This is a genomic window from Nostoc sp. 'Peltigera membranacea cyanobiont' 232, assembly GCF_002245985.1.
Lineage (GTDB): Bacteria > Cyanobacteriota > Cyanobacteriia > Cyanobacteriales > Nostocaceae > Nostoc.
The window spans coordinates 1-95,783 of the sequence record NZ_NOLK01000013.1 but is presented as its reverse complement, the minus strand read 5'-3'; the positions used below and the strand labels follow the sequence as shown (position 1 = coordinate 95,783).

Below are 95,783 nucleotides of genomic sequence, written 5' to 3'. Positions count from 1 at the left end.
GATAAGGGACTTCCAAAAAATAAAATATACAGTAGGGTGTGTTAGGCGAAAGCCGTAACGCACCGAGATATCTGGCGGTGCGTTACGCTGTCGCTAACGCACCCTACAAAATTGGATATTTTTTTAATTGGAAGTCCCTAAACGCTAGACAAATCCAGCCAAATCGGTAGCCCCAGTTTTTCTAAATAACTTAGGCTAGAGTAAAGTTGCTTGGTTCTCCCCCACAAATCTAAGTCAAACCAGCCGTCATCTTCCGTATCAGGTTGAAGTGTAGCACTGGTAATATTTACTGTGAGTCCATAATGAGAAACTAACTCAGAAATCACCGGCTCTTTGTAATAAGATTTTAAGACGCACAGTTGCAAGCGCAATCGATTGGTTTGACCCAGAGAAATCCATTGCTGGAATTGTTCTTGCCATTGATTTGTCAGCCATGCAGAGTCTTTAGGACTCAGTTTGCTAGCTGGATTTGGGAAAGGTAAAGGGTGCTGGTTTGGTTGAATGTGGTTAGCGATCGCTAATTCCAGTAAATTCACTCCCAATCCCTGCAAGTAAGATAGGCTATTTGTCAGTTTTTGGGGATTTCCTGAAAGTTCCAAATCAAACCAGCCATCGCTGTCACTATCGGATGTCAGGGATGCAGCTTTGATATTGACGGTTAAACCATAACGAGACACCAGTCGGGAAATTACAGGTTGCCTGTGATATTTCTGAGGCACGAGAATCCGACTGTGGACTGAAGCGGGTTCTACAGATTTACTCTGAGACATCAGATTAATTCCCCATAGCGATGCCTACGGTATGCTGCGCCTACGCAATTTTTGGGTTCGGCAGAAAATCTTGCTGATGCCATACCCTTACAATTCAATTGTGCTTGCTTGCATGTCAGCCTTATAGAGATTTTCATCTTTTTAGATATTGTTAAAATACGGTAACTCTATCGATTTAATGAGCCTATTGTTATGTAAAGGAGATTCTCACAAAGACTACAAAAAAGCAATAAGTAAATTTACGCAAAAAATGTTTAATTTATGTTATATGCGTTGTCTGGCGATCGCATACGCCCGAATCTTGAATTGCTCTAAAATGTCGATGTGACAGCGTGAGTGACCGACTTGATAAATGTCGTTGACAGTCAAACTTTCATTATTACGTTAGCGCCCGCCTTTGATTGCAGGTGGGTATCTTCCCAAACTAGATTTTTGCCAAATGGGTGGATTCTATCCCACTGAGCCTTTACCGTACCGAATTGGCTGACAAATTCGCCACTCCAATCTTAATTAAAGTGATAAACCTCTGCCTTCTCTAACTTCAGAAGTTTGCAAAGTTCTTGATAGGCAGTATCGAGAATAATTTCAGTGTTCACAGAAGAGCGAATATTTCCTACCACTTACGTCAAGGCACGTTGTAGCAAAATTGCATATTGCAATTCTGCTGTGCGTTGTTTGCTTTGTTCTAAAATTTCTACCTCTTAACTTTGCAAACATCCTCTTACTCTTCATATTATTTTTAGTAAAATTTTATTTACTTTTGCCCAAGCTTCATATTAGCAACATCCATTTAGCAAGGTAAAGCGGTTATCACTGAAGGATGCAGAATTCTGATGTATTAGATACGCGCTTAAATATAGATTCCCTAAACAGATTATTCTTAAATTTATAAGGATTGTCGTGTCAAGTAGAAGAAAAGTCTTGGAACATTATTCTGCCTACGTTTCCGTTAAATCTATTTGTATAGAAGACGGAAAAACTTTCATAACCTACCGTAGCTAGAATATGCATCTACCAGAAAATTCAAATTTAGATATAGCCAACTGTCAAAACTGGCTTTGCCCAAATCTTAAAATTCACTGGCAAATACTTTCTGTATCTGACTCCGAACAAGTGCTTTTACAAGCAATTAAAACAGAGCAAAATTTTCTATTTTCAGGAACTGAAGGCTATGCCCTAAAGCATTTTGATGGAACTTTGACAGTCAAACAGGTTCAGGAAAAGTGTCAACAGGAGTTTGGGGAGGAAATTGAACCTACTTTCATCATGCAGCTATTGGACAAATTATCTAACTTGAGAGTGTTATCTATCCCCAAAAAGAATGAAATACAAAAACTAAGTGCTGAACAAACCACTAAAAATATAAAATTGTATCGACTAAAATCTACTGTGCAGTGGATATGGCACACAGATGGATATTGGTTATTGCGGCTGCAAAATACAGAGAATATTGCTTATGTACAAGTCAGTAATTATGATAAAAGCCTGATTTTGCAATTAGGTAAACTGCCAGTAGAAAATATTGTAGATAAATATAAAATTAATCCTCAGTATCTGCAAGAACTATTACAAAATCTAGCAGTAAAAGGAATGCTAGAGGGAATTGAACCACCAAAATTTCCGAAAAAGTTTAGTATATTTAAAATACTGTTTTTTAAGTTTCGCCTATTTAATCCCGATAATTGGCTAAACCAGAATATTAATAATTTTAGGTTTATTTTCACAACAGAGTTTTGTTTATTACTCTGCATATTTTTAGGCTTTACTACTGTTATTGCTTTTTCAAAACAAGAGAGAATTTATAACCTGGGGCAGGAGTTATGGAGTAGTCAAGGTTATAGTTTAATAATTCCTTTCGCCCTGCTGATGATGTTAGTGGTATCTATTCACGAACTAGGTCATGCTTTCACATTGAAACATTACAAAGGTGTTGTTTTAGACATAGGACTAATGTTTATCTGCCTGTTCCCAGGAGCATATACCAATACGACTGATGCTTATGGCTTAGTTAAACGCAGACAACGCACTTTAGTCATGGCAGCAGGGGTAATTTGTCAAGTAGTTATTTGGGGAATTGCATTGTGTTTATGGAGTATGTCAACGCCAGGGAATTGGTTTTATACAGATCCTGCAACTAATAGTTTGACAGTTTCTGATACAAAACCCTTAGGTATTGGCACTGACCAGTTTGATGCCCTTAAGAGTAAGGGAGAAATCCAAAAATGGCTCAAGGATAACACTCAGAATGGAATAAAACCTGACTTAGTAGGACATAGTTTGGGCGGTGCTTTAGCTCAAATGACAGCGGCTGAGTTTTCAGATTATGTCAATGAAACGGTAACTTTTAATTCTCCTGGCATTGGTCCTTTATGGCTTCCAAAAGTCATTAATTACAAGGGTAAAGTTACCCACTTTATGACGGATGGCGATCCCGTTTCATCAGGTGGTCTATTTTTCTTGCCCGGCACATTTTACACAATCGACTTTCCAAATCCACTTGATTATCCAAATCCGTTGGACAGACATCTCAAAGCATTTCTTGATGATCCAAAAGCCAAAATTCGACAAGGATCTGATGTAGACGTATATACTAATCCATACCGCATACTTGCAGAACCTCTCAGGACAGAGTTAGGTTTTCTCCGTGACCTGGGTGCTGCTATCGTCGAACCTTCAGGTAACTTCCTTGCCAATCAGATTATGCAAGGGATAGATGCAACTTCCTCCTTTGCCAACAGCGCTATAGAAGCTTTGAAGCAGAAAGCAGCAGGAGCCAAACAAAAAGCCGAGGAATTAGCTAACCAAGCTAAATCTCTATATGAAACCGCAAAAGCTAATGTAGAGCAAGCGAAAGCAGCATACCAAAATTTTCAAGTAGAAGTACAAAAAGCTACTACTCAAATCGTGCAACAATCTCAGCAGAAGATAAAAGAAGTTGCTCAACAAGTAATGAATTCTGTTGCCCAAAACCCCATTGTTAAAGCAGGTTCTAAAGTTGTCAATTACGTTGCTAACTATGCTCAAAAAGCTGTGAAAGTCGTAGGTAATATTATTAACGGAGCAAAACAGTTTGTTAACAACGTCATAGACACTGGTAAACAGATTATTAACAATGTGATTGAGCAAGGTAAACAAGCTTATGAAAATGTGAAAAACTTTGTAACCGAAAAAGTTGAACAAGGTAAGCAATTTGTTACTGAAACATATAATAAGGTTGCCGAATCAGTCAATACGGTTACGAACACTATCTCTAATGGTTTTAATGGAGTGAAATCCCTCTTTGGTTGGTAAATTTCAAATGTAGGGGCTTTCCATGCGTTACGCCCCTACCCAATAGCTGAAAAACTAGATAGTCTACTGTAAGCTGTTCCCCAAATCCTGGAACAAAGCGCCAATGAAATTGCCCCTTATTTGGTTATTCAGCATTTAGAGACTATTAGCGAAATCTGTCATCAATGATTAGATTCTCTCAGCCTAACACCACCAGATTACGCTCTGTTATTAGCTACCAAGCAAACAATTTTTAACCTGCTGGTTAATATTTTGAATGTCACTGCACCAGAACCTAGTAATTGAGGAAGCGATCGCTTGCTTCTCACCTTGTCAACAAAAGAGCGATCGCACTTGCTCTCAACTACTCCTGTTCAAGCAAGTTTGATGACCATCATGCGATCGCATCTTTCTCACCTTGTCAACAAAAGAGCGATCGCACTTGCTCTCAAATACTCCTGTCCAAGCAAGCTTGATTTCCATCATGGGATCGCATCTTTCTCACCTTGTCAACAAAAGAGCGATCGCACTTGCTCCCAACTACTCCTGTCCAAGCAAGTTTGATGACCATCATGGGATCGCATCTTTCTCACCTTGTCAACAAAAGCGCGATCGCACTTGCTCTCAACTACTCCTGTTCAAGCAAGTTTGATGACCATCATGGGATCGCATCTTTCTCACCTTGTCAACAAAAGAGCGATCGCATCCTCACTAAAAACCTAACTTCCCTAACCCATGCCATCAGGTAACATCCTCACTGCCACTGATATCATGAGTCTATTTGCTTCCCTAATATAACCTCAAGCCAAACTATGAACTTTGAAGAAATCTGGCAACAATACGACTTTACCGAAGCAGAATTGCTTTCAATGGGATGGCAATTTCCCTATAATTATATCCTCAATCTCAACTACTACTGGGAACTCAATCCCAATAACACAACTTCTGAAATTTCTACCACCGAACAACCCCTAAAACTTATCCTGAAATCCTGCATTCGGCTCGATATACAACTCAATTCCAACCCTAATGATTTACCGGAAATACCCGCTAATCTTGGTACAATTACTGGCTGGGGTAAAGTCACTCCCTCCCCTTGGATAGAAAACCTCTCCCTTTCCCCTGATGAATGGCTACACCTATTTTTTGATATCGGTGGAAACAACAAAATTGAAGCACTTTGTCAATCGCTTGTCATTGAAAAAATAGCCCAAGAATCCTTAGTATTGACTTCCTAAATTAGTTGAAAAAGCATCAAATATCATCCCCGGTGAAACTGTGAAATTATGACGGCATTATCTCAAGAAAAGTCCAAAATTTGGTTAAGTATAATTGAAAATTCTTTAGCAGATATTCCTTCAAATTATCTTCGTTACTCCTTTGTAACTGCTATTAAAAGTATTTTAGAAAAGTGTAATTATCTTGTTAGTACAGAAAGTCAAAATTGTAAAGATAATCTCCCTAATATTCAAATCTTTTTTCAATCAATTCAAACCAACAACCAAGTTTATCAAGCCTCCATGTCGCGCCAAATCGCCGCCGACTTACCCACCAACATCGAACTCAAAGACGAACCCAAAGACTGGTTTATCAAAACTGCTGACTTTGGCGACGAATACGACAGAGTGCTTCAACACCGCGACGGCGAATTCACCCAACTCCTAGAAGACATTGCCCGCTACCATCAAATATTCCAACAAGGTTATGACAAAATCATCCTCTTGCGTCCTCCCATCTACACAGGCTACGATATCCAACTTACAGCCGCCATGCAATGCTTGGGCTATACGAAAGAGCAATTTCAATTTATCATCGTTGAGCCGATTAAACTTTATGCCTTCCACAAAGCTAACCAAAAAATCCATCCTCTTCCTGATTTAGCCGCAGAAGAATTAATCTCAGCTATTGGTATGGATGCACTGCGCTGGTACAGCCTCCGCGTTCCCCTGACTAGTATCGCCCCTATTAACATCAGCACAGCAGGACAACCAGATGATAGCCTCTATCGAGTTCAATCAGCCCATTTCCGTTGCTGTACCCTGCTGCAAGAAGCCAAGCAAGAAATAGGGGCGGAAGTTTGTCCATTACTACCAATAGCTGAAAAATTAGATAGTCTGCTGCAAGCCGTTCCCCAAATCCTGGAACAAAGCGCTAATGAAATTGCCCCTTATTTAGTTATTCAGTATTTAGAGGCTATTAGCGAAATCTGTCATCAGTGGTTAGATTCTCTCAGCCTAAAACCGCCAGATTACGCTCTGTTATTAGCTACCAAGCAAACGATTTTTGACCTGCTAGTTAATATTTTGAATGTCACTGTACCAGAACCTAGTAATTAAAGTGCGATCGCACTTTTTCAGAGGTGATTTTTTAGAGCGATCGCCTATAGATATTGTCAACTCTAGGTTCTAGGTTGAAAAATTAGGGAATAGCAATCAAACTACTTTACCAATCAGTTGCTTTAGCATCATCCCAGACTTCTAACTCCAATTCGTGGAGATAGGTTAGTGCGCTCTGAATTTGTGCATCTGTTCCTTGTAGTTCAAGGTCAAACCAACCATCACCGACAGCATTGGCTCCCAAAATCGCTGCTGTAATATTCACAGTCAGTCCATAATTAGACACCAGGCGAGAAATTACAGGTTCCTGGTGATAGTCCTTGGGAATTCTTAGTCGAATCCGTTTATTAGTAAGTGTATTGTCACTAGCCATGATTGTCACCATCAAGGGGATTGGACATTGTGGATTGGGTAAGGCAGAGGTATTCTCCCATGCCCAAAACCTAACTATTCAACATCTTTAATGCTGGTTTTGCGTTCTAAAATCTCTTTCAGTACCAAGGTTACTACTGCTAGCAACGCCAACAATACAGCCGCAGAGAAAGCAGTTTCGGTTTCATACTGTTTGTAAGCATCTTCTACAAACAGTGGTAAGCTCTGGGTTAGGTCAGCAATGTTGCCAGATACCACCGAAACCGCCCCGAATTCGCCCATTGCTCTGGCGTTGGTCAAAATTAAACCGTAGAGTAAGCCCCAACGGATACTGGGTAAGGTGACACGCCAAAATATCTGCCAATCTTTTGCACCTAGAGTTCTAGCAGCTTCTTCTTGATCTTTACCAAATTCCTCTAAAACGGGAATCACTTCCCGCGCCACAAAAGGCATACTCACGAAGGCTGTAGCCAGCACCATACCTGGAAAGGCAAAGACAATCTTGATATCATGAGCCTGGAGCCAAGGGCCAAACCAGCCATTGCGTCCGTAAAGTAGCACAATCATCAATCCTGCGACTACCGGCGAGATGGAAAAGGGTAGGTCAATTATGCTTAAAACTATGGCGCGTCCAGGAAATTTATGACGAGCGATCGCCCACGCTGCACATAGCCCAAATACAGTATTCACGGGCAGAGAAATTACAGCCAGCAATAGCGTCAGCCAAGCTGCATGGAGAAAAGCTGGTCGCGTTAGGTTAGATAGAAATGGCCCAGTTCCCTTGCTAAAGGCTTGGACAAAAACGTTGATTGCCGGGATGTATTGAACTAGGGCTAAATAAGCGATCGCTATCCCAATTAAAACTATTGGCACCCAACTCTTCTGCTCTTTCGGCTTGGCTGTATCTGTATCAGATGCAGATGAATGAAAACTTGGCTTATCTAGTGTCATATCGCCTTGCCCATGCTTGTAATAAATTAATTGCCAATAGCAGTACTAACGAAATTGATAGTAAAACTATGCCAATTACTGTTGCACCAGAATAGTCATACTGTTCTAATCGCTGGAAAATCAGCACAGGCGCGATCAAATCTTGATAGGGCGTATTGGAAGAGATAATTACAGTTGACCCATATTCCCCAACCGCACGGGAGAAACCCAAGGCAACACCAGTTAAAATCGTCGGAAATAAAGGTGGCAAAATCACTTTCCAAAATGTCTGCCATTGAGAAGCACCCAGACACCAAGCAGCTTCTTCAATTTCATGTTCCATTTCCTGAAGCACGGGTTGCACAGTTCTCACAATAAAAGGTAGTGAGATAAATATCATTGCTACCGCTACTCCCGTGCGGGTAAAAGCTACTTTAATTCCCAGTGGTGCTAGTAGCGAACCTATCCAGCCATTATCGCTATAAACTGTTGCCAGGGTTAAACCTGCTACCGAAGTTGGCAATGCAAAGGGTAAATCCACGGTGGCATCAATCAAGCGTTTTAAGGGAAAGTCGTAACGAACTAGAACCCAAGCAATTAGAGTTCCAAATACGCCATTGAGTAAGGCAGCAAATATTGCTGTAAAAAAAGTTACGTTGTATGTTGCTAAGGCGATATCACTGGTTGCGATCGCCCAAAATCTCGCTGGAGGTTCCGTACTTGCTTTCAGGAACATGGCAGTTATGGGGATAAACAACATCACCGTCAAGTATGCAATGGTGATTCGCCAAGTCCAAGGAACCCGCCCCAATTTCTTCCAGAATGGCGTTTTGCGTTCAACTTCTAGAGAAGGAGATACACTCATCATAGTTAAACACTTAAAATTGAAATTTCACAAAAAGTTTTGGCATTGCTGATTGCGGTATGAAAAATAATTTTGCGTAATTTAAAAATCCTTGTAGAAACGCAAAATTTTGCGTCTCTATATCTAGATTCATACCTCGATTCAGCAATACCGAAGTTTTTTGTCAGTAGTCGGTCTTTTGTTCGCCGACCATTGACAAATGACAAATGACAAATTACTTTTTCTTGGCTTGAATCTGATCAAAAATAGCTCCGTCTGCGAAGAACTTCTTATTGATTCCATCCCAACCGCCGAAGTCTGCAACTGTACCCAGAGTTTTCACCTTGGGAAATTTGTCTGCAACTTCCTTACTTAGGGTCAAAGTATCATCTACTGGTCGGAATCCCAATTTTGCAAACTCCTGTTGAGCCTCTGGAGTATATAGATATTTGACAAAACCTTCGGCAACTTCACGCGTACCGTGCTTATCTACATTTTTGTCTACCACTGCGATCGGATTATCAATGGAGATATTCACATCAGGGATGATCGCAGTCAACTTTTCACCCTTTTGTTCTGCCAAGATAATCTCATTTTCATAGTTAATCAGGGCATCACCTTGACCCTGCTTGAAAAATGCGTCAGTAGCTTCACGAGCATCTTTAGTTAGCAAGGGCACATTCTTGTACACTTTGGTAACAAACTCAGTCGCTTTAGCATCATCTCCACCAGTTTTAATCACTGAATTCCAAAGAGCTAAGAAATTCCAACGAGCAACTCCTGATGTTTTCGGATCGGCAGTAATTAGTTTTATACCGTCTTTAGATAAATCTTCCCAGGTCTTGATATTTTTAGGATTGCCTGGACGTGTAACTAATGCTGCCACTGATTTTGAAACAATACCATTGTTGGGAACTTCCTTTTCCCATCCTGGCTGAATCAATCCAGCCTTCTCAATCTTTGAGGTGTCTCCAGCTAGCGCCAAGTGGACGACATCTGCTTCCAAACCATCAATAACGGCACGAGTTTGGAAACCAGAGCCACCATAGCTTTGCTTGAAGACGACAGTTTGGTTATGATCTTTTTTCCACTGTTCTACAAATTTAGGAATAATTGCTTCGTGAGCCGCTTTGGTGACAGCAAAGGAAACCAAAGTTAGTTCAACATTATCTTTGCTTGCAGCCACAGGAGTAGCACTAGGGGTTTCGGAGGAAGCATTACTCCCAGTTCCTCCACCAGAGCAGGCGGCAAGCGCCACACTCAATACAGTCCCTACTAAAAAGAGCGATACAAAGCCTTTGAGCGAATTTAGTCTGAACCGATATGTTCCATGTTCAGCGATCGCTTGTAACCTTTTCAGTGGGCGTTGCCACAAACTCATTCTATTTTCTCCGCTAAATCTACAATTAGTCGATGGGAATACAGTTATATCCTGTTTATCATACTGGATGATTACATGTATCTAGTTGCAAACACTAATAAACCTCATATTCTTTATCGAGAACATGGTGATTTTACCAGTTCTATGAAAAATTACAATGCTTTTATTTTCAACTATCAAGTTGTCATCACAATGGGCTACTTAGTATATCAAGCAACTTGCTAGGGAATGAACCGCAATATTTACCTGAAAATAGCTGTAAATTAAATAAGTCGGTGTGAATATTTATCATCAAGATCGGGCAGGAAGCAGGGGGCAGGAGGCATGAGGCAAGAGGACTTTAGTCTACTTTAATTTTATTAACATAGTTTGGTTTTTCCCAGTCGTTCTATTTACTCAATATGAAAAGTAGGAAAAACAAAACCCATTTAGAAAGTATCTAAATGGGAAATTTTATGATAAATTTTTGAATTAGCCCACAGGATCGCATTCTTAAGTAAATGCATATTTCAGGGGCGATCCATCCTGAAAAACTAGTAATTCTCCTGGTTGGATTCGTGTCCAAACTTCGTTGTCAGTGAGAGGTGTGGTAGCAATTACAGCTACACGATCGCGTTCGGTGGTCACTTCCCGAAAATCTACGGTCATATCTTGATCGATTAAATGGGCAGCTGCAAAGGGGGCTTGGCGCACAATGTAGCTGAGGTTGGTTGAACAATGAGCAAAAAAGTGTTCTCCATCAGACAATAAGTAATTGAATATACCTATGTGTGCAATTGCATCACTAATTTGTTTTAGTACAGGGTACAGTTTCTTGATGTCAGGCTTACCATCAGGAAAGCGCGATCGCAATGTTTCTAGCATCATGCAGAATGCTTTTTCGCTATCAGTGTCACCTACGGCTTGATAAAAGCCCAAATTTTCTGGATCAAAATTTGGCAAATTACCGTTATGGGCAAACACCCAATACTGACCCCACAATTCTCTGCGGAAAGGATGGCAGTTATGTAGGGCAACTTCACCCTGAGTAGCTTTGCGGATATGGGCTATGACATGGGTTGAGTGGATGGGATAACTCCGCACTAGCTCCGCGACTGGAGAAGCTACAGAAGGTTGGGCATCTAAAAACATCCGACATCCCCTTCCTTCAAAGAAAGCAATGCCCCAACCATCGCTATGATGATCTGTTCTTCCTCCCCGTGCAGAAAACCCTTCAAAAGAAAAGCAAATATCCGTTGGAACATTGCAATTCATTCCGAGCAATTGGCACATGAATGTTGCACTCTAAATTTTCGACTAAGGTCCCAGGATCAAGATACTTCACAATGCTGCATTGATTCTGGAGCGATCGCTTCAATCTTAAAATTTAATTGGGAATTGGGCGTGGGGGAAAGACTTGCTGCTTCTCTGCTCCACCGTTCTGCTGTTAAGATTTATTAAAACATTTGCTGTAAATATTGCTCATAGCCTAGTTGTTCTAGTTTGGCTTGTTTTGCAATTACTGATTCACATAGGGTTTGGCGATATTGTTGCACTCTTTCTAGCAATTCTGGTTGCTGAGTTGCTAGGATTTGTACTGCTAAAAGTCCAGCATTTTTGGCATTACCGATCGCCACTGTTGCCACAGGAATACCCCCAGGCATTTGTAAAATAGAATACAAAGAATCCACACCTTGTAAGTTTCGGGTGGGTATAGGAACACCGATGACAGGAAGTGGAGTTAAAGACGCTACCATTCCAGGTAGATGAGCAGCACCACCGGCACCGGCAATAATCACCTTAATACCTCGTTGGTGTGCAAGTTGGGCATATTGCACCATCCGTTCTGGGGTACGATGAGCAGAAACGATCGCTACTTCGTTTTCAACGCCAAATTCGTCACAAACTGCGATCGCATCTTTCATGGTGGGCAAATCAGAATCGCTGCCCATGATAATACCAACTAGGGGAGTCATAATAATTCAAAATTTAAAATTCAAAATTATTTGAGCTAGCTTATAGAAGCTAGGTAATGCCGATAATCATCTCATCTATTGGCGTTGTTTGAATTGATTTATTGATATTGGTTGCATCTAAAATCAGATTTAGCTATCTTCTCGTCAGTGTGATGACCCAAGCAACACAAAATCCTGTAGATATTATCAATGCTAGAGTGCCTGGTTACAAAGATTTGCAGATGCTCTTGGTTAACCAAGAGGGCATAATTGAGCAAATCTTGCCGATGGATACAGTAGAAGCACGCAGCCGTGCATCCATAATAAATGTTGCTGGCGACTGGATTTCATTGGGTGGCGTTGATTTGCAAATTAACGGTGCTTTGGGATTGGCATTTCCTGATTTGACGGCTGAAAATGCTCATAAACTCCAGAAAATCTCACAATTTTTATGGAATGTTGGGGTAGATGCATTTTTACCGACACTTGTGACAACTTCAGTAGAAAATATTCAGCGATCGCTTGCAATTATTGCTGAAGTTCTTCCCAATCAACCAGCAGGTGCAAAGATTCTGGGAGTACACCTAGAAGGGCCATTTTTGAATTTCCAAAAGCGCGGCGCACACCCAGCAGAGTATCTCTTACCTCTGACAATGGATCGGGTAAAGCGGGTTTTGGGTGATTATGCCCATGTTGTGAAAGTCATCACCTTAGCACCAGAGTTAGATTTCACTGGCGAAGTAATTCCATATTTGCGTTCTCTGGGGATTATTGTCAGTTTAGGGCATTCTCAGGCAACATCTACCCAAGGGCAACGTGCCTTTGAGGAGGGTGCAACGATGGTAACTCATGCTTTCAACGCTATGCCAGCATTACATCACCGCGAACCAGGATTACTAGGGGCAGCAATTATCCATCCTGATGTAATGTGTGGTTTTATTGCTGATGGCGAACACGTTTCGCCCACGATGCTGCAAATTTTACTTCGCGCTAGCGATCGAGAACAAGGACTGTTCCTCGTTAGCGATGCCCTTTCGCCTCTGGGGCTACCCGATGGCGTGTATCCTTGGGATAGTCGGCAAATTGAAGTTAAAAACGGTACGGCACGACTAGCCGATGGCACTTTGTCGGGGACGACTTTACCCTTGTTGGTGGGAGTGCAAAATTTGGTGAAGTGGGGAATTTGTGACGGAGAAAGTGCGATCGCTTTAGCTACTAATGCACCTAGAAAAGCGATTGGTTTACCAGGAATTATTAAGAGTCAATCCGCTAACTTATTACGCTGGCATTGGGATGAAACTACAAAAGAATTAACTTGGCAACGTGCGATCGCAGCAGTTGCGTTCGTGAAGCCAGAAGCTGAAAATTTATCTGTTACTCTCAACTCCATATAGGATTACTATTTTATTTTTGAACGAAATTAGGTATTGTCGAGTGTGTTAGAACAGAGTTCGTAACGCACTGTTATCAAGGGTTTGATGCCGTACTCTCCGTGCTAACACATCCTACGGATATTTTCAGAAATCAAACCGGATTCCTATATAATTCCAAAGTACGGAAAAAGGAAAGGGTTTTTATTATCCCTTTCCTCTTAACCTGAGTGGAGTCGAAACTAGAATTACAAATTATTGATCTATGCAGGGTTCGGTTGAGTTCGGCTTTGCAGTAGTTGGATAATTGCAGCTTTTTCTAAGATTCCAACTAGAACGCCATTCTTACGAATCACGGGAAGCACAGATAACTTTTGTTGTTCGAGTAATTGCATTACTTCCAGCAGAGGTTGATCGGATTGGACTGTGGTAGATTCGGTAATTGGTCGCATGACTTCTTTGACTTGAGTTTCTGACCACAGTGCTGTTGGAACGCTTCGTAAATTATCAATTGCGATCGCACCTACTAATTGTCCATCATCATCAGTCACTAAGAACCGATGCCAGTTTTGCCCACTTATGACTCGCTCATCGGCAAACTCTCTTAGGGTAAGATTAGCAGATACAATCGGGCTATCAATAGTTACAGCATCTTCAGCAGTCAAACCTGTAAGTTTTTCTTGCACTCTGGCAAATTGAGCCGCATTCCCAGCATTTTGTAATAAAAAGAAGCCAATTAACAAGTTCCAGAAGTTACCGAAGCTGCCAAAGAATAGTAGGGGAACTATACCGGAAAGAATTGCTACCCAACCAAAGATTTGCCCGACTCGACTCGCAAAGGTTACACCTTTATAAGGATTTCCTGTAATTTTCCAAACAATAGCTTTCAGTATATTTCCCCCATCTAAGGGTAAGCCAGGAATCAGGTTAAATAGGGCTAATGCTAAGTTAACAGAAGCGAGAACACCAAGAATTGCTGCTAACGGGCCTGATGCAGTAGTAGTAACGCCAATAGCTGTAACCATACCACATAGTAGTAAGCTAACTATTGGGCCAGCGATCGCTACCCAGAAAGCCTCACCAGGGGTTTTTGACTCTTTTTCTAAGCTAGCCAAACCGCCAAATATAAACAGTGTAATGGATTTGACATCAATACCCTGACGAATCGCAACGAAACTGTGGCCTAATTCATGGGCGACGACAGAGGCAAATAACATCAGCGCTGTCATCAATCCTAGTAGCAAAGCTAACCCCGCAGACAATTGGGGAAATTGCGCCGCCAGCCCACTGCTATAGCTCCAAGTTACTAAACCCAGAACTAAAAACCATGACGGATGGATATAGAAGGGAATTCCGAAGAGATTACCAACGCGAATTGTGCCATTCATGTCGTTTACCTTTGATTTCAGCTTCGAGAGGTTTGTTTTTGTCCTGCTCGATGTTTTTATTGTAACGAAAGGTTAAGAGATTTTCATCTTGATGATGGTAGTAGTGTCCGTCTGTAAAGGTGTGGTTATTAGTAATATTTGCGAATAATACCTTACTACTACTTCTTATTAGTTTTTATTAGTAAACAAAATGCGTTTGTCTTGGTGTGGGAGCTAGCCTGACACCAAACAAAATAGAACTATTTGACCGATTCCTGGCGGCATTACTCCAAAAAAAACTATCACACATCTATGCTTCAAGTTCGTCATCGAGAATGGGAAGGCGATCGCTTCCCTCGCTGTAGGTATCGCAAAAGCACTACAGTCGTAGTTACTCCTGAAGTCTTGTCATGTGCGTAATTTCATCAAGATAAAAAAACTTTTTACTTAAAGTTTTGATAAAGTCAGTGTTTAATTACGTAGTTGAATTGATTTTTTCCAACCAAGTTGGTATGATATTATCAATCGAAAATATAAGTACGTATAAAAAAATATGTCATGAATACTGATGAGTAATTCATAAAGTTTAAACGCTCAGATGGAGGACTGTTTAAGCATTAGTTAAGCTGCTCCACATTAATTGACAAATATATATAGTTCTGTTGGCTGTTGAGTGTTAACACTCAACAAACATTTCTGTCAGAACAGAATTTGCTTCTTCTGGTTCATTGAAAGAGAGGTTGTTGGCAGGGGAAAAAGCAGATGTCTTTGCCAGTATGGATTTAAGTAATGCCCTTGTATTGAATCAAAACAACTTAAGTGGGGAAGTCGAGACGTTTGCCAGTAATCCTATCTATGCGATCGCCAAAAGTTGGCTGCCAAACAGCAAAAAGTTCAAGTGAGCGATGAATACCACAGTTAGAAAATCGAGGAATTTGGTGGATTTTGAAACAAGCTGTTAGTAAATCCAAGGAGAAAACAAACCATGAATAAACAAACTATATTTCCTTTCTTTCCTCAAGTAATGGCCAAGATTGGTACAACCTTGATAGCAGGACTTACATTTAGTTTATTGCTTTCTAACCCTATCTATGCTGCCACCTTTGGTACTAATTTGATAGTAAATGGTGATGCAGAACTTGGGCAAGGAGATCCAATTGGTAACGCTGTTGGGGCTGATATACCTACTATCCCTGGCTGGACTCCGACAGGTAGTTTCAGTGTAAGCTGATGTGCAGCTAAATTGTATAGTACGAAAACGTAAAATTATTGTAGTGCGGGCATCTTGCCCGCATCGCATATACAAATTAAATACGCAACAGCTTATTAAAGTACGGAGCAACAGGTTTTAGTTTTACCAACCCATTAGGTAATGTAGTAAATGTTACCGTTCCTGGTACTGATGTTCCAGGGCCAAGCGATCGCGGTCAAAATCTATTTTTTGGCGGCGCAGATCGAGCCTCTTCCAGTGCTTCGCAATTAATCGATATATCTAATCTGGCTTCAACTATTGATGCAGGTGAAGGTACATTTAACTTAAACGGCTGGTTGGGGGGATATAGCACTGATGAAGATAGTGCAGCACTAAACATCACTTTCCTCGATCGAGCTAACCAGTCTCTAGGCATAGCAAGTATTACTTCACCAACTGCCGCGCAAAGAAACAACATCACAGGCTTATTTTTACAGTCAGCTGATGGCTCTGTACCTGTGGGTACACGTCAAATTAATGTACTGCTGAACGCCAATTATGCAAGAGGACGAGTAAACGACGCTTACGCAGATAATCTTTCGCTGGTAATTACTAAAGTCCCAGAACCATCAATCTCTGGTTTCTTGTTAATTGGCTTATCTTCTCTCACAGCATGGAAATTGCGTAGATATCGTCAAGTATCGCAGTAGATAGCATCAGATTCTGCAACGGTTGAACTTCTCTAATTGTTGCAGTCTGAACCTTAATAAAGAGTTTTCCCACTAAGTATGTCGGTGGAAATAAACCAAACTATCTTACGAAACGTAAATAGGCTTGAAATCCTTACTAATAATAAATGACAAAGGGCAAATGACAGCCCTAGCCAGTTATCTTTAATTACACCGCTCTACTTATACCAATTCATATAGAGGATAAAATTTTTGATGCAGGAATCACGCGACTTTGAGTCGTGTGAGGTTCAAGTTAAAAACAATATTTGTCACAAAGCTTATTGCTCTGGGATTAGGATTGGCTACATTATGTACCGCTACTCCTACTAAAGCTGCTGTCTTGACTTATGAAGGTAATACTACAAATCAGGCGACTTGGCGGCGTACTGCACCAGGCGATCCTCCCGTTCTAGTAAGTGGTGAAAAAGACGGGACAATGGGTATGATTGTACCCTACAGTGTTTTCCAATTTGTGGTTGAAGAATCGGGTTTGTATACATTTAGCAGTACTGTACCCAAAGCTACATCACCTACTGATGGGGTCTGGGATAATTTTTTAGTTTTATATCAGGATAGTTTCAATCCCACTCAGCAATTGACTAATGTCCTCATTGCAAATACTACTCCTAATAATGGTAGCCCTGCCTTCGACCGACAATTAACCGCTCAACAAAATTACTTTTTAGTCACAACTGGTCGTCGAGTAGCTGATTTTGGTGCTTTTACCAACACAATTAGCGGTTCGGGTAAAATCGTAGCAGTGCCCGAATCAGATTCAATGCTTGGCACATTAGCATCTCTGAGTGTTGGTTTACTTCTGTATAAGCGAAAATGGCGTATTATCGCGGTGCGCTAGTGCAAACATTCATTCAATCATGTGTGATTTTTGACTCTAGCATCCCAATATTAGAGAAACTGACTAAATTTTTAGCGTTAAAAAGGGGCAGTTTAATTGCCCCTCCCTTAATAGAATGCCAACAATTACTTTAGTCTGTGGCAATCATTACGTCTGATGATTTAACTATGGCGTAGACTTGTTTACCTTCAGCAAGTTTCAACGTTTCTGCCGATGCTTTGGTAATAATGGCAGTCACCTCTACTCCTGGTGCTACTTCTACCGTGACTTCACTATTTACAGAGCCAACTACGATGCTTTTTACAGTTCCTTTGAGAGCATTCCGAGCGCTAACTTGCATTTTCTTATTCTTACTGATTTTTTTGTTTACATATAAAACATAACAAGTAGTTAAATTAATATGTATAGCTACAGATAGAAAATACATGAATTTTTACTATTCATTAATATAGAAAATATAGGTAAATTATTTACTAAATAACTTGGTAATTACATCTTTTACAACCAACTAATTTGGTAATTAAAATACTACAAAATTAGTTTAACTAACTATCTGTTATCTGACACATGTAAGATAACTTTTCGGTGCTAGTCAAAATTGTAGCAACTGCATCTGAGAAAATCCATTCGGGAGCATCCCACTTTTTTGCATGTCATTGCGAAGCGTTACGAAGCAATCGCAAAATCTCCAACTAAGTGCGAGTCCATGCGATTGCTTGTCTGCGACACGCTCTTGCGAACGTCCTTCCTCCTCTCTACGAGACGCACTTGCGTTCGCAATGACAGTTATTCTTTCATGGGAAAATAAAAACTGGGATGCACCCACCCATTCTCCCATAGTCTATCCGATCGCAGTTCTCAAAAGCAGTAAAAATGTTGATGCTGCTAAGGATTTTGTGCAACTTTTATTGCGAAATCAAGCCAAAACTGTGTTTGAAAAATAAGGATTTACGGTAGCTGGTAGTTAATACAAGAGAATTTTTACAGGGCTATTTTGAGCGTTCAACATACTACTCAAACAGTCCCTAGCAAATAAGTCTAATTTGAGACTCAATATTTTCCGAGTAAGAGTCTTATTTACGTGCTTGACTAACCTGCATCATCTGATGTTTCTTCAATCTCTATTTCCCAAGGTTCTCTTTTATTATCCGGTGGAAAAAGGTGAATTTTGGATTTGTTAGAGAACTGCTTCAACTGTTTGATAAAATTGGGAATAGCATCGACGATATGCAGATAACTTTCTATGTCATAGCAAATAATGATTAACATCAAAGGACTAGTATTTATCTTGAAATACCAGTGACAATTTGATAGTAAAACTCGCATGAGTGGGCCGCAGGATTGATAAAATCGCCTGCAAGTAGCTTCTTCTAACTGCCTATAGAATAACTCGTTAAGTATAGTTGCTCCGGTTGGAGGCAAATCATCTGCGGGGAGGGGGGATTTATTCATAATAAGTAATTAGGAAGGGGGAATTTTTAATTGTGAGTTAGTTTTTCTACTAATCACTGATAACTCAGCATTTACCAACCTTGGCGCGAAGATTTTTTGTGTTGCTTTGTAGTGCAAAAAGGTCGGCGAAGTAATTTTTTACTAATGCTGGTTCCGTTTTTCTCAAACACTATTAAGTGCAATACTTGCTCTAGGAAACGCCGTTTGTCAAAAATTCCTTGAATCAGCACCTCTAGTTCTGTTGCACCCTTGGGAGGAAAATCCTCACCATCGATCGTGTACCAGGGTAAAAACTCCTGCCAGTCCGAGGTTAAGGTACCAACTCGTGCCCGATTTTGGCAAGTAATAACTAGGAGTGTATTGTAAGAAAACAGCTTCGGTATCTGTTCAAAGTAAGACTGCATTTGCCGATAACCTGCTTGGAATGTAGCTCGTTCGTTGCTTGGATGGTTCGAGACAATAATTGCCAAAGGTAAACCGTTGATAAAGACAACTACATCAGGACAGTGAACATGATTCCCCTCAACAACAGTTAAGGGATGAATAGCTAGCCAATCATTATTTAGTAGATTAGACCTATCAATGAGCCATACTTTGTCATAAACTATTTCTTCGTCATCCAGGTATTCAACTTCCACACCATCAGTCAAGAATTTGTGAAAGCGAAGGTTATTTTCCAGTAAGTCGGAACTCTCTATACAAGTAACCTGATGGATAGCTGCGGCGATCGCTTCATCCGGTTTTGTCGGGTTAATTTTCTGCAAAGCTTTATGGAGGCGCTGATACAAAACCACATCACTATAACTACTCCGCCCTATCTGATGCTTACCTAAAGCAATGTCAGATTCTAGCAAAACTGTGTAGCCAATAACCTCGAACCAGGTGAGCAAAGATGGTGTAACGACAGATTGTGTAACGTCAAAACGGCGGCGAAGTTTTCTTGTCACACAACTCGCTTTGGCAGTTGTTTTTTTTAGATGTGCTGGATTCATGGACAGTAAAAGACTTAATTTGAGTCAATGCAGAAGCTAGTACACCACGGCGTAAATAAAGCTACCATTTCAAATCAACGAAAGGCTTACGCTGTATTCATTTTGAATTTTGAATTTTGAATTTTGAATTCCGCCTTGCGGTACTAGTGCCTAGTTACTGGCATTGGTTGGTATACTCTTGATGGAGTACAGGGCTTGATAGTAACTATCAAAGCTAAAGTTAATGGGCAAGATTGTATCTGGCGCTACATATTACCAATATTACTGGTAATGTTGTGATGAACAGTTAGAGTTAGCTCTCTTTAATGTTTAACCTTTGTTTCCTGTTCTAAAAACAGGTTGCCAATATCAAATAAAAGCTGTGTAGTACCTCGGTAGCCAACCTTGGTAAACTGACTTTGATCTAAGCGGTCAAAAATGGGAATCCCTTGACGATAGAGAGGAATTTGTAAGCGTTGAGCGATCGCAACTCCATGAGAGTTGGTAATTAGCAAATCAGATCCAACCGCCAGTTGCTCAAAGTCTTCTAAATCGCCGATAGTGATGCTCTTGATCGGAAGTTTTTCTAGCAGAGGAAAGCGTGTTGTTGTCACTGCTGAGTGAATCTCAACTCCTAGCGATCGCAAAAAAGAAACCGTTGACCAAAGTAAATCTGGTTCCAGCGCCAAAGCAACTCGCTTACAACCAAAGTAAAAGTGATTTTCCAACATCACATGTTGTAACTGACGACGTTGACGGCGGTATTTCTGTGGTACCCTGACACCACTGATATCTGACAAAGCTTGCAGAAATTTATCTACTGCTACTAAGCCTGTCAGTTCACCAAATACCTCATAGGGTATATTGAATCTCTGCCCCAAAATTTGCGCTGCACCCCGCATACTTTCGCCTAATGCCAAAGTGAATACAGAAGTGCCAATTGAGCGTAATTGGGTTGCATTTGTGCCATTAGCTGTAATGGCACTAGAAGAATCTTCTATATGACTATCTAGTACGCCAGAAAGGTCAGGTACAACAATAGGTACAAGTCCAAAAGAGGTAACAATCTCTTTGATTTCCTGTACATCCCCTGGTGTGAAAGCAGAACTCGCCAAAATAGTGATTTGTGTGGGGCAAGCGTCTTGCTTATCACTTTTTTGAGGGATTTCCCTAACCATACTCTCAACTGCACCAGCAAAGCCATCCTGTAATGTACCTTTGAAATCCGGTGTAGAGACAAGCACAATTGGTAAATAATCTAGTTCTGGGTGACGGTGGCGAATTTCCTTGACAAAGCGCCCCATATCATCACCTCTGGTTTCCACAAGTCCAGTGCTACAAAGACCGATAATTTCTGGTTTGGATCTCTGCACCAAAGTCAAGATTGCTTGTTCAACTCTTTCCTCGCCACCCAAAATAGTTGCAACTTCTGTCATCGCTGTACTAGAAAGGGGAATCGCCTGACGAAAATGTTGTACTAATACTGCCTTAGTCAAAGCAGTACAGCCTTGAGAACCGTGTAATAAAGGCATTATTCCCTTCAACCCCAAAAATGCTAAAACTGCACCCACAGTTTGGCTTTGCTTGAGAGGATTAACTGCAACTGATGTACTCGTAATGCTAATAATCGCCATCAAATGTCCTCCTCTAGAGAATTTCCTGCTTCCCCTGCTCCTCCATCCTCTGACCACGGGGCTGGCTGGCATACTTGCTCCCACACAGGGTTGTAAAAAGCGGCATACAGTTCTTGTGCAACCTCTAAAATTCCTATATAGCCTGCATAAGCATGGTTGCGTTCTTGATTAATATCTAGAAATGGAATTCTAGCTATAATAGATGTGTCTTGATGGCGTTTATCAGCAATTAACATATCAGCTTGATTTTCGTTAATTATCTGCAAAATTTCTTCAGGACTATTTTGGTCTATAATTATGCCATCTTGACCAAGCAAACTTTTTACTCTAGTTCTATCCTCTTCAGTATTACTATTAGTCTTAATAGCAATAACTTCCATCCTCAATTTCTTAGCAGCAAATATAATCAGCCAACTCTTGAAACTTCCAATAACAAGGATAACGCGCTTACCTTGCATTTTGGTGATATAAGGAGCAAGCTTTTCATCTATTGCAGCAGTTTCTTCTACAATTAGCTTTTCTGTACGTTCTTGCAAATCAGAATTATCCAACTTTGCGGCAATATTCCTGAGACACTGATTGATTTGCTCTATGCCATAAATAGACTCTTCAATATAAGCAATGCCATATTGTTTCTCCATCCTTTTAGCCATATTAATTAGTGCTTTAGAGGAGAGGAGAATATTAAGCTTGGCACGATGAGCATAGCAAACTTCTTTGTACACAGCATCGCCTGTAATTTTTGCCAAAACTCTGATACCTAATTTCTCCAACAACGGTAGAACATTCCATATTGCACCTGCAATATTGTGTTCACCAATTAGGTTGATGTCATAAGGTGTAATAGTATCTGGTTCAGCAGTTCCAATAACGTGTGAAAGCATTGCTTCACCAGCAACGCGGTTGCCCAAATTTTGGTTCCCAATGAATCCAGGGCAATGTACTGGGATAGTGGGTATTCCTGTTTTCTCGGTAGCATCTTTGCAAACTCCCTCAATGTCATCCCCAATCAAAGCGGTGATGCAAGTGGAGTAAACAAATACCGCCGCAGGTTTGTAGCGTCTTTGTAATTCTAAAATGCCTTTGTACAGCTTTTTGGCTCCACCGAAGATGATATCGTTCTCATCGATATCGCTGCTAAAACGTATTTTATACAGCATCGAACCAGAGGAGAGACTGCTGTAACTTCCCCAAATACTGGCAGCACAGCCACTTGGCCCGTGAACTACATGAGCAGCATCGGTAATTGGTACTAGAGTCATCATTGCACTATCAAAAGCGCAACTTCCTTGAGTGGTTCCAGGTTGGGGTAATTGTGTAGAAGACTTTTTTTTATGCAGTATCTGCTGCTGACGAGCATCTTCAGAATTTGAGTCACTGAGTGAATCGTTGGTTTTTCCTGGGGTGGGATTCATTTGTTTGGTGACAATAGGTAGAACTTGTTAGGTATTTACTGAATTCCCAAAGGCTGAGGAGGATTTTAATTTATTCACCGTGTATCTAAAGATGGAATAAAAGGGAATGAGAAAGAGAATTTCCCATCCCCTATAACATAAACATCATCTAGGTTAGAGAAGGAGAAAACAAAAACATGAACTAGACTATTAAAGTATTAATGTTGCCATGTAGATGTTAGTGGATTAGTGTTAACACGGTGAAGAGAAAACCCACAGAGTTAAGATTAGCTATTCGACTACCTCCATTTTAAATGATTGGTGAGAAGGTGGGCGAAAATAGCCCACCTAATATTTACTCTGTATTTAGCACCGGAGTCTGAACAAAAACCTTACTTGTTCTAGCTACCAGAAACTATTTCTACGTTTCCTTTTTTCAGTGCTTCTAGTGCTTCACCTTGAGTGTCTTCTAGCTTTTTGGCAGCGTCTGCTTGGCTAATCATTTTTGCAGCATTTTCTTCACTTTCAAGGATGCCGAACTCAATCAACAAATCTTCTAGCTCATCCATCTCAATGGGTGTGGGAACTGTAAGATTTGTATTGCCGATAATCTTGTCCGCTAATGTGCGGTATTCATTAGCTTGTTTACTGTCAGGTGCATACTCATTCACCGTCATCCGGCGTAATTCGGCGTGTTGCACGATATTGTCACGGGGGACGAAGTGAATCATGTGGGTATTCAATCTAGCTGCCAGGGTGCTAATCAGTTCATCTTCCCGGTCAGTTTGACGGCTGTTACAAATCAGCCCACCCAAACGCACACCACCAGTGTGAGCATATTTGAGAACGCCACGAGCAATGTTGTTGGCAGCAAACATCGCCATCATTTCACCAGAGGTAACGATGTAGATTTCTTGGGCTTTACCTTCACGAATTGGCATCGCAAAACCACCACACACAACGTCGCCCAATACGTCGTAGGATACGAAATCTACGTCTGAGTAAGCACCGTTTTCTTCGAGGAAGTTAATAGCGGTGATGATACCGCGACCGGCGCAACCTACACCAGGTTCTGGCCCGCCAGATTCTACGCATCTGATATCCCGAAAGCCAGTGATTACGACTTCTTCGAGTTCGATATCTTCCACAGCACCCCGTTCAGCAGCTAAGTGCAACACGGTGGTTTGGGCTTTACAGTGCAGAATCAATCGGGTAGAGTCAGCTTTGGGGTCGCAACCTACAATCAAGATGCGTTGTCCCTTTTCTGCCATAGAGGCGAGGGTATTTTGGGAGGTAGTAGATTTACCGATACCGCCTTTACCGTAGAAAGCAATTTGTCTAATTTTTCCGTCTGACATGATGATTTATCCTGTGATTGTTTGTTTGCTGAGTCTGTCGGTTTGTGAGGCGTTAGCACTTTATGCCTACCGGAGGCGATCGCACTTTGTGCCTACCGGAGGTACTCGCACTGTAAAATTACAGCAGTGACCTGATGTAGAACGTCGTTGGAGGTGCTCGTTCTACAGCAAAAAGAGTCCGAATCCAGAACATATTCAAGTTTTAGTCAGTTTTCATTGGCCATTAGTCATTGTTTCTTCTGACTAATGGCTAGAGTAATAAGAAATCGCTCAAGGAATATTGCAAGTATTACCAGACCCTCACTCAAATGATTTCTCTGACGGGAGTAATACCAACCAATTAGAAAAAAGAAAGCTACAGATTCCAAACTGGGAACCACAATTCAATCCGAATTTCCTAATTACGTTAGCGACGCAGGAGCGTCATTACGAATTACGAATTATCAAAGGTTGCTCATACCTCAAAAGTGGTTGCAGCAGGAATTTTAATTTACGCAGAGTTTTCCTTTAATCACACAACCAACCATTGCAATTCACTCTAAACAGTCGCTACAACTTCCCCGATTTTGCTGATATCGTAACCGCCGAGAATTTCAAATTGTGAGTGAACCATCCGATGTCCCAAAGTACTGAGCAACTGCTGTACAGGTGCTTCTTCTAAATATTCCTTGAGAATCACCAAATCATATCGTGACTGATGTAAAGGGATAAATCCCAGCCCAAAGGCGGTAGCTACAGATGCCGTACTCATGCCAGCATCAGCAATTCCTAATCCTACAGCTTGGGCAACATCTTGGTGACTTTTGAGTATATTGTCAAAGCCCTGAACAGCATCGAATGGTATCTGCTCTTTTTGGAGTGTTTGTTCCAAAAGCATCCGACTACCAGAACCTATTTCGCGGTTGACAATAGTCCCGCCCCCCGCAACTAAGTCAGTAACTGTTTTAATTCCCATCGGGTTGCCAGACTTCAACAAAAGTCCTTCTTCCCAAACACCAAGGGTAATCAGAACTGCTTCCCTCCCAGCCAGAACATCTCGAACAAAGGGAGTATTATACTCACCAGTTTCAGGATCGTACAGATGCATCCCAGCGATGTGCGCCTCACCTCTGCATAGACTGTGCAATGCAGCCATGCTATTGGCGAAGTTATATTGAACTCGCAGTTGGGGATGCCAGCGTTCGGTGGCTCTTGCCCATAGTGAAATCACTGGGGCACAACCAGCAATCACAACTGTGTTGTGAAGTGTGTCGAGATTATCATCTAGTAACCTGACTCGAACTTTATTTGTACCCGTTTGGCTAGTACTTTCACCATCAGCCGGAATCATGTCTTGGCGAAAAGCATCCTTACCAATCAAGGGATAAGCTATCCATTGTCCGCCCACACGAGCCATGCTAACTCGTAATTGCTGACCATTAGGAATAGGTTTGGCAAGAATGGCTTCAATTTCAGGTAAATCCCGCTCTAACCAGAATAGATCCTCAACTTGACAGCCAAGCGCTTTGGCCAAGCGAAGTGTTATGGCAACTGAGGGGGCATATAGTCCCGACTCTACACCACTAATAGTCTGACGAGTCACACTAGCGATGTTAGCCAAATCTTGTTGGCTCATACCTAAACGGGTTCTGATTGACTTCAAGTTATTACGGAGGTCGCTATCCTGCTTCATTGGCTTTGTCTCTTAGTTTCAAAAAGCCGTAGCGGATTTAAACATTGCATCTGCCAAGGCGAAAGTGTGTCTTTGAGTTTATATCATTTCTCTTGACGACATGACTGTGCTTTCGCTGTCTTGATTCCCCATATAAAAAGACTATCACAGAAATTGCCAATTTGCTTGCCAAGTGCAAATTATTTTTGCGGGTGGTTGCTTTTTCGTTGCGATTATCGCTCAAAAGCCCCAATTTCCAATAGACAGAGCATTTGTCTAGCAAAAAGAGGATACCAATTTTATTGGTGAAAAGTAGTATTTAATACAGTTTTAGAAATTAGTTTTAGATTTGATGCTTGATAGAATCCCCAGTAAGAATAAAAGGGCATCTGGGTACGTTAGGCTTGCACCTATTGTTTTCACCAAGATGAAAAAAATATTAAGCCTAGCAATTGCAGGGGTTTTGGCAGCAGGATGTACCCATTTGATGGATTCAAATTCCTCAAGTGGTTCAGACAATTATGAGGTTCAGTGGACTGGAGCTAAGGGAAACAAGCTATTTGGAAGCTATGTTATTGGCTCTAAAACCATCAGTACACCTTCAAGAGCAGAAAAAGTCACAGCGATAATTCCTTATAAAGTTAGGTTTTCTGCTCCAAAAAATAGCCTGATTTCTGCGGCAGGAGCGACAGTTAATCAGGCTACAGTAGAAATTAAAATTTTAAAAAATGGCTTGGAATGTGGAAAAGTCGCTGTTGTTGGAAGTGGAGCTATGGGTAATAAAATTTGCCAATAGTTCAAGAACAATATATTAGTTATATCCCCTATAAACTAAGTTTGTAGGGGATATGTAGTATTTCCGAAAAATCACTCTTGCTTCTTACCTGGAACTACACCATAGCGAATCAGCCAAGATTTTATCTCTGAAATTTCTTTCATAAGCTCATCAAGTATCTGCTCAATTCCATCAAATCCATGAGCGATACCCTCTGATATTTGTTCTTGATTTCTCTTGAGATGGTTAAAGTCACGCTCTTCATTTAAAGCCTTTTCTGCTTGCCTTACCGCTTCTTGTGTAGCTTGTTGTCGTTCAAATTTTAGCTTACTAGACCACCATGCAATCCATCCAGATAAAGCGCCAATAAAAGCTAGAAGAAAACTTGCTACACTAGTATCAACTTTCATTGTTCCAAATATCTACCTCAACAATCCATACCAAATTGTTTATTTCTCTTGACTGGCGTTTTTTAACTCCTATCCGACGTTCAGAAAAACACGCAGGGGAAATAAATTCTAGAATTACTAACTCATTTCTAGGGTATATTTTTTGAGGTTGGTAAATTTCCACTTGCTCATTAATAAAAGTTGCTTGGCATACCCAACCAGACAGAAAGCCGTGTGCAGTACCAAGCAAGCTATGTTTAAGTCGAAAAAGATTGCCCTCAATTGGTGCAGTGAACTGCCAAGTATTAGTTACTTGAATAGCGCTAATTGTCTGCCATGCCATTATGCAAAAACCAAATCAGCTTCCCCTATTTGCTCTAGCCTCTGGTCATACTCTCCCCCATAAAGATATTCTTCTAATTCTTCATCTGTCATAGGTTCAAGTAAGCCAGAGCCAGCACGAGCGCAAAACGCAAAACCATCATTAATTTGAAAGCCATACTTCAAGCCCATCTTAAAAACAACATAAACTCGAACTTTATTGCCTCGTCTACGTACCATTTTTTCTCCCTAATTATTTTTTCAAATCAACTAAACGTCAGAAGTCCTAAACGTCTAAACGTTAGGAGAAAGTATCAAATTTTCATTCAGTGGAATCAAGAAGGTTGAGACGTGGGTAACAGAAACTTGCCCGTTAATGGGAGGGCCATAACTGAAAGGAGGGTAAGAAGCTAATTGTTCACCAGTCGCAAGAGGTGTATTAACCGTTGTCTGAGCCTTACCCGCAGCTATGCGAAGTTTATACAAAAGCTCTGCTACTCCTTCAACAGTTAAATCTGCCACGGTAACGCCGTTAACTACGCTGATGTCAACGTATAATTTGCCAGAAATTACAGTCAGAGCATTTGTTAATCCATTAGCAGCAAGGGCAGTCTCAAGCTCTTGAAAAGTTAGATCGGTTCTAGCTGTCATATCAGTAAGTAATTTGTATTTCTTTTTACAAGCTATGACATATAGAAACAGAATGACAAGAGTAAATATCCAGGTATGTAAACTAGTTGCTGCACAAGGATTATAGGCTACTGGGGATATAATGACCCTCTGGGTCGAAAATCTAACTACCTCATTAAAAGGTTTGATTAAAAATGGTATGTAAAGATTTGTTATGTCTAACCCAACGGTGATAAATCAGTTGGTTGTCGGTAAAGGTCAAGCCTGCGTCGTCTTCGTTTATAAGCTTGTTTTCCCCCAACAGGTACACCTAAAATATCCGTGGGTTCAGTTACCAAGGTTGCGTAGCATGGGTAGACACGAGTTGCAACTTTTAATAAGTTGGCATTAACTTTTAATTCTTCAGTTACACTCATCCTAATGATTTGAGCTGTTGAGAGTGTAATAAGTAACCCCATTACTTCTTCAGATTCCTCTTTGGATGCAGCATATATTGCCATTTGGCGGCCATTATCTAAGAAGGCTGTGCAACGAAATTTACCCCACGTAAAAGGCCGACATACTTCTTTTATTTGTTCATAAGCTGTTGCGTATTTAATTTGTATATGCGATGCGCTCATGTTGCCCGCACTACAATAATTTTACGTTTTCGTACTATACAATTTAGATGCACATCAGCTTAAGTTAGCCCCTGTTTACAATCAGGGATACTGTAACCTATGCTTTTAGGATTAATGCCATTAATTCGCCAAGGTGGTTTTTCTACAGATTTAAAAAGTACCACAAGCTTTCTATCCATGTGTCGAGCGCGTGGCATATCTTCTGTAGGCATCCCTACAATTTGCCCTACATCTTTATTCCAAACTTGGCGTTGAGTAGCAATAGCTTGAAGGATAGCCAGCTTTATATCTCGCTGCCTACCAAAAATTACAATATCACCTTGAGATTTTACTAATCCTGTCATGTTATGGGTCTGGGTTAATGCGTACAGCTTTCTGGTCGCCGTCGTTTACTTCATGCCTTAAATCGTCCATTGCCCAAATATCATCTAATCCCATAGATAAGATGTATCCCAATACTGCTCGGTTAAGCATTTTTAACTCGGAATCGGGTTTGGGGAAAAGGGTAAAGCGTAAGGGTTAAAGGTTTTTTCTTTCCCTTTTCCCTTTCCCCTTTTCCCCAAAACCCGAGAAGTATTGAGATGTATCCCTGATCCCAAAATGCATTTTCTAATCCTCCAAGATATCCACGTGCAAACTCTTGAAGAATTTTTGGTTGGATACTTTGAATTTTTTTATCTACTTGTGTTGCAAATGACCAACGCTCACCAGATTTTTCTACTGGCTCTAAACCGAATGCTTTCAAGCTCCGAAGCGATAGGATTGACTGATAAAAAAGGTTTTGTGCCCCTAACTGACCGATTAATTGAATGCCAAATTTAAATTGATTTTCAATATTTTTACCTGCTGTATGCTTAATATCTCCTTTAATAACATCAATTTTCTCTCTAGCAATTTCTACGGCTAGCCTTGCCGGAATAATTGGGTAACGAATTGGAACTCCATCTATAACTGCAACTGTTACAACTCGAATAGATACATCCCCTAAAATGTATCCTGCAAGGTTGGCTATCATGCCATTAATAGCTTCAATCTGACTTTTTAATTGTTCGTCTGATTGATTCCAGTCAAAGTTATAAATTGTGTAAGATGTCATTTGGCAGAATTGCCATAAAGAAGTCCAACTAATTTGGATTCCTAGAGCATTAGCAATTGAAAGAGCAAAGCCACCTAATCTTTTAAGTCCACCTAGTAATTTACCTAGTAAGCTTTTCCCATCACTTCCAGAAGATTCAGCATACTGGCTAGAAAATGTACGCTTTTTGTACCAACGATTAGCACCATAATATTGAGTAGTTTGACCCACTTGTACATAATCCTTCCCAGGTTCTAAATCAATGCTTCCATCTGGATTAATTTTCATGTTAGTTTACTCAAGTATTCTTGAACTCTAGCGGTAATATCCTCAATAACAAGCTGAGGAATACCATCAATTTTCATGTCACCAGGCGGTGAATTAAGTAGTTCTAAAAACTTTCTCCAGTCGTCAGCATTTTCTGTAAATTGCCCTAATGCAGATTTTGCAATCACGCTTCCCATAACGTCGTCGCCGGGAGCCGAAAAACCAGTTAGTGCAGCTTTAGTAATCCCAGCACTAATTAGCAAGGTATTGAGTTTATGCTCTAGATGTCCGTTACGGTGTGTATAAGTAATTATTTGCTGATCTGATTCTTTGAGAAAGGCTTTGATATCTTGTTCACCTGGGGTAAACAGAGTTTTGACTGATTTAGGAACTTTGTTAAGTTGATACCCTAAATATTTAGCATTAGCAAGCGCTACATCCTGGGTTATGAGTGATGCATTTTTTGTTGCTCCTACTTCAATTAAAGCTTTTACTCCTAGTTGAGTATTAATTTCTAAATCATTATGTGTTAAGAGACTGATACCTGCCAATTCTGCTAGTGCATCACTCACATTGTCCATGTAAATTTGCTTTTCTCCTTCCTCAGTATTGATAGTAATAGTGAGTGGAAACTCGCCCATGAAAGCTTTCATCTGGGCTAGTTGATAAGCGCTAAAGCTGACATTATCAGATATCTTTTGATATTCTTGCGGTTGCCAATCTCTAATAGCTGCTATGTCTCCTGTTGCCGGGTTGCGAGTAATACTAGGCATCAGACTAGGCGCAGCGTTGATTGGTAGTTTGTGTAATCCTTGTCGCCTCCAGCAGTTCCAGCAAGAGCTAGAGCAGAGCCAGCAGTTGCACCTACTCCCACTATTTCGGCTTCCATCACAACAATTTCGGCTTGAAGTCCGGCAGCAGCAGCAACAGCCGCCGCTACTTCTGCTCCTAATGCCGCGATCGCTGCAAACACACCCTCAAGAGCAGCAGCAATCAATGGAGCTGCTACTACTGCTACTAAGTAGAACGAGGTGAAAAAACCAAACTATGTAAAGATAAGTAAATACGTAAAATTTTTCTATGAAGGTAACAGAGAGATGGGCAACCGTTTAAGGGTATTTCTGACTAGAGAGCAAGATAAAACTCTTTTTAACCTGAGAACAGCAGATGTACCCCAGAAGGTAAAAGACAGAGCAGAGGTAATTAGACTGAGCGCACATGGTTGGTATGTAGAGAAAATAGCAGTTCACTTTAATTGGACTGCACAGACCGTGCGAGAAGTTTTGCATAAATGGCAGGCGTAAGGGCCATAAAATCTTTCTGAAAATTGAAACTGAGTTTTAGCCGTACCGTTGCGAGTTACAGGTGAAGAAATTGTTAGATCCGATGTTGCTAATACAGAGGCATCTGTATTGGCAGCGAACCAAGCGTGAGCATTAGAAATTATCGCGGCATAAATTTCTAATGGTGTAGGATTTGCACTAGTCAAAGCCGGTAATGATGTCAAAGGAATTTCTAATATTTTGGGAGTCCCAGAAAAAGTAGCGGTCGCACCAAACAAATCAGTGATCCAGGTTGCATACAACAAATTTTTGCGAAGTGAATAAATCCGTTGTACGCGCTAGCAAAATTTGTGTAAATGTTCCAGTTTTATGTAAAACCGGAAGTTTCACGGACGACGCTAAACCATTGCTGTGATTACGATTGATGCGTATTTAGGTAATACCTGAAAAATAAAAGCTTCCGGTTTAACACTTCAGGAAGGTTAAACCGGAAGTCATTAACATCAAAATAATTCTATGAAAAACAACCGCAATGGACAAGCGGCTGTTTTTACGGCTAAGGAATATTCTCGAATCCGTAATAACATCCACAGCCAAAAATACAAATTGCTTTTAGACTTGGCATGGTTCACCGGGGAAAGGTGGGGGGCACTGGTGCAAATGAAAGTTGCGGATCTTTACGATGCTGAGGGCAATCCACTCAAGTTGATTACTTTTCGGGCCTGCACTCGCAAGGCTGTAGGTGGTAAAAAGAAAGTTCAGAAAACTAGACAAGTGCCAGTACACCCAACTCTTCTTGAAGCATTGAAAGCATACACACCAGTTGATCCAGATTCGGAGTGGCTATTTCCTTCCAAAAGGAGCTACACCGAAGGGGAAATCAGTAAGCACATCAGTCTGAGATATGCGGATATGGTGTTTCGGGAAGCAGTACAAAAAGCTGGTTTGGAGAGCCGAGGACTAAGTACTCATTCCAGCCGCCGCAGCTTTGTAACCCATCTAGCTCGTAACGGTGTGTCGCTAAGAATTATTCAAAAGCTATTGGGATATGCGGATTTGAAGATGTTGGCGGTTTACATCGATGTGAATGATGCCGATCTTGAGGGCGCTATAGCAACTCTATGAACCCCAGACTCCTATTCCTGCAAGTTGAGATATTCTGCGAGTGCTTTCAAGAGGGGAAGTACGATCGCCCACTCAAGAAGCTATGGCGCTCGAATGCAAGGCATTTCAGGCATGGGATGAGGTGGATCGATTGTACCCGAATTTGTGACAAAGCAAAATGCATAGTTAGTCTTATTAGCTCATCCATGATTTTTCTGCTTGGTAATCACGCTTAGAAAAAATAATTTATCCGCTACTGGACAAAAGGTAGATAAATCAATCGTTTGAGCTTTTTGACGATCGCAGCTTCTCCCCGGCGCGATCGCCACGAGGAGTGGCCCACCAAGGCAGTTATCTTATTGAGAATACCTGACACGCTTATAGTCATTGGGCATTGGGGAATGGTAATATTGCCGTGTTACACGGCACTTTATAAATGCATGGGACGGACTCGCACAACTTGGGAATCACGCAGCACTTGGAACGGTGGCGAGACAACTACAATTCGCATACCCATTGTGCTGAAAAGTGACATTTTGGCTTACGCTAGAGCAGTAGATTTCAAGCTGATAAGCGATAAATCTCGACAAATCCCCATGCTGAAAGGGGATTTTTTATCATGTTTTCACCTTTGGACTGATTGACCGCTATATCGAATTTAAACGGCTCAATTACCACCCTAACCAGAATTCAAGAGTTCTGGACATTAGCACCCGCGCATGGGATGAACTTCGGAAGTTTCAGAGATTGATTCAGGAGTCTCCTGAACTGTTGCGGGACTAAAACCTTTGCGGCATTTTTGACAAAACCACCTTTGAACCAGGGTATTGTCAGACAATTTATAACTACCGTTTTTAAAAATTAGTGTTGTTTGGTGGCATTTTGGGCATGGTGGACGGTTCATGTTTCCAGCCTTTGATTAATTTCTCGATCTCAATTGGTAATTTACCATTTGCGATCGCAGTTTCGACAACTTCCCGGCGCTGGATAGCCAGAGGTGATGCAGTGCTGCCACCTGAAATATGACAATGGTGAATTTTCCGTCCTGACATCCAGCAGTAACGGTAATAGTTATGTTTGCTGTTGCCACGCCTGACCCAGTACTTCTCGATCCAATGAGTGTGTTCGGGAGCAGGTTCAAGCTGTTCCAGCAGTGTACTGTGTTCGGGAGCAGATATGTGTGTATCATGGCTCCCGAACAAAAGTTTGGCGTAGGCAAAGCCCGTCGGAGACATCGCCAGCGATTTTTTCCGAATCTTCACTTACTAATACAGAAACCTGTGTATCTTGCTCCCGAACAAGTGACTCCCAATCGCGCCAAGCAAGCGAATAATCCTCAAGATTTTCATAATCATCTGGGTTAATGGTGCGGACATAGCTGATAAATTGCTCTAGCTCGTAGATAGCAAGGCTTCTGGCTCGAACTACTTTTGATGAGATTCTTTGTTTAGCCATTGGTTATTGGTCATTAGTCATTGGTCAACTGCGATGCCTACGGCGGCAAGCTACGCAATTCACATCTTGTTGCTGCACCCCGATGGACTACCCGCTCTTTCGGTGGCGATCGCAATTAATCCCAACACTGTTCTCGGCTTGTTTGCTCACGGATAAGCCCGAAGATCCACGACAATTTTATTATGAATGTCCCTTCTTTTGCTTAAGCGCCAATGCAAAGGGTATTCAATATTTACTCGCGCTCAAGCCGGACATTGCATTGCTCGAACCAACTGGTAATAACTACAGCAAACTGTGGGGCACTCATTTGGCACGAAGCGGGGTAGAAGTTCGGTTAGTTGGTCATAAAGAATTGAGAAATTATCGAGCCAACCACCTGGCACTTCCTGATAAAGATGATGATGCTGATGCCTTGGCACTGGCTTGCTACTATTTTGACTATCAACAAGACCCACGTCGATTTGTTCAAATTCGCGATCGCGAAATAGTCAGAATTCGAGAACTAGTTTTGCGGCTGGCACATCTCAACCGCGTTCAATCCCCGATCGTGAACCGAGCGCGGCAGGATTTAGCTTGGCAGTTTCCAGAGGTCGCACTAGTAAAGTCCCGGCGGGGTGAATTGGGTGAAGCGCCTTTACTGTAGGGCTGGCTTGCTGGAATTCGTAAAAGTACGCGCTATGACCGCCTCTACGAGCAATCTGTCGGACTTGGCATTACCGACACTGTTCGAGAACACGCAAAACGCATCTGTGACCTCCAGCCTGAGGAACACGTCATTGAGGGAGAATTGCGAGAACTACTTGCCGACTCTCGATTTGACCATTACCGCACAGTTTTCAAAATGTTTGGATTTGGCGATCGCCTCTCGTCGGCGATCATCTCTCAGATTTACCCTATCGAGGGATTCCTGGATGCAGACGGAAAGCCAGAAGTCAGAATACGCCAGGGGCGGAATTCTAAGAAGCCTACCAACCGTCACCTTTCACTGAGAAGATTTCAGAAAGCTTTGGGCGCTGCTCCTAGTCTGGAAGCTTCCGGCGATAGTCGTAAAGCCAAAGTAGTAGGTGGTTCAGATTTATGTCGTAAGTCCTTATGGCAGTGGGTATTTACGAGAATTGAACCGAAGCGATCGCGCCTCAAAAATGATATTGGTAAAGCTTTGGGCGAACAGTTAGACACTGAAAAAGCAGCCGGTCGTCCTGTGAAGCTTGTCAGAAATCGCGTTGCAGCCAAAGGAGCTAGGCTGCTGTTTAGAGAATTAGTTAAAAACTTGAAGTGACAAAAATGGAGATTATGCCTAATGGCTGAAGATGACAGTGTAGTGGATGCTAGCGGATTATTTGAGGAAGCAGAGAAAAACTTAGCCCCTCCACCGTGGATCGATTTCAATCATCCTGATTTCCCTGAATACTTTCAGATACTGGCACTGGATGACGAAGGTAAGGTCAAAGCATGGTGGCAACGAGTCCCAGAGCATCTTCGAGATAACAGCAAGTTTCCTTAAATTGTTAGAGTGAATTTGAAGTTGTAAAAAATTTAGAAATGCGGAGTTAAGAGTTTTTGACTCCTAACTCCATTTATTGGAGTCTTAATTCTCTCCTTCCAAAGTAGGGAAAGGAACATTCAAGTATAAAAAGTAATCAATATTCATCGCTCCTCCCTCTCAGGCGTACCAACAAATTATGCAAAGCCACATTCGCTGAAGGTACTTCAGGTAATTGGCTAGATTCATACGCCTCTTGCAACTTATTACGCAGACGTTCATATTCTCTTCTATGAAAATCTACATTAACATCTGATAAAATAGAGTTTTCTTTACCCACTAGTTTCTGGGCAATTAAATCATGAATGTATGGTAAATTAAAAACCTCATTCAGCTTAATTAAATTAGCTTCAACTACCCCTGTTTGCATCAGATAAATCCCAGTCAATAGAACTTGATAAACATAAAGTAATGGCTTTATTTGATGCGTCTGTTCTTTATCAAAAAGTTTCCATTGGGTTGCGGAAAAACCAATATAGTGGTGACTATGGTGACGGGTAATGCAATTATTAGCAAGAGATTTTAATTCTTGATGTTCTGGTGAAGTTGTTAATATTAAAGGTGAATATAATTGTTCTAATACGTAACCATTCTTTTTAAGTAGCATCAAAAAGATTTTTTTGACATCATGAGTTACTAAATCAATTTCCAAAGATTCACGAAATTCTGAAACTTCAATAGTTTCATTGCCAGTTTCTAATCCCACCACTTCTTGAACTGGTAAAATATGCACACCACCTAAGTCATAATCAGAATCAGGCGACGGAAAACCATACAAGTGGGAACCACTGATGATGGTAAATAAAAGCGGGTAAGGCTGTTGCCCAATAATTGTGTTAAGTGAAGGTGGAATATTCATCATCTGCCGTTTACTCCCTTACCTCAGTTCGGCTGAATCATTACGAGCATCTTCTGTCTTAATGTTTGAGCTATATAGCTCAAGCATGATTTTATTAGCTATGACGATGTGTTTCACTATTGGAGTAAAGGTTTGCCATCAAAGGTAACTTATTACGCCAAGCATACGGAGGTTTAATGTCGATATCTAAAGCTGTTAACAGTAATGTTACTTCTCAAAACAACGTTGAAAAACGCTTGCAGATACAGCGTTTGCTAGGAGCAACTCAAATAGTTGCACCTAGTAGTGGGAGTAATGTTGTGAAGGGATTAACTCAAACACCTAAATCTCTACCCCCTTCTTACTTTTATGATGACCGTGGTTCTGAGCTATTTGAGCAAATCTGTGATTTACCAGAATATTATCTCACACGCACAGAAACAACGATTTTACAGCAGTATGCTGGCGAAATTGCTAAGATTACTGGCCCTTGTGAATTGGTAGAACTTGGCAGTGGCAGTTCTACCAAAACCCGGATTTTGCTAGATGCCTACCAGAATCTAGGCTATTCTCTGCATTACCTACCAATTGATGTGAGTGCAGGTATGTTGGAGACTAGCGCCAAGCAGTTATTGGGAGATTATCCTTTACTGCAAGTTTATGCACTAGCGGGAACTTATGAATTAGCGCTTGCACAACTTCTACCAACGCAATTACCTAGCAGGATGATTTGTTTTATTGGTAGCAGTTTAGGTAATCTTACACCTGGTGAGTGTGATGTCTTCTTTTCGGAAATTACAGAAGCTTTGCAAGTAGGTGAGTATTTCTTGTTGGGGATAGATTTACAAAAGCCGAAACATATTTTGGAACCAGCTTATAACGATCGCCACGGAGTGACGGCAGCATTTAACCTCAATATGCTAGAGCATTTAAATCAACGCTTTGACGGCAATTTCGACACCACGCAGTTTGAACACTGGGCGTTTTACAATGAAAGTGAGCAGCAAATAGAAATGCATTTACGCAGCCTGCGATCGCAAATTGTAGAATTACACGCTCTTAATCTCAAGGTTAATTTTGCACTAGGTGAGACTATCCTCACCGAAATTTCCCGCAAATTTGACCTCGATACCATCAAGCAGCAACTCACTGCACAGGGTTTATCACCTCTTGAAGTGTGGACAGATCCAAATCAATGGTTTGGTTTATTGCTCTGTCAAATGCAAGCATAAAGCAAATTAAGCTATGCCTCACATAGTATAGCGGTTCTCAGTTAAGTCCAATATAGACTCTCTAACAAAAACAGCCCCAACCCTTGTTGCGTTGAGGAGTAACACTTCCATTCTTCTCTTCTTAAAGGAGAGAGGAATGGAAGTGAGGTTAGGGTATATTGCATACAAACGAGAACCGCTATGGATGATATTCATCTCACCCTAGCAAAAGAGAATAATTAAAATTTCTTTTGCTGGAGTGATATTTTTACTAGCAAAGTCGCACACATGTAAATATTAGCCACTGATTATTGCTGCATCGAAGCTGTGGGAAAAATTCTGCTGGATATAGGAATCCGTAGCTTTGGCTTAGTTGTAGTTATATTGGCATTAGCAGTAGAAGAGTTATTGATTGCCTCAGAGATGATAGCTGGTTTGTTATTAGTAGAATTGGCAGAATCACTCAATGGGATAGCCGGAGATGAATTTGAAGATATGGAGCTAATATTTTCAGTATTTTGACTGTTGGGCTTTACCGGAGTTTGACCTTGACATGGAGTAATGATGAAAGTCGAAGTTGTTCCTAATGCTAGTATGAGCAAACGATAAAAATATTGTTGCATAGAGAGAGATTGGCAAAATGGTTGGTAAATATTCAAAGTTTCAAGAAGTTGTGCTTGTTCTTAGTTATCAATAAAACCGTAGCTTCACCATATAAATCATGGTATTTCTATCTAATCAAACCTAAAAGTCAGGTTTGATTGGATAATTACTAGCACTTGTTAGGACATTAATTAGCTAAAAAGACTGGAGCGTACCCAATCAAATCCCTTATAAATTAAGGGTAATGGAAATGTAATTTTCTCTTTAATCAAAAGAGAGCAGTCATTTTTAAACTGCTGAATCAGTCTGATAGAGAGTTAGCAAGTAGATACATCTGGAATAGCTGACGTTTTTGTTCATCAACTAAGCCAGCACAACCATTAATACTTTAGTTATATTTAGCTTGTTAATAAAAGAGAAAAAATACTGATTTTTTTAAAAAGCTAGTTTATAGGAAATCAACTTTTAAATCACATATTTAAGTAACTAAAGTAGGAAATAAGTAGGCAGGCACAAATAAATATAACTATGTAACAAAAAGTAAAAGCGGTGAAAACCTTGTGATTGCTTCACTCCACTTCGTTGCGTTCGCAATGACATAGTTATAAATTTTCTCACCCACCTACTTATATAAACTTTTAATAAAACCTGAGCTTTATGAAGTAGCTTCTGTAATAAATACGTGTATACGTTCAGTAATAGATACTAATCGTTTATCTCTAGAACTCCTAAAGCAGCATCCCGTTCGGATCGGACGAATCAGCCAGCAATAAAGTGATAATTTTTTGATCTATCTTATGTCGATATTTTAAGGTTTACTATCCCACCTGAAACTTTCAGAGCATCTGGAGATTCTTACAAGTTAGACTAGATTTCTCTAGTTAGTAATGGCGACACCCACGCCCTATTTGTCTGAAAATATATGAAATTTAGAACCTTCAAATATCCTTTCGCACTCATGCTAATCGGCTTCAGTTTTTTGCAGACAGCTGATGCTCAAACTCCTGTAGCTGAAATTTCCAAGCTATCTCAAGAAGTTTCTGTACTTCGGAAACAAGGCCCAAGCGGGTTACAAGTATTTCTCAAATCACATGCTAATACGTTAAGTATCAATTCTTCAGATGCAGCCGTACCTTCCCCTGCACTGCGGGTAGCTTTAGATGAACTCTGCCAACAACGAGACTGTTACGCCTCTCGTTTGTACTGGTACACTGATATAGAGCAAGCCAAGGCGGCTGCTAGAACCAGTGGTAAACCTATTTTATCTCTGCGGTTGCTAGGTAGGCTGGATCAGGATTTGAGTTGTGCTAATAGTAGGTTCTTCAGGGTAGCGCTGTATCCAAATAGTGAAATTTCTAAACTGCTTCAAGACCGCTTCATTTTACACTGGCAATCAGTGCGCCCTGTACCCAAAGTAACTATTGATTTTGGCGACGGACGCAAGTTGGAGCGGACGATTACAGGCAATAGCATTCACTATATATTGGATGCATCGGGTCGTCCAATTGATGCAATTCCAGGGTTATATAGTCCGAAAGCATTTTTGCGTCAGTTACAGCAGGCTGAAGTAGCGGTAAAAAATTATAGTAAACTGACACCAAGCGATCGCGAGGCTTATTTAAGAAAATACCACAGCGATCGCCTGAATTCTATCCAAGCCCAATGGGTTGCAGATTTATCCCGCCTGGGTATCCAGTCTCCCCCTCAGTTGGTAAAAATTCCTAGCAATCCCAGTCAGCCACCGACAGCAGAAATAGCAAGTTCTCTAGCAGTTTCTAAGATGAGAGTTGAAACGCCAATGCTGAGTGCTTTCCAGTCTGATGCTGAACGGAATCAGAACGCCTTAGCTAAAATTACCGACCAGGAAGCTTGGAACAAAATCGCTCAACTCTATGCCGTTGATGTCAAGCTAGACCAAAACAGCATCTCTTTAATCAGAGCTAAAAGGTCTCACTCTGTCAACACTCAAGAAGATAATTTGCCGATAATAGTGAAAAAATTTGAAACCACAATGGCTTTAGATACAGTTAGAAATGAATATATGCTACACAACCAAATTCATCAATGGTTTATCCAAGGTAAGCAAACAAGGAGTGTGGAAGCCCTAAATGAGCAAGTATACGCCCAACTATTTTTAACTCCTAGTTCTGACCCTTGGTTGGGGCTTTTCCCCAGCGACAGTTACAGCGCCATTGATAATGATGGCATCCGTTAAGCTAATACCGGATATTTCAGGTATTTAGAGGTTGTTTGAAAAGTGTTTGGCTGTTAGATTTAAGCACTTCTAGATCCCCTAACCCCCTTAAAAAGGGAGAACCGGAATCAAAGTCACCCAATTTACCGAGGGATTTCGAGGGATCTAGGACATTTTGATACCGATAAAGAGACTTTTAAAACATCCATTTAGACCACAACTCAGACAGTGCAGTTAAATTACTTGAAAAGCGCTGCAAATTGAAGTAGATAAAAAGGAGTGACGAGATTTTATCGTATTGACACCTCACCCATCACTCCTTAGGGATTTCCAAGTAAAAAAATATTCCGTCGCAGAGGGACAAGGGGGACAAGGAAGACAAGGGAGACAAGGAAGAAAGAAGTCTAGTTGAGTAGACAAATTGAATAATTTCTTTTTTGGAGTTCCCTTATGACTTATATCAAGTCCGCTTAATCACTTACGATATGTCATTGCGAGTGAAACGGAGTGGAACGAAGCAATCGCTGCGGACTCTGCGATTACTTCACTTCGCTATCGCTGCGTTCGTAATGACAAGTATTTATCCAAACATGATATAACCCCCTTTTTAAGAGGTCGCCATAGGCGGGGGATTTTATCCAAACCGGATTGATTGTTTTCTGACTATTGAAGGTTGAGCATTATCTCATTCAGATAAACTTTATAAAAATTGCATTTTAAAGATTACCTAAATACCTTAAGAAAACTTGCCTTTTGAGGAGCTATTTATAAAGTACAAATAAAAATTATTATCGGGTGTGTTAAGTGCATATTTTTATATGAGCGCCTAACGCACCATGTTATATAGCAATGCTTAGGCTAAAGCCGTAATCCACTCTAACTTAAGATTTACTTTATAAATGGTATCTGAGGAGCGATCGCATCTTTTTTATTAGTGCTTCTAACTCTGCCAGTATTTGAGCTTCCTTCACTTGCTGCAAATCTCAACCTCCTGGCTGTAAGGTTATTAAAATACAGAGGTAAAATTAAAATGGTCTAGATGGCGTTCCCTGATTCTTGCCTCTACCCTTATAGCAAGATTTATTTTCTCCAAACTCTTGCTGTCTTGGTGGGTAAGGATTAACATAATCTGTGGAAACAAGCGATATATCCTCAACCCAACTGTGACTCAAGACAATTACCTGCTAGGGTCAGAAATCAGCACAGACTATACTATAGACAATTTACCCAAGACTCTTTCTCACTTATAAAATCAGAGGTATCAATGATTATAACTAATTTTAGCAAACAAAGAAATGAATTTAAAGAACCGAAAGTACTCAAAACTAAACCACATTGGCAAGGGCAAAATTTGACTGATACTACAGTCAAAAGTAAAGATCCCAAAATCCAAGATCCTTCACCTGATAGTTCTATTGTCAATAGCTTGAATCGTGGTCGAATTGCAATTTTTATTGATGGTTTAAACCTATTTCATACAGCTTTGCAACTCGGTATAGAAATTGACTACGTTAAATTGCTATGTCATTTAACCAATGGTTCAAGACTTTTGCGTGCTTTTTTCTATACTGGGGTTGATATCAGCAATGAAAAGCAACAGGGTTTTTTATTGTGGATGCGTCGTAATGGCTATCGTGTAGTCGCTAAAGATATCATGCAACCAGCAGAGAATTTCAAAAAATCAAATCTGAACGTAGAAATTGCTGTAGATATGATCACTTTAGCTCCCTATTATGATACTGCGGTTTTAGTCAGTGGGGATGGAGATTTAGCTTATGCTGTGAATGCTGTTAGCAGAATGGGGGTGCGGGTGGAAGTGGTCAGTCTCCAAACTACTACTAGTGAAAGCTTGATTGATGTTGCTGACTGCTTCATTGACCTCGATAGTATTAAAACATACATTCAAAAAGATTCTCATCTTGGCTATAGTTATCGCACGCCGTCAAATTCAAACCTTTAATCCACTCTGGCGGAAGTTTGCTTACTTTTAACAAGGGGATTTTGCCCCTTGTTTGCCCTTTATTTGCCCCAAGTCTGATTATTAATTGAAATGGATATTTTAATAGTTGAAGATGAACCAGAAATTGCTCATTTAATTGAACTATCTTTAGAAAAAGAAGGTTTTTTTTGTCGCACTAGCCGCGATGGGATCAATGCTTTGCGGATGTTTCAGGAGCAACCACCCGATCTAATCATTCTAGATTTAATGATTCCTGGTTTGGATGGATTGGAAGTTTGTGCCCGAATTCGCCAGAAACCAGGTGCAAAAGATCCTTATATTTTAATGCTTACGGCTAAAGGTGAGGAAATCGATCGCGTGATTGGTCTATCTACTGGTGCTGATGATTACATGGTAAAACCCTTTAGCCCTAGAGAATTGGTAGCTAGAGTCCGGGCACTATTGCGGCGTAGTCTCCGCCAAGGGGGACAACATCAAGTCAATCGTACCCAACACTTTATCGTCGATGTAGATCAGCGCACTGCTAGCCGTCAGATGAATTCTCAGCAACCAGAAATTTTGGACTTAACTACCTTAGAATTTAACTTGCTAACCACCTTTGTCAGCAATCCCGGTCGAGTTTGGAACCGCACTCAACTAATTGATAAACTTTGGGGAGATAACTTTTTTGGCGATGAACGAGTGGTTGATACTCATGTAGCTCGGTTGCGAAAAAAGATTGAGCCTGATTCGGCAAATCCTACTTTTATTAAAACTGTTGTTGGTGTGGGCTATAAATTTGAAGATCCTCCGGTAGCGTAAATATTATGAAAATGGGGCTGAGAACGCGCCTATTTTTCTCGCACTTAGTAGTAATGATTGTGGGGGTAGCTAGTCTGGTGAGCATCAGCAAAATCTCTTCCCCCCGCTTGTTTGTACTGCATTTGGAACGATTAGAAAATCAGGGGTTTGACTTAATTGATGTTCGGACTGAATTGGTTACAGGATTTGAACTTGCTTGGCAGCGAAGCACTATTTGGTCAGTCTTAGTCGGCACTACCGCCGCCGGAGGATTGAGTTATTGGGTGTCCAGACGGATTATGCAGCGCTTGACAGAAATGGAACAAATCACCCAAAAATTTGCTGCTGGTCAGATGGATGCACGATTACCTATGTCTGATATTCCAGAACTGAATGGACTGGGTGCTAGTTTCAACCGGATGGCAGCCAGTTTAGAAGGGGTGGAAGCGCGGCGGCGAGAGGTGATTGGAGATATGACCCATGAATTACGGACACCGTTAACAGTGGTGCGCGGTTACTTGGAAGAACTGGCTGATGGAGAAATTGAAGCATCTCCTGAAATTTATCGACGTTTAGCTAAAGAAACTAGGCGCTTAGAGCGGTTGGTGAACGATTTACAAGAACTGTCTAAGGCAGAAGCTGGTTATCTACCAATTAATATCCAACGGGTAAATCTGCGTCCGTTGTTAGAGTCATTAGTGGAAAAATTCACCGATCAACTGTTAGAAGATGGGCCAGTTTTGCTCTTACAATGTCCATCAGTGCTACCTCCTGTATTGGCGGATATTGACCGCACAGAACAAGTGCTGGTTAATCTGCTGGGTAATGCAGTGCGTTACACTAACGAAGGTTCAATTACGATTCGTGTTGGAACTGAAGCTTCTCTTCTCTGGATTGCGGTTATAGATACAGGCATTGGTATCGCTCCAGAAAATTTGCCTCATGTGTTTGAGCGTTTTTGGCGAGCCGACCAATCGCGCGATCGCCATTCGGGAGGGACAGGGATTGGCTTAACTATTTCCCATCGTTTGATTGAACTACAAGGCGGTCAAACTCAGGTAGAAAGCGAGTTAGGAGTTGGCAGTACATTTCGATTTTTTCTGCCTTTGGCTTAAATTTGAGTCAAAACCCTTGAGATACAAGGCATTGACACAAGGTAGTCACGGTTGTGTCATACCCAATTGTTAACTTAAAAATATACAAAATTTAATCCGCTTGGCGTTAGTAATCTTTTGCGCCGCTTGCTCCCCCCAAACCCCCCTTTTCTAGGGGGGCTTTATTCCCTCCTTAAAAAGGGTGGTAGAGAGGATGAAGCCTTAACTAAAGCGGATTAATCCAAAATCTGGTTTTTTTAATGGGTGTCGAGATTTTGGAATTGTATGGAATATAAAGTTTATTTGGCATTTGGGTAGAATTGTGTATGTCTACTTTTGTTCTGGCTGCTTTTTTGGTTAGTTTACTCAGCGTTTCGGGTTACGCTGCGATCGCCTACTTGTTCCCTCAAAATCGCTCCCAAGACTGACCAAATAACGATATCTTGCTATTTTCAGTTTACGATTGCGATCGCAAAGCCGTCGTATCCTTTAGTGCCCACAGTCTGGATTGCTGTAGCGCTGACGCGTGGTTCAGAGGCAAGCAGTTCGTTGAAGCGACGCACCCCTTGAACGCTAGGATCGCTGCTGCTTTGATCGACCACCGCTCCGTTACGCACGACATTATCGGCGACGATCAGGCTGCCGGCACGAGAAAGCTTGAGCGCCCATCTTAAGTAATCTGGATTGTTTGGCTTGTCGGCATCAATGAAGATTAGGTCAAATGGACTGTTACCCTCGGCGGCAATCTGTGGCAGTGTAGAGAGTGCCTGTCCAAGGCGGAGGTCAACGATATGGGATAAACCAGCGTGGGCGATGTTAGTGCGGGCGATTTCGGCGTGCTTTGGGTCAGCCTCCAGCGTAATCAGACGGCCATCGCTAGGTAGCGCCCGCGCCAGCCAGATGGTACTGTAGCCACCCAACGTGCCAATCTCCAGGATGGTTCGCGCCCTTTGGATTTGCGCTAACAGCAGCAGCAGTTTGCCCTGGTTTGGCGAAACGTTGTGCGGTGGCAGTCCGGCGGCGGCACTGGTCTGGAGAGCCGCATCCAGCGCGGGATCGGGTGGTACAAGCAGGTCGGTGAAGTAACTATCAACCGCAGTCCATTGCTCTTGAGTCATAGATTGTCACTTTTTACATTAGGTGTCGGAAATTGCTTCATTGGAGAGGATTGTAATGATTTCATCCAAGGGGCGATCGCTATTTGATTCTTCTAGTGTTTCCTTACCCAAAGAGGTTTCTTTCACCAAGCGGTAAACGTCGGCTGCTCCGTGAAAAATGCGCTCAGTCAGACCTAAATCTTTAAAGGTTTCTGCAATCTCTTCCATTTCTCCTACCCAACGATGCGCTTTTGGTGTCATCGCTGGAATGGAGCGGGTTAATATGCTAGCAAGTTCCTTTTGGCTATTAGATATTTCATCCCATAGTTCCTTATCCAAGCCTAAACGATGGGCTGCAATCAGCAATTCTGTGCTAATTGCTGTAAGTCCTTTTGTCAGGGCTGCGTATGACATTTTTAACCCCGAAGCCTGACCAATTTCATCGCCAATTATCCGCACATCTAAGCCACAATCTCCCAGTTGTTGGAGTTGATGTGCTTGTTTTCCTGAAGTGTATATGCGGGTACGATTGGGAATTCGTGGTGGCGGGCCAATGATTGATGCATCTACGAATGTTCCGCCAACTGATTCGATGAGTTGGGCGATATTTATGACTTTTTGGGGTGCGATCGCATTACAGTCAACATAGAGGATCTGTTTACCAACATTGCCGATCGCCTCAGCTACAAGATTCGCTGCTTCGGTGGCGGCTGCGGGGACTAGAACTGATAAAATTACATCAGATTCAATTACTAGTTGTGTAAGGGAACCTACATCTTGAATATTGGCTGCGGCTGCTAATTGCCGAGTTCGTTCGCTGCGATTGTCTAGAGCAGCAATAGTTTTCAATCCATTTTGATTGAGAACAGCTGCGATCGCCTGCCCCATATCACCTGGGCTTAAAATACCAATAGTTTGGATAGGCATAGAAAGTTTTATATTTTTTTGTGGCTGATATCAAGTCCGCTTAATCACTTACGATATGTCATTGCGAGTGAAACGGAGTGGAACGAAGCAATCGCTGCGGACTCTGCGATTACTTCACTTCGCTATCGCTGCGTTCGTAATGACAAGTATTTATNATACCAAGTCCGCTTAATCACTTACGATATGTCATTGCGAGTGAAACGGAGTGGAACGAAGCAATCGCTGCGGACTCTGCGATTACTTCACTTCGCTATCGCTGCGTTCGTAATGACAAGTATTTATCCAGACATGATATGATATCAAGTCCGCTTAATCACTTACGATATGTCATTGCGAGTGAAACGGAGTGAAACGAAGCAATCGCTGCGGACTCTGCGATTACTTCACTTCGCTATCGCTGCGTTCGTAATGACAAGTATTTATCCAGACATGATATGACAAGTTGATTCAGGTAGTTGAGTTTTCAATAAAATACGATATATTTATGTAGATGTCGTATTTAAATCAAACCACGGATAAGCTTAACAAGCAAGCTATTTACTGAGAAGCAGTAAGAGGTTGAATGAACAAGTATTTCACTGTGATTTTAGGACTTTTAGATCCCCCCTAACCCCCGTTAAAAGGGAGGAACCCGGAGTCAAAGTCTCCCAATTTATCGGGGGATTTAGGGGAATCTAAAACTTTTGATACCGACAAGAGGACTTTTCAAACATCCTCTAAGACTTAGTTTCAATCCCTCATAGGATTTTGATGAATTGCAATAAACGACTTCAAACTCTTGTGCAGATACTCAAAGAAGTTTCAATCCCTAATAGGGATTTTGGTGAATTGTAATAAAGAGTTTATTTCCCGACATCTCCCCCAACTGGGGAACATCCCCTTCACCTCTTCATAGCCCACCCAAAATCCCTCTCTACTCACCACTAGAGAGGGATTCGCCGTTTCTAGGTGATTAGCGACAATCAGAGAGGATATTACTGAATTAGAGGGAGATTTTGGAAGTATCGCGTTTGAGACGCTATCACTATATACACTGGGTAGCGTTAAATTTGCTACATTTGTACACTTGACTGTCTTCACTATCCTTGCATCTTTGTCAAGATTTTGAGATATTAAATTTAAATTGAAAAAGTAATTCAGATAGAAACTTATGACAACCGAGCAAGAGCTTCAATCTCTTTTTAATATCTTAGATAGCGATCGAGATGGCAAAGTCTCCATTAACGATCTTTTTTTAAGTCCTGGCTTAAGTGCAATCATCTCATCAGAAACAAATACGACTAGTCCCCAGGAATTACTAGTAAATTATGATTCAGACAAAGACGGTAGTATTACTTTTGAAGAGTTAAAGGAAGCAGTTGATAAAGCAAATAATTTAAACTAGGAGTCAAAAGAAAGGGTATTAATACCCCATAAATCCCTTTCTACACTCCAGTAGAGAGGGATTCGCCTTTTATAGGTCACAATAGGGATTTTGATGAATTGCAATTCTAATGTTGTATCTGCGGCTAATACATTATAAGAAGGGTTTCAATCCCTAATTAGGGATTTTGATGAATTGCAATTCCATGTGCATTAATGTCCCAAGTCTTGAGATACTGTTTCAATCCCTAATAGGGATTTTGATGAATTGCAATTTTACGAGTATGGAATAGGCTTCGTAGCTGGGAAGTTTCAATCCCTAATAGGGATTTTGATGAATTGCAATTCGCCATTTTTCCACACCTTAAACTCAAATATTCGTTTCAATCCCTAATAGGGATTTTGATGAATTGCAATCTCTAGTTAAATCAGCATAATTAATGGCTACTTGTTTCAATCCCTAATAGGGATTTTGATGAATTGCAATCTGTATTTAGTGGCAGCAAACAACAACAGAAAATTGTTTCAATCCCTAATAGGGATTTTGATGAATTGCAATTTGATTTTGCATTCTCATTTTGTTGCCACTCAAAAGCAAGCTGGTTTCAATCCCTAATAGGGATTTTGATGAATTGCAATTGGTCAGTTCTTCAGGAGTGAGAATTTTTTTGTTTCAATCCCTAATAGGGATTTTGATGAATTGCAATGATGAAGAATTTGTGCAAGTTGGGGTTGACAAGAACGTTTCAATCCCTAATAGGGATTTTGATGAATTGCAATGGCGGAAGCCGCAAAGCTAGGCTGTATTTAGTTTTCAAGGTGCAGTTGCGCGGTTCTTGAGCAATCATAGCATTAGAGAATTCGTTTGGAAAGAGTGCCAGGAAAATTTAAAGGCTGAAACCCACTTTTTGTAAGCATTTCAGAGATTGCGCGGATGATAATTGGGCGATGATTGGGTGAAATGTTTGCTGGTGTTGAGATCGAAGCACTTTTTTGGGCTTGTGAAATTTGTACACCTACCCTTCCGCGCATTTGAAATACAGAAACCTAACCAAAAGGGGACTCAGCAAAAAAAATGCCTTCAAACCCTATAATACTGTTCGCCGCAATTCTGGAAAAACCTTAGACACCTTATTCAACACATAATCGCCGTAAGTTCCGCGAAAATCATGAATGTTAGCTTTATCCCAGCGATCGCCTATATTATCATTCGCCACTATATTATCTAATTGAATCGGCTTCACTTCTACATCGAAATTGGGATCGAAAAAGAAGGGGAATGAAAGGCGATGATTTTGGGACTGGTTTTGCACCCGGTGAGGTGTAGAACAATACAAACCACCCGTCATTCAGAAGCAATTAATCTAAATTGAGAACCCACAGATTAATTAACTCAGGCTTTAAAAGTGGTTGATTTCAGCACAGCAACACGAATAAGATCGAGTTTGCATAATTAGTTATGCAAACTCGATCTTAGTCTTAGGTAAGTAGGTTGGCTCAAATAAACCTAACTATGTAACGAAATATAAAATTGCCTAAACTCTTGCGATTGCTTCACTTCGCTTCGCTCCGTTCGCAATGACATAGTTATAAATTTTCACACCCACTTACTTAGTAGGCAAAACCACGCTTTGACGCACAGTACGCTTGCGATCGCTTTTACGAATTCCTCCAGCCATCTGATATTCGTGGCTATTACTACCATATTTATAAGCAATTCCACGCAATATTTTTTCAGAATAGTCTGCCAAATCTTCTTCATTTTCTACGATTTGGGTCAGTAAGATATCGATAGTAGAAAGGGTGGTATTGTATTCTTCAAGAGATTTTCGGAGGCTTTCAATTTTGTCAGTATAATCTTTAACTGTCAAACCCTCGCCTACATCTAGAGTTGGATTGATAGACTTAATGCTTGCTAGACGTATCCCAGCTTTGCTGAGAACACGTGAACTGCGTTTTGGTCTTGCCATAATTAATACTCACTTTTTACATTTCTCATAACTCCATACTGAACAATTGTTTAAAAGGTTGTCATACGTAAAATTGTTGATTTTTAAAAAAACTAAAATTTAATTAATTTACAGCAGTTTCTACGTATTTAAACTACATCTCTTGTTGGATAGGCATTTCCAGCCATAGGTGTCAACTTAAGCCCAAGCAAATGGAATTCCTTATGGCACACTGCATGTAGCTTGCTTTGACCTAGTAGTACGCGGCTACACAAGTCTAGTCCGCTTCCTCGGACTAAGTAAAGAAAAATTAAGAGGATGTTTGAAAAGTCCTCTTGTGGGTATGAAAAGTTTTAGATCCCCCTAAGTCCCCCTTAAAAAGGGGGACTTTGATTCCGGTTCCTCCCTTTTTAAGGGGGGTTAGGGGGGATCTAAAAGTGCCGAAAATCACAGTGAAATACTTGTTCGTTCAACCTCTAAGGGACTTCAAAAAAATAAAATATACAGTAGGGTGTGTTAGGTGAAAGCCGTAACGCACCGAGATATCTGGCGGTGCGTTACGCTGTCGCTAACGCACCCTACAAAATTGGATATTTTTTTAATTGGAAGTCCCTAAGGGTTTGAAACCCACAGAGGTGGGTAAAGTTTAGTGTAGACACGGTTTCTAACCGCCCTTTTAAGTAGGCAGGCATAAATAAATATAACTATGTAACGAAAAGTCAAAGCGGTGAAAACCTTGTGATTGCTTCACTCCACTTCGTTGCGTTTCTTTGATCGTCAAGCCAGTATCAATGAATGGAAGTGAAAACCTTGTGATTGCTTCACTCCACTTCGTTGCGTTCGCAATGATATAGTTCTAAATTTTCTCACCCACCTACTTAGTATTAAGTTTACACAAATAGAAATTCTTTATAACGTCAAGGCAAAAGCTGCTACAGACTGCGCGAAACACGGAAATGTGAAGGCGGAAGCTGCTACAGGGAAGGCGGAAGCTGCTACAGGGAAGGCGGAAGCTGCTACAGGGAAGGCCGAAGCTGCTACAGGGAAGGCGGAAGTTGCTACAGGGAAGGCGGAAGCTGCTACAGGGAAGGCGGAAGTTGCTACAGGGAAGACAAAACAAAAAAACGTCAACCCTGAAGGCGTAGTTTTGCATAAGTCCTATTTATTTATCGCTAAAATCAAAACAAACTGGAAAACTGGCGGCTACTTGTCAAAATGGCTGATAGCGGACTGAAAAACTAAAGCCATTATCTTGTAGCGAAGTACCGCGATCGCTTGTTCCCATAAATGGTATACCATAATCTGCACGCAATACTAAACCATTTAAAGGTTGCCAGTTTAAACCTAAACCCAGACTAGCAATGGTTTGTGAGTCTGCATTAATACCGCGATTGTTCCAAGCTGTGCCGATGTCAACGAATGGTATTAGCTGTAAAGTTTGCACATTTGATGTCAGGGGAATACGAACTTCCACACCTCCAACTACCCCATTGTCAGCAACAATTTGGTTTTGACGATAACCGCGCACTGTATCCACTCCGCCAATGCTAATTTTTTCTAGCGACAGTAAGGAATCAGGAGTGAGTTGAGTGTTAACTTTAGCCAACATCAAGATGCGGGGAGATAGCCGTTGCACCCATTGAAATTGTCCCACCCAGGAAAAAAAACGCCCATCAGTACCACTATCATTAACGGTTGCATCAAAACCACCAATCCCAAAACTAAATTGCGATCGCGCCGCTAAAACACTGTTAGCATTACGTTGTAACCAATCTTGGGAAAAGCGAATTACCGTAGCTTTTGATTTTCCATTTTCCGGCCCTTCAGTAAAAGAAAAGGGGATATCATTAAGAATGAAGGTTTGGCTACGTCGTAAATCAAATGCTAAACCGAGAGCAAATTCGTTGTTTGGGGTGTGAGTTAGCGGTTGACGCACGTTAAAAGAAAGGGTTTCGGCTTCGCTGCGGATATCTAAATCGCTAAATTTGCTTTCAATAATCCGGCTACCACTGTTACTGTAGCGAACACCAATGGTTCCATCTAGGGCGTTAAAGGGAATAGAATAATTAATATTGTAAATGTCTAAACCTTCACTAGCAGCATATTCAGCATTAAATTTATCCCCAAACCCTAACAAATTATCGTGAGCAATAAAAACAGTCCCTTGTTCTGAACCAACGCTAGGCGATTGGTCATTTGCAAATATTACCCCAGCGTGAAATGCTGGCGATTCGGTAATTGTCACCTGTAAAATATTGTTACCTGGGGTGCTACCTGCGGTTAACTCAGCATTGACTCGTTTAATAGCAGGGTCAAGTTGTAATAATTGCAATGCTTCTTCAAGGCGTTTTTGATTTAAAGGCTTACCCGCCAATCGCGCAATCCGGGAACGCACGTATGCAGTTTGCAATCTTTTTAACCCTAAAATAGAAATTCCTTCAAGTTCGCCTTCCACAACTTGAATTTGCACAACACCGCTAGCAATATCTTGATTGTTGGGAATAAATGCACCACTGCTAATATAGCCATTATCAACATAGAGTTTGGTGATTTGCGATCGCAGTTGCAATAACTGCTCAAATGTGATGTCTTTATTTTCTAAGGGCTGTTTTAACTTGATGATTTCATCTTTTAATACAGAATAGCCTGTGACTTGGATTTCTTTGACATGAAAACTTTCGCCACTAGGAAAAGTAGTATCGGGTAAATTTTCTGGTTGGGGTGATGGGAGTATGGGGATATTTTGTGCAGGTGGCGTGGGAGGAATACTTGGTGATGGTAATGGTTGAGGAATAGTTTCTTCTACTTTCCCTGGAATATTAGGGGGAATTATTACTCCAGATGGGGGCGTAGATTGGGCAAATACTGCAAGTGGAGTGATGCTGATACAAGAAAATGAAATGAAAAAAAGCTGTTTAAAGCGGAGGGAGAAACCCATTGTTTATCTATTATTTATAAAGTTCATCATTTATCATTGGTAAGGATTTTAGATGTATTTACGCTTCGTAACATACCTCTATTTATTCCCACCAACTGACTTAGCAGCCGCATTAATAATTAGATATTTAACAATTATTATTACTTAATTAAAATACCATAATAGTTTGCTTGATGATTGCACTTTTCTGCAACCATTAAGAGCAGATTTGGTCATTCTAGTATTTATGACTTACGCATTAATAAGTAAAATAATGAGTAAAGCAAAAAAAATTATGCGGGAGCGTAAACGCTGACTTATCAGTTCGCTAAGGGACTTCCAAAAAATAAAATATACAGTAGGGTGTGTTAGGCGAAAGCCGTAACGCACCGAGATATCTGGCGGTGCGTTACGCTGTCGCTAACGCACCCTACAAAATTGGATATTTTTTTAATTGGAAGTCCCTAATTGCCAGGAGACTTGAAAGACAGATAATTTACGCTATCTTTATTTAGGATTGGGACACTATACTTTCCACATCTACAGCCGAACATTGTCGGAGATCGTCGCAAGTATACGCTATTACTGAGCCATCAGGCTCAACAGAAAACAAAAAATTATCAGCAGCATAAGTAGGGTGTCTTCTGGAAGTTCCTGGATAAACAGGGTTATATCCCAATAAAACTAAACCTTGAGGAGAAGACTTGAGGCTAATTTCCTGGTCTACAACCTGCCTTTGATTTATTGTAGAGTCAAAATATCTAGTTCTCATCATTCCAGAATATCCCTTCATCACCAAGACACTTTGATAGACAACTCCATCAACGCTATATCTAAAACTCCAACTTCCGTAAAGCGGAGAATTTGCATCTACGAGTTGCGCGATCGCATAAGATGAAGATTGAGAAGTATTGGGTGTTTGTGCTAAAATATCTCTGCCATTTGCTGACTTGATACCAAATAATCCAATTCCAGCTACTAAAATTGCAATGGAAGCAGTTTGTTTGAAAGTTGGTAATGTCAGAGATTTTGCTAAAAGTGTGTTAGAAACTAGTTTAGAAAACATAATCAACCTCTCAATCTGAGTTAAAAAAATAACGATACATTCATCAGCAACGGTTGATAAATGGATGATTTTGTTGTTTTTCGATTCATGAACCGTTTCTTTAATACTCAGATTATGGCAAAGCACTAGGTAATGCATTCACCTTTCACGCACATATAAGTGCAGAATTTATCTTGTGCGATCGCATGATAGTGCATACTATTTTGCAGAAAACTGCACACTTTTAAAAACTTCAGTTTTTGATGCTGATTTCTGGTAATTTAAACAATAAAAGCTAAATACCTATTTTCTATATATGAACCCGGTTTGATTGCTGAAAATATACGTAGGATGTGTTAGCGACAGCGTAACGCATCAAACCCGTGATAATAGTGCGTTACGAACTCCGTTCTAACACACTCTACAATACCTAATTTCGTTCAAAAATCAAATAGTAATCCTATATACGTATACACATGAATACCAAAAATAAATATTTTAAAATATTATTCTCAGCGCGTCGGTGGATGCAGATGTTGCTGAAAGTCGGAAGTTTCTGCAAGAGGCTAATTTATTTCGCTACTCAGCAACACCAAAAACCAAATCGGCATCACAAATTTATTAAAGGATTATTTTTGACAACTTTACTGATATGTCTTTTACTTGGACAAGTTGTATCTGCACAAACTCCAAATATCACTTCCCTAGTTGAACAAGGAATTAAAGATTATGAGGCGGGGAATTTTTTTAATGCAATCAAACATTGGCAAGAGGCATTAAATCAAGATAAAAATAATCCGTCAGTTACGGCGGTTGTGAATGAAAATTTGGCGCGTGCTTACCAACAAATAGGAGAAAATAAAACAGCGATCGCATCGCTATCGGCGGCAATTAATGACTATAGTGCGGTAGGAAATATCCAGCAAGTGGGACGCATGAAGTCAGAGCTAGCCCAAGTTTACAGCAATTTGGGACAACCCCGCAAAGCGATCGCACTTTTGTGTGGCAAACTGGTCGATAAGTCGAAAATCCCAGAAAATCAACCGAGTCAAGAAGTAAAATGCACTCCAGAAAGTGCTGCACAAATTGCCACCAAATACAATGATAAAAGCGGTAAAGTTGCAGCTTTGGGAATTCTCGGTGAAGCATATCGCTTAATCGGCGATTACGACCAAGCAATTGAATATTTGCACCTAGCACAACAACTTTATCCAGCTTATGACTTTTTGGTGTTAAATAGTTTGGGTAATGCTCACAAAAGTCGCGCTCAATTGCGAGAGTTACAAGCCGATTCTGCAAATAAAGCTGGTATTACTAGTAAAGAAAATGAATTTACGAAAAAGTCTCTAGAAGACTATAACTACGCTCACGAATATTTTCAGAAAAGTACACAACTCGCCAGCGACCAAAAACAAACTTTAGCTAAGATGCGAGGATTGTTAAATTTAATTCAGTTAGCTTCCCAGACCAATAGAAGCAAAGTTATGAACGATCGGGAATTTAACAAAACTGTTGACGATGCTTTAAAGGTTCTTGAAATTCTACCCGATTCAGCAACAAAAGTCTATGGAGCAATTGATTTAGCATACTTGCAGTCAGATGCTAAGGGAACTTCGCCTTTTACTTACTGTCCAAATAGCCGGATTTTACCCGATGCCGATGTATTAAGTTTGCTACACAAATCAGTAGCGACTAGTAAAAATTTACAAGATAATCGCCTACTTTCTTATTCTAACGGCGCTTTGGGTCATTTCTGGGAATGCGAACCAAAGAAGGAAACAGAAGCATTAAAATATACTCAAACTGCAATAGTCGCAGCAGATAATAAGTTGAGTGCAAAAGATAGCTTGTATTTGTGGGAATGGCAAGCCGGACGGATTTTAGATAAACAGAATCGAAAAGAAGAAGCGATCGCATCTTATCAACGAGCATTTGATACCCTAGAAGATATCCGCAGCGATATCTTAACCGCCGAAAGGGATGTACAGTTTGACTTCCGCGATGTTGTGCGACCATTGTATCGGACATTGGCACAGTCGCGGCTCGATTTGCTTGCAGTTGGTGCGATTGCAGATGAACGACGCGCCAAGGAATTATCAGAAGTAGTTAAAACCATTGATGCTTTGAAATTAGCAGAATTACAAAATTATTTTGGCAATGATTGTATTTTAAGTGCCTTGAATCCCAAACCAGTGGGAGAACTCCTTAAGGATAATAGTGTAGCGTTTCAGAATACTGGGTTTTTGAGTTCCATAATTTTAGAGGGCAAAACCGGGATATTATTGCAGTTACCCAATCAGGCAACTAAATTTAAATTGATTGAAGATTCCAATCAACAAGATACAAACAAAATAGTTAGCAGCGACACACTACAGAAAAAAATTGCCGAGTTTCGCACAGGACTAGTTAAAGGAGAAGAACTAATTAACTACGATACAACAACTGCGGCACAGCTTTATGATTGGATAATTCGCCCCTTTGCCGAGGATATCAAACCAGAGAAAATCAAAACCCTAGTATTTATTCAGGATGGGTTTTTGCGTAGTGTACCAATGGCAGCCCTTTATGACAACCAAGAACACAAATATTTAGTCGAAACTTATGCCATTGCAACAACCCCCAGTTTACGACTTAGCACACCCAAAGCAAGCGATCGCAGTACGCAAAAGGCGTTAATTTTGGGTTTGACGGAAACAGCCACAATCGACGGGAAGATTTTTGATGCGCTTTCTGCTGTTCCTGATGAAATTAGTGCAATTAAAGGTATATTTCCTAGTCATACCGACTTGATTGATGAAAACTTTTTTCCCGAAAGCTTTCAAAAAACACTTGACAAAAGCACATATCCGATTGTTCACATAGCTAGTCACGCTCAATTTGGGATCATTCCTGAAGACACCTTTATTGTCACAGGCAAAAACCAAAAACTTACCATCGGCCAATTAGAAAACTCACTACGAAACCTCAACAGCAAATCGGATAGCGTCGAACTACTGACATTGACTGCATGTGAAACTGCATTTGGTGACGATCGCGCTACACTAGGGTTAGCTGGAGTTGCCTTGCAAGTTGGGGTTAAAAGTGCGATCGCATCTTTGTGGAGTGTCACAGATGAATCAACATCGGAATTAGTCAAAGCATTTTACACCAACTACCGCAACGCTGGCATGAGTATTGCGGAAGCATTGCAACAAGCCCAAATTAGAATGATTCATGCTAAGAAATTACCGCCATCCGAAATAAATCACAGCTATGACAATCCTGCGTATTGGGCACCAATGATTGCGATCGGTAATTGGCTTTAAAAGTCACACATCTCCTCACTGACATTCTCGACTGAGTACCAACTGTCCATTAGCCAGTCGATAAAGCCCTTGTGGTTCAATAATGCGATCGCCTTTTTTCCAAGTGCGGGATGTTGGTTGAACGTTACGCACTTCACCAGTTGAATATACTGAAATTAATCCATTCCCTGGACTATTACGTAAAGCACCAGAACCAGTGATGAAGAATGTACCCCCTTCCTTGGAACTGCGGGAAACGCAACTATTGGCGATGAGTGCATTAGTGTCGATGACATTTGGAAATGCTCCAGTGAAGCTATTTTGAATAGAATTGGTATCGGGTGCGTTAATATTTGTGATACCGGAAACGCCTAATTGCGAACTTGCAGTAATATCGCTTTTCTCGGTTGGCTTTGTCCGCGACTCGATACCGAAAATACCCTGCGAGTTGATTTGAACGTTTCCACCAGTTCCGGTGTATGCATTTGCGCTGATGTCGCTGTTTTCTTTAGGGATGGCGACGATGAATTTAGAGTTGATATTGATGTTACCGCCATTGCCACCTGCTTCTGCCCTACCTGCGGTGGTTGAAATTAAACCGCCATCGCGCAACAGTAATAAATCAGCGATATTGAGGTTTATGTCACCACCATTACCTGCATTTGTTGAAGAAGCGATCGCACTACTTTTTCCCAGAATTTCCAGAAAATTAGCATTAATTTTAATGTTTCCAGCGTCACCCGTACCGAGGCTGCCAGAGATAATTTGAGCATTTTCATGTATATCAAGATTATTGGTAGTAATATCTATATCACCACCTTTACCGTTAGCACCTTCGTAAACTGATGATGTTATACCAGTGAATGACTTACTATCTAAAGCGCGTAAATCAATTTGCTCGGCATTAATCGTAATATTTCCGGCATTACCTTGATTGAATGAGGATGTTTGAAATACACATGGGGTATGCTAACGAAATCTAAATAAAGCACCCTGCATTAAACAAAAATTGCAACCCAGAACCCCAACTTTTTAAATAAGTCGGGGATCTAAATCATCATTTCTATTCTTCCACTTTTTCTAATTAGCGATCGCTGGCAATTTTCTGGAGATATTCGATTCGTTGCTGAGTCTTTTTTTTCTCTGCGTTACTACCCGTGAGTAATTCAGACTGTGCAAGGTCTTTAATTAAAGTTGCCCCAGTCTGACCCAGTTTACCATTACTGGTTGCTTTCAATGCTGCTTCGAGTGCTTCATACCATAGCTCGTTTTCAGCATAATAATTTACGCTTTCGGTAATGCTAGTAAATTGACTCTTAGCGAGTGATTCAGGATTGATGACAGTAAATTCTGCACGTCTAACAATCGGATTATTTTCGCAGTCAATTGAAATTTGCCATAAATATGTTTTACCCACTGTAAGTTCGGGGTAATCGAGGGGAAGTTTTAGTTTGTTAATTCCGATTATTGTTGGTATTTCTTCAACTTTGCCAATTTGTTTAGGGGTTGCATCTGAATCAAATTCAAACAGCCGGAATTTCACATTTTGGGAACTTGGCATATACCAAACTAACATGGGGCGTGTGGAAGCGGTTTTACCGATAAATGTATGAGGTGCAAGCTGTGTCAGTGGGATACCACCGTTACCTGAACATCCACGCCGGCCACCTGTACGGGAATATCCACTAGCTGGTTTGCGATCGCCTGGTTTAGGATTAAACTCAGCAAATGCTGGAATTGCTGTCATCAGAAAAACCACGCCTACAAGTAAGCTTGTAAGTCTGCGGTTCTTTCGCCAAAATCCCAAATGTTGATAACTCATGGTAGATGTTGTTGATTGTAGGGCGATCTGAAACTTTTAAAACTCTTACTCTTCTTCTATTTTCGTGAGGCAAATCATGATTTAAGAAAATTGCACCTTTATATTCCTCGATATCCTCTTTGAAGTATTTGCCTATTTTAATTGGATATGAATTTTCGATCTATGCAGAAAAGTGTAAATCTACAGACGTGAGCTTACTATAACTGCCTGATATTTATGGTTGGTTTTTTGAGGCTAAATCCCTGTTAGGGACTTCCAAAAAATAAAATATACAGTAGGGTGTGTTAGGCGAAAGCCGTAACGCACCGAGATATCTGGCGGTGCGTTACGCTGTCGCTAACGCACCCTACAAAATTGGATATTTTTTTAATTGGAAGTCCCTAGTGTCATATCCGCTACAGTTACCAAAACTGCAACGGTTATGAAATTCCAGGCTGCTCAAGACTATTCTAGGTAAGTGGAAACTTCAAATGTCAGCAACCCTGGTCTAAACAGATAAAGCTTCCACACATCCCACGAGGTTTTGAGCCAATACACAAATTCAGTGTGAGGATTTAGCCATGTCTTACCCGATTCCGTCCAAAATGTGGCAGCGAGTCAGCATTTTAATACTATTGTTATTGATACCGTCAGTAGGAATTGCAATTTTACGTCAGTCTGCTACGGTTGCGGTTCCAGGCAATCAGACACCTTCCAGTTCTACCCCAACATCCTCCATTCTACCCAGTAACCCTGACTATCAAGCACTCCAGGCATTGGTAAAACAGTATAGTTGTGTCGTCTCCATCCAAAATTTTGGCACCCTTCCCATAACCCGGACTGAGTTTGCCACAGTCTTAAATGCCTGTGTGAATCGGAGCAATGAGCTAATAGCGACTGACCCTAAGATAGTTAGCGAAGCGGATATGAAAACTCTGCAACGCTTGCAATCTGAATTTGCACCAGAGTTAGCAACCCTAAGAACTCCGATAGATGAATTGGAAGCTCGTAATCCCATCACTCCTACTCAGACTAACAGAGAACTTAGTCAAGGCGAGTCTACCCGAAAAACTCAACCCTTACCCACGGCCCCACCCTTGAGTATTCCATCTGGCTCATCTCTCCAGGATCGAGTTGTTAACCGCCCTGCAAGCCCTAGACTCCAAGGTGGTAGCACTATTGGAAGGATTGCCCCTGAGCCACAAACCGATAGCAGATTCAATACAGAGAACTACAACCCGATTGAGGATAATCCCTTTCATCGTGTCAGTAATGACCCCCTTTCCACTTTTTCCATTGATGTAGATACAGCATCCTACAGCAACGTGCGACGGTTTATTACTCAAGGAGAATTACCACCCAAGGATGCAGTCCGAATTGAAGAACTGATCAACTATTTTACCTACAATTATCCCCAACCAAAAAGCGATGCCTACGGCGGGCAAAGCCAACGCCCTTTTTCTGTAACCACTGAAGTTGCCGCTGCTCCCTGGAATCCTCAACACAAGCTGGTACAAGTGGGTTTGCAAGGTAAACGCCTAGAAAGTGAAACCTTACCACCCAGCAACCTAGTATTTCTGATTGATGTCTCCGGTTCTATGGATGACCCCAATAAATTACCCTTGGTGCAACAGTCACTGAAATTGCTGGTAAATAAACTGCGTCCTGAAGATCGGGTAAGTTTGGTAGTCTATGCCGGGAATGCTGGAGTGGTGTTACCTGCTACACCTGGTAGTCAGAAATCCAAAATTCTGGCAGCGATTGACCGCTTGGAGGCTGGAGGCTCTACAGCTGGCGGTCAGGGCATTGAACTTGCCTATAAAATAGCCAAACAAAACTTCCTCAAATCTGGTAATAATCGAGTAATTTTAGCCACCGATGGAGACTTCAACGTTGGGGTTTCCAGTGATGGCGAACTGACGCGATTAATTGAACAGAAGCGAGAGCAGGGAATTTTCCTGACGGTGTTGGGATTTGGCACTGGCAATTATAAGGATGGGAAAATGGAACAGTTGGCTGATAAGGGTAACGGCAATTACGCTTACATCGATACCCTATTGGAAGCCAAAAAGGTTTTAGTTAACGATTTGAGAGGAACTCTGTTTACCATTGCCAAAGATGTGAAAATTCAGGTGGAGTTTAATCCGGCGAAAGTTCAGGCATATCGCTTGATTGGTTACGAAAACCGCTTGCTGCAAAATCAGGATTTCAATGACGATAAGAAAGATGCAGGAGATATTGGGGCTGGTCATTCTGTGACAGCGCTTTATGAAATAATTCCTACTGGGACGAAGAGTGATGTGAAACTGCCGGAGGTAGACCCATTGCGGTATCAACGTTCTGGTGAAACTGCGCTCGATGCTGCCGGCAATGAGTTGATGCAGGTGAAACTGCGCTATAAATTGCCCCAAGACAGTACCAGTCAACTAATTACTCAAACCATCCAAGATAATGATTTGAGAAGCGACCAGATACCCTCTACAAACCTGAGATTTGCTGCGGCGGTGGCGACCTTTGGGATGGTGCTGCGTGACTCTGAGTATAAGGGAAATGCTAACTATGATTTGGTGATGAAATTGGCGACTCAAGGGAAGGGGGAAGACCTGGAGGGCTATCGGGGTGAGTTTATTCGTCTGGTGGAGCAATCTAGGGGGTTGATTACGAAGAAATGATTTTGAATTACTTTTGCAGCCTTTTTCAGGTATTTAGACCACAACTTAGATGGGGTAACTAAAATCATAACTAAATACGTTTAAAACGACCTCCAAACACACATTGCAGTATTTATGTCAATGGGTAATATCATGTTTGATTTTTGAAATACACGACTGGCTCCCCTACAAATACTTAGTTTTTTGAACAAAATTAAGTATTTGTAGGGTGCGTTACGCTATCGCTAATGCACCCTACGTATCTGTTCAAAAATAAAATCGGATTTTTATATTAGGGGTTATTATTACCAAGATATTTGGCTTTTAATTCTTCTAATTCTTCATCTATTTTGCTTTTACTAGTAGGCTGAGATGTCGGGGTTGCTGGTTGTATTTTATTTGGTTGAGGTTTGTTGCCACCCAAAAATTGAGTTTTCATTTCCTCTAATTCTCGATCGATTTGACTAGGAGATGGCGATACAAATGCGGGTGGGGAATTAGGTGAAGATTGAGGGATAGGTTTTGGGGCGATCGCTGGCGTGGCTGCGACTTGCGACTGGTGATTTAAGTCTTTGAGAACTTCATCTACTGTTTGATAACGCCGAATGGGAATACTTTCTAGCATCTTGTTGAGAATGCGGCTCAACTGATTACTGATGGGAGTTTTCAAGTATTGCTGCCAAACCCAAGTATCATTGTTGGTATCATAGGAATCAAAGGGCGATCGCTGGGTTAATAAATTAATACAAGTCGCACCCAAACTGTAAATATCGCTGGCGAAAACAGCCCTACCTCTCATTTGCTCAGGGGCAACATATTCAGGACTACCAATACTTGTACCAGTTTTATTTAAGGCAGTGCCAGTGGCAGATTTAGCCGCACCAAAATCTACTAAAACTAGTTTGCGTTGGGCTTCGCCCTTGCCGTAGGCATCGCTCTCCCGTAAAATAATATTTTCTGGTTTAATATCGCGGTGAATTACGTGTCTCGCATGACAAAATTGCAAAACTGACAATAAATCATTTAATAGTTGCCGGATTTGCGTTTCACTAAAAGCACCCTTATGTGCTAATTCTTGGGCTAAGTTGTGCCCGTCGATAAATTCTTGTACAAGATACTGCCGAGCTTCTTGGGTAAAATATGCCAGGAGTTCGGGAATTTGGGGATGTTTGCCCAATTCATCTAACTGCACCGCTTCTTGGTTAAATAACTCTACAGCTTTAGCAAGAGTGTTAGTGCCTTGGGATTGGGGATAAAATTGCTTAATTACGCAGCGTGGTTTTGAGGGTTTATCCTCATCCACAGCTAAGAAGGTTTTGCCAAAACCACCTTGTCCGATTGGTTTGATAGCACGGTAACGTTCTTTGAGGAGTAACTTAGAACCGCAAGTCCGGCAAAACTTGACATCAGTAGGATTTTCAGGCTTGGGACAATGGGGATTAAGGCAGTAGCTCATATAGGCGATCGCTCTTATATGTTCTTATTTTCTCCTGTCCCAGGCAAAAGGGTGTAATTAACAGATTTTAAATTTTGGATTTTGGATTTGTGTCACCCACAAAAGGAACGTGACTTGGATTTAAGACTTGTCTGTAAATCAACGATCGCAGTTTGTATGCAGCAATGTAATCTAACATGAGCCTAAATGACATTGCTAATTTTGGTGAATCAGGAGGGAAGATGGAGAGCAACAGCAGAACGTGGTGGATATATGCATTATTTTCGGCTGGCTTTGCAGCATTGACAACTATCTTTGCCAAAATTGGGGTAGAAAATGTGAACCCTAATTTAGCAACAGCAATCCGAACTGTTGTTATCTTGGTAGTTGCTTGGGGGATTGTATTTTTTGAGGGAAACGCAGTTAATATCTTAGTCATCCCCCAAAAAACGATGATTTTCTTATTATTATCTGGACTAGCTACAGGTTTATCATGGATTTTTTACTTCCAAGCTTTACAAGCCGGAAAAGCTTCCCTGATTGCACCAATTGATAAATCGAGCTTGGTATTAGTTTTATTGTTTTCAGTGATTTTTCTGGGAGAACCATTAACCTGGAAGATTATTTTAGCAACTGGGTTGATAGTCATAGGTACTTTAGTTTTAATTATTTAAAGTCTTAACTAAGACTGGGAATTTTATCTTCTCCATTAAGTTTTGCTGTTTTTGAGTGAGAAAGAAGAGTTTTTTGTCTTTTGGGGTTAGAAAAACTATTGCTGATATCTGGTGTGGAAAATCTAAAATCTAAAATTGGCTCTGTCATGACTCACGATCGAGTGCGATCGCTTTGGGTTAAGCTATGAGCGATCGCACTGCTAAACTACCCCATACCTTCCATAACTGGATGGAAGTAGAAGGCGAACCCCAATACTGTATAGGCAGCTAATAATAAAGTGCCTTCGAGCCAATTGGACTTACCATCAGAACTGATACTGTTGGCAATCAAAACGGACACAACCACAGCTACTAATTCAAAGGGTTTGAAATCCAAATCCATTGGTTGTCCCAATATCCGCCCAGCTATCACCAACACGGGCGCGACAAATAGGGCAATCTGCATACTCGATCCTACAGCTACCGAAAGGGAAAGATCCATCTTATCTTTCATCGCCACGGTGACTGCTGTGGCGTGTTCAGCCGCGTTACCGACGATGGGAACTAAAATCACCCCTGTAAACAGCGTCGTCAAACCTAGCTGAGATGTAGCCACTTCTAGAGAATCGACCAACATTTCTGACTCAAGTGCCACTAGCAAGGTACATACTAGCAGCACCCCAACCCATAACTTCATATTTGGTTTAGCGTGAGGGATTTCCTCTTCTTCTGTCTCCGCTACACCCACATCATATAAATAGGAGTGGGTTTTCATCGAAAATAGCAGCGTTAAGCAGTAAACCAGAATTAATACAACAGCAACAGCAATAGAAAGATTTTGCAGTGTTTCTTCGTTAATTCCTTGAGAGGTATAATTCATCGCCGTTGGCATCAAAATGGCAATTACTGCCAAATTCATCGAAGCAGCATTCACCCGCGCCACAATTGGCTGAAATGTCTGTTCTTTGTAGCGCAGTCCTCCCAAAAGCATGGAAAAACCCATTACCAGTAGTAAGTTGCTGATAATCGATCCCGTGATACTGGCTTTAACTACATCTATTAACCCAGCATTCAGCGCTACGAGGGCGATGATTAATTCTGTTGCATTGCCAAAGGTGGCGTTTAACAACCCCCCCAATGATGGCCCCACTACAACAGCAATTTCTTCTGTGGCTGTACCCATCCAAGCTGCTAAGGGCAAAATTGCTAATCCAGCTGTAATGAAAACTAGCAATTCTCCCCACTCCAGAAAGTGGGCTGCTAGGGAAACTGGGATAAACAGTAATAAAACGAAAAGAATAATGTTTTTGGTTGACATTTGTTGTTTTGGGTTGAGGGTATCATTCACAGCGAGCAATCCTAAATTTTAAATTTGGAGTATTGAATTAACAATTACTTTCACTCAGCACTCCGACATGATACTCTCAACCGTCTGTAGAGCAATTCAGAAATTGTACTGTTTTCAGTTCACTACAGCGGATGTAAAATAAGATTGCGATTTAAGGAGTTTTCGTAATTTTTTGTTGCAAAAGTATGAATTTGAGCCAAATTATTACACCAAGAATGGGGTTTAATGTATTAAAAGACAATTAAATTTTTGATTTAGCGCTGCTAACGAAAAAACCCCTAACTGAGCCTTTGTTCAATGGCTAATTACTTTGAGCCTTCAGGCAATGGGCTGGGCGATAACGCAGATTTCCCACTACAATGAGAAAGATTTGTCAAAAATTTGGTTGGATTTCATATTCATAGTTCTTGTTTATACCGGATTTTGCGCCGAAGCCATTGGAGAAAGGTTTACGCACAATGTTTTCGGTGCAACTACAAGTTTTTGTTTTGGATAAATATACATGACTTCTGCTGACCAAATGCCAGCTAGCTCTGGCTCAACGTTAACATTACATTCAGATCCCAATAACACCAAAGAAAGCGATCCCCTGAGAAAGGCTAATGGTGTTTATGTGACGGTGCATGGTCATTTTTACCAGCCACCAAGGGAAAACCCTTATCTGGACGCAATTGAACGCCAACCGAGCGCTGCACCTTTCCATGATTGGAATGAGCGGATTCATTGGGAATGCTATCGCCCGAATGCCTTTGCCAGAGTCTTAAATGACCGAGGTGAAGTGGTGGGGATCGTCAACAATTATGAGTATTTCAGTTTTAATATTGGGGCAACGCTGATGTCGTGGCTAGAACGCTACGATGTGGAGGTTTATCAGCGAATTTTAGAGGCGGATACGAAGAGTAGCGATCGCTTGCATGGTCACGGCAATGCGATCGCGCAAGTATACAATCACATCATCATGCCTCTGGCGAACGAACGCGACAAATATACCCAAATTCGCTGGGGTAAAGAAGACTTCCGCTCCCGCTTTGGCCGCGATCCCGAAGGGATGTGGTTAGCGGAAACGGCTGTAGACTACGCAACCCTAGAAGCCCTTGTTGCTGAGGGGATTCGCTTCATTATCCTTGCACCGTCTCAAGCATTGCGTTGCCGTCCCCTCCCCACAGAAGATCGTTCCCATCCTGAATGGATCGAAGTCGGTGGTAGTCAAATTGATTCCACCCGTCCCTATCGTTGCTATTTGCAGCCCACACTAGACACTTCATCTTCACCTCTAAGTGCGATGGGCTACGCCCCGCCGGAGGCGATCGCTACTAGCCCCAAAGATGGCAGTAGAGAAGAATTACCCTACATTGATATCTTCTTCTACGATGGCCCGATATCGCGGGACATGGGTTTTAGTGATGTGGTTTATAATTCCAGTCATTTTGCCGGACGTATCGGTTCAGCAGTCCGTGGGGATCATCGTCCAGCCCAGTTGATTTCTGTGGCGACGGATGGGGAAACCTTCGGACATCACAAAAAGGGGACTGAGAAAACTTTAGCCTACGCCTTTACCAAAGAGTTTCCTCAACAAGGGTGGACAGTAACGAACTTCGCCCACTACCTCAGCTTAAATTCTCCCGGTTGGGAAGTGGAATTGAAGTCAGTCACAGCCTGGAGTTGCGCCCACGGTGTCGGCAGATGGGAAGATGACTGTGGTTGCGGTGGAGAAGGTGGTGTTTGGCATCAGAAATGGCGTCGTCCCCTGCGGGATGCCCTAAATTGGCTGCGGGATCAACTAACAGGGGTGTATGAGGAACATGGCAGGCAGTTATTTCGCGATCCCTGGCAAACACGGGATGAATATATCCAAGTCATGCGCGATCGCTCTGCTGCCAATGTTAACCGTTTTCTCGCCCGCCATCAAACCCACAAACTAACAGCAGCCGAACAAGTAGACGCTTTACGCCTATTAGAAATGCAGCGTCACGCTTTGTTGATGTTCACTAGTTGCGGCTGGTTTTTTGAAGAAATTTCCCGTCCAGAGGGGACGCAAATTATGCGCTACGCCGCCCGTGCTTTGGAATTAGCAGGGGAAGTGGCTGGTGTGCAGTTGGAAAAAGGCTTTGTCAAACGTCTTGGTTTAGCCCCCAGTAATGTGGATGAATTTAAACACGGTGCAGAAATTTATCGGCAACTCGTGTTAACTGCCCAGCTTGGCTTTAAGCAAGTAGCAGCCCATTACGCTATTACTTCCCTGTTTACTAATCAGAAACCAGCCCAGGCGCACAATTCTTTGCCCAGAAAAGATGTGGCTGACAAACAGTCGCAGCGTTACCACAAAAAGGTTTATTGCTATGCTGCCAATGAGCTAGATTACCAACTGCAACGCATGGGATCGCTAACTCTGGCTGTCGGAAATTTAAAGCTGGTATCAGAGATTACTTGGGAAAGCGAGCATTTGGTATTTGCGGTTCTGCATTTGGGAGGCTGGGATTTCCACTGCTGTATTCAACAATTTACTGGGCGGCGTGACTACAGCCAAATCAAAGAAAGGCTGTTTGAGGCACTCAAACAAGCTAGTGCGGCTCATACTATCTTGGTAATGACACAGCTATTTGGCGAAGAAGCTTTCAGCTTACAAAATCTATTTGCTGAAGAACGCCACCGAATTATGGGGCTGCTTAGTCAGGAAACGCTGACACGTTTAGGACAGTTGTATACCCAAGCCTACCGCGATAATTATGGCGTGCTGATGGCGTTTCATCGAGATGAAATAGCAGTACCGCAAGAGTTGCAGGTAGCAGCCGATATTGCTTTAGGGCATCGTTGTTTGATGACATTGCGATCGCTTGAGCAAGAGATTGCCGATCCCCAAAAGAGTTGGAGTCACATCTTAGAATTGGAAGCGATCGCTACTGAAGCAAAACATCTGCGTTGTCGGCTGAATATTCCTGACGGGAAACAGATGTTAGAACAGTTAATTGCGCGATCGCTTTGGCAATTGTTGCACGATGCTAATGGTAGCTTTAATGCAGATATCCAGCTATTGGAGCGGTTGATTGATGTCGGGGATCAACTAAATATTGACATTTCCCTACAGCGATCGCAAGAACTCTATTTTAGTTGTCTGCAAAGTCAGATTGCACCTGTGTGTATTACTAGCCTTGGCAATGAAGCAGATAATCAGTGTCTTCAGTTGCTCAAGTTGGGCAAAAAGTTAGCCGTTGATGTCAGCACAATCTCAAATCAGTTGGGATAGATGTAGGGTAGTAGGGTAAAAATCTCACACAGTAAGAGAAGGGGAAAATTTTCCCCTTTTCTTTTTAATTTACTTTACTTAGCCTGAGAGCGATCGCAATGGTAAGGATAAAGCCACTCACACCTGAAGAGTCCGTGGGTATGTTTCTCAAAAAAGGTTCCTGCATGGCGGTTAGGTGATATATCAATCCCAGCTTTCGTTTTAATCTCATATAGCCAGGGAAAGGCTATTACTAAAACAGCCATAAAAGTGAATGAGTAAAGAATCGAAGTTTTAATATTGAGGAATCTTCGAGAATTGCTATTCTGATTTTGAGGCATAGAAATGAGAAATTAATCGCCCATACCATCCTAACTTAAAGCTGAAAATATCGTCGGAAGCGGGGGTCAATATTGTCTGTTTTCTGCTGATTACAAGTAATACAGAGAGTTTGTAAATTGCTGATATCGTTTTGACCACCACGGGCAAGGGGAATGATATGGTCAATACTAAGGTTCGTTTCTGTAGTAGTTTTACCGCAGCTTTGGCATTGATATTTGTCACGTTCAAAAACATATTTCTTGACTTCCGGCGGTATACTAATACGGGGAGTTTTGCTCATTTGTTTTCTAATTGCTAAGAAATCCTTCTAAGCTAGGTACATCGACCCAACTTGCTTTTGTATGAGATTCATGGGATAAATCCATCAACAACTGAGAATAAATACCTTCTCGTAGTGAAGGTGTAATTTCCTGATTGCGTTCAATTCCTTGTATCCATTGGTCTATTACGCGGATAAATGCCGAAATGCGTCCATCAGCATAATTTTTGGGGAAAATTAACCGATTCGGTATTTCTATTTCCGTTAAGGGTTTACCTGGCTGGGAACCCCAAACCCGAAAGCCGTGGATATAATCTTTTTGATTTTCACTACCCACAATTAATGTACCGCGATCGCCATATACTTCTACCCAATGGGTTCTTGATGCATGAACAACCGCGCTGATCGAAAGTTGGCAAGGTGTACCATTTGCTAATTCCAGGGTTAATATACAGTTATCATCTGTATTCACTGGCTTAGATTTCCCACTAACAGGGTCAACTCGTGTAGGAATCGCAGTAGTTAAATGGGCGTTTAATCTACGCACTGGCCCGAATAACCAGTGAATGTAATCAAAGGCGTGAGAACCCAAAGAACCTAATGCACCGCCTCCTTTGTCTTTGTCAGAATACCAATTCCAAGGGCGTGAAGTATCAGCACGAGAAGAACCTAACCAATCAATTTTAATTAAGCGCAACTCACCCACATAATCTTCTAATAATAGTTCAGCAAATAACTGCCATGCTGGTACAAAGCGAAATTCAAAATCTACAGTCGCAATCACGCCTTTTGCTTTCGCTAACTGATAAAGTTCTTTAGCTTCAATTGCATTTAATGTTGTCGGTTTTTCTAATAATAAATGTTTCCCGGCTTGCAGTACAGTTTTTGCCATTTCATAGTGCAAAAATGGCGGTGTAGAGATGCTGACTGCTTGCACTTCTGGTAATGTCACAATATCAGCCAGGGAGTCGGAGGCGTGGGGGATATTATGGGATTCTGCTATGGCTTTGGCTTTATTTATATCTCGGTGATAAACAGCAACTACCTCAGTCCCAGGATGCGCTTGGAATCCGGGGATGTGGACTTTTTGACCAAATCCAGTACCTGCGATCGCAATTCCAATCATATAATTTTTGTTCCCATACTTATGTGATTTTTATTATCGTAAAACTCTAATTGTAAAAGGGTAACGATAATGCTCACCCTTGTAAGCTTTTACAGAGGCAAATGTCACTATAAACGATTGGAGTATGAGTTTGAACGAAAATAGTGACACAAGTACAATTAATAAGCCATCTAAAGTGTTTTTTATTTCATGGGCTGAACCATTATTAGTCACAACTAGACTCAAGCTAGTTATTAATAAAATTAAGGATATTGCTATGACAATCAAGGTATATAATGTTAAAGAAAATTGAAAATTTAAGGATTCCTTCCCTTGTAAATCAATCCAAGGATATTTTGCTTTTCTAAAGCGCCAAATCAAGAGGGGAGCTAAAAGATTTAAAGGTAAATATAAAGGGATGCCAAGAAATACTAAAAAAACCAATAACATCCATCCTAACAAAGCCGATAAATGACACAACACCGCCCAGATACGCATTTGTTGTTTAGGTTTTTGTCTCATGGCTTTTTATATGTAGGTGGATTTACCAGATAGTTACCCACTTTAATTATCTACAAAAAAGCTAAAAAAGAGCTTAAAAGCTGAGTATTTGTCTGTCATAGTTTTTGGGAAGAGGTTCTATTTCCCAGACTATAGCCTCTTGTGGCAGTAGCGCAACTTCAAAACTTTTGAGAACTCAATCGACTTGAGCGATGGCGTAACCGCCCGTCATATCAAGTCTGCTTAATCACTTACGATATGTCATTGCGAGTGAAACGGAGTGGAACGAAGCAATCGCTGCGGACTCTGCGATTACTTCACTTCGCTATCGCTGCGTTCGTAATGACAAGTATTTATCCAGACATGATATCAGAGGCGATCGCAACTTGAAAACAGTCTGACGGTTTATACTGAGTACTGGCGAAACAAGCAACTGGATTTTGGGATACTCAATAGCAAGGTTAATATAGAACTTACGCAAAAGAGATCCGCTCTCTGCTGTAAACTTAATAACACTAACGGATTTTCAATATGCGAGTTCAAATAACTGTAGTTGCGATCGCAGTAATGTTAGTAGGTGGTAAAAATCTAGAAGCCCTTGCAGACTCGCAACCTTCTACTGAAGATGGCGCTAGTGGGATTGTGACACTAGAAGCTACAAACCAAATAGGGGGAGGGTATGCCAAATATGGTGATTATATAGGAGTAACTTTAGGAGATAGCCAGACCCTGGAAATTTCCCAAAAAGTTGTCAAAGATATCCAGATACGTTTTACTAATGAAAAAGGTCTGCCAATCAGAGGGCGAACTCAGAAAGATTTTATCATTGGTTTGCTGAAACTCAAACCAGGTCAGATATTCCGTGAAGATTTACTTCAAGCAGACTTGCAACGATTGAGGAGATTAGAGTCATTTAATCAAGTCAATGTTTACCCTAAAGAAGATGCTTTCGGTGTTAATATTCTTTATGTAATCAAAGAGCGTAGCTTCCCTTCTCTCATCTTAGGAGGCGGTAATAACGATGACGTTGGGCTATACGGTCGGGTGGGTTATAGAGATGAAAATGTTAGCGGTCTGAACGATAAACTAGATACAATTTTGCAGTTTAGCACTAAAGATGTCCAATTTGACGGTCAATTTACTAGCCGTTATCGTTCTGAAGAACCAAACCGTTTAGGCTATAGCATTAGAGGTTTTCGTAGTCGAAATACATCGGGAACCTTCAACGACGATATCAGATTGGCTGACGGCAGCAAAGTGCGAGAAGGAAGATTTGGTGGTTCTGTGGCACTTTTACGATCTTTTGATGAGTGGGATACATCTGTAGCGCTTAACTATACCAGAATTAGCCTGCGTGATGGAGACTATAACGTTGTCCAGGTCGATAGATTGGGGAGTCCTCTATCTGTGAGCGGGACTGGAATTGATGACCTATTTACAGTATCATTTGCTGTATCCAGAGATCAACGCGATCGCCGAGACAATCCCACCCAAGGATCGATCCTCACCTTCAGCACAGAACAAGCGATTCCCATTGGACTGGGGAATATTTCCAGCAACCGCTTACGGGGAGACTATATTCAGTATTTTCCAGTCAGTTGGATAGGTAATGCTAGACCAACCGACAATCCAGAAATGTTGGCAATTAATTTACAAATTGGTACAACTATTGGAAACTTCCCACCAGCCGATGCTTTTAATATTGGCGGAATAGATTCTGTCAGAGGTTACGGTTATGGTAAAGTTGCCAGTGGCCGAAGTTATGGTTTAGCTTCGGTGGAATATCGGTTCCCAATTTTTCAGTCAATAGGCGGAGTTGTCTTTACTGACTTCGGCTCAGATTTCGGGTCTAGCGACAGCGTGCTAGGAGAACCAGGAGTGCTGCGAGGCAAACCTGGAAGTGGCTTTGGTTACGGCTTAGGATTGCGGGTCAACTCAACCTTTGGGCTAATTCGGGGTGACTTAGGAATTAGCGACCAAGGAGAAGTTAGATTTGAAGTTACTACAGGTCAGCGATTTTAATCTCATTAGTTTTTACTTTGCGTTTAAAATCGCTATGATTTTACGCAAAGCTTTACTCAGTAAAGTACTTCATTAATTCATAACGGATTTAATTTGACAATACCCTGCATTGTTAATGCGGTGGCTTGCATTGTTAATGCGGTGGTTTGCATTGTTAATGCGGTGGCTTGCATTGTTAATGCGGTGGCTTGCATTGTTAATGCGGTGGTTTGTATTGTTAATGCAGTGGTTTGCATTGTTAATGCATCGGCTTGCATTAAAAACGCTACGTTTTTAAGTGGAATGTCGGTGAGTGTGTCAGTTTTGGGATGTTTTTTATTTTTAAATTACACCACTTCTCTTTTTCACGATAGTTGGCTTTACATACTGCACGTAAACAAATAGAAAAGATAGATACATAGCATTAATTAGAACATTCTCGACTTAATAGCATCTGTCCATTATTCAGCCGATATAAACCTTGCGGTTCGATAATTGCATCGCCTTTCTTCCAGGGACGGGATGTAGTTTCAACACCTCTGACTTCCCCAGTTGTGTAGTTAGAAACCAAAACCCCAGGACGATTGGTAGTCAAAGCACCGGAACCTGTAATAGTAAAAGAGTTTTCTTGTCGCTTAGTGCTGCGTGAAATGCAACTATTAGCGATGAGTGCATTAGTATCAATGGCTGGAGGTAATTCGATGAAGCTGTTTTGCATGGAACTTGTATCGGGTGCGTTGATATTAACCGCACCTGCAACGCCTCGTTCTGAACTGGCGGTAATATCACTTCTTTCCGTTGGCTTTGTCCGCGACTCGATACCGAAGATACCTTGAGAATTGATTTTGACGTTTCCACCGATTCCGGTGAAAGCATTGGCTGTAATATCGCTGTTTTCTTCGGGAATGGCAATGATAAATTTTGAATTGATATCGATGTTACCACCATTGCCACCTAATTGCGCTGTCCCTGCGGTGGTCGAAATTTGGCTACTGTTACGCAATAATAAGCGATCGCTGGCAGTTAAATTAATATTTCCACCATCACCAGAGTTAGTTATTGCAGCAATAGATGCTTTGTTATCAAGCGTTGTGGAAACAGAATTAATATTAATATCTCCGGCTTTCCCTTGGCCAAAGCTGCTTGAACTGATTCCCCCGCGATTTAAAAATAAAGAATCTGTTGTCAGGTTAATATTACCTCCATTGCCAACAGCGTCTTGATTTACTGTACTAAAAACACCGCTAGAAAAACCTGTGGTACCAACACCGTCAATAAAAATGCGATCGCGTGCATCAATGCTAATATTACCTGCATTACCTTTAGAAATAGTAGCAGCATTAACTATTCCACCATTGGTTAAAGACAAAGAAGCTGCTGTCAGGTTAATATTGCCTCCTCTACCTTCAGCTTTACCTTCTAAGGTAGTAAAAACACCGCTTGCAGTTCCATTCCTACCGACACCATCAATCCCAATAGCATCGCCAGCATTAACTATAATGTCACCAGCATTACCTTTGCCAAAACTGCTAGCAGCAAGTTGTCCACCGTTGCTTAGTGTTAAGGAATTGGTTGTAATTTGAATATCCCCACCTTTGCCAACTCCAGCGAACAAATCACTAAAAACGCCAGTCGGTTTATTGCCAGTAGTACCATCGATAATTACAGCATCGCGGGTATCGATAAAGATATTACCACTATCACCTTGACCACTACTAAAAGCGGCGAGTTCACCACCATTTTTTAGAAATAATTCTCTGGCGTTGATCCGAATATTCCCAGCGTTACCCGTGCTACTGCTTACCGTAGGACTGCCTATGGAAGTAATTAAACTACTTTTCCCACCATCCAAAGTTACTGTATCACGGGCATTGATGGTGATATTGCCTCCATTTCCCTGTCCACCTGAGTTTCCAGCAATGGTTGCACCGTTAGTAACAGAAAGTGATCCTGTTGTAACTTCGATGTCACCTCCTTTACCTTCACCACTCAGCAATAAACTAAATAAACCACTCTTTGCATCAATAATTTGACCACTACTCAAAGTTACACCCTTGACGACACCATCAATTTTGACGGTATCACGAGCATTGATGCTGATATTCCCACCATTACCTTTTCCTCCGTCATGTGAAGAAGATATTGCACCGCCATTTGTGAAAAACAGCGATCCTGTTTCAATTTGAATATTTCCGGCGTTACCATTGTATCCTTCCGTATTGGCACCACTATATAAACCATTACCGCCAATTCCATCAAAAGTAATAGTATTGCCAACATCAAGAAAGATATTACCTCCATTTCCTTGTCCGTCGTTACTAGCATTTAATCGTCCGCCATCTTTTAATAGTAAATTACTTGCAGTGATGCGAATCTCACCACCATTACCTATCGGATTATTAGTACCGAAACTTGATACTGTACTGCCATCTTTTTGTCTCCCTCCAAAACCCGAAAATGTCACATTATCGCGGGCATTAATAGTGATATTTCCTGCATTTCCAACTCCAGCAGTAAAGCTAGATATTTCGGCACCATTAGTAACAGAAAGCGATCCTGTTGTAACTTGAATGTTTCCTGCTTTTCCAACACCTCCAATGTTTAAGTTGCCTTTCAAACCACTATACGAATCATAATCCTTATTATTAAGGTCAAACTTACCCGCGTCGATAAAAACGCCATCTAGCTTAACATTATCAGAGGCTTCGACGGTAATATTTCCGGCATTACCTTGTCCTGATTCAGTCGATACTTCACTGCCATTAGTTAACGATAGTGAACCTGTTTTCAGGTAAATATTTCCTCCGTTACCTACCCCCTCTTGGGACACACTACTACTAACATCGCTCTTAGTATTGAAGGCTATATTATCAAGGGCATTAATGCTGATATTCCCAGCGTTTCCTTTGCCAAAAATAATGCTATGAATATCGCCTCCATTGGTAGCTTTTAGCGTACCTGTCGTGATTTGAATATTACCACCATTACCTTGTCCTAAAATATCACTATTAAGGTAAGCATGATTACTTAGTGCAAAAGAGCTAGATTTGATATTGATATTACCACCATTACCTGTTGCTCCTGTAAATACAAAGCTACTAATTCCACTATTTAAATCATCTTTTTGATCTGCAACAGTAACAGCACCTTGAGCATTGATATTTACATTTCCTGCATTGCCTTGTCCGTAGAGACTAGCATTGATTTGTCCAGCATTTTGTAACGTCAATGTCCCAGTCGTAATATTGATATCGCCACCTTGACCAAATGCGCTTTGTTGCACTACGTTAGCGATGAAACCTTTATCTATTAACGTTGTATCTCCTGTGGCATTAATATTAATATCTCCACCTTTACTATTTGGAGTACCGAAACCTATATCTATTCCCGCTTTTAGTTTACTTTGCCCTGCTAAATTTACATTTCGAGCTTGAATTTTGATATTCCCGCCACCCTCACCGCGAACATTGACTTCTGCGCCATTACTCAACGAAACATCGGCGCGTTCAACATTTTCAGGTATAACTAAACCCAGATTATCACCCGCAATATTCAATCCCACATTTCCCGGTGCAGCCAAACCTACTAACTCAACATTTCCGCCATGAGCCTGAATTCCACCACCATCAATATTGATATTTCCACCAACAAGCAGCAAACTTTTACCATCAGCAACTTGCAAACCCCTAAGATATCCACCGATGGGATTAATCGCTACAGGTGTTTGAGATTGATTGATAATTCCCCCATTTACTTGGATTTGATTAAACAGCAATACTGAAGGATTAATAGTCAACAACGGCACAGCTTGGGGATTTGTCGCACTAAAAACCCCTTGATTGCCAAACTGCAAACCGTTTGCAGTTGTCCCCACAAAGGAACCCTGCACATCTAAGCTGGCATTTTTCCCAAACACAATGCCATTGGGATTTATCAAGAATAAATTCGGGCTAGAATTACCAAATGTGCCGAGTGTTCCCAAAATTTCTGAACGGTTACTACCTGTCACCCGTGCCAAAATATTCTGAATATTTACGTTAGGGCTGAAAAAATATGCTCCCCGTCCCTCGCTGATATTAAATTCTTGAAAGCTGTGAAACAGATTGCTTTGGCGAGTTGCACCACCTGTAATTACTTCAATTGGTAGTCCTTGAAAGTTGCTTATAACTTGAGAAGACTCAGCCCCAAGTGTCTTATCGGGTATGATATTGCTTTGCTGCGCCTGAGCTTTACCAGTGAAGATACTGACAATCAACCAGCCCAGTAAACTTGCCAATCCGAACTGCAAACACTTGTGTAAACCGTATTGTTTAATCATAGGTGCGCTTTCATATAGATTACTTGAGTATCTAATAGAACTGCACCTTTCGATAATAAATAAGCGAATATTCGTTAATTATGCAGTTTTCTGCAATGAAATGACGATCTTGGGTCGGTCGGAGGCGATCGCATTCCTGCATTCTCTAGAGCAACGTTTTTAATGCAAGGTGCGGTGGTCAGATACCCAATTTCTTAAACAAGCCGGGTATCTTGCAACCCACGAATTATTTGTTTTAACAACCTTGTTCGGGTAATTTAATAGCGATCGCACTTCCTTTATTGATTGTTAGCAAAAATTGCAATACAGTTTTCTGCATTCTCCAGAGATGAAAACTGCACGCAAACAAGCAGAAAAGGTGGATGTGTAGCCTGAATATGTCAGATATTGTGTAACTCATTGGCAACAGTAAAACTACTGAATGCTAATTAGTCCCTTGCTTTTTAAGCTAGGTAATTACACAACTTAAGGTTTTTACAAGTTAATTGCATATTTTCAAAGGATGTGAAAGCGATGATTATCGTCATGAAATCCGGTTGTCCTCAAGAAGAAATTGAATTATTATTCACAGAGCTTTGTCGTTGGAGTATCGTGCCAGAATTGTCTGTTGGTAAACACAAAGTAGTAATTGTTTTGATTGGCGATACAACAGAAATTGACACGCAACAAGTGCAAAAGTTAAGCCCTTTTATTGAGCAAGTGCTGCGGGTAAATAAGCCATTTAAACGGGCTAGTTTGCAGTATTGTTATGGTGAACCCAGCAACGTAAAGGTGTTTACACCCTCTGAAACTGTTACCTTTGGTCAAAACCATCCTGTAGTCGTAATTGCAGGCCCCTGTTCTGTAGAAAGCGAAGAGATGATTGTGGAAACTGCGCTGCAAGTCAAAGCCGCAGGTGCAAAGTTTCTTAGAGGAGGTGCTTACAAACCACGAACTTCGCCATATTCTTTCCAAGGACATGGAGAAAGTGCTTTAGACTGGTTAGCAACAGCTAGATCGGTTTCTGGCTTGGGAATTATTACTGAGGTAATGGATGGGGCTGAATTAGAAATGGTTGCATCAGTTGCAGACATCCTGCAAATTGGCGCACGCAATATGCAAAACTTCTCTCTGTTGAAAAAAGTCGGTGCAACAAAGAAACCTGTGTTACTCAAACGCGGTTTGTCAGCTACTATTGAAGATTGGCTGATGTCTGCGGAGTATATTTTGGCAGAGGGAAATCCGAATGTAATTCTCTGCGAACGGGGAATTAGGACTTTTGATCGGGAGTATACACGCAATACTTTAGATATATCTGCAATTCCGGTTTTGCGTAATTTAACTCACCTGCCAATTGCTATCGATCCCAGTCACGGGACTGGTAAATCTGAACTGGTGACACCAATGGCGCTGGCGGCGATCGCCGCTGGTTGTGATTCGCTGATGGTGGAGGTTCACCCTAATCCCCAAAAAGCTCTTTCAGATGGCGCTCAATCGCTCAATTTTGCTAGCTTTGAGGAATTTATGAGAGAAATAACTCCCTTGGCGACATTCTTCGGTCGCTGGCAAAAACAGAAATACACAAATAGTTGGGAAACTCAGCACCCAATCCCCTTACCAAGTTGGAAAATTGGCGTTCTTTAATAATTGTTAACTTGTCGGTCAAAGCGGAAAACTTTAGTCAAAATATCTCAAAAACATGGATACACTTCGCTTAAATAAAAACACTGCTGTTAAAACTGGATTTTCTTTTATACACAATTGCGATCGTAGTGTGGTTGTAGGCGATCGCCATCTCACTGTTGAAGAAGTAATTAGTGTAGCGCGTTATGGGACACAGGTACGTTTAACTGACGATCTAGAAAAATTGGCTAATATCCAAGCATCCTGCGATTTTATTCACCATGCAGTTGAATCTGGCGAACCTATTTATGGGGTGACAACTGGTTTTGGTGGTATGGCAAATGTGGTGATTTCTCCTGAATCTGCGGCTTTACTCCAAAATAATTTGATGTGGTATCACAAGGTAGGTGCAGGAAAAAAAATACCTCTGGCTGATGTTCGGGCTGCAATGCTTCTCCGTGCAAACTCCCACATTACTGGTGCATCGGGGATTCGTTTAGAACTCATCAAGCGGATGCTGATATTTCTTAATGCTGGTGTTACACCTCATGTCTGCGAATTTGGTTCAATTGGTGCTAGTGGTGATTTAACACCTTTAGCATATATCACAGGGGCATTGATTGGTTTAAATTCCAGTTACACCGTTGACTTTAACGGTGAAGAAATGAATGCATTAACAGCACTAGAAAAGCTGGGTTTAGAGCCATTACAACTACTTCCTAAAGAAGGGTTAGCGATGATGAATGGCACCTCAGTCATGACAGGTATTGCTGCCAATTGCGTCCATGACACCAAAAATCTCTTAGCATTGGCAATGGCTACTCACGCCTTAGCTATTCAAGGTTTAAATGGAACTAATCAATCATTTCACCCATTTATCCATAAGCTGAAACCACATTCAGGACAAAAATGGGCTGCTAACCAAATGCTCAACCTGTTAGCAGGTTCACAGTTAGTTCGAGAAGAGTTAAATGGTTCTCACAACTATCGTGGCGAACATCCAATTCAAGACCGTTATTCACTGCGTTGTTTACCTCAATATATGGGGCCAATTGTCGATGGTCTTGAGCAAATTCAAAAACAAATTGAGGTAGAAATTAACTCTGTAACCGATAACCCGCTCATTGATGTAGAAAACCAAGCAAGTTATCATGGTGGCAATTTCTTAGGGCAGTACATTGGCGTAGGAATGGATCAATTGCGTTACTACATTGGGTTGTTAGCTAAACACTTGGATGTACAAATAGCCTACTTAGTAGCACCAGAATTTAACAATGGACTTTCTCCTTCTTTAGTAGGTAACAGAGACCGGCGTGTAAACATGGGGTTCAAAGGATTGCAAATTACTGGCAACTCAATTATGCCTCTGTTAACCTTCTATGGAAATTCCATAGCCGATCGCTTTCCTACCCACGCGGAACAATATAATCAAAATATCAACAGCCAAGGTTTTGCTTCGGCAAATTTAGCGCGTCAATCAGTAGAAATATTTCAACAATATATAGCGATCGCCTTGATGTTTGGCGTGCAAGCGGTTGATTTACGCACATACACAATTGTTAAACATTATGATGCCCGTGCCACGCTCTCACCTGCAACCAGGGATTTATATTTAGCAATCCGCGATCTAGTGGGACAACCACCTTCTGCTGACCAACCTTACATCTGGAATGACCACGAACAAGCCTTAGATGAACACATTGCCAAAATTGCAAATGATATCGCTAATGGTGGACAAATTGTGCAAGCAGTTAATGATATTTTGTTGACCTTACATTCCTAATACCATTTCTTTGTGAGGCTGTGCCAAATTTTCTTTCTTTGCGGTAGCCTGCGACAAGCCGCTTTGCGTCTACGTTATTCATCTAATTTGGCGCATCTACAGAATTTGTATAAGTCTCAATTCGTAACTCAGAAAATCACATGCAATCGAGTTTTAAAGTTTGCATCTGTAGGGGCGCAAGACTTTACAGCCCTGCTTTTAGAAAACTCATATTAGTTCAAAACTTGATGCAGTTTTAATCTGTTACGAACAGCCATAATTTTTCTAATTAAGTTGGAGAGAAAATATAATGGTTCAACAGAGCATCTACAAAAATGGATCTAAAAATCCTCCTGGGCCACCCAGTCTCCCGATTATTGGCTGCTTTCCACAAATGTCAACAAATCCGCTACAATTCCTGATTAATGCAGCGCGTGAATATGGTAGCGTTGTCCATCTGGGGGCAATCGGCCCGCAACAACTTTACTTAATTGCCGATCCAGATTGTGTGAAGTATGTCCTGCAAGAAAATCCTCAGAATTATACAAAAGGTGAAAATTTTCAGGACATAAAACTGGTAATTGGTGAAGGCTTGGTGATTAGCGAGGGTGATTCATGGCGTTATCAGCGTCACTTAATGCAACCATCTTTTCACCGCCAGCAAATTGCCGCAATGGTCAATGATATGACCCACCTTACCGACCAGATGTTAGAACGCTGGCAAAAAAAAGCAGTCGGTGCAGCTATTGATGTCTCTAAGGAAATGCTCTTTCTGACACAGAAAATTCTCCTAAAGACAACTTTGAGTATCGAAGCTGATAGTGATACCACTGAACTAACTCAGGCTTGGAATACTATCTACAAGTTCCTTAGCGATCGCTTGTGGGCTGTCATCAAGCCGCCTATTAGCTTCCCCACACCAAAAAACCGCCAGTTTAAACAAGCCATCAACACCCTCCGCACAGTTACTGACAACATCATCCAACAACGCAAACAAGGCAATCAGACTGCTCATGACATACTATCAATGTTCATGAGTACTCAGGATGAATCTGGCAAGGGATTGAGCGATCGGCAATTACATGACCAGATAGTTGGACTCTTTTCTGCTGGATTTGAAACCTCGGCTGTAACACTTGGCTGGATCTGGTACTTACTTTCTAAGTATCCCACTGTAGAACGCCGGTTACAGGCAGAACTGGTTATGGTATTGGCTGGAAGAACCCCGACCTTCGAGGATCTGCCGCACCTAAAATATACCAAAATGGTTGTCCAGGAAGCAATGCGACTTTATCCAGGTGCTTGGGTTTATGCCCGCAACAACTTGGCTGATGATTCGATTGGCGGCTATCATATCCCAGGTGGTTCCATGCTTTTGCTCAGTCCCTTTGTCACGCACCGCCTCCCTGCTTTTTGGGATAATCCTGAAGGTTTTGATCCTGAGCGATTCACACCAGAACGCTCTGTAGATCGTCCGCGTTATGCATACTTTCCTTTCGGCGGCGGTCAACGTCAGTGCTTAGGTGACATCTTTGCGTTAACAGAAATTCAGTTGATTGTAGCGATGGTGTGTCAACGTTTCCGCCTCAATCTCCTACCAGAACATCCAGTTGAGTGCCAGCCATTGCTAACTCTGCAAACACACAAAGGTATCCTGATGACACTGGAACCACGAACTGAACTTGATAAGGTTAGTCAGCGAAATACTCAAAAGACATTATTAACACTGAATTCTGACTCCTGAGTTCGGAATTCTTCTTATAAATGACTGTTGAAGTAGACAAAGGTAATGAATTTAAGTGAATTTTTTTAGCCATGAATATTGCCCATCATATCGAGCGGGGTTATCAATTATATCCTGATAAAATTGCTCTAATCTTTGAAGATAAATCTTTTACCTATAAACAGCTTAACAGGCTAGTAAATTCTGTTGCTAACGGGTTAAGTGGATTAGGAATTAAACAAGGCGACCGCGTAGTTTTGTTTTTGCCAAACATTCCAGAATTTATCATTTCTTATCTTGGCATTCTTAAAATCGGTGCGGTTGTCGTTTCTGTTAACGTCATGCTAAAAAGCAATGAAGTTAGCTACATTTTTAACGATTGTGCTGCTAAGGCAATAATTACCACAGAGTCACTGGTTGAAAATGTACCAGAGGTAGATTTACCCGAATTACAGCACATTTTAATTGCAGAGGGTAGCGCTAAAAAGGGAATGACTTTAGCAAAACTAATAGAAAGTGCTTCTCCTAATGCAAATGCTATTGAAATGGATCGCCATGCTCCTGCTAGCATTGTCTATACATCGGGAACAACAGGTTTTCCTAAAGGAGCGACTCTTTCCCACGGCAACATAATTTCTAATATGTATTCCCAAAACCGTTGTTGTGGAATGCAACCAAATGACCGATTGCTGCTTTACTTACCGCTATTTCATTGTTTTGGTCAAAATGCTATCCTCAACGCAGCATTAAACGTCTGTGCCACAATTATCCTGAAACGTCGATTTGACCTTGAGCAAGTACTTAATGCGATCGCTACTCATCAAATAACAATGTTCTTTGGGGTACCAACGGTATTCATCAATCTTCTAAATAGTGATTTATCTGGCTACAATCTCAATAGCGTGCGTTATTATTTTACGGCTGCGGCACCAATGCCAATAGAAGTTGCACAAACTTGGCAGGATAAATATGGAAAAGTCATCAATGAAGGATATGGTTTAACTGAAACATCACCATCTGCATCCTATAATCACGATTTGAAATACAAACTCGGTTCCATTGGCGCTCCCATCGAGAATGTGGAAATGAAAGTTATTGACGACAATGGTAATCAAGTAGAAGTTGGTGAATTGGGTCAGATTGTAATTCGAGGGCCTAACGTCATGCTTGGTTATTGGAATCGCCCACTTGAAACTGCTGAAGTGATTAAAAATGGCTGGTTCCATACTGGCGATATTGGTCGGGTAGATGAAGATGGTTTTTTCTACATTGTTGACCGCTTGAAAGACATGATTAATATGTCTGGATTTAAGGTATACCCAACTGAAGTTGAAAATTTGATTTATCAACACTCATCTGTTGCCGAGGTAGCCGTATATGGCGTTAAGGATGCTTTTAAAGGTGAGATAGTTCAGGCAAATATTATCCTGAAGCCAGGTCACATAATTAGCAAAGAAAAAATCCTTGAGTTTTGTTCTGAAAGAATGGCAAAATACAAGCTTCCCTGTAGCATTACTTTTGTAGATTCCCTACCAAAAAACCCAACTGGAAAAGTTCTAAAAAGAGTTTTGCGCCAGGAATCAAGCTCTCAATTGCTCTTGCCAACTAAATGCTAGTTGGCGCGAAGTACCCAATAAATGTAAAAAATAAACAAAAAGGAATCAAGGGTGGCAATTGTGAATATTAAATCTATCAACAAAAATACTCATGCTTCTCAAGCTTTGGGAACAAAAACTCACATTTCATCTAATCAAATTTCATTTGAAACTTCAACTGGCTCTTCCATTTTCTCCCCTGCATTGCTAAATGAAAAATCTCCAGAGTCAGAATTAACTCAACCTACGGTTGCACAGGCTTTAGTCGAAATTCTAGAAAATTTGGGAGTTAACTATGCATTTGGAGTTTCTGGAGGCGGTATTGGGCCATTATGGGCAACATTAAACCGCAGCAGCATCCAATTACTTCACTTTCGCCATGAATCAGGAGCAGCTTTTGCCGCTACCGAGGCTTATTTTGCCAGCGATCGCCCCGTCGTGGTATTTACTACTACAGGCCCTGGAATCACTAACGCTCTAACTGGGCTTTTTGCGGCCAGAGGGGAAGGAGCAAAGGTAATTTTCTTGTCGGCTGCAACCTCAACTGGAAATCGCGGTCGGGGAGCTTGTCAAGAAACTAGCGCCCACACAATGCCCTTCTCAGGAATTTTTACTTCAGGCCCGCTATTCAATTACGCAACCATATTAGAGTCTGGGGATCAACTGCCAGAAATTTCTCGCAGACTTGCCCAAGGTTTAGCACAACTAGGGAGCTTTGTAGCTCATATTAGTGTTCCCACTCCAATCCAGACAACACCATTAAAAGTACAGTTACCTCAGCCAGTATTTTCTCAATCTGTACCAACAGCTAGTGAAGAAGCGATCGCTGAATGTGTAAAGTTGTTATCAGAAGAATCCTTTGCCATCTGGGTTGGCTTCGGGGCGCGACATGCCGCAGAAGAAATCCACCAGTTGGCACAAAAAACTGGGGCGGCGGTGATGACATCACCTCGCGCCAAAGGCATTTTTCCAGAACATCATCCCCAGTTTATCGGTGTCACAGGCTTTAGTGGGCATCTATCTGTCCTGACATATATGCAGGAGCAACGACCGCAACGCATACTAGTATTGGGAACGCGTCTTGGTGAGCCTACTTCATTTTGGAGTCCGGTAATGATTCCAAGTAATGGATTCATTCATGTTGATATCGATCCACAAGTTCCAGGAGTAGCTTATCCATCAGTGGAAACTCTCGCTGTCCATTCAGAAATCAAAGCATTCCTCAGAGGTATATTAAAACACTTTCCAGAACGTCTTAATTGGTTTCCCACTTCCTCATTACCGCGTCCTGAAGTCTACACAAATACTCCGCGCACCAATGGCTTAGTGCGACCCGAAGTACTGATGGATGCAATTCAACGGCTGATAGTGGAGGGCAGCGATGCCTCAGTCTTAGCTGAAGCGGGTAACTCCTTTGCTTGGGCAACTCACTTGCTGCGATTTAAGCAACCAGGTCGTTACCGGATTAGTACTGGTTTTGGCTCTATGGGTCATGCTACCACCGGGGTAGTTGGTACGGCATTAGGGCGAAAAGGTAAAGCTGTGGCGATTGTTGGCGACGGAGCAATGCTGATGAACAACGAAGTCAGCACAGCAGTGAAATTTGAAATTCCATCTGTCTGGATTATCCTCAACGATGGACGTTACAATATGTGCGCCCAAGGAATGGCATTACAAGGGTTAAGTGGCAATATTCCAATAGATACGGAGATACCGAGTACTGATTTTGCCGCGATCGCTAGAGCTATGGGAGCCGATGGCATCTGTGTTAATACTGAATCTGACTTAGAAGCAGTTTTAGAAAAAGCACTTTCCTCTACTGTTCCATTCATTGTTGATGTGAAGATTGACCCAACGCGACCTGCACCGATTGGAGGTCGCATCCAAAGTTTGATTAAGCAAGGAGCTATAGAAGCCAAAACGGTTATTGGTCATTAGTCATTGGTCATTGGTCATTAGTACCAATGATTAATAACTATATATTGTTTCCAAATCATACAAGGTATATCATAGCCCCCTCATCGCTTGCGGGGAGGGGTTCTTTTACCTCACTCAACTGAGAATCGCTATAGCATCAGTATTTTCCACCTTCATCGTGTAACACCAAAAACAAAATCAAAAGGATATTTGTCATGACAACATTAGAACCAGTAGGTATTCGTGCAGTTTCAGTTAACTTTCCTAGCATCATTCGTACAAACAATTACTACAGAGAGAATTTTCCCCAGATGGTTGCTGAGGCTGAACAAAAAACTCTAGCAAAACTGTTTGTACCCGACCAAGCCACAGTCACCAGTGATGACGATATCTGGTCACAAGAGGTAACACCATATATGTCAGACCCCTTCCGTGGTACTGTCGAACGAAGGGTGTTAGCTCCCGATGAGACTTCGCTCTCACTAGAGTATCGCGCCGCTCTGGATGCCCTCGAAGCTGCAAAGCTATCTCCTGAAGATATCGATCTCACGATCGTTACTTCACTATTTCCAGAGCAAATCACACCTGGTAACGCTGCTTTTCTCGCTGGGAAACTGGGACTACAAGGTGCGGCGTGGAATATAGAATCAACTTGCACTTCAGCTTTAGTCTCGCTTCAGACGGCCTGTTCTCTAGTGCAAACGGGACAGTATCGCAATGTGTTAGTGGTCGTCTCAACTACTTACTCGCGCTATACCGATGAAAATGATACTCTCGCGTTTTTATCAGGCGACGGTGCTGGAGCCTTTGTAGTTGGTAAGCTAAAAGCAAACCAAGGTATTCTCGGCACCAAAATTGCCAATACTGCTGCTACCTGTGGTGCTTTCTATAATGAATTCACCACCGATGAGCATGGCAATGTCAAAATGTTCATCCGAGGTGGCAAGGGTGCAAGTAAGATGTTTAACGAGACGACAGTAAAGTTTATTCGTCTATGTTGCCACGGTGCGATCGCAGATGCTGGACTTACCTTAGATCGAATCAACTTTTTTGTTTTTAATACACCCAGCGCTTGGTATTCAAGAGTTTGCACCCGCGCTCTAGGTATTGAACCAGAACGTACAATCAACATCAATCCCCTATATGCCAATATTGGGCCAACCTTTCCCGTTGCTAATCTCTACCACGCCGCCCACGCAGGCAAAATTTGTGAAAACGATCTAGTTCTCGTCTACACAATGGGTTCGTCATCTAATGCTGGTGGCTGTGTGATGCGCTGGGGTGATGTCGCGCTAGGCCCTGCTCCGGCTCCCTCTGTCAGCCTTTCTCAACAAGAGGATAGAATTCTGATTCGTCAGTAGTATTCTGTCAAGTTTAAATTCATGGGTAAGCAAGTTCGTAATTGCGAGAGAACTAAAATGACCTTGTTGAATAAATTCTCAATATCTTCTGCTATCAGTGTTGCAGTATTTTTAGTGTTAGGGACAGTTGGTACAAATCCAGCCCAAGCTGCACTTTTTAAATTTACTTTCGAGGGTGAAGGAGCAAATGGTTACTTTATTTATGATGACTCAGCTAATAAGATAGAACCTCTTGGAGCTAACTTTCCTCTTGCTGAGTATGATGGCTCAGTGGAAAAGTATTCTGTTAATGCGGGGGGTATTCTGGCTCAGGGAATAAAGGGGTTACAGCAAGATATACATGATGAAGCCAGAAATATTGTTTATCTTGGACGTGCCGGTAATTTGGGTTACGACGATACCGTTGATGACTTTATTCTTTACGTTCCCCCGGCTGCTCGTGGACAGCAATACGGTTTATCAATTCGCTTTACTTACCCAGAGGGAACCTTTTCAGATTCTGTTGCCCTACGAACCGGCGTACCTGACACCGCTAGACTCAGAGTCTACCCATACTGGGACTTTCCTAATACAACGGGAGACTACACGTTTGAAGGAACTGTTAAAACAAAAATCGAAAAGATTCCTGAACCGGAATCAGTGTCTGCATTACTGGGAGTGAGTGCTTGGTTTCTCTTTCGTCGTCAGCGCCGACAATTATTATCTGCAAGGATTAATTCTAGCGAACCAATTTAGTATATTTAGGTCTTTCTTTTTCTGTTAGTTTATTTGGTTTTTACTCATGAAGTTCAGGTGGTTTATTAAGTTCTTAATATTTCAGCTTTTCTAGAACTGGATTTATGAAATGGCAGGAACTTATTAACGCTAATATTTTTACCTGTAAGACTTTTTTGGGTAGTTTCAGAAACTAACTTTGGCAATCAATCTTTTTTATAGGTGATAAAAATGGCTCTCTTGAATAAATTATTGCTTCCTGCTATTTCAAGTGCCGCAGCATTACTCGTGTCAGTAACATTAAACATAGATACTGCTCAAGCAGCATTGTATAAATTCAGCTTCGAGGGTGAGGGAGTGAACGGTTACTTTACTTACGATGACACTACCATAGGGTTTGCGAATTCACCGAACGCTACCGGATATTTTGAAGGGGGATATGATTATAAATTTGACTTGGAGGAGAAGGGAGTTTTTCAAGGAACGGTTGGCAATCCGATTGTTTTTTTACCGCGTCTTGAAGATGGTATTACAGCACCTGAAACCGATGATTTCCTTTGGGAAGTACTCGCTTCTCAACGTCAGCCAGCGTCTGAGTTTGCTTTCGTGAACTATTTTCATTACCCAAAAGGTTCATTCGGGGGATCTACCGCTATCCGAACAACAGTCCCAAGTACTGCAATTCTTGATGTCTATCCAAATGTAGATTTTCCTAATTCAATAGGCAATCTGCTGTATACAGGAACTGTCCAAACCCGAATCGAGAAGGTTCCTGAATCTGGATTGTTGCCTGCATTGTTGGGAGTAGGCACTTGGTTTATCTTCCGTCGTCGTCAGCGTCAAGGAAAACTACTTGATATAGATATGTAGAAAAGATGCTGGTTTAGTTAACTTTTAGCCCTGTCTTGATTACCTTTCTCTCATCATCTTAGGTCAAACCTAAAATCGAACACAAACAATCATATTTTGTCTGGAAACAAATTGCGATCGCTAATCAACCTATAGCACCATGAGCCGAGATTTCTTCTCGTGCGATAAATATTGAACCCAAAGCGTAGGGTGCAAAGGACACAAAGAAATCAGAGTTTCCAAGAGTTCTTGCGTAAGTCTAAGTCCTTGTAAACTCAACGCTAATTTTTACAACACAATCAGAAATGTTAACCAGAAAGCAATTTCTCACCATGAGTGCAGGTTTAGGAGCAGGAATTTTGCTCCCCGAACTACTAAAAGCAAAGAGAACCTATGCAGCTTCGCCCTCACTTTCAAAGTTTACGGAGTCTCTGCCCATTTCATACCCTATTTCACCGCCTACGACCTTAGATATTGCGCCAGGGATACACTCATTCCACAGCAGCTTAGGGTCTTTTACCACCTGGGGTTACGGCGGATTGCCTTATCTTGGCCCCACTTTCGAGGTTACAAGGGGAACGCCCGTTAGGATTAGGGCATTCAACAAACTCGGTACTCATCCATTAGCTGGGTCAGTCGATACGAGCTTGCATGGTGTCAACGCGTCCGACATAACTAACCCCCGGACAATCATCCACTTACATGGCAGCAATACCGAACCTGATAGCGACGGTTATCCAGAAGATACATATCTGCCTGGACAGAGCAATGTGTACAACTACAATAACAATCAAGAAGCAGGGACACTCTGGTATCATGACCATTCCCTTGGCATGACTGCCTTGAACCTGCAAGTCGGGTTAGCTGGGATGTATCTGATTAGGGATGACGACGATCCCATCGGTGGCAATGGCCCTCTTGGTATTCCTGCCGGAGCGCCTTATGAAGTGCCGTTGATACTGCAAGATCATTCGTTCAATTCCGATGGTTCAATGTCCTTCCCAGCTAAATGGGATCATGAATTTTACGGTGATGTTGCTATCGTCAACGGTAAGGCTTGGCCAAACCTGAATGTTGACCGAACTTTGTACCGCTTCCGAATTGTCAACGCCTCAAACTCCCGATTTTTTAGACTTAAACTGTCGTCAAATCAGCAACTAATTCAAATTGGCAGTGATGGAGGATTCCTAAACGCTCCAGTATATTTGTCTAAGCTACTGCTGGGGCCTGGTGAACGAGCTGACGTACTGATCGATTTTTCTAAAAGCCTGCCAGGAGAGAAGATTGTACTGCAAAATGACGCTGCTGCACCGTATCCCAAGGGTTTGGCTACGGTCATTGACCAGGGTTACTTTAAAATGCCAGAAATCATGCAGTTTACGGTGAATCAGGGCGCTGCCGTTCCTAAAGTTATTCCCATACGGCTACGAGTAAATAATCCATTAATAACAAAGATTGCCACTACACCAGTGAAAGAGCGCAACCTGGTTCTAACAGATATTTTGAACTCTAACTTTCAGGTGTTAGCGATGATGCTCAACGCAGTTTACTGGCATGAAGCAGCCAACCACCCAGAATTGAGGGAGCGACCACAAGTAGACACAGTAGAGCAGTGGAACTTCATTAATCTACAGCCATTCGCCCACACAATGCACCTGCATCTCGTACCATTTCAGATTCTTAACCGACAATCAATCAATGATACTGCGTATTCGGCAGCATATAGGGCTACTGGGCCGCGTAAAGTACTCATGCACAACGCACCTGGTGGGGATACAGTGCCTTATAATTACCCACCACTCGACCCTACCCCTTATTTAAAAGGTTTAGCAAAACCGCCAGCAGCGAACGAAGCTGGTTGGAAGGATACTGTAGTAGTCAATCCTTTTGAGGTTGTTCGTCTGATAGTTCCCTTCGGTGCTAAAGCCACAGCAAACTTACCTTTTGGCAATTCATTCACTGGACGCTTCGTGTGGCACTGTCACATGCTTAATCACGAGGATAACGACATGATGCTACCCTTTGACGTGCTTCCGTAGCCCTAGCTCTTACCAGCAGCTATTACTGTGTCTATGCGGTTTCTTTATTGTTAATAGTGGTTTGAAATCAAAGGGAAAATGGAATGAATTTTGACAAAAAATTCGCAGTTACCATCACTGGTACAGTCTGCCTTTTAACAACTATGATGGCTCCTGTTTCGGCCGCCATTTTTAATTTTTCCTACTCTGGTACGAGTGTACTTGACCCAAATGACATTGTTATAGCTAAAGGAACATTAACAACTAGCCCTTATGATTCAGCTACAAATAGTTATGAGATTATAGATATTACTGGCACAAGAAATGGCAACCCAATAGAGTCTTTGTTATCTCCTGGATCGTTTCTTGACAATGACAATTTCTTATTGGCTAATTCTCCGGCATTGGATGAATTTGGATTTGCTTACACCGCAGGAGGAGTGTCATATAATCTGTTTTACACTTATGACTACATCGAAATAGGTGAGCAAGGTTACTACACAGGTTATCCCCTCAGTTCTTTTTCTATAACACCTGTGCCTGAGTCTTCCTTAATGTTAGGCATAGTAAGTATAACTGTTTTAGTGACTATCAACAAAATAAACAGTAGGTTTGCTCATTTTAAAAACTCGATAATCCCAATTCGGGCATTGCTAATTAATGCTCTTTTATTACTTTTATGAGAGGATATAGGACTCCTATTTGATTTTTGAATAAGATACTGTATTTTTGCGATCGCCTACGGCGGGTGCTTGCACCATCGCATGAAGGCGGGCACTTCGTGTCATCGCTCAGTCTGAGTAATAGTTATTATTTCATCTTTTGTTGTTGCGATCGCTCAACTGGGAGCAAAACGCCCTTGAGAAAAGTTAGTCAGGTGAGGCAAATCGCCGAAGCGTAGCATCACCTTTTTCTTGATTTCGGCATTGTGAGAGACGGATTCTTCTGGCAAGTCTTTCAGAGAATTGGTAATCATTCTGGTCTTAAATCGTTAGATAATTCCACAATACCCCTAGACCCATCAATCCTTACTCGTTGACCATCTTGCAAAAGCCATGTAGCACCCCGAACATCCATCACAGCAGGAATACCATATTCACGAGCCACGATCGCACCGTGAGAAAGCCGTCCGCCAACCTCGGCAATTAATCCTCCAGCCCTTAATAGCAAAGGGGCCCAGCCAGAATCGGTGTAAGGCACTACTAGAATTGTATCTCGGTCTATCTCCGGCACGTCTTGTAAATTTCGCAACACTTTCACCCTACCTTCGGCTTGCCCGTGACTGGCTCCAATACCTTGTAAAATTTGGTCAGAGTACAGCGCAGAAGGAGCTAAGGGGTGAGGAGGTGTATTGCCGTAGACTAAAAGTGGCACTTGAACGATCTCACTATCTTGGACGAATTGCGATCGCCTGGATTTCACTAACTTATCTAACTCCTCAATTAAGCTAGAATCATCGCCTACAACTAAACGCCGCACTTCATCAAAGTCTAGAAAAAAGATATCTCCTGCGTTCTGGAGTAAGCCGGACTTTAACCAAATCTTCTCTAAAGCGACAAAACTCCAACGCAATTCAGCTAACAGCCGTGAATAAACTTCGGTAACTCGTCCTTTAATATCCACACGCTGTTGCACAAAAGAACGTTTGCGCTTACCAGCAAAGATGCTATTAATTGCGTCTTTAGCGCCTGATTGTGGTTCGTTCCCCTGCATTAACTGCACAAACATCTGCTTAATCATCTGGGGATTCTCCCGCCAAGTGGGAATGGAGATATCAGTTCCCACTTCACTTAAATAGCCGTAATCCTGAAGCAATTCGTCAAATTCTTGGAGGATCTTCTCTCCCTCTGGGGTTTGCTTTAACTGCTCAAATACCTGTTGTGGCTCAAACTCAAGCAATACCTGCTTGGCATCTGTTGCGATTGCACTGAGCGATCGCAATGCCGCTATCTCTGGAGTAACGCTATTATCAATTTGGCCATCCTTCACCCGGAAAATCGCCTGCCGCAGAGCAGCACTTAAGGGAGCTAAAATGCTGTAATATGTCCCGTGGCGTAGCAACTCCAGAATAAAGTCAATTCTGATTAGCAACTTCGCTGGTTCCAAATTATCTACATTTTCTTGTGCCAACTGCGACAACCCAGGAATAAACCGTTGGTGATAATCCCGCTTGAAGTCCTTTTCTAAATTTAATTCCCGCTTCAGCAACTTCCCTAGTCCTGGCAAATTCTCCCAGGTTGACTGCAAGGACGGTCTACTTAATTTAGCTCCTCTAGTTAAAAATTCTAGACTTTCTGGTGGCAATCCCATCCGGATAAAGATATTTCCTAAGAGGGATGCGTTAAAATAGGCTCTGGAGTAATGCAGAGTTGCTGTCTCATTAAAATCTAACCCCAAAGCGCGATCGCCCAAAACTAGAGTAAAAAATTCTCCCCAAACTCCACAAGTTAAGGGACGATTAATTGACCATGTTAAGGGGTGAATTACTCCAGGAATCACTTCGGCGGCGATTTTGCGCGTCCAAATTGGTAGTAGAGTGGTGATCGGTCGAGATTGTAACACCCAAAGCGTTTGGCCGTCGTAACTCCATTCAATATCTTGAGGAGTGCCATGATAGCGTTTTTCGAGCCGATGAGCTAAGTATGCAACTTGCTTGATTAATGCTGGTGGAACTCGTCCAGTCCCCTCTAATTGCACAGAGGGAGATTTTTCTGTTTCAACGACAAAAGCGCGATATTGTTCTGGTGTGACTTTTCCTGAAACGATTTGCGTGGGACTACCGGGAAGGGCTTCAATGATGATTGCATCACCTTGCTGAGTAATAGGATCGCGGCTGAAAGCAACGCCAGAATATACACTCTGGACTTGTTGTTGAATCAATACAGCCATTGCTGTATCATTTGAACCGCGATCGCGCCGATATTGCACAGCAGATGGATGATTGTAAGAAGCTTGAACTTGAGCGATCGCTGACTGCAATGCTTCTGGGCTAGTAACATTTAAAACTGTTTCATACTGTCCAGCAGCAGAAGCCTGTTCTGAATCTTCGCCAATGGCAGAGGAACGTACCACCAAGGGGGATAATTCTGATGGTTGGAGAAATTCTGTCAACACTTGAGGATCGTCAATTGGGGCTAGTACCCATCCCTTTGGGACTGGATAACCCCAGCGCTTAATTTGGGATAATGTAGCCGCCTTTTCTCCAACAATGGCAGCATCTAACTCTTCATCTAAAGAAATCATCGCGCGTTGGCGTAGCCCGTCGTAGACATCGCCCCGTAAAAATTCCAACATCGCTTGCGATTCTGTTTGCGCCTCTTTAACTGGTAAATTCATATCATTAGGAATTTTGGTATAAATCCAGCCCATTAAACCAGCTAACGCCATAGCAGCAAGTATTCTAGGGATATCGCTAATGTGCAAAATTGCCACAAACAGAGGAAAGAGAAGCAAAACCCCAAATTTTACTACCTGTTTTGATTGCAGAATTGTAAAGCTAATACCTGCAAAGAAAGATACAAATAGTGCCACAAGTGGATCGTGTACGACAAATCCCCAGACTACATTTGTCGTACCGGCTCCTCTGCCTATCCAGTATCTACCAACTACCAGAGCGATGAGAGCTATCAATTCCCAAAACGATCCCTCTGGGAAGAAAAGGCGGCTGAGGAAAACTGCCGCAATTCCTTTAAAAGCTTCTGACAAGACTGCCAGAATTCCGACAAACTTACCGCAGTGATAAAAGGCAGATGATACACTAATATTTCGTGTACCAACTTGGGATAATTGCTTCCCCGTTAGCGCGTAAGCGATCCATGCAATTAGGGGTAATCCGCCCAAAAGGGGGCAGATAATTAAAAGAACTAAGACACCCCAAGGTTCAAACATTCTGGATTTTGGATTTTAGATTTAAATTTTCCATCTAAAACCTCAAATCTAAAATCTAAAGTTTTTCTGAAATTTTTGATGGTAATTAGGGCGCTTTTATTTATTAGTTACAGAATGGACACATGGCAAAAACGGATTCCGTTTTTGCCAGTGTCCTTCTTAGACTACTAATGGTTTTAGTTTAGCGCATATGCAGCTTGCAGCGCCCAGATGATGAGAGCAGCGATCGATCCCAGAAGCAACACGGTAGAGATAGTGACTACTTTTGGGGAATCTGCACCCTCAAATTTCATAATTCCTCGATTTAAGTCGGACACAGCTTTGTAATCCTCTCTTTTTGGAGCATGAAACATTTGTCCGTTTTGATTGTAGTCCTTCTATTTATAGATGATGTTAAATTCCTAATATTATTTTGTTTAAGCTTGGCAATTTTTCCAACCCCACAATTACTTATTTTTTTAGAGGTATTAGTCTCATTTATCAATGATGGGGACTGGGGACTGGGTATTGGGGACTAGGGACTGGAAAACAACTCTTACCCCAGTCCCCAATACCCAATACCCAGTCCCCAATACCCAATACCCAATATCGGACAATATGTACTAAAATCAATGACTTGAGTCACAAAGAGAGCAATCATGGCATCCATCCGCGAGTTGCACCAACAGCTGGTTAAGAAAGAACGTTCTGCCGTTGAAATTACCCAAGAAGCTTTAGAGCGCATTCAAGCGTTAGAGCCGAAACTGCACAGCTTTTTATGTGTTACCGCAGAACGGGCATTAGAGCAGGCCAGTGCTGTGGATGCCAAAATTGCAGCCGGAGAAGAAATCGGGCTGCTAGCAGGCATTCCGGTTGGGATTAAGGACAATATGTGTACCAAGGGGATTCCTACTACCTGCGCCTCTCGAATTTTGGAAAATTTTGTGCCGCCTTACGAATCAACGGCGACGCAAAAACTGGCAGATGCTGGGGCGGTGATGGTAGGCAAAACCAACTTAGATGAGTTTGCGATGGGTAGTTCCACAGAAAACTCTGCTTACCAAGTCACGGCTAATCCTTGGGATTTATCACGAGTTCCAGGTGGTTCTTCGGGCGGTTCTGCGGCGGCGGTGTCGTCTGAAGAATGTGTAGTTGCTCTCGGTTCTGATACTGGTGGTTCGATTCGCCAACCTGCGTCTTTCTGCGGTGTTGTGGGGATGAAACCAACTTATGGTTTGGTTTCGCGTTATGGTTTGGTGGCTTACGCTTCGTCTTTGGATCAAATTGGGCCATTTGCAAATACTGTGGAAGATGCGGCAATATTATTAAATGCGATCGCAGGTCACGATCCCAAAGACTCTACCAGCCTGAAAGTTGCCATTCCCAACTACGCCGCCAGCTTCAAGCCAGACTTCAAACCCAGAGGTCAACTAAGAATTGGCATTATTAAAGAAACTTTTGGTGAAGGTTTAGACTCTGTAGTGGAACAAGCTGTTACCAAAGCAGTAGATGTATTACAAGCTTTGGGAGCGGAGATTCATATAGTTTCCTGTCCGCGCTTTCGTTATGGCTTACCCACTTACTACATCATCGCCCCATCTGAAGCGTCAGCAAACTTGGCTCGTTACGATGGCGTTAAATATGGCTACCGCGCTCCTGATGCCGATAATCTGCTATCGATGTACACCCGTACCCGTGCTGCTGGTTTTGGTACAGAAGTCAAACGCCGAATTATGATTGGTACTTACGCACTTTCGGCTGGCTATTACGATGCTTATTATCTGAAAGCGCAAAAAGTCCGCACCCTAATTAAGCAAGACTTTGAAAAGGCTTTTGGGGTGGTTGATGTGTTAGTTTGTCCCACATCTCCCACAACCGCATTTAAAGCAGGGGAAAAAACTACTGACCCCTTGAGTATGTATTTAACTGACTTGATGACTATTCCTGTGAATCTTGCTGGTTTACCTAGTTTAAGTTTGCCATGCGGTTTTGACGATCGAGGTCTACCAATAGGATTACAGCTAATTGGCAATGTATTGCGAGAAGACCAACTGTTTCAGGTAGCCTACGCTTATGAGCAATCTACTACTTGGCATCTGCGTAAACCACAAATATCTTGAAATTGGGAATTGGGAATTGGGAATTGGGAATTGAGCAATGATAATCAATCAATAGTTCTTCAGCCCTTCTTCCCCTGCTCCC

The 95,783-nt window shown here is 41.6% G+C and carries 89 protein-coding genes, 2 pseudogenes and 1 CRISPR repeat array; of the genes and pseudogenes, 42 read left to right on the top strand and 49 right to left on the bottom strand.

What is annotated here, in order from left to right; all coding sequences use genetic code 11:
* Positions 1-137 precede the first annotated feature (137 nt).
* Positions 138-770: an NIL domain-containing protein gene (locus CDG79_RS06945; RefSeq protein WP_094341485.1), complete on the bottom strand. Its 633-nt coding sequence runs from the start codon at positions 768-770 to the stop codon at positions 138-140.
* Between the two features lie 1,005 nt (positions 771-1,775).
* Between CDG79_RS06945 and CDG79_RS40800 the strand changes: the two genes are divergently transcribed.
* The 5 genes from CDG79_RS40800 to CDG79_RS06925 all read left to right on the top strand — a co-directional run bounded on the left by CDG79_RS40800 (position 1,776) and on the right by CDG79_RS06925 (position 6,376).
* Positions 1,776-4,061 carry a site-2 protease family protein gene (locus tag CDG79_RS40800; protein ID WP_143855436.1) on the top strand — a complete coding sequence of 762 codons (2,286 nt, stop codon included), beginning with the start codon at positions 1,776-1,778 and terminating at the stop codon, positions 4,059-4,061.
* Between the two features lie 297 nt (positions 4,062-4,358).
* Positions 4,359-4,604: a hypothetical protein gene (locus tag CDG79_RS40795; RefSeq protein WP_143855435.1), complete on the top strand. Its 246-nt coding sequence runs from the start codon at positions 4,359-4,361 to the stop codon at positions 4,602-4,604.
* Positions 4,604-4,789, top strand: a complete 186-nt coding sequence (locus CDG79_RS40790; protein ID WP_189524913.1) for a hypothetical protein — start codon at positions 4,604-4,606, stop codon at positions 4,787-4,789. The genes CDG79_RS40795 and CDG79_RS40790 overlap by 1 nt, the downstream gene beginning before the upstream one ends.
* Positions 4,790-4,852: 63 nt before the next feature.
* Positions 4,853-5,278, top strand: a complete 426-nt coding sequence (locus tag CDG79_RS06930; RefSeq protein ID WP_094341484.1) for a hypothetical protein — start codon at positions 4,853-4,855, stop codon at positions 5,276-5,278.
* 48 nt (positions 5,279-5,326) lie between these two features.
* Complete coding sequence (locus tag CDG79_RS06925) at positions 5,327-6,376, top strand: DALR anticodon-binding domain-containing protein (RefSeq protein WP_223278040.1); 1,050 nt, start codon at positions 5,327-5,329, stop codon at positions 6,374-6,376.
* 106 nt (positions 6,377-6,482) lie between these two features.
* Here CDG79_RS06925 and CDG79_RS06920 read toward each other — a convergent pair whose 3' ends face one another.
* The 6 genes from CDG79_RS06920 to purE form a co-directional block, all read right to left on the bottom strand.
* Positions 6,483-6,749 carry an NIL domain-containing protein gene (locus CDG79_RS06920; RefSeq protein WP_094341483.1) on the bottom strand — a complete coding sequence of 89 codons (267 nt, stop codon included), beginning with the start codon at positions 6,747-6,749 and terminating at the stop codon, positions 6,483-6,485.
* A gap of 74 nt (positions 6,750-6,823) precedes the next feature.
* Positions 6,824-7,699, bottom strand: coding sequence for a sulfate ABC transporter permease subunit CysW (gene cysW, locus CDG79_RS06915; protein WP_189524912.1), 876 nt, complete (start codon positions 7,697-7,699; stop codon positions 6,824-6,826).
* Positions 7,686-8,543, bottom strand: coding sequence for a sulfate ABC transporter permease subunit CysT (gene cysT, locus CDG79_RS06910; protein WP_094341482.1), 858 nt, complete (start codon positions 8,541-8,543; stop codon positions 7,686-7,688). Before cysT ends, cysW begins: the two co-directional genes overlap by 14 nt.
* A 214-nt stretch (positions 8,544-8,757) precedes the next feature.
* A complete protein-coding gene (locus CDG79_RS06905) occupies positions 8,758-9,903 on the bottom strand; it encodes a sulfate ABC transporter substrate-binding protein (RefSeq protein WP_094341481.1) in 1,146 nt (381 codons plus the stop codon).
* Between the two features lie 492 nt (positions 9,904-10,395).
* A complete protein-coding gene (locus tag CDG79_RS06900) occupies positions 10,396-11,175 on the bottom strand; it encodes a class II glutamine amidotransferase (protein ID WP_094341480.1) in 780 nt (259 codons plus the stop codon).
* Between the two features lie 164 nt (positions 11,176-11,339).
* Positions 11,340-11,858 (bottom strand): 5-(carboxyamino)imidazole ribonucleotide mutase, encoded by a 519-nt coding sequence (purE, locus tag CDG79_RS06895; RefSeq protein WP_094341479.1) that lies wholly within the window; start codon positions 11,856-11,858, stop codon positions 11,340-11,342.
* A gap of 152 nt (positions 11,859-12,010) precedes the next feature.
* Here purE and nagA point away from each other — a divergent pair, with 152 nt between their 5' ends.
* Positions 12,011-13,231 (top strand): N-acetylglucosamine-6-phosphate deacetylase, encoded by a 1,221-nt coding sequence (gene nagA, locus CDG79_RS06890; RefSeq protein ID WP_094341478.1) that lies wholly within the window; start codon positions 12,011-12,013, stop codon positions 13,229-13,231.
* A gap of 239 nt (positions 13,232-13,470) precedes the next feature.
* Here nagA and CDG79_RS06885 read toward each other — a convergent pair whose 3' ends face one another.
* The gene (locus CDG79_RS06885; RefSeq protein WP_094341477.1) at positions 13,471-14,595 is read right to left on the bottom strand and encodes a site-2 protease family protein; all 1,125 of its coding nucleotides are present in this window, start codon (positions 14,593-14,595) and stop codon (positions 13,471-13,473) included.
* Positions 14,596-15,266: 671 nt separating this feature from the next.
* Between CDG79_RS06885 and CDG79_RS40785 the strand changes: the two genes are divergently transcribed.
* The 4 genes from CDG79_RS40785 to CDG79_RS06875 all read left to right on the top strand — a co-directional run bounded on the left by CDG79_RS40785 (position 15,267) and on the right by CDG79_RS06875 (position 17,353).
* Complete coding sequence (locus CDG79_RS40785; protein WP_143855433.1) at positions 15,267-15,476, top strand: substrate-binding domain-containing protein; 210 nt, start codon at positions 15,267-15,269, stop codon at positions 15,474-15,476.
* An 83-nt stretch (positions 15,477-15,559) separates the two neighbouring features.
* On the top strand, positions 15,560-15,805 hold the full coding sequence (locus tag CDG79_RS43470; RefSeq protein ID WP_223278039.1) for a hypothetical protein: 246 nt from the start codon (positions 15,560-15,562) through the stop codon (positions 15,803-15,805).
* Positions 15,806-16,122: 317 nt separating this feature from the next.
* Positions 16,123-16,476 (top strand): hypothetical protein, encoded by a 354-nt coding sequence (locus tag CDG79_RS43465; protein WP_223278038.1) that lies wholly within the window; start codon positions 16,123-16,125, stop codon positions 16,474-16,476.
* Between the two features lie 319 nt (positions 16,477-16,795).
* Positions 16,796-17,353 (top strand): PEP-CTERM sorting domain-containing protein, encoded by a 558-nt coding sequence (locus CDG79_RS06875; protein WP_223278037.1) that lies wholly within the window; start codon positions 16,796-16,798, stop codon positions 17,351-17,353.
* 130 nt (positions 17,354-17,483) lie between these two features.
* On the opposite strand, the gene CDG79_RS06870 is transcribed toward CDG79_RS06875, so the two are convergent.
* Positions 17,484-17,693 (bottom strand): TOBE domain-containing protein, encoded by a 210-nt coding sequence (locus CDG79_RS06870; protein WP_094341490.1) that lies wholly within the window; start codon positions 17,691-17,693, stop codon positions 17,484-17,486.
* A gap of 439 nt (positions 17,694-18,132) precedes the next feature.
* Here CDG79_RS06870 and CDG79_RS45415 point away from each other — a divergent pair, with 439 nt between their 5' ends.
* Entirely contained in the window at positions 18,133-18,297 is a 165-nt protein-coding gene (locus CDG79_RS45415; protein WP_442937482.1) for an extracellular solute-binding protein, read from the top strand.
* 145 nt (positions 18,298-18,442) lie between these two features.
* On the opposite strand, the gene CDG79_RS06865 is transcribed toward CDG79_RS45415, so the two are convergent.
* The 5 genes from CDG79_RS06865 to nifH all read right to left on the bottom strand — a co-directional run bounded on the left by CDG79_RS06865 (position 18,443) and on the right by nifH (position 24,162).
* Positions 18,443-18,805 (bottom strand): hypothetical protein, encoded by a 363-nt coding sequence (locus tag CDG79_RS06865; protein WP_094341475.1) that lies wholly within the window; start codon positions 18,803-18,805, stop codon positions 18,443-18,445.
* A gap of 71 nt (positions 18,806-18,876) precedes the next feature.
* The gene (locus tag CDG79_RS06860; protein ID WP_189524910.1) at positions 18,877-19,752 is read right to left on the bottom strand and encodes a type I restriction endonuclease; all 876 of its coding nucleotides are present in this window, start codon (positions 19,750-19,752) and stop codon (positions 18,877-18,879) included.
* Between the two features lie 347 nt (positions 19,753-20,099).
* Positions 20,100-21,410, bottom strand: coding sequence for a nitrogenase iron-molybdenum cofactor biosynthesis protein NifN (nifN, locus tag CDG79_RS06855; RefSeq protein ID WP_094341473.1), 1,311 nt, complete (start codon positions 21,408-21,410; stop codon positions 20,100-20,102).
* Complete coding sequence (gene nifE / locus CDG79_RS06850; RefSeq protein ID WP_094341472.1) at positions 21,410-22,825, bottom strand: nitrogenase iron-molybdenum cofactor biosynthesis protein NifE; 1,416 nt, start codon at positions 22,823-22,825, stop codon at positions 21,410-21,412. Before nifE ends, nifN begins: the two co-directional genes overlap by 1 nt.
* 380 nt (positions 22,826-23,205) lie before the next feature.
* Positions 23,206-24,162: a nitrogenase iron protein gene (gene nifH / locus CDG79_RS06845; protein ID WP_094341471.1), complete on the bottom strand. Its 957-nt coding sequence runs from the start codon at positions 24,160-24,162 to the stop codon at positions 23,206-23,208.
* Here nifH and CDG79_RS44735 point away from each other — a divergent pair.
* Positions 24,161-24,292 (top strand): hypothetical protein, encoded by a 132-nt coding sequence (locus tag CDG79_RS44735; RefSeq protein ID WP_262985776.1) that lies wholly within the window; start codon positions 24,161-24,163, stop codon positions 24,290-24,292. The two genes, nifH and CDG79_RS44735, sit on opposite strands and share 2 nt — an antisense overlap.
* Positions 24,293-24,700: 408 nt before the next feature.
* Here CDG79_RS44735 and CDG79_RS06840 read toward each other — a convergent pair whose 3' ends face one another.
* The gene (locus CDG79_RS06840; protein ID WP_094341470.1) at positions 24,701-25,834 is read right to left on the bottom strand and encodes a substrate-binding domain-containing protein; all 1,134 of its coding nucleotides are present in this window, start codon (positions 25,832-25,834) and stop codon (positions 24,701-24,703) included.
* Between the two features lie 331 nt (positions 25,835-26,165).
* Here CDG79_RS06840 and CDG79_RS06835 point away from each other — a divergent pair, with 331 nt between their 5' ends.
* Positions 26,166-26,609: a hypothetical protein gene (locus CDG79_RS06835; RefSeq protein WP_189524909.1), complete on the top strand. Its 444-nt coding sequence runs from the start codon at positions 26,166-26,168 to the stop codon at positions 26,607-26,609.
* Positions 26,610-26,680: 71 nt separating this feature from the next.
* Here the strand turns inward: CDG79_RS06835 and CDG79_RS06830 are convergent, their stop codons facing one another.
* The 10 genes from CDG79_RS06830 to CDG79_RS06795 form a co-directional block, all read right to left on the bottom strand.
* Complete coding sequence (locus tag CDG79_RS06830; protein WP_094341468.1) at positions 26,681-26,998, bottom strand: hypothetical protein; 318 nt, start codon at positions 26,996-26,998, stop codon at positions 26,681-26,683.
* Complete coding sequence (locus tag CDG79_RS06825) at positions 26,988-27,320, bottom strand: hypothetical protein (protein ID WP_094341467.1); 333 nt, start codon at positions 27,318-27,320, stop codon at positions 26,988-26,990. The genes CDG79_RS06830 and CDG79_RS06825 overlap by 11 nt, the downstream gene beginning before the upstream one ends.
* Positions 27,320-27,538 carry a hypothetical protein gene (locus CDG79_RS06820; RefSeq protein ID WP_094341466.1) on the bottom strand — a complete coding sequence of 73 codons (219 nt, stop codon included), beginning with the start codon at positions 27,536-27,538 and terminating at the stop codon, positions 27,320-27,322. Before CDG79_RS06820 ends, CDG79_RS06825 begins: the two co-directional genes overlap by 1 nt.
* 54 nt (positions 27,539-27,592) lie before the next feature.
* The gene (locus CDG79_RS06815) at positions 27,593-27,949 is read right to left on the bottom strand and encodes a hypothetical protein (protein WP_094341465.1); all 357 of its coding nucleotides are present in this window, start codon (positions 27,947-27,949) and stop codon (positions 27,593-27,595) included.
* A 197-nt stretch (positions 27,950-28,146) separates the two neighbouring features.
* The gene (locus CDG79_RS43460) at positions 28,147-28,548 is read right to left on the bottom strand and encodes a hypothetical protein (protein ID WP_223278036.1); all 402 of its coding nucleotides are present in this window, start codon (positions 28,546-28,548) and stop codon (positions 28,147-28,149) included.
* Between the two features lie 59 nt (positions 28,549-28,607).
* Positions 28,608-28,892, bottom strand: a complete 285-nt coding sequence (locus tag CDG79_RS43455) for a hypothetical protein (RefSeq protein WP_223278035.1) — start codon at positions 28,890-28,892, stop codon at positions 28,608-28,610.
* A 1-nt stretch (position 28,893) separates the two neighbouring features.
* Positions 28,894-29,022, bottom strand: a complete 129-nt coding sequence (locus tag CDG79_RS44730) for a hypothetical protein (RefSeq protein WP_262985775.1) — start codon at positions 29,020-29,022, stop codon at positions 28,894-28,896.
* Positions 29,015-29,911: a hypothetical protein gene (locus CDG79_RS06805; protein ID WP_189524908.1), complete on the bottom strand. Its 897-nt coding sequence runs from the start codon at positions 29,909-29,911 to the stop codon at positions 29,015-29,017. The genes CDG79_RS44730 and CDG79_RS06805 overlap by 8 nt, the downstream gene beginning before the upstream one ends.
* Positions 29,908-30,663, bottom strand: a complete 756-nt coding sequence (locus tag CDG79_RS06800; protein ID WP_094341464.1) for a hypothetical protein — start codon at positions 30,661-30,663, stop codon at positions 29,908-29,910. Before CDG79_RS06800 ends, CDG79_RS06805 begins: the two co-directional genes overlap by 4 nt.
* Positions 30,663-30,887, bottom strand: a complete 225-nt coding sequence (locus CDG79_RS06795) for a hypothetical protein (RefSeq protein ID WP_094341463.1) — start codon at positions 30,885-30,887, stop codon at positions 30,663-30,665. Before CDG79_RS06795 ends, CDG79_RS06800 begins: the two co-directional genes overlap by 1 nt.
* Before the next feature lie 100 nt (positions 30,888-30,987).
* Here CDG79_RS06795 and CDG79_RS45410 point away from each other — a divergent pair, with 100 nt between their 5' ends.
* A complete protein-coding gene (locus CDG79_RS45410) occupies positions 30,988-31,194 on the top strand; it encodes a helix-turn-helix domain-containing protein (protein WP_223278042.1) in 207 nt (68 codons plus the stop codon).
* Here the strand turns inward: CDG79_RS45410 and CDG79_RS40775 are convergent.
* Positions 31,137-31,475, bottom strand: coding sequence for a hypothetical protein (locus tag CDG79_RS40775; RefSeq protein ID WP_143855431.1), 339 nt, complete (start codon positions 31,473-31,475; stop codon positions 31,137-31,139). The two genes, CDG79_RS45410 and CDG79_RS40775, sit on opposite strands and share 58 nt — an antisense overlap.
* Positions 31,476-31,689: 214 nt before the next feature.
* On the opposite strand from CDG79_RS40775, the gene CDG79_RS06785 reads away from it, so the two are divergent.
* Both CDG79_RS06785 and CDG79_RS06780 read left to right on the top strand, forming a co-directional pair.
* On the top strand, positions 31,690-32,298 hold the full coding sequence (locus CDG79_RS06785) for a tyrosine-type recombinase/integrase (protein ID WP_094341461.1): 609 nt from the start codon (positions 31,690-31,692) through the stop codon (positions 32,296-32,298).
* A 263-nt stretch (positions 32,299-32,561) separates the two neighbouring features.
* Complete coding sequence (locus tag CDG79_RS06780) at positions 32,562-32,921, top strand: hypothetical protein (protein WP_189524907.1); 360 nt, start codon at positions 32,562-32,564, stop codon at positions 32,919-32,921.
* A 210-nt stretch (positions 32,922-33,131) separates the two neighbouring features.
* On the opposite strand, the gene CDG79_RS40770 is transcribed toward CDG79_RS06780, so the two are convergent.
* Both CDG79_RS40770 and CDG79_RS06770 read right to left on the bottom strand, forming a co-directional pair.
* Entirely contained in the window at positions 33,132-33,512 is a 381-nt protein-coding gene (locus CDG79_RS40770; protein ID WP_143855429.1) for a hypothetical protein, read from the bottom strand.
* The gene (locus CDG79_RS06770) at positions 33,463-33,732 is read right to left on the bottom strand and encodes a hypothetical protein (RefSeq protein WP_094341458.1); all 270 of its coding nucleotides are present in this window, start codon (positions 33,730-33,732) and stop codon (positions 33,463-33,465) included. The genes CDG79_RS40770 and CDG79_RS06770 overlap by 50 nt, the downstream gene beginning before the upstream one ends.
* Positions 33,733-33,814: 82 nt before the next feature.
* Here CDG79_RS06770 and CDG79_RS45405 point away from each other — a divergent pair.
* Together CDG79_RS45405 and CDG79_RS06760 are read left to right on the top strand one after the other, a co-directional pair.
* Positions 33,815-35,011 (top strand): annotated as a pseudogene (locus tag CDG79_RS45405) (IS110 family transposase).
* Positions 35,012-35,032: 21 nt separating this feature from the next.
* Entirely contained in the window at positions 35,033-35,236 is a 204-nt protein-coding gene (locus tag CDG79_RS06760) for a hypothetical protein (RefSeq protein ID WP_094341457.1), read from the top strand.
* Between the two features lie 136 nt (positions 35,237-35,372).
* On the opposite strand, the gene CDG79_RS06755 is transcribed toward CDG79_RS06760, so the two are convergent.
* Complete coding sequence (locus CDG79_RS06755; protein WP_223278032.1) at positions 35,373-36,137, bottom strand: nucleotidyltransferase domain-containing protein; 765 nt, start codon at positions 36,135-36,137, stop codon at positions 35,373-35,375.
* Positions 36,138-36,310: 173 nt separating this feature from the next.
* On the opposite strand from CDG79_RS06755, the gene egtD reads away from it, so the two are divergent.
* The 6 genes from egtD (at position 36,311) to CDG79_RS06725 (ending at position 43,976) form a co-directional block, all read left to right on the top strand.
* Positions 36,311-37,345 carry an L-histidine N(alpha)-methyltransferase gene (egtD, locus tag CDG79_RS06750; protein ID WP_094341455.1) on the top strand — a complete coding sequence of 345 codons (1,035 nt, stop codon included), beginning with the start codon at positions 36,311-36,313 and terminating at the stop codon, positions 37,343-37,345.
* 306 nt (positions 37,346-37,651) lie between these two features.
* Entirely contained in the window at positions 37,652-37,846 is a 195-nt protein-coding gene (locus tag CDG79_RS06745; RefSeq protein WP_094341454.1) for a hypothetical protein, read from the top strand.
* A 1,003-nt stretch (positions 37,847-38,849) separates the two neighbouring features.
* A complete protein-coding gene (locus CDG79_RS06740; protein ID WP_094341453.1) occupies positions 38,850-40,142 on the top strand; it encodes a hypothetical protein in 1,293 nt (430 codons plus the stop codon).
* 1,243 nt (positions 40,143-41,385) lie between these two features.
* Positions 41,386-42,081, top strand: coding sequence for a LabA-like NYN domain-containing protein (locus tag CDG79_RS06735; protein ID WP_094341452.1), 696 nt, complete (start codon positions 41,386-41,388; stop codon positions 42,079-42,081).
* A gap of 90 nt (positions 42,082-42,171) precedes the next feature.
* The gene (locus CDG79_RS06730) at positions 42,172-42,882 is read left to right on the top strand and encodes a response regulator (protein WP_094341451.1); all 711 of its coding nucleotides are present in this window, start codon (positions 42,172-42,174) and stop codon (positions 42,880-42,882) included.
* Between the two features lie 5 nt (positions 42,883-42,887).
* Positions 42,888-43,976: a sensor histidine kinase gene (locus tag CDG79_RS06725; RefSeq protein WP_094341450.1), complete on the top strand. Its 1,089-nt coding sequence runs from the start codon at positions 42,888-42,890 to the stop codon at positions 43,974-43,976.
* A 431-nt stretch (positions 43,977-44,407) separates the two neighbouring features.
* Here the strand turns inward: CDG79_RS06725 and CDG79_RS06720 are convergent, their stop codons facing one another.
* Together CDG79_RS06720 and CDG79_RS06715 are read right to left on the bottom strand one after the other, a co-directional pair.
* Positions 44,408-45,073 (bottom strand): O-methyltransferase, encoded by a 666-nt coding sequence (locus CDG79_RS06720; RefSeq protein ID WP_094341449.1) that lies wholly within the window; start codon positions 45,071-45,073, stop codon positions 44,408-44,410.
* 18 nt (positions 45,074-45,091) lie between these two features.
* Positions 45,092-45,979 carry an NAD(P)-dependent oxidoreductase gene (locus tag CDG79_RS06715; protein WP_094341448.1) on the bottom strand — a complete coding sequence of 296 codons (888 nt, stop codon included), beginning with the start codon at positions 45,977-45,979 and terminating at the stop codon, positions 45,092-45,094.
* A gap of 1,150 nt (positions 45,980-47,129) precedes the next feature.
* Between CDG79_RS06715 and CDG79_RS06710 the strand changes: the two genes are divergently transcribed.
* Positions 47,130-47,363, top strand: coding sequence for an EF-hand domain-containing protein (locus CDG79_RS06710; RefSeq protein WP_094341447.1), 234 nt, complete (start codon positions 47,130-47,132; stop codon positions 47,361-47,363).
* Between the two features lie 216 nt (positions 47,364-47,579).
* A CRISPR array of direct repeats spans positions 47,580-48,121; the repeat unit is 37 nt; unit sequence GTTTCAATCCCTAATAGGGATTTTGATGAATTGCAAT.
* A gap of 308 nt (positions 48,122-48,429) precedes the next feature.
* On the opposite strand, the gene CDG79_RS06700 is transcribed toward CDG79_RS06710, so the two are convergent.
* Both CDG79_RS06700 and CDG79_RS06695 read right to left on the bottom strand, forming a co-directional pair.
* A complete protein-coding gene (locus CDG79_RS06700) occupies positions 48,430-48,690 on the bottom strand; it encodes a hypothetical protein (RefSeq protein WP_223278031.1) in 261 nt (86 codons plus the stop codon).
* 258 nt (positions 48,691-48,948) lie between these two features.
* Entirely contained in the window at positions 48,949-49,311 is a 363-nt protein-coding gene (locus tag CDG79_RS06695) for a hypothetical protein (RefSeq protein ID WP_094341445.1), read from the bottom strand.
* Between the two features lie 937 nt (positions 49,312-50,248).
* On the opposite strand from CDG79_RS06695, the gene CDG79_RS42140 reads away from it, so the two are divergent.
* Entirely contained in the window at positions 50,249-50,524 is a 276-nt protein-coding gene (locus CDG79_RS42140; RefSeq protein WP_189524906.1) for a hypothetical protein, read from the top strand.
* Here the strand turns inward: CDG79_RS42140 and CDG79_RS06685 are convergent.
* Positions 50,501-52,228 carry a ShlB/FhaC/HecB family hemolysin secretion/activation protein gene (locus CDG79_RS06685; protein ID WP_094341444.1) on the bottom strand — a complete coding sequence of 576 codons (1,728 nt, stop codon included), beginning with the start codon at positions 52,226-52,228 and terminating at the stop codon, positions 50,501-50,503. The two genes, CDG79_RS42140 and CDG79_RS06685, sit on opposite strands and share 24 nt — an antisense overlap.
* Positions 52,229-52,718: 490 nt before the next feature.
* The gene (locus CDG79_RS06680; RefSeq protein WP_094341489.1) at positions 52,719-53,273 is read right to left on the bottom strand and encodes a hypothetical protein; all 555 of its coding nucleotides are present in this window, start codon (positions 53,271-53,273) and stop codon (positions 52,719-52,721) included.
* 455 nt (positions 53,274-53,728) lie between these two features.
* Between CDG79_RS06680 and CDG79_RS06675 the strand changes: the two genes are divergently transcribed.
* Positions 53,729-56,557 carry a CHAT domain-containing protein gene (locus CDG79_RS06675; RefSeq protein WP_094341443.1) on the top strand — a complete coding sequence of 943 codons (2,829 nt, stop codon included), beginning with the start codon at positions 53,729-53,731 and terminating at the stop codon, positions 56,555-56,557.
* A gap of 15 nt (positions 56,558-56,572) precedes the next feature.
* On the opposite strand, the gene CDG79_RS42135 is transcribed toward CDG79_RS06675, so the two are convergent.
* The 3 genes from CDG79_RS42135 to CDG79_RS06665 form a co-directional block, all read right to left on the bottom strand.
* Positions 56,573-57,148 (bottom strand): hypothetical protein, encoded by a 576-nt coding sequence (locus tag CDG79_RS42135; RefSeq protein WP_189524905.1) that lies wholly within the window; start codon positions 57,146-57,148, stop codon positions 56,573-56,575.
* Positions 57,149-57,174: 26 nt separating this feature from the next.
* Positions 57,175-57,309, bottom strand: a complete 135-nt coding sequence (locus tag CDG79_RS44725; protein ID WP_262985774.1) for a hypothetical protein — start codon at positions 57,307-57,309, stop codon at positions 57,175-57,177.
* 311 nt (positions 57,310-57,620) lie between these two features.
* Positions 57,621-58,358: a DUF928 domain-containing protein gene (locus CDG79_RS06665; protein WP_094341442.1), complete on the bottom strand. Its 738-nt coding sequence runs from the start codon at positions 58,356-58,358 to the stop codon at positions 57,621-57,623.
* Positions 58,359-58,918: 560 nt separating this feature from the next.
* On the opposite strand from CDG79_RS06665, the gene CDG79_RS06660 reads away from it, so the two are divergent.
* Entirely contained in the window at positions 58,919-61,009 is a 2,091-nt protein-coding gene (locus CDG79_RS06660; RefSeq protein WP_094341441.1) for a vWA domain-containing protein, read from the top strand.
* 271 nt (positions 61,010-61,280) lie between these two features.
* Here the strand turns inward: CDG79_RS06660 and CDG79_RS06655 are convergent, their stop codons facing one another.
* Positions 61,281-62,444, bottom strand: a complete 1,164-nt coding sequence (locus tag CDG79_RS06655; protein WP_094341440.1) for a serine/threonine-protein kinase — start codon at positions 62,442-62,444, stop codon at positions 61,281-61,283.
* Positions 62,445-62,620: 176 nt separating this feature from the next.
* Here CDG79_RS06655 and CDG79_RS06650 point away from each other — a divergent pair, with 176 nt between their 5' ends.
* Positions 62,621-63,097: an EamA family transporter gene (locus CDG79_RS06650; protein WP_223278030.1), complete on the top strand. Its 477-nt coding sequence runs from the start codon at positions 62,621-62,623 to the stop codon at positions 63,095-63,097.
* Between the two features lie 4 nt (positions 63,098-63,101).
* On the opposite strand, the gene CDG79_RS43440 is transcribed toward CDG79_RS06650, so the two are convergent.
* Together CDG79_RS43440 and cax are read right to left on the bottom strand one after the other, a co-directional pair.
* The gene (locus CDG79_RS43440; RefSeq protein WP_223278029.1) at positions 63,102-63,245 is read right to left on the bottom strand and encodes a hypothetical protein; all 144 of its coding nucleotides are present in this window, start codon (positions 63,243-63,245) and stop codon (positions 63,102-63,104) included.
* Positions 63,246-63,302: 57 nt separating this feature from the next.
* Positions 63,303-64,394, bottom strand: coding sequence for a calcium/proton exchanger (gene cax, locus CDG79_RS06645; RefSeq protein ID WP_094341487.1), 1,092 nt, complete (start codon positions 64,392-64,394; stop codon positions 63,303-63,305).
* A 532-nt stretch (positions 64,395-64,926) separates the two neighbouring features.
* Here cax and CDG79_RS06640 point away from each other — a divergent pair.
* Entirely contained in the window at positions 64,927-67,668 is a 2,742-nt protein-coding gene (locus CDG79_RS06640) for a DUF3536 domain-containing protein (RefSeq protein ID WP_094341439.1), read from the top strand.
* 74 nt (positions 67,669-67,742) lie between these two features.
* On the opposite strand, the gene CDG79_RS06635 is transcribed toward CDG79_RS06640, so the two are convergent.
* Genes CDG79_RS06635 through CDG79_RS06620 form a run of 4 tightly spaced genes read right to left on the bottom strand, consistent with a single transcriptional unit; the run spans position 67,743 to position 69,875 of the window.
* Positions 67,743-67,988 (bottom strand): hypothetical protein, encoded by a 246-nt coding sequence (locus tag CDG79_RS06635; RefSeq protein ID WP_094341438.1) that lies wholly within the window; start codon positions 67,986-67,988, stop codon positions 67,743-67,745.
* Between the two features lie 35 nt (positions 67,989-68,023).
* Positions 68,024-68,269 (bottom strand): HNH endonuclease, encoded by a 246-nt coding sequence (locus tag CDG79_RS06630; RefSeq protein ID WP_094341437.1) that lies wholly within the window; start codon positions 68,267-68,269, stop codon positions 68,024-68,026.
* 7 nt (positions 68,270-68,276) lie between these two features.
* Entirely contained in the window at positions 68,277-69,374 is a 1,098-nt protein-coding gene (locus tag CDG79_RS06625; protein ID WP_094341436.1) for a Gfo/Idh/MocA family protein, read from the bottom strand.
* 33 nt (positions 69,375-69,407) lie between these two features.
* On the bottom strand, positions 69,408-69,875 hold the full coding sequence (locus CDG79_RS06620) for a DUF4870 domain-containing protein (RefSeq protein WP_094341435.1): 468 nt from the start codon (positions 69,873-69,875) through the stop codon (positions 69,408-69,410).
* A 510-nt stretch (positions 69,876-70,385) separates the two neighbouring features.
* On the opposite strand from CDG79_RS06620, the gene CDG79_RS06615 reads away from it, so the two are divergent.
* Positions 70,386-71,876: a BamA/TamA family outer membrane protein gene (locus tag CDG79_RS06615; protein WP_094341434.1), complete on the top strand. Its 1,491-nt coding sequence runs from the start codon at positions 70,386-70,388 to the stop codon at positions 71,874-71,876.
* 77 nt (positions 71,877-71,953) lie between these two features.
* Here CDG79_RS06615 and CDG79_RS06610 read toward each other — a convergent pair whose 3' ends face one another.
* Positions 71,954-72,133: a hypothetical protein gene (locus CDG79_RS06610; protein ID WP_094341433.1), complete on the bottom strand. Its 180-nt coding sequence runs from the start codon at positions 72,131-72,133 to the stop codon at positions 71,954-71,956.
* Between the two features lie 146 nt (positions 72,134-72,279).
* Entirely contained in the window at positions 72,280-76,173 is a 3,894-nt protein-coding gene (locus tag CDG79_RS06605; RefSeq protein ID WP_094341432.1) for a beta strand repeat-containing protein, read from the bottom strand.
* A 513-nt stretch (positions 76,174-76,686) separates the two neighbouring features.
* Here CDG79_RS06605 and aroF point away from each other — a divergent pair.
* From aroF to CDG79_RS06555, 10 genes are all read left to right on the top strand, one after another.
* Positions 76,687-77,796, top strand: coding sequence for a 3-deoxy-7-phosphoheptulonate synthase (gene aroF, locus CDG79_RS06600; RefSeq protein WP_094341431.1), 1,110 nt, complete (start codon positions 76,687-76,689; stop codon positions 77,794-77,796).
* A 55-nt stretch (positions 77,797-77,851) separates the two neighbouring features.
* Positions 77,852-79,558, top strand: coding sequence for an HAL/PAL/TAL family ammonia-lyase (locus CDG79_RS06595; protein WP_094341430.1), 1,707 nt, complete (start codon positions 77,852-77,854; stop codon positions 79,556-79,558).
* Positions 79,559-79,847: 289 nt separating this feature from the next.
* Positions 79,848-81,281, top strand: a complete 1,434-nt coding sequence (locus CDG79_RS06590) for a cytochrome P450 (RefSeq protein ID WP_094341429.1) — start codon at positions 79,848-79,850, stop codon at positions 81,279-81,281.
* Between the two features lie 71 nt (positions 81,282-81,352).
* Positions 81,353-82,876 carry a class I adenylate-forming enzyme family protein gene (locus CDG79_RS06585; RefSeq protein ID WP_094341428.1) on the top strand — a complete coding sequence of 508 codons (1,524 nt, stop codon included), beginning with the start codon at positions 81,353-81,355 and terminating at the stop codon, positions 82,874-82,876.
* 60 nt (positions 82,877-82,936) lie between these two features.
* On the top strand, positions 82,937-84,793 hold the full coding sequence (locus CDG79_RS06580) for a ScyA-related TPP-binding enzyme (protein ID WP_094341486.1): 1,857 nt from the start codon (positions 82,937-82,939) through the stop codon (positions 84,791-84,793).
* Between the two features lie 194 nt (positions 84,794-84,987).
* Positions 84,988-86,133, top strand: coding sequence for a 3-oxoacyl-ACP synthase III family protein (locus CDG79_RS06575; protein ID WP_094341427.1), 1,146 nt, complete (start codon positions 84,988-84,990; stop codon positions 86,131-86,133).
* 57 nt (positions 86,134-86,190) lie between these two features.
* Positions 86,191-86,868, top strand: a complete 678-nt coding sequence (locus tag CDG79_RS06570) for a PEP-CTERM sorting domain-containing protein (protein WP_189524904.1) — start codon at positions 86,191-86,193, stop codon at positions 86,866-86,868.
* Positions 86,869-87,078: 210 nt separating this feature from the next.
* Positions 87,079-87,717: a PEP-CTERM sorting domain-containing protein gene (locus CDG79_RS06565; protein ID WP_094341425.1), complete on the top strand. Its 639-nt coding sequence runs from the start codon at positions 87,079-87,081 to the stop codon at positions 87,715-87,717.
* A 284-nt stretch (positions 87,718-88,001) separates the two neighbouring features.
* Complete coding sequence (locus tag CDG79_RS06560) at positions 88,002-89,735, top strand: multicopper oxidase family protein (protein ID WP_094341424.1); 1,734 nt, start codon at positions 88,002-88,004, stop codon at positions 89,733-89,735.
* Between the two features lie 83 nt (positions 89,736-89,818).
* A complete protein-coding gene (locus CDG79_RS06555) occupies positions 89,819-90,397 on the top strand; it encodes a hypothetical protein (protein ID WP_094341423.1) in 579 nt (192 codons plus the stop codon).
* 161 nt (positions 90,398-90,558) lie between these two features.
* On the opposite strand, the pseudogene CDG79_RS06550 reads toward CDG79_RS06555, so the two are convergent.
* Both CDG79_RS06550 and CDG79_RS06545 read right to left on the bottom strand, forming a co-directional pair.
* A pseudogene (locus tag CDG79_RS06550) lies at positions 90,559-90,690 on the bottom strand (cupin domain-containing protein); the annotation flags it as partial.
* The gene (locus CDG79_RS06545) at positions 90,687-93,602 is read right to left on the bottom strand and encodes a glycerol-3-phosphate acyltransferase (RefSeq protein WP_094341422.1); all 2,916 of its coding nucleotides are present in this window, start codon (positions 93,600-93,602) and stop codon (positions 90,687-90,689) included. The pseudogene CDG79_RS06550 and the gene CDG79_RS06545, both read right to left, overlap by 4 nt.
* Positions 93,603-94,240: 638 nt before the next feature.
* Between CDG79_RS06545 and gatA the strand changes: the two genes are divergently transcribed.
* Positions 94,241-95,701, top strand: a complete 1,461-nt coding sequence (gatA, locus tag CDG79_RS06540) for an Asp-tRNA(Asn)/Glu-tRNA(Gln) amidotransferase subunit GatA (RefSeq protein ID WP_094341421.1) — start codon at positions 94,241-94,243, stop codon at positions 95,699-95,701.
* The last annotated feature ends 82 nt before the right edge of the window (positions 95,702-95,783 follow it).

Coding starts and splice junctions, on each gene's coding strand:
- CDG79_RS06945 (WP_094341485.1), bottom strand. CDS start 770: ATGTCTCAGAGTAAATCTGTAGAACCCGCTTCAGTCCACAGTCGGATT.
- CDG79_RS40800 (WP_143855436.1), top strand. CDS start 1,776: ATGCATCTACCAGAAAATTCAAATTTAGATATAGCCAACTGTCAAAAC.
- CDG79_RS40790 (WP_189524913.1), top strand. CDS start 4,604: ATGACCATCATGGGATCGCATCTTTCTCACCTTGTCAACAAAAGCGCG.
- CDG79_RS06930 (WP_094341484.1), top strand. CDS start 4,853: ATGAACTTTGAAGAAATCTGGCAACAATACGACTTTACCGAAGCAGAA.
- CDG79_RS06925 (WP_223278040.1), top strand. CDS start 5,327: ATGACGGCATTATCTCAAGAAAAGTCCAAAATTTGGTTAAGTATAATT.
- CDG79_RS06920 (WP_094341483.1), bottom strand. CDS start 6,749: ATGGCTAGTGACAATACACTTACTAATAAACGGATTCGACTAAGAATT.
- cysW (WP_189524912.1), bottom strand. CDS start 7,699: ATGACACTAGATAAGCCAAGTTTTCATTCATCTGCATCTGATACAGAT.
- cysT (WP_094341482.1), bottom strand. CDS start 8,543: ATGAGTGTATCTCCTTCTCTAGAAGTTGAACGCAAAACGCCATTCTGG.
- CDG79_RS06905 (WP_094341481.1), bottom strand. CDS start 9,903: ATGAGTTTGTGGCAACGCCCACTGAAAAGGTTACAAGCGATCGCTGAA.
- CDG79_RS06900 (WP_094341480.1), bottom strand. CDS start 11,175: ATGTGCCAATTGCTCGGAATGAATTGCAATGTTCCAACGGATATTTGC.
- purE (WP_094341479.1), bottom strand. CDS start 11,858: ATGACTCCCCTAGTTGGTATTATCATGGGCAGCGATTCTGATTTGCCC.
- nagA (WP_094341478.1), top strand. CDS start 12,011: ATGACCCAAGCAACACAAAATCCTGTAGATATTATCAATGCTAGAGTG.
- CDG79_RS06885 (WP_094341477.1), bottom strand. CDS start 14,595: ATGAATGGCACAATTCGCGTTGGTAATCTCTTCGGAATTCCCTTCTAT.
- CDG79_RS43470 (WP_223278039.1), top strand. CDS start 15,560: ATGAATAAACAAACTATATTTCCTTTCTTTCCTCAAGTAATGGCCAAG.
- CDG79_RS06870 (WP_094341490.1), bottom strand. CDS start 17,693: ATGCAAGTTAGCGCTCGGAATGCTCTCAAAGGAACTGTAAAAAGCATC.
- CDG79_RS45415 (WP_442937482.1), top strand. CDS start 18,133: ATGACAGTTATTCTTTCATGGGAAAATAAAAACTGGGATGCACCCACC.
- CDG79_RS06865 (WP_094341475.1), bottom strand. CDS start 18,805: ATGAATAAATCCCCCCTCCCCGCAGATGATTTGCCTCCAACCGGAGCA.
- nifN (WP_094341473.1), bottom strand. CDS start 21,410: ATGGCGATTATTAGCATTACGAGTACATCAGTTGCAGTTAATCCTCTC.
- nifE (WP_094341472.1), bottom strand. CDS start 22,825: ATGAATCCCACCCCAGGAAAAACCAACGATTCACTCAGTGACTCAAAT.
- CDG79_RS44735 (WP_262985776.1), top strand. CDS start 24,161: ATGATGATTTATCCTGTGATTGTTTGTTTGCTGAGTCTGTCGGTTTGT.
- nifH (WP_094341471.1), bottom strand. CDS start 24,162: ATGTCAGACGGAAAAATTAGACAAATTGCTTTCTACGGTAAAGGCGGT.
- CDG79_RS06840 (WP_094341470.1), bottom strand. CDS start 25,834: ATGAAGCAGGATAGCGACCTCCGTAATAACTTGAAGTCAATCAGAACC.
- CDG79_RS06835 (WP_189524909.1), top strand. CDS start 26,166: ATGCTTGATAGAATCCCCAGTAAGAATAAAAGGGCATCTGGGTACGTT.
- CDG79_RS06830 (WP_094341468.1), bottom strand. CDS start 26,998: ATGAAAGTTGATACTAGTGTAGCAAGTTTTCTTCTAGCTTTTATTGGC.
- CDG79_RS06825 (WP_094341467.1), bottom strand. CDS start 27,320: ATGGCATGGCAGACAATTAGCGCTATTCAAGTAACTAATACTTGGCAG.
- CDG79_RS06820 (WP_094341466.1), bottom strand. CDS start 27,538: ATGGTACGTAGACGAGGCAATAAAGTTCGAGTTTATGTTGTTTTTAAG.
- CDG79_RS06815 (WP_094341465.1), bottom strand. CDS start 27,949: ATGACAGCTAGAACCGATCTAACTTTTCAAGAGCTTGAGACTGCCCTT.
- CDG79_RS43460 (WP_223278036.1), bottom strand. CDS start 28,548: ATGAGCGCATCGCATATACAAATTAAATACGCAACAGCTTATGAACAA.
- CDG79_RS43455 (WP_223278035.1), bottom strand. CDS start 28,892: ATGACAGGATTAGTAAAATCTCAAGGTGATATTGTAATTTTTGGTAGG.
- CDG79_RS44730 (WP_262985775.1), bottom strand. CDS start 29,022: ATGCTTAACCGAGCAGTATTGGGATACATCTTATCTATGGGATTAGAT.
- CDG79_RS06805 (WP_189524908.1), bottom strand. CDS start 29,911: ATGAAAATTAATCCAGATGGAAGCATTGATTTAGAACCTGGGAAGGAT.
- CDG79_RS06800 (WP_094341464.1), bottom strand. CDS start 30,663: ATGCCTAGTATTACTCGCAACCCGGCAACAGGAGACATAGCAGCTATT.
- CDG79_RS45410 (WP_223278042.1), top strand. CDS start 30,988: ATGGGCAACCGTTTAAGGGTATTTCTGACTAGAGAGCAAGATAAAACT.
- CDG79_RS06785 (WP_094341461.1), top strand. CDS start 31,690: ATGAAAAACAACCGCAATGGACAAGCGGCTGTTTTTACGGCTAAGGAA.
- CDG79_RS40770 (WP_143855429.1), bottom strand. CDS start 33,512: ATGTCTCCGACGGGCTTTGCCTACGCCAAACTTTTGTTCGGGAGCCAT.
- CDG79_RS06770 (WP_094341458.1), bottom strand. CDS start 33,732: ATGGCTAAACAAAGAATCTCATCAAAAGTAGTTCGAGCCAGAAGCCTT.
- CDG79_RS06760 (WP_094341457.1), top strand. CDS start 35,033: ATGGCTGAAGATGACAGTGTAGTGGATGCTAGCGGATTATTTGAGGAA.
- CDG79_RS06755 (WP_223278032.1), bottom strand. CDS start 36,137: ATGATGAATATTCCACCTTCACTTAACACAATTATTGGGCAACAGCCT.
- egtD (WP_094341455.1), top strand. CDS start 36,311: ATGTCGATATCTAAAGCTGTTAACAGTAATGTTACTTCTCAAAACAAC.
- CDG79_RS06740 (WP_094341453.1), top strand. CDS start 38,850: ATGAAATTTAGAACCTTCAAATATCCTTTCGCACTCATGCTAATCGGC.
- CDG79_RS06735 (WP_094341452.1), top strand. CDS start 41,386: ATGATTATAACTAATTTTAGCAAACAAAGAAATGAATTTAAAGAACCG.
- CDG79_RS06730 (WP_094341451.1), top strand. CDS start 42,172: ATGGATATTTTAATAGTTGAAGATGAACCAGAAATTGCTCATTTAATT.
- CDG79_RS06725 (WP_094341450.1), top strand. CDS start 42,888: ATGAAAATGGGGCTGAGAACGCGCCTATTTTTCTCGCACTTAGTAGTA.
- CDG79_RS06720 (WP_094341449.1), bottom strand. CDS start 45,073: ATGACTCAAGAGCAATGGACTGCGGTTGATAGTTACTTCACCGACCTG.
- CDG79_RS06715 (WP_094341448.1), bottom strand. CDS start 45,979: ATGCCTATCCAAACTATTGGTATTTTAAGCCCAGGTGATATGGGGCAG.
- CDG79_RS06710 (WP_094341447.1), top strand. CDS start 47,130: ATGACAACCGAGCAAGAGCTTCAATCTCTTTTTAATATCTTAGATAGC.
- CDG79_RS06700 (WP_223278031.1), bottom strand. CDS start 48,690: ATGACGGGTGGTTTGTATTGTTCTACACCTCACCGGGTGCAAAACCAG.
- CDG79_RS06695 (WP_094341445.1), bottom strand. CDS start 49,311: ATGGCAAGACCAAAACGCAGTTCACGTGTTCTCAGCAAAGCTGGGATA.
- CDG79_RS06685 (WP_094341444.1), bottom strand. CDS start 52,228: ATGGGTTTCTCCCTCCGCTTTAAACAGCTTTTTTTCATTTCATTTTCT.
- CDG79_RS06680 (WP_094341489.1), bottom strand. CDS start 53,273: ATGTTTTCTAAACTAGTTTCTAACACACTTTTAGCAAAATCTCTGACA.
- CDG79_RS06675 (WP_094341443.1), top strand. CDS start 53,729: ATGAATACCAAAAATAAATATTTTAAAATATTATTCTCAGCGCGTCGG.
- CDG79_RS44725 (WP_262985774.1), bottom strand. CDS start 57,309: ATGCTCAAATTATCTCTGGCAGCCTCGGTACGGGTGACGCTGGAAACA.
- CDG79_RS06665 (WP_094341442.1), bottom strand. CDS start 58,358: ATGAGTTATCAACATTTGGGATTTTGGCGAAAGAACCGCAGACTTACA.
- CDG79_RS06660 (WP_094341441.1), top strand. CDS start 58,919: ATGTCTTACCCGATTCCGTCCAAAATGTGGCAGCGAGTCAGCATTTTA.
- CDG79_RS06655 (WP_094341440.1), bottom strand. CDS start 62,444: ATGAGCTACTGCCTTAATCCCCATTGTCCCAAGCCTGAAAATCCTACT.
- CDG79_RS06650 (WP_223278030.1), top strand. CDS start 62,621: ATGAGCCTAAATGACATTGCTAATTTTGGTGAATCAGGAGGGAAGATG.
- CDG79_RS43440 (WP_223278029.1), bottom strand. CDS start 63,245: ATGACAGAGCCAATTTTAGATTTTAGATTTTCCACACCAGATATCAGC.
- cax (WP_094341487.1), bottom strand. CDS start 64,394: ATGTCAACCAAAAACATTATTCTTTTCGTTTTATTACTGTTTATCCCA.
- CDG79_RS06640 (WP_094341439.1), top strand. CDS start 64,927: ATGACTTCTGCTGACCAAATGCCAGCTAGCTCTGGCTCAACGTTAACA.
- CDG79_RS06635 (WP_094341438.1), bottom strand. CDS start 67,988: ATGCCTCAAAATCAGAATAGCAATTCTCGAAGATTCCTCAATATTAAA.
- CDG79_RS06630 (WP_094341437.1), bottom strand. CDS start 68,269: ATGAGCAAAACTCCCCGTATTAGTATACCGCCGGAAGTCAAGAAATAT.
- CDG79_RS06625 (WP_094341436.1), bottom strand. CDS start 69,374: ATGATTGGAATTGCGATCGCAGGTACTGGATTTGGTCAAAAAGTCCAC.
- CDG79_RS06620 (WP_094341435.1), bottom strand. CDS start 69,875: ATGAGACAAAAACCTAAACAACAAATGCGTATCTGGGCGGTGTTGTGT.
- CDG79_RS06615 (WP_094341434.1), top strand. CDS start 70,386: ATGCGAGTTCAAATAACTGTAGTTGCGATCGCAGTAATGTTAGTAGGT.
- CDG79_RS06610 (WP_094341433.1), bottom strand. CDS start 72,133: ATGCAAGCCGATGCATTAACAATGCAAACCACTGCATTAACAATACAA.
- CDG79_RS06605 (WP_094341432.1), bottom strand. CDS start 76,173: ATGATTAAACAATACGGTTTACACAAGTGTTTGCAGTTCGGATTGGCA.
- aroF (WP_094341431.1), top strand. CDS start 76,687: ATGATTATCGTCATGAAATCCGGTTGTCCTCAAGAAGAAATTGAATTA.
- CDG79_RS06595 (WP_094341430.1), top strand. CDS start 77,852: ATGGATACACTTCGCTTAAATAAAAACACTGCTGTTAAAACTGGATTT.
- CDG79_RS06590 (WP_094341429.1), top strand. CDS start 79,848: ATGGTTCAACAGAGCATCTACAAAAATGGATCTAAAAATCCTCCTGGG.
- CDG79_RS06585 (WP_094341428.1), top strand. CDS start 81,353: ATGAATATTGCCCATCATATCGAGCGGGGTTATCAATTATATCCTGAT.
- CDG79_RS06575 (WP_094341427.1), top strand. CDS start 84,988: ATGACAACATTAGAACCAGTAGGTATTCGTGCAGTTTCAGTTAACTTT.
- CDG79_RS06570 (WP_189524904.1), top strand. CDS start 86,191: ATGACCTTGTTGAATAAATTCTCAATATCTTCTGCTATCAGTGTTGCA.
- CDG79_RS06565 (WP_094341425.1), top strand. CDS start 87,079: ATGGCTCTCTTGAATAAATTATTGCTTCCTGCTATTTCAAGTGCCGCA.
- CDG79_RS06560 (WP_094341424.1), top strand. CDS start 88,002: ATGTTAACCAGAAAGCAATTTCTCACCATGAGTGCAGGTTTAGGAGCA.
- CDG79_RS06555 (WP_094341423.1), top strand. CDS start 89,819: ATGAATTTTGACAAAAAATTCGCAGTTACCATCACTGGTACAGTCTGC.
- CDG79_RS06545 (WP_094341422.1), bottom strand. CDS start 93,602: ATGTTTGAACCTTGGGGTGTCTTAGTTCTTTTAATTATCTGCCCCCTT.
- gatA (WP_094341421.1), top strand. CDS start 94,241: ATGGCATCCATCCGCGAGTTGCACCAACAGCTGGTTAAGAAAGAACGT.